The following is a 95591-nucleotide window of genomic DNA, read 5'->3' as shown; positions in this document are numbered from 1 at the left end:
CAACTAAATTTTTGACAGAGCCTAATATCATAATATTATATTAAATAAGAAATACAAAAAATACATTATAATATTATAATTAATACTAATTAAAAAAAAAATTTTTATTTTAAAAATATGGGAGAAAATTTATGACAGAAAGGGATATTCCAAAAGATTATAACCATAAAAACGAAGCACAATGGCAAAAAAAATGGGATGATGAAGAAATATATAAATTCATAGGTGACGGTACACGTCCAAGATACATAATAGACACCCCACCACCATATCCAACCGGAAACATACACTTAGGTCACGTATTAAACTGGGCATACATTGACTTCAATGCAAGATATCGAAGAGAAAAAGGAAACGATGTACTATTCCCTCAAGGATGGGATTGTCATGGATTACCAACAGAAGTAAAAGTAGAAGAAACACATCACATTAAAAAGAATGATGTGGCCCTACAAGATTTTCGTCAAATGTGTGTTGATTTAACAACTGAAAACATTGCAAAGATGAAAAAACAAATGAAAAGCTTAGGATTCTCACAAGACTGGAGTAGAGAATTCGTCACCATGACTCCTGAATATAAAAGAAGAACACAATACAGTTTCCTTAAAATGTACAATCAAGGATTAATCTACCGAGGAATACATCCAGTTAACTGGTGTCCTCGATGCGAAACAGCTATAGCATTTGCAGAAGTAGAATATGGGGATAATGTAACTAAATTAAACTATGTAAACTTCCCACCAGCAGAAGTAAAAGATAAACCTGAAGGAAACTCATATGTCCCAGCAAATGGTGAACATGCAAATCCTACAGATGAAGGTATACTCATTGCAACTACACGTCCAGAACTAATGATGGCATGTGTAGCTGTAGTAATACATCCAGATGATGAAAGATACAACCAATTATTAGATAAATATGTTGAAGTACCATTATCTGGTCAAAAAGTGAAAATCATAGCAGATACAGAAGTAGACCCAGAATATGGTACTGGTGCAGTAATGGTATGTACCTTTGGGGATAAAACGGATGTAGCATGGGTAAACAAGTATGATTTAGATATTATAGTAGCAATCTCTGAACAAGGAATCATAACTAGTGCAGGTGGAAAATATGAAGGATTAACACTTCCTGAATGTGCAGAAGCAACCATCCAAGATTTAAAATCAGAAGGATACTTAATAAAACAAGAAGATGTGGAACAAAATGTTGGAAGATGCTGGAGATGTAAAACACCAATAGAAATATTAGTGAAAAAACAATGGTTCATTGCAGTTAGAAAATTAATAGATGAAACCAAAAAAGCATCAAATGAAATTAACTGGGTACCAAAACACATGGAATCACGTCTATTAAATTGGGCGGATAATATGGAATGGGATTGGTGTATATCCCGTCAAAGACTTTTCGCAACACCTATACCAGTATGGTATTGTAAAAAATGTGGAAAAGTCCACCTACCTGACGCGGAAGATTTACCAGTAGACCCAACAGTAGATAAACCAAAACATCCATGTGAATGTGGATCAACAAAATTCATTGGAGAAACAGATGTACTTGATACATGGATGGATAGTTCAATAAGTCCATTATCCATTGCAGGATGGCCAGACCCATCATATAAAGAATGTTTCCCAAGTAATATACGTCCACAAGGACATGATATTATCCGTACATGGGCATTTTACACAATACTTAGAAGTCTTGCACTTACAGGTGAAAAACCATTTTCTGAAATAGTTATAAATGGTATGGTATTTGGTGAAGATGGATTTAAAATGAGTAAATCCCGTGGAAATGTAATAGCACCAGATGAAGTAGTTAGTAAATATGGTGCAGATGCTATACGTACATGGGCAGCAAACAGTATACCAGGTTCAGATGTAGCATTTGATTGGAACGATATTAAATATGGTTATAAATTCATAAGAAAATTCTGGAACGCTTTCAGATTCATAAGCATGCACATATTCGATGAAGAAATAGACTCTGATAGTGTTAATAATTTAAACCCTACAGATAAATGGATACTCTCCAAATTAAACAATGTAAATAAAGTTTGTGATGAAGCATACATTAAGTATGATTATGCAACAGTAATAAACACTATAGAAGACTTCGTATGGCATGATTTCTGTGATGAATACATAGAAGCAGTAAAATACAGATTATACAATGATGAAATCACCGAAGAATCCCGGAAAGCTGCAAAATATACTTTACACAATGTAATTGAAGATACTTTAAAGATTCTTGCACCAATAGCACCATACTTTACAGAAGAAGTATACCAATACTTCAATGAGGATGAAAGTATTCATAATCAACTTTGGCCAAGTTTAGAAGAAGGAACCAGTGAAACTAATCTAACAACTGGTGATACTGCTATTAACTTAATAAGTGAAATTAGAAGATTCAAATCTTCAAACAAAATAGCATTAAACCAACCACTAAACACCCTAAATGTTTACACAGATAACAATGACTTAACTAAGATTTTTAATGAATTCTTTGATGATATTAAAGGAACCTTAAAAATTGGTGAATTAAATATTAAATCTGGAAAACCTGAAGTTCATGAAAAAGTAATTGAAATAGAACCAGATATGAGTAAAATTGGACCTAAATTTAAAGGTGATGCTGGAAAAGTAATTGGATATATTAAATCTAATGATCCTGATAGTATTGCAAGTAAATTAGAAAGTGACGGAGAAATAATTATTGCTGATAAATCAGTAGTAATTGATGATTTACGAATCCTAAAAGAAGTTCAAGGTGAATCTGGTCAAAAGGTAGATGTCTTCCATTCTAAAGATTTAGATGTTATTTTAGAAGTAATAAAATAAAAAAATAATATTTTTTTTATTACCCTTTTTTTTATAAAGTTAAAAGTGTGGTTTTTGCCATGATTCTTAAAGTTAAAAATGTTTCAAAAATCCAAGGGAAAGTTAAAGCTCCATCAAGTAAAAGTTACAGTCATAGAGCTGTAATATTAGCATCACTTGCAAAAGGTGAAAGTAACTTATACAATGTTCTTTTATCTGAAGATGTTAAATCAACATTAAGTGCATGTGAAAGTTTAGGTGCGAAAATCATAAACAAAAAAGACCACCTCCAAGTTATAGGTGTGAATGGTAAATTACATAATACTTCTAAAGATTTTATTGATTTAGGTAATTCTGGAACAAGTCTACGTCTTTTAACCTCAATTGCAGGTTTATCTGATAATACTGTACAGTTTTCTGGTGATGATTCATTACTCACAAGACCTATGAATCCATTATTAAATGCTTTAAAAGATTTAGGTGTAAAAACAGAATCCCTTAATGGTAAGGCACCTATAAAAGTTTATCCCGGTTATGTTGGTGGTAAAATTAGTATTCCGGGAAATATTAGTTCACAATTCATCTCAAGCATACTAATATCTGCACCACTATCTAAAGATGGTGTGTGTTTATCTGTTTTACCAGAATTTGTAAGTAAACCATACGTTAATATGACAATTGATATTATGGAAAAATTCGGTGTTAAAATCGAAGAATTTGAAATAAACAAACATGAAGATTGTAATAAAACCATAAAATCCTGCAGTATAGACCAATTCCAAATACCATCAGCAATTTATCAAGGAATAAATTATCAAGTAGAAGGGGATTATTCTAGTGCTTCTTATTTACTTGCAGCATGTGCTATTTGTGGTGGGGAAATCACTGTAAGTAATCTTTTTAAGGATTCTAAACAGGGAGATAAATATATATTAAATATTTTAGCTAAAATGGGATGTGAAATAGAATCTGGTGAAGATTTTGTTAAAATACAATCTAATGGAAAATTAAAAGGAGTTGAAGTTAATCTTTCTAATGCTCCAGATTTGATTTTAACTGTTGCAGCACTAGGTTGTCTTGCAAGTGGTGATACACTTATTACTGGTGTTAAACATGGTCGTTTAAAAGAAACTGATCGTATTGCAACTAGTTGTATGGAACTTAAAAAATTAGGTGTTGACCTTGTTGAATTTGAAGATGGTATGCTTATTCATGGTGGAGTAAATGATGGTATAGTAAAATCCCATAGGGATCATCGTTTAGCTATGGCTTTTACTTTAATAGGTTTAAAACATAATATCACTATTAAAGATGGTGAAGTTTTCAATGTTTCATATCCTAACTTTTTAACTAGTATGGGTGAAATTGGAGTAGAATTAGAACTAAAATAAGGAGTGTTTTTATGGATAAAACTGAACAAGTTATTGAAATTTTTAAAAGATTAAAAGAGATTTATACTATAAGAATTTTTGAGGGTAAAGATCCTTATAAGGTTTTAATCAGAACTATTCTTTCTCAAAGAACACGTGATGAAAATACAGATCAAGCTACTGCTAATTTATTTAATAAATACCCTGATATTAATAGTGTTGCTAATGCACCAGTTGAAGATATAGAGGAATTAGTTCATCCTGCTGGTTTTTATCATGTTAAAGCAGCTAGAATTCAAGAGGTTTCACAGATTATCATTGATGAGTATGATGGTGTGGTACCGGATAATATGAAGGAATTATTGGATTTACCTGGTGTTGGTCGTAAGACTGCTAATTGTGTTTTAGTTTTTGCTTTTTGTAAACCTGCTATTCCTGTTGATACTCATGTTCATCGTATTAGTAATCGTTGGGGTTTAGTTGATACTAGTAAACCTGAACAGACTGAATTGGAATTGATGAAGATTGTTCCTAAGGATATGTGGATTGAGTTGAATGATATTATGGTTCAGTTTGGTCAAACTATTTGTAAACCTACTTCTCCTCAATGTGGTGATTGTCCTTTAATTGGTTTATGTGCTTTTGATAATGGTTAAAACACTACTCTTTTTTTATTTATTTATTATTTTTTAGGTTTTTTTAATATTTTTTGTGTGGGGTTAAGTTTATAAGCATAAAAAAATAATATAACAATAGTTATATAACAATAGTTATATTTTTATTATAAAAAGAACTATCAAAATTATATAACACAATAAAATAAAAGATTTTAATTAATAAAAATTCTTTTAATTATAAAAAAACAAAAATACATTTAAATAATTAAAAAAAAATTAATTCACTTTTCAAAAAAAAATTAAACTAATGGAGCATATTAATAATGACAAATGATTTAAACATACCAGAATTAACAAGAGGAATAGCAAACGATATAACAGAAACAATTGGAAACACCCCACTAGTAAGATTAAACAAACTAACAGAAGGATTAGAAGCAGAAGTACTAGTTAAAATAGAATCATTCAACCCAGTAAGCAGTGTGAAAGATCGCGTTGGAGTGGCAATGATAAAATACGGTGAAAAAGAAGGATTAATCAAACCCGATTCAGTAATCATAGAACCAACAAGTGGAAACACAGGAATCGCATTAGGATTTGTATCTGCAGCAAAAAATTACAGATTAATACTCACCATGCCAGAAACAATGTCAATAGAACGTAAAAAACTACTCGCATTATTCGGTGCAGAAATAGTACTAACACCAGGATCTGAAGGAATGGGTGGAGCAGTTGCAAAAGCAGAAGAACTAGCAAAAGAAATCCCAAATGCAGTAATACCACAACAATTCAATAATAAATTCAACCCCAAAGTACACTCAGAAACAACAGCACAAGAACTAATAAGAGACACCAACAATGGAGTGGATATATTAGTATCCGCAGCAGGAACCGGTGGAACATTAATCGGAATATCAGAAGTATTAAAAAAAGAAAAACCAGGATTTAAAGCAGTAGCAGTAGAACCACAAACAAGCCAAACCCTCGGTAAAGGTGAAAAAGGAGCACATAAAATCCAAGGAATCGGACCAGGATTCATACCAGGAATCTTCAAACCAGAATTAGTAGATGAAATTTTCCCAGTAAAAGATGAAGATGCAGGATCCACCCTCCTTAAACTAGCTAAACAAGAAGGAATACTTGCAGGAATATCCTCAGGTGCAGCAACATATGCAGCAATACAATTAGCTAAAAGACCAGAAAACAAAGGAAAAACAATAGTAGCAATCCTACCAGATACAGGTGAAAGATACCTATCCGTAGACTGGTTATTTAAAGACATCTACCAAGAATACCCAGAAATCTTCAAACAATAAAAAAAATACACCCATTTCCACCCCACTATTTTTTCCTCTTTTTTATATTTTATTTTAAAATAATTTATTTTTTTTTAACAATAGTTATTTATATTTAAAAATTTAAAAATTAACTATAAATAAATAAAAATTTAATTAAAATACAAAAATATTGTGGAGAAACTAAATAATGTTTGAAGGGCTAAAAGAAGATATGAGAGCAGTTAAAGAAAGAGACCCTGCTGCAAGAAATAATATAGAAATATTCTTCTCATATCCAGGACTTCACGCATTATGGTGGTATAAACTATCTCACTGGTTATGGAAAAAAAATCACCACCAACTTGGAAGATTCTTCTCCAATATAGGAAGATTCTTTACTGGAATAGAAATACACCCTGGAGCAACAATAGGGAAAAGATTCTTCATAGACCATGGAATGGGAGTCGTAATAGGAGAAACCACAATAATAGGAAATGATGTTCTATTATACCAAGGAGTAGTGCTTGGAGGAACCAGCCTATCTAAAGGAAAAAGACACCCAACAATTGGTGATGAAGTAGTAGTAGGCTCCGGAGCTAAAGTAATGGGTGATATTACAATTGGTAATGGTGCAAAAATAGGTGCAGGTTCAGTAGTTCTAAAAGACGTACCAGCAGGTGCAACTTGTGTCGGAATTCCAGGTAGAATTGTTAAACAAAAAAGAGAACCAGCATTACTATTAGAACATGCAAAACTACCCGATCCAGTAGCAGATATAATAGACTTATTACTTAAAAGACAAAACGAATTAGAAGAACAAATCGCAGAATTAGATCTTAAACAAAACTTACCAGTAAATAAATTAGACACAGAACCAAATCTTGAAGATGTTTTCCAAACTGAATGTGATGAAATAGATGCAGATAAAGTTATATTTAAAGATAAAAAATCAAAACCTAAAAAATCATATAAAGAAATATTCACTAAAAACAATTCTAACATCTCAGATGATTCACAAGATTATGATACTGTTGCAGATTTAATAAATAAGTTATTAGTCCATCAAAATGAATTAGAACAAGAAATAAAAGATTTAGAAGATAAAATTGAATCATTAAGATATAGATTATAAAAAAAATAATATAAAAGGAGAAGAGAGAAAATGAAACCCCCATGTGAAATGGTAGTATGGTATGTAATACCAGCTATAAGATCAGAGCTTGCAAAAGACTTATTAACTTTAGGTATGAAACAAAAAAAGATATCAGAACTTATGGATATAACTCAACCTGCAGTATCACAATACATTACAGATAAAAGAGGTAGTGGGATAGAGTTTAGTGATGAAGTAAATAATTTAATACAAAGTTTTGCTCAAGATTTATATGATGAAAATGCAACTAAATATGATATTATACCTAGAACTTGTAATATTTGTAAAAAAATTAAAGCAGAAGATATTCTCTGTCAAATCCATAAAACTAAAAGTGATGTTAACTGGGAATGTCATGCATGTTTAGGATCTGATTTAGAGGATTAAAAAAAAAGGAGTAAAAATTTTTCCCCCAATTTTACTTTAATTATATAATTTTTTTAAAATAAGGGAGAAATTTTTTTGGACATGTTCCAAAAACTATTTATAAGATGATAATCAGAATATAGATTGTATCTTATTTTATATGATATTTTAATTTTTCAATGGCAAGATGACCGAGCGGCTTAGGTGCGTGGCTGCAGACCATGATACGGGGGTTCGAATCCCTCTCTTGCCTCTCAATAATATAAACAAATTTTATATATATTTACTAATTTTTAAAAAATTTTTATTCCAATATAAATAATCAATTTAATGATAAAAGGAGATTTAGAAAAAGTGAAAGTATACAGTACAATGACAAGAGAAAAACAAGACTTAAAAACAATAAACAACAAAAGAGTCAAACTTTTTGTCTGTGGACCAACAGTATACGATGATGCACACATAGGTCATGGAAGAACCTACATTTCCTTTGACACAATTAAAAGATACTTAGAATATTCAGGCTACAGTGTCTTCTACATTGAAAACATCACTGATATTGATGATAAAATCATTAATCGTTCTAAAGAAATAGGAATTGACTCAAGTACTCTAGCTAAAAAATATGAAAAAAGATTCATTGAAGACATGCATTCACTAAATGTTCATAAAGTCAATTTATTTGCAAGAGCAACAGATCATATGGATGAAATCATAGACCAAATCACTCGTTTAATAAAGAAAGGTTATGCATATGAAACTGAAGACGGAGTATACTATAACATAGATAAATTTGAAGACTTCGGTAAATTATCCAATCGTAAAATTGATGAATTAGAATCCCACAGAGACATAGCAGATACTGAAAAACACAATCCAAACGATTTTGTCTTATGGAAAAAACGAGAAGCACCAGAATTTGAAGGAGAACCTAAATGGGATTCACCATGGGGTAAAGGAAGACCAGGATGGCATATTGAAGACACAGCTATCACAGAACATTACTTCGGACCACAATATGATGTTCACGGTGGAGGCCTAGATTTAATATTCCCACACCACGAAGCAGAAATTGCCCAAATCGAAGCAGTCAGTGGGAAAAAACCATTAGTCCGTTACTGGATGCACACCGGATTCTTAAACGTCTCCGGGGAAAAAATGAGTAAAAGTCTTGGAAACTTCATAACCATCCGAGAATTACTAAAAGACTGGGATGCAAATGTTTTCCGTTTCTTCGTATTATCCACTCATTACAGAAGCCCAATAGATTTCAGTAAAGACTCCCTACATCAAGCAGAAAAAAGTTTAAATAAAATACAAACATTTAATGAATCATTAAACACATTATTAACAAATGAATTCGAAAATCCTGATGAATTAACTGATAAAATTGTTAATGCTAATCAAAAAGAAGAATTACCATCAAAAATTATGGATAATTTCTTTGACGCAATGGATGATGATTTCAACACTCCTAAAGCTATAAGTTCTATTTTTGAATTTATAAAAGAAATAAAAGATTTAAACACATATTCCATGGGTAATCTTTTAACAATTAAGAAATGGTTTAATGATATAAGTTACATTTTTGGTATAGACTTAAATAATACAGATTCAAGTGAAACTGATTCTAGTAGTGATGATTTACTTGAAATTATTTTAAATATTCGTGAGAAATTACGAGAAAATAAACAATATGACTTATCTGATGAAATTCGTGATGAATTAAATAATCATGGTATTGAAGTTAATGATAGTTAAAAATTATTTTTTTATCTCCTTTTTTTAAGGTTTAATTTTAATTTTCTTTTCTTATTCTTCTTTTTTTATTCAAATAAAAATATTTATATATTATAATAAATTAATTTATTAATAGTAATTTATAATTATTTATCATTATAAATATAAAAAAATATACAAAAATGTATTAAAATCGATATTTGACTTCAATTGATTATTTTTGAAGTATTATTCTATAATTATTTTAAACAAAAATATAATAATAAGGAGTTTAACTTATGAGAGATCTTGAAAAGATGTTTAAACCAGATAGTGTAGGTGTCATTGGAGCATCAAATACCCCCGATAAAGTTGGGCACATAGTAGTCAGTAACCTAATCGAAGATGGTTACAAAGGAGAAATTTACCCAATCAATCCTAAAGGTGGAGAAATATTAGGACTAAAAGCATATACTGATGTAACACAATGTCCAACCGTACCAGATCTTGTTGTAGTAGTAGTGCCTTCTAAGGCAGTAAATCCTTCAGTAAAACAATGTGGAGAATTAGGAGTAAAAAACGTAGTAGTTATAACTGCAGGATTTAAAGAAATCGGTGGAGACGGAGTAAAATTAGAAGAAGAACTAGTCCGCCTAGCAAACGAATACGATATAAGTTTAATAGGACCTAATAGTTTAGGAATTACAGATTCCCACACACCACTAAATGGTTCATTCTCACAAATGATGCCACCAAAAGGAAACATAGCATTCATCAGCCAAAGTGGAGCTATGATGGTAGCAATAATAGATTGGAGTATAACTGCAGGAATAGGATTCAGTAAAGTTATAAGTATAGGAAATAAAGCAGGAGTAACAGAAATAGAATGTATCCAATACTTAGCAGATGATCCAGAAACAGCAGTTGTAATATGTTACTTAGAAAGTATTTCACAAGACCCTAACTTCATTGAAACAATGAGAAAAGTTTCCAGTAAAAAACCAGTAATCATCCTAAAATCTGGTAGTTCACAAGCAGGAGCTGCAGCAGCATCCTCACACACAGGAGCATTAGCAGGAAGTGACGTGGCATTTGACACAGCATTTAAACAATCCGGAATATTCCGTGTACAAACCATGGCAGAATTATTTGATATAGGATTAGCATTCAGTAAATGCCCATTACCTACAGGAAGAAACCTAGCTATAATAACAAATGCAGGTGGAGGAGGAGTAGTATCCGTAGATGCTATGGAAAGAAATGGATTAAACCTCGTAAGCTTTGATGAAGAAACCACTGCAAAACTTAAAGCAGCTGTCCCTGAAGAAGGAAGCGTTAAAAACCCAATTGATGTTTTAGGAGACGCACCAGTAAGCAGATACAAAGAAACACTAGAAATAGTTTTAAGCAGTGATGATGTAGATAGTTTAGTTATTATGGTATGTCCAACAGCATCTGCAGACCCAGATGGAATAGCAAAAGCAATCCTTGAAGGTAATGAAGAATTCAATAAACCTATCATCGTAGTTAACATGGGTGGACCAAGTTTCGATAACGCTAATGATTTACTTAGAAAAAACAGCATACCAACATATGTATTCCCAGAAACTGCAGTAAAAGTAGTGGATTTCCTTGAAAGATTCAATGCAGTACAAGAACGTACCTATGATAATCCAATACAAGCAATCACTGATGTTAATAAAGATAAAGTAAATGAAATTTTCACTAAAGTTAAAGCAGATGGAAGAGATACATTACTCGGTAGCGAAGCTTATGCTGTAGCAAAAGAATACGGTATAGAAGCAGCACCAATAATATTATCCAAATCTCCAGAAGAAGCAGCAAACGTTGCAGAAGAAATGGGATTCCCAGTTGTTTTAAAAATAGCATCAGATAAGATTTTACACAAATCTGATATTGGTGGAGTTCAAGTAGGAATATCCACACGAGACGAAGCAGAAAACAGTTTTAATGAAATCATGGCAAATGCTAAAAAAGCACATCCAGACATAACACCTGATGGAATTGAAGTTCAAAAAATGATGGATTCAGGTATAGAAGTATTAGTTGGTATGATACGTGATGAACAATTCGGTCCAATGATTGCATTCGGTATGGGTGGAGTTTATGTTAACCTTATTGAAGATGCATCATTTAAACTAGCTAATGGTTTAACTTCTGATGAAATCGATGAACAAATAAACAATACAAAAGTAGTGGAATTACTTAAAGGTTTCCGTGGAGAAGCTCCTGGAGACATTGAAAGTGTACGTAATGCTATTAAACGTGTAGCACGTTTAACCATAGATTTCCCAGAAATATCAGAATTAGATATTAACCCTATCTTTGTATATGAAAATGGATCTAGTGCTTTAGATATTAAAATTAAATTATAAAATTTTAATATTCTAACTTTTTTTCCTATTTTTTTTAATCTTAACAAATTTTTAAAGTTTACTTTTTTTTAATTTAATTATCATTTAACATTTTCTTAATCATTTTTTTACTAAAATCATATATAAAATCTTATATATAATCAGGTTTCATACTTATTATAGTATTGTAGAAAAAAGATAAAATTAATATTATCAAAATTTTTTTTTTACAGTTTTCTTTTATTTATTAAAGGGTAAATAAAAGTGTTTTATTCTCATATTTAATTAAAAAAAAAGTGGGAATAAAATTTTAGTTAAAGGGGGAAAATTAATGAAAAATAAGACATTAGCAATGTCTTCATTACTAATCTTAATTATAATATTATGTATCTTACCTGTAACATTTGCTACAGATATAAATACTAATTATACAAGTTCAAATTCTACAAATCTCACGGTTTTAGGAAATAACTTCAGTAGTAGTGAAAATCATAGTTTAAACAATGAACAACAAAATATTCTTAATGATTCTAATCTTAATTCTAAGAAAAACAGTAATACTAAAACCATGTTAACAGGAAATAATATTACAGTTAATTATGGTGCAGGTGAAAATTATACAGTAAGATTAACAAATATTAATGGAAATCCTATTGCAGGACAACATTTATCATTAAATCTCACACGTTTAAGTGATGGTGCAAGTAAGGTTTACTGGGGCACAACTGATACAAATGGTATGGCTAGTTTACAGATTAACTTAGCACCTGGAGTTTATACAGTATACTCAAGTTCTAATATAAATAATGGTTTAAATTACACTTCAAGTGAATCTTTTAACACTATAATTGTAGCTATAAATTCAACATCAAGTCAAAAAAGTACAGTGCTGGTTGTTAAACCTTTTACAAAAGTTTATGGTGCTGGTGAAGATTTCAAAACATTACTTATAGATTCTGAAGGTAATTCTGTTATAGGTAAACATTTAGCATTGACTATCACACGTTTAAGTGATGGTGCAAGTAAGGTTTACTGGGGCACAACAGATATTAAAGGTAAGGTGAATTTACAAATAAACCTTTTTCCTGGCCTTTATAGTATTAATGTGAATTTTATTAATGATAATGAGTATATAGGTAGTTCTGCAATAACTACAATTCTTATAAAACCTTATAATTCTAATCCACTTAAAAATAATAATGTTTCTTATAATGTAAGTGAATTAACAAGTAAATTATCATTAAATATGAATAATTGGCATTATGATTCTATAAATAATGTTTATTATCAATTAGGAATTACTTATTGTGCCGATCCAGATACAAAAAATTATGAATCCCTTGCAATTTATGTTCCAGGTCAATACTTTAATGGGGTTAAAAATTCTTATGGAGTTTATACTTGTAAATGGAATACTACAAATAAAATTAATAATTACAATGTTAAAACAGCACCTATAGTTATGCCTATTCGCACTCCTGAATTTATTGCACAGGAAATTGTAACTAATTATAATGTTAATGAAGTAATTGATTATATTAATTCTGGTTTTGTTTATGTTCATGCAGGATGTCGTGGAGGAGATAATACTTGTGATTATGTTGGTGGGGCTCCTTGGGGAGTTACTGATTTAAAAGCTGCTGTATCCTATTTGAAATTTAATAAGGATATCTTACCAGGTAATACTGAATCTATATTCACATTTGGATTTAGTGGTGGTGGAGCTCAAAGTGCATTAATCGGTGTTAGTGGAGATAGTTCACTATACATTCCATATTTAGAATCAATTGGTGCTGCTATGGTTGATAAAAATGGTGATAATATTTCAGATAGTATTTGTGGATCTATGAGTTGGTGTCCAATATCTAGTTGGGATTATTTTGATGAAGCATATGAATGGAATAATGGCCAATACTCTACAACTGGTGTAAGAGCAAATAATGCATGGACTTCAAGTTTATCTAAAGATTTAGCAAAAGAATTTGCATTCTATATAAATAAATTAGGATTAAAAGATCCTCAAGGTAATTTATTAACTCTTAAAGAGTCTAATAATGGAATTTATACTTCTGGTACATATTATGATTATTTATTGTCTGTTATTGAGGATTCATTAAATAATTATTTAAATGATACTCAATTTGAATTTACACCATTTAAAACTTCTCAAAATTATATTAATTCATTAAATCGTAATGAAGAATGGGTTTTTTATGATGAGTTTACTAATACTGTTAAAATTTCAAGCATTAAAGCTTTTGTAACTTATTGTAAATCTGTTCTTAATATGGTTGGAGTATTTGATAATTTTGCATGTATTTCACCAGTAAATACTTTATTTGGATGTTTTGGATTTAATTCATTGCATTTTAATAAGGTAATGTCAGAAGTATTAACTAATAATTCAATTAAATATTCTAATTATCCAGATTATAATGGTCAATATGCAATTGATTATGCGCATGATTTAAAAGTATTGGATCCATTTAATAATACTGTACAGTCTCGTGTGGATATGTATAATCCTTTATATTATTTGTGTGATTTTTATGAGGGTAGTGGAAGTACTAAGGTTGCTAAATATTGGAGGATATCTTCTGGTATTAATCAGTTAATTGCTTCTTTAAGTGATGAAACTAATTTATATTTGGCTTTAAAACAATGTGATAGTGTTAAGAGTGTTGTTTTTCAGGATGTTTGGAATCAAGATCATGTTTGTGCTGAAAGAAATGGGGATTCAGTTTCTAACTTTATAAGTTGGGTTAATAATTGTTTAAATACTTAAAATTTTTCTATTTTTTTCTATTTTTTTAGGTGGGGGAGGGGTTAGTTTTATATATGATTAATAACAATTGTTATATATTGTTTGATTTTTAAATATTTTCATAAAACTTTTAAAATTTTAAAGTTTTTTTTTAAAACAAAATACTTAACAATTGTTATATTTTTTAAAAGTATAAAACATTTAACTCAAAAAATATAATATATAAAATAGTAACTGATTAAAAAAAAATAATCAAACATATTAAACATAATTAAAGAGGTAAAAATAATGACTAATGATAACAAAAATAACAAAAAAGAATTAGGAGTAGCAACATTAAGTGTTCATGCAGGCCAAGAACAACCAGACCCCGCAACAGGAGCACGAGCCACTCCAATCTATCAAACAGCATCCTATGTATTTAAAGATGCAGAAGAAGCAGCAGGAAGATTCGGATTAACAATTCCTGGACAAATATACTCAAGATTAACCAATCCAACAAATGACGCATTCGAAGCAAGAATAGCAGCAGTAGAAGGAGGAAAATCTGGAATATCTGCAGCAAGTGGATTAGCAGCAATATCCTACGCCCTATTAAACATCACACAACCTGGAGATGACATAGTATCTGCAGACAACTTATACGGAGGAACATTCACCTTATTTGAAACAACCTTCAAAGACCTTGCAAGAAATGTAATATTCGTACCTTCACAAGATATTAATGCATTTAAAGATGCAATCACAGATAAAACAAAAGCAATCTATGTAGAATCCATTGGAAATCCTAAACTTGATGTGCCAGACTTTGAAAAATTAGCAGAAATAGCTCACTCCCATAACATTCCACTTATAGTAGATAATACTTCAGCTGTAGGGTTAGTGCAACCATTAAAACATGGAGCCGATGTAATAGCAGCATCAGCAACTAAATTTGTTGGAGGACATGGAATCGCTGTAGGAGGATATGTAGTAGATAGTGGAAAATTCAACTGGGCAAATGGAAACTTCCCAACACTCTCAGAACCTGATCCATCTTACCATGGATTAGTATTTACTGATTCATTTGGAGAAGACTCTCCATCTGGAAATGTTGCATACACTACACGTATAAGAGCAAGATTACTTAGAGATTTAGGAGCAACACTTGCACCAGTACATAGTTTCATATTCCTTCAAGGATTAGAAACATTAACATTACGTGTTAAAAAACATTCAGAAAATGCTTTAGCTGTAGCAAAACATTTAGAAAATCATCCAAAAGTTAGTTGGGTTAACTATCCTGGACTTGAATCTCATTCATCTCATGAAACTGCACATAAATATTTAGGAGATAATTATGGAGGAATCTTAGGTTTTGGAATTAAAGGTGGATTAGAAGCAGGAAAACAATTTATAGGTAATGTAGAGTTATTATCTCATTTAGCAAATATTGGAGATGCTAAAAGTTTAGTTATTCACCCAGCAAGTACTACTCACCAACAATTAAGTGAAGAGGAACAAGCACAAACTGGGGTAACTCCTGATTTCATTCGTGTTTCTGTTGGAATTGAAGATGTAGAAGATATTATAGCTGATATAGATCAAGCTTTAGATAAAGTAAAAGTATAAATTTTATACTTTATCCTTTTTCACTATTTTATAAATTTTATATTTTAAAAAAAGAATGAGGAGGTTAAAAAAAAGTTTTTATTGACTTTTTTTCTCCTTAAAAAAATTTTATATTTTACTAATTTTTTCTGTTTTATCCTTCATTATAAATTAAACCTACTATTTTATAAATAAATATAAACATGAATGAGGTTACGAATAATGCATTTATGTATCTTCCAATAAATGGGATTAAGTGTAAGTAAGAATTAATTATACCTAAAATAAAGATTATTATTAAAAAGATTATAAGAATTGCAATATATTTTCCCCATCCTATGGAACCTATTTTTTTAATTATAGCTTTAAATGCTAGTCCTTCTTTTAAACTTCCAGTTTCAGCCATACGGCCAGTACCAATAAAAATGAATAATGTCATTATGAATAATAAGATTATTGCACATACTGAAGTGATTACTATTCCATTTATAAAACTATTTAATACTGATTGGGAAATGGTACTAGTTAAATTGTTAACCATTATTGTACTAACTCTTAAACCATTAGAAGTAATGGTTTGAGTACTGCCTGGACTATTTATTAAAGTATTTACTATTTGAGGAAGTGTTGTAAATAATCCACTAAGCCATGCTATTATTAATGTGATTATTGTAGGTATGAGATAATAAATAATACCTAATATTACTACTTTTATTCCATCCATAAAATTTTTAGTTAAATTAAATTTAGGATAATCAGTTTTTCCTTTTATAGTATATTCAGTTACACTTAGGTTGAATCCGAAAAGTATAATGATTATTACAGTTATAGCAATTAATCCTATGATAGCTATTAAACCATTTCGATTAAGATTCATAAAAACATTTATTAAATTACAAATTATTAAGAAAACACCAACAATCATCCAATTTTTCTTATCTAAAATTGGATAAGTTACTGCATCTTTTATTACTTTACTAATACTCATAAAAAAATTCACGCTCCATTTCTTTATTATTATGGGACTAAATTAGCTCAATTTATTTAATTTATAACTATTAATTATTATAAATATTTTATTATTTTATTTTTAAATGATTTATGAGAAAATTGGCAGGATTTAATGTTTTTTGTGACTTCATTTTTTTTTAGATTGGGTAATGCTTTTTTTTAACTGTAATCTTTATATATTAAAACAAATAATATTATAACTATAGTTATATAACAATAGTTATAAAAAATTATTCACAAAAAAACTCACGGAGGAAAAAAATATGATATACATGGACAACTCAGCAACAACTCCAGTCAACCCTGAAGTACTAAAAGAAATGGAACCATTCTACAAAGAAGAATTCGGGAACGCATCAACCTTATACACACTTGGAAGAGAATCCAAAAAAGCACTAAACCTAGCAAGAGAAAGAGTAGCAAACTTAATAAATGCAGAACCAGAAGAAATAAAATTTACAAGTGGAGGAACAGAATCAGACAATTGGGCAATAAAAGGAATAGCATTCCAAAAAAGAAACAAAGGAAAACACATAATAACAAGTGTAATAGAACACCCAGCAGTAAAAAATACTTGTAAATGGTTAGAAAAATTAGGATATGAAATAACATATCTTCCAATCCAAGAAAATGGAATAATAAACATAGAAGACCTAAAAAAAGCTATCAGAGATGACACAATACTCATCAGCATAATGCATGCAAATAATGAAATCGGAACAATACAACCAATAACAGAAATCGGAAAAATAGCAAAAGAAAACAATATAACATTCCATGTAGATGCAGTACAAAGTGTAGGGAAAATACCAGTAGATGTGAAAAAATCAAATATAGACCTACTAAGTATCAGTTCACACAAAATCTACGGACCAAAAGGAATAGGAGCATTATACATTAAAAAAGGAGTAAGACCAGAAGTATTAATCCATGGAGGAGGACAAGAAAACAACCAAAGATCAGGAACAGAAAACATTCCAGGAATAGCAGGATTTGGAAAAGCATGCCAAATAGCAAATGATAATATGAAAGAAAACACAAGAAAATTAACTAAAATCCGAGACAAAATCATAAAAGGAGTACTATCTCAAGTAGACGAAGCCTACCTAAACGGAGACCCAGAAAAAAGATTACCAAACAATATAAACTTCAGATTCTCAGCAATAGAAGGAGAATCATTAGTCCTAATGTTAGATGCTAAAGGAATAGAAGCCTCAACAGGTTCAGCATGTTCATCTCAAAGCTTAGAACCATCATATGTATTAACAAGTTTAGGATTAGAACCAGTAAATGTACATGGATCATTAAGATTAAGTCTAGGCGTGGAAAATACATTAGAAGATGCAGATAAAGTCATAAATGATATAATAAATGTAGTAAACACATTAAGAAGTATGTCACCATTATGGAATAGTAAAAACGGAGAAAGTGACCTATCTATTGCTGGTGATGAAGAATACGGATTATCAAAATAAAATTTTATTGGATGTGATTAAAAATGTATAGTGAAAAAGTAATGGATCATTTTGCAAACCCTAGAAATACCGGAGTAATTGAAAACCCAAGTGGGGAAGGAACAGTTGGAAATCCAACATGTGGAGATTTAATGACAATATACATAACTGTAAATGATGAAAATGTAATAACAGATATTAAATTTAAAACATTTGGTTGTGGAGCAGCAATAGCAACAAGTAGTATGATAACAGAAATGGCAATAGGTAAAACAATAGATGAAGCACTAAAAATTAGTCGAAACGATGTAGCAGAAGAACTAGATGGTCTACCTCCTGTTAAAATGCATTGTTCAAACTTAGCTGCTGATGCATTAACAAAGGCTATAGAAAATTATCAAGAAAAACAAGCAAATGCATAAAAAAAAGTTTTTTTCATTTAAAAAAAAGTTAAATTCTTAAGAATAATCATTTAAAAAATCAATAAAAATTATTTTTTTTTCATTGATTCTTTAAATCTTTTTTCATAATTTTATCGCTAAAAGATTATTTATTTTTATTTTTAATTTAATTTAAAAAGGATCGTATTTTTTTAATTTTTAATTTTAGTTTATTATAAATTTTTTTTATATTGGAACTCCAAATGCTTCAAGCATGGATTGTAAACCTAAAAGGAATATTGCAAGCCCACCAATAAATTCAATATGTCTTGCATATTTAATAGCTACAGTAGTTCCTACAGTACCAACAACTAACCATATAATTACAATAAGTAAACTTAATCCTCCTAATATAATAGGATTAACTCCAGCTACTGCTCCTTGTGATGCTAAAACTAAGTTCTCAATGTTACCAAAAATTAATAATCCTAAAAATGGAGTGTATTCTTTTAAAGACATTTTATTATCATCTCTCTTTACTATAAATTCTTATTTTTTTCCAATATTTTTAAGATTTTTCTCTTACAGCTTCAATCATTGATTGTAAACCTAAAAGGAATATTGCAAGTCCACCAATAAATTCAATTACATTTGCGTATTCCATTGCTAATTGTGTTCCTAAAGTTCCTATAAGTAACCATATAATTACACATATTATACTGATTCCACCTAATTTGTATGGATTCATTCCTTTTGTTACACCCTGGGAAGCTAAGATTAAATTTTCTATGTTACCAAAGATTAACAATCCTAAAAAGGGTAAATATTCTTCTAACGTTTTTATCACCTATAAAAATTATTTGTAAATAATTACTATATATTTTATTCATTATAAAGGTATATGTTTAAACTAGATTTACTATTAAAATATTTCAAGACTTTATATTAATAAATTCTTATATAAAAGCTTAATAAAAGCTTTAACATGAGTTTAATCTTTCAATTACTCTTAATTACACATAAGATTTATTTGTTAATGATTTTAAAAATCGAATCATGAAATTTTTATTAAAATCTAAAAATAAATAAACACATATATCCACTAATAAAATAAAATATCATACTAATTAACATTAATTAAAATAAACAAACTTATCTTCATTTTAAACAGTTTAAAATTATTAAACCATATAATGCTCTAGACTTGATTTAAAATTTAGACTTAAAAATAATTAAATGAAAACTAGGTTTATTAAAAAACAAATCCTTAGTAAAATTATACAGAATATGATAAAATTTTAGAAAAAACAAAAATTATATGTAAATAAAATATAATCAAAAATAAATAAATATAAAAAAAGGGGGAATTAAAATTTATTCCTTTTTAGTTAAAGCCTTAACTTCATCAGCAAAAGTGCTTAAAACATCTTCACTTAAACCTTCAACAAACTTAAGACTACCAGCACATTCATGACCTCCACCATCAAGACCAGATTGAGGAACCTTAACAGCAATCTTAGGAATAACATCATTTAAATTAAATCCAAACATTTCATTAACAGCATCCGTAGCTCTAATAACACCAAAATCAGGACCATAAGCTAAAGTAACAATAGGTTTATCCTCACCAATACTTTGAACAACACTATCATGAACAAAACCACAAGTCTTACCTGGTGCAGGGAAAGTGAACTTATGAGCATATTTCTCAACATCTAAAACATTAAAGTAAATACCATTATCCAATTTACTTCTCTTAAGATTAGGAATAGCAGCTTTCAATTGATTATCAACCCGTCTACGATATTCTTTATATAATGCATTAATCATCTTATCATGCTTATCAATATTATCCACACCAAGAATAGTGTCCATAATTCCACGGCCATTCATGAAACGTAAGAAGTAAGATTCAAAATCAATACATTCAGCAACTTTATCTAATTGTTCCCTATCATAATCCTTTTCACCAGCAAGTTTAATATAATCTTCAGCTTCTTTAGATTCGGCATGATCTCCAACTGCTGCAATACCTGGTAGGTGACTAATAAGATCTTTACATTCAGGATTAATAATATGTGCTACTTCAGTTGCTAAAGCTCCAGCAGTAATTTGAGAATCTCCACCAACAAGATAAGGGTTTACATGAGTATCAACATACTCATCAACTGCAACTTTACCGTCCACAACTTCTCCAGGGAAGTGATGATCAATTACAACAATTTCTATATCATAAATTTTAGCTTGCATTAATGCTACAATATCCTCTTCTGTAGAACCATTATCTAATAAAACAATTAATGGTAATTTTTGTCCATGTCTATCTAAATCTTCAAGTGCAAAACTTAAATCTTTAACAACATCTTCTAATTCATAAAATGGTGCTTTACTTGGAGATCTTTTAAAATAATGATATTCAGCTTCATTATCAGGGTTAATTTCTTTTAAAATAGGAACTACAGCTTTTTCCATAGCTACACCTGAACATATTCCATCTGCATCATTATGGTGTCTAATAAGAATAGTTCTTCCATCAAGAATTGCACGACGAATAGCTTTTGCAGCTTCATACATTTTAGGTCGTAACTTATCTAAAGTTGGACTTTCTATTAAAAAGTCTACATCATCAGGTTGTGCTCTTTCATCTAATGCTTTATCAATTAATACTTTTAAATTTTCAGCATCAGCAGTATCTAATTTTTCAATAGATTGTGATTCGATTTGTATTTTTCCACTATGAGTATTTACTTCTCCAATGATTTCTACAAGATCTTCAATTTCTATTTCAGGGTATGCTCTTACGCCTGCTTCATCAAATGCTGCAGCCCATGTGATTCCAGTTTCATCAGTAATTGTAAAAATTGTTGGACCACTAGTTTGTTGTATTTGAATTACTTGAGCTTGTAATTTAACTATACTTTTTAAGTTATCTTCAGTTAAACTTCCAATTTGTGTTCGTTTAATATCCTTTTTAAGTGTTTTTAACTCATAATGATCTAATCTTGCAGGTGCCATGTCTACTTCATGTTTACGTTCTTTTATTTGTATAACTCGAACGAAAATACTATCTCCTACTTTTTGTTTAGGATTACCTGTTCTCATTAAACCCCAAACTTGATTATTTAAACTTACAAATACTCCATATTTTTCCACACGTGTTACTTTTCCTTTATACACGTTTTCTAATTCTAAATCACTCATTTCACATAATTGATCTAGTACCCAAACAATCTGTTTGTATTTACCTTTATCTTCCTTTTGATTTTCATTTTTCATTTTATCTTCCTTGTTTTTCATATGGCAGTCCCTACAATACTCGTACTTATCATCGATTTCTTTTCCACAGGTTTTACAAACATTTATTTCTCCAGTTCCATGGCATTTTTCACATTCTTCATAAACGTTTATGATTCCTTTACCATGACATTGTTCACATGGTATTTCTTCGGTGGCTTCTAAATCAAAATGTTTTTTTGCTTTTTCATTTATACCTTTAAAATGGTTTTTCATATTAATTGTATCGGCATATCCTGTTCCATCACAATCAGGACAGGTTTTTGTATCTACTGTTATGTGTCCATTACCTTTACAATTAGGGCATGATTTTTTCATAAATTTTTTCCTCTCATAAATATTAAAAAAAATTCAATGATTATATTTAATAATAATTAGTTTTAGAATAAGTTTTAAAAAATAATTATACTAAAATAATTTTTTCTTTATAAATAAATAATACTTATAATAATTTAAAGTATATTTTTTTAATGATTTATAATTTATGGAAAAATATATCTTTTAAAATTTTAAAAATCTAATTTATAAAAATCTTTTTTTAAAAATAGAATATAAGAATATAATTAAAATAGCTAATTAAAATAAAAGAACAATTTTTTTTTAGTACTATATTTCAATTAGCTAAAAAACTTTTTTTTTTATTAATTTAAAATATTTTATTTAATTTATTTTTATGAATTCCAAAGACCGTGAACTGTACAATATTCAATTGCTTCACAGTCAGCTACATCAGCACATACATCAAATTCTGCTTTAGGTTCGTCACCTGGTTTGAAAGTTGCAAAGTAAGATTTACCATTAACTTTTAATTCAACAAAAGCAATATAATGTTCATCTTCCATTGGATGAGTTACTTCTCCAACTTCTACAACAATTTTATCCCCTTCTTTTTTAATAATAGGGATGTGTTTTACTCCACCTTCTTCTAATTGTCTAGGTTCAAGTAATTCCATTGCTTGGCCACAGCAGGATAATTCTCCGCCACCAACTGCAGTTACAACAACAATGTTTCCACATACATTACATCTATAAATTTGGAATACTTCACTTACTGCCATATTAATTCATCTCCTATTTTTAAAATTATTTTTCAGTCCATTAAAAAAATTATTTTCAATAAACTTTTTTTTTTAGACTGTTAAAGTTTAGTTTGTAACTACATAAATAAATAATTATTTATTTTAAAATAAAATTAAGTTATGAACAAATCAATTTTTCAAAACAAATTATATAAGTAATATAATAAACAAAATCTAAAAATAATTATATTCTAAAATAAGTATGAAAAAATAGTTTAGGGATGTTATAAAATTGAGTTTAATAATAGCTTATATAGGTAAAAAAGGATGTGTAATGGCTAGTGATAAAAGAAGAATAGCGTATTTCGGAGATGCATCTGCAAGAGAAAAATTAGAAGAAGAACTATACACTGGAGAATTAACCTCAGATGAAGAATTAAAAAATAGAGCATCACAATTAGGTATTTCCATAAAAATTACAGAAGATGCAGCTAAAATTAAAAGTGTAGAAGGAACCGTAATGGGTGAAGTTATCACAAAAGGAACAAATGAAACCCGAAGAAAAAGAATTTATGGAACAACCAATGGATACCAAATATTAGAACTTTTAGGATCCAAAGTAACATCTAGAGAATCAGGAAACAGTAGTATAATCCTATTTGGTAATAAAATCACAAAAAATTTAGCAAATAATTTGTTAAAAGCCTACTGGAAACCATCCTACAGTTTAAAATATATGGGAGATATATTTAAGAAAATATTAAGAGAAATATCCCAAAAAACACCCTCAGTAAGTCAAGAATCAGATGTAATATTAGTACAAAAGAATTTAAATTCAAAAGATTCACAAACTTATCTAAATGAAGTTATACAAAGAGATTTAAAATTATTAGGTAAATTCAGAAATCAATTAAAAGAAGATTTAATGGAAAAAACACGAACCATAGAATTAGCAAGAACAATTGTGAATGAAGGAGAAATTGGGGATGTTGTGAGTATTGAAGGCAATATGGTTCAAGTTAAACTAAATAAAAATATTCAAGCTTTTGATGGGAATTGGAAACTTTTAGTAGGTCCTGGTGAAAATGTTATAATGTTTTTTGATATTGATAAAGATGTGAAAATAGGGGATAAAGTAGTAATTTCAAATGAAGAATTATGCACACTTCGAAATAAAACAAGTTTAAAATGTGATATAATCTTATGTAATATTTAAAAAAATTATAAATGGGGAATGTATTCGATGAAAATAACATTTTTAGGGTCTGGTGGTGGTAGATTTGCCACTATTAGTCAAAAAAGAATGACTGGAGGGTTTCGGATTGATGATTTTGCAGGGAAAAATTATTATATTGACCCCGGTCCTGGAGCATTAGTTCGCTCATATCAATTCGGTTTAAATCCAACAACAATAGATGGAGTTTTTGTCTCACATACGCATACTGATCATTATAATGATGCTGAAATATTAATCGAGGCAATGACTAGAGGTATGACTAAAAATTATGGAGTGATTATGGGTAGTCAAAGTGTTTGTGAAGGATATAAAAAATGGGGTCCTGCAATCAGTGATTATCATAAAAGTAAATCTTTAAATATAGTGTTAAAACCTGGAGAAGTTAAAAGAACTAAAGACTTCACAATTAAAGGAACAAAAACAATTCATGGAGATCCAACAGGTGTAGGTTTTCAAATGAAAGCAGGTAATATCACTGTATCTTATACTTCAGATACTAAATATTTCCCTGAATTATATAAATATCATAAAGATGCTGATATACTTATAGCAAGTGTTTTACGTCCTGGAACTAAATCTATTAAGGGGCATATGTGTACAAATAATTTCTCAAACCTTGTAAATGAAGTTAAACCTAAATTAGCTATTATGACACATTTTGGATTTAAAATGTTAAACAGTAATCCAGTAAATGAGGCAAAAAAAGTTATGCGAAAAACTGGTGTGAAAACTATTGCAGCTTTTGATGGGTTAAAAATTGATATTGATGAAAATAATATTGAAAAATCTAAATATAGTGCTTTAAAAAATCATTTAATGAAAAATAGTAATTTTAATGAGGTTTTTCCATCTGATGTTGAGGAGAAAAAACCTAAAAAAATTTTTAAATAAAGAATAATTATTTTTAGAAACTTGTTTTCTTAATATTACATGGATTAATAAATCCACTTCTTATCATATGATCTGCAAGTACAATTGCTGTTGCAGATTCGCTTACAATAGTTACTCTTGGACATATACATGGATCATGGCGTCCTTCAATAAGTACTGGATTGTTCTCTTTTTCTTTAAGATTTACAGTATTTTGTAGTTTACTTATGCTAGGTGTAGGTTTAATAGCAATACGTGAAATTATTGGCATACCATCACTCATACCACCAAGTATTCCTCCACAATTATTAGTAGTTGTGATAACATCTCTTTTTAAGTTGATATCCTTTTTATCAATCATTGGGTTAAGTATGAATTCATCATTATTTTCACTTCCAAAATTACTTGCAACTTCAAAACCAGCACCAATTTCAACACCTTTAACTGCATTAATTTCCATTAAAGCTTTAGCTAAATCTCCATCTAATTTTCCATAGACTGGTTCACCTAATCCAGTTGGAACACCAGTAGCTATAGTTTCAACAATTCCACCTACACTATCACCAGAATCTTTACATTCTAAAATCAATTTTTCCATTCTTTTTGCAGCATTATTATCAGCACAACGAACAGGATTTAATTTAACTTTCTTATGGATTTCATTTAAAGGTATATCTTCAGCTACAACATTCCCAATCTGAGTAACATGTGAAATGATTTCAATCCCATGAGTTTTTAATAATTTCTTAGCTATAGCTCCTCCAATAACCTGTCCAATAGTGGTTCTACCACTACCACGGCCTCCACCATTATAATCATAGTTACCATATTTACTATACCAACAATAATCCCCATGACCGGGACGAGGAACATTTTTAAGATTACTATAATCTTTAGAATGTTGATTACTATTTAAAACAATACATGCAATTGGTGTTCCATCTGTTCGTCCCTCAAATATTCCAGATAAAATTTCAACATGATCTTTCTCATTTCTCTGACTAGTTAATTTGCTAGTTCCAGGTCGTCTTTTATTCAACTCTATCTGAATATCTTTTTCATTTAATTCTAAATTAGCTGGACATCCATCAACTACTGCCCCTAATGCTCGACCATGGGAAGAACCAAAAGTAGTTATTTGAAACATTTTTCCTGTAGTATTCACCATATAAACATCATTTCCATAATTTTTTTTAGTATAAATAAAATAAAATTAATATTATAATATACAAACTAATATAAATTTTATATTAAGTCATATTTAAACAATATTATAATATATAATAATTAATTTTTAAAAAACAATCAAAAAAAATTAAGAATTAGGATTATTTTTATATGAAAACTAATGAAAATATTTTAAATATAATCTATAAAATACTGCTTGAAAAATATGATTATCAAGGATGGTGGCCATTTCTAAATTATGATGGTGTTAATCCAACAAAAACAGGCAGTATATCAGGTTATCATCCCAGGCCTTTATAATTTCCCAAAGACAGAATCACAAAAAGTTGAAATAATTATGGGAAGTGTATTAACCCAAAATACTTCTTGGCCAAGTGTTGTTAAATCATTAAAAAACTTAAATCAAAAAATAGATTTAACAGCACCTGAAATTCTAAATTATGCTTATAATAATGAAGAGAATTTTAAAGAATCTATAAAACCTAGTGGTTACTATAATCAGAAATATAATTATATTATTAATGTTTTAGAGTTTTATCAAGACTTAAACAGTCAAATTCCAACAAGAAAAGAAATATTAAATGTTAAGGGAGTGGGGAATGAAACTGCTGATTCTATTCTTTTATTTGCATATAAGCAGAAAGAATTCATAGTAGATACATATCTTAAAAGAATATTCATTAATTTAGGTTTAATAGGGCCTAAAGATAATTATATGAAAATTAAAAAATTTTTTCAAAATAATTTTAAAGGTTCAGTAAATGATTATCAAGAATATCATTCACTAATTGATGAACATGCTAAAAATTATTATAATAAAAAACCATATGGTTTAAATGACAATTTATTAAAAAAATTTAAAAAATAGGGGAAAAAATTATGGATTTTCCAACAACTAGAATGAGAAGATTACGAAAAAATGAAGCTATACGTGATATGGTTCGCGAAACAAAACTTTTAAAAGAAGATTTAATCTATCCAATCTTTGTTAAAGATGGATTAGAAAATGGTAAAAAAGAACCAATTCCAACAATGCCTGATGAATACCGGTACAGTATAGATGATGCAGTGGAATATGCTAAAACATTAGAAAACAAAGGTTTAAAATCAATAATAGTTTTCGGAGTACCATTAACTGATGAAAAAGATGAAATAGGTACACCAGCATTTAAATCTACAGGAATTGTTCAAAAAACTATTCGTAAATTAAAAGCTGAAACAAATCTCGTAGTAATAGGAGATGTATGTTTATGTCAATACACCTCACATGGTCACTGTGGATTAATAACTGAAGATGAAAACTGTGATAATAATTTAAAAATCTTAAATGATGAATCATTAGAATATTTATGTAAAGTAGCAGTAAGTCAAGCAGAAGCAGGAGCAGATATTGTAGCACCATCAGACATGATGGATGGTAGAGTAAGTGCAATTAGAGAAGCTTTAGATGAAAATGGTTATGATGATGTAATAATTATGGCTTACTCAGCTAAATATGCTTCAACATTTTATGCACCTTTCAGAGACGCAGCTTGCAGTGCTCCAGGTGAAGGAAATCGTAAGAGTTATCAAATGGATCCAGCAAACAGTAATGAAGCTTTACGAGAAGTAGAATTAGATATATTAGAAGGTGCAGATATTGTAATGGTCAAACCTGCAATTCCATGTTTAGATATTATTAACCGTGTAAGTGAAAATTTCAACATGCCAATAGCTACTTATAGTGTGAGTGGAGAATATTCTATGCTTAAAACAGCAATTAAAGCAGGAGTTTTACCTGAAGAATCCATAATGGAAGCTATGATAGCAATAAAAAGAGCAGGGGCAGAATTAATAATAACTAACTTTGCACCTGAATTATTAGACAAATTATAAAAATAAATTAATAAAGGAGTTAAATTTTAATGTTAAAACCAGAACTCATAGGTAAAATATCATCAATATCAAGTGTTTTAGAAGTAAGTGGATATCCAAAACCTGGAAACGTTCACCGTACACGAGACTTTTTTGACATGTCCTTTGAAGATTTCCTTATCAGTGGAGTAGTAACACAAAACATCATTACCTCCTCAGCAACACAAGCAAAAGAAATACTTAAAGATAATGATTATAGTAAAGCACATATAGGTAAATATATTTTAGAAGCAGTTAAAGAAACTGATAATTGGATAAAAAATAATACTAACCTCGGTATCATGATGTTAGAAGTTCCAATAGCTCAAGCTGCAAGTATTAGTAATGATTTTACAGAAATACAAGAAAATATTGGAAAATTATTAGATGCTACAACAGTGGAAGATGCAGTAAACCTTTATGATGCAATAAATCTTGCAAGTGCTGGAGGAATGGGTGAACAAGAAGAGTATGATGTTCAAAGTGACAATGCAAAAGATGAACTTCGCAAAAATAATCAAACCATGTATGATGTACTGGAAATTTCTGCAGGTTGGGATCAATTAGCATTTGAATTAACAAACAAAATGCCAAAAATCTTCGATATAGGATTCAAAACTTTTGATGAATTAAGAAAAGATAAAAGAACCAACACAGCAACAGTTCAAACATTCTTAACATTACTTTCAAAAGTACCAGATACTTTAATTAGCCGTAAATATGGTGAAGAAGAAGCATCAAAAGTTAGTGAAAGTGCTAAAACTTTACTAAACGAATATGGTGAAGAATATTTTGATAAAGATTTAAACTACTTTGATGACTATCTTTATGAAAACAATTACAATCCAGGAACCACAGCAGATTTAACAGCTGCAAGTATAATGTTAAGCTACTTAAAAGATGAAATGGAATAAAAAAATATTTAAAATTATTTTTTTATAACACTTCTATTTTAAAAAAAATATATAAACTTATTAAAACAAAAACATTATTATTCTATTTTATATTAAAAATTTTTTTTACGGTTGAACATAAAATGAGCGACGATATTACAAAAATTATTAATGAATTACATATTTACGAAAAAAAACTCTTAAAAGAGTTAGAAAAAGACGAAAACATAACACCAGATAAAATAGCTGAAAACACAGGTATGGATATTAAATCAGTTATGAGTGCAGCAGGATCTCTTGCATCAAAAAATATAATAATCATGGAAAAAGATGTAGAAGAACATTTCCAACTAACCTCTGATGGCGCACTATTTGCAGATGAAGGTCTACCAGAACGTAGAGTAATTAATGTACTAAAAGAAAAGAAACAAATACCAATGAAAGACCTTATGGGCGAAGCAGGATTGCAAAAATTTGAAGTCAACATTGCAATGGGTTGGTTAGTTCGTAAACACTGGGCTAAAATTGATAAAGGTGTAATAAGTATAACTGAAGAAGGGGAAAATGCATTTAATAATTTAGGATCTGATGAAGAATTACTTAGCCTCTTAAAAATTAAACATATAATAAACCCATTCGAATTACCTAATAATCTACTAAAAGGATTAAATGAATTAAAAAACCGTAAAAATTTATTAAAAGATACTAAAAAAGTAGATCACTCATTCAAATTAACACCATTAGGTTCAAAAATTTTAGAAACAGGAATAACCATAAAAGAACAAGCAACACAATTAACCCATGAACAATTAGAAAGTGGAGAATATGAAAAATTATCATACCGTCCCTATGATATTAATGCAGAATCACCAAACATATTCCCAGGTAAAATGCATCCACTTAGAAAAATCATAGAAGAAATACGTGATATATTCTTAAACATGGGATTTACAGAATCAGATGGAGATATATTAAACAGTGCATTCTGGAATTTCGATTCACTCTTCCAACCACAAGACCATGCAGCACGTGAAATGCAAGATACATTTTATGTTAAAAACCCAGCACGTGTAGATTTACCAGATAAAGAATTAGTTGAACGTGTAGCAAGCACTCACGAAGACGGAGGAGAAACTTCATCTGAAGGTTGGGGTTATAAATGGGATGTAGAAGTTGCAAAACAATCAGTACTAAGAACTCACACAACAGGAATCAGTACAAAATATTTAGAAAGTCATGAACCTCCATTTAAAATGTTCAGTGTAGGTCGAGTATTCCGTAGAGAAACAATTAATTATAAACACTTACCAGAATTCCATCAAGTAGAAGGAGTAGTAGCTGGTGAAAACATTAATTTCCAAAACCTTTTAGGAATCTTAAGAGAATTTTATAAAAAATTAGGATTCACACAAGTACGTTTCAGACCAGCATATTTCCCTTACACTTACCTAAGTATAGAAACTGAAGTATTCTTTGAAGAAAAAGATTCATGGATAGAATTAGGTGGAGCTGGAATGTTCCGTCCTGAAGTATTAAAACCATTAGGAATAGATACTCCGGCATTAGCATTCGGTTTAGGAATTGAAAGATTAGCAATGTTACGTTATGATATAAATGATATAAGAATGCTATATAAAAGTGATATCAAATGGTTAAGAGAACTACCATTAGATAAAGGAATCAAATTAGATTAAAAAAAAAGAATTTAAAAAAAAATAGGTTGGAATAAAAATGTCTGAGTTAGAATTAATATCATGGAATGTAAATGGTATCAGAGCTATACATCGTAAAGGTTTCATAGATTGGTTAAGTGAAAATAAACCAGATATAATTTCAATACAAGAAACCAAAGCTCAAATAGACCAATTACCAAAAAAATTAATAAATATACCAGATTACACTAGCTATTTCAACAGTGCAGAACGTAAAGGATACAGTGGAGTAGCAACCTATTCACAAATTAAACCTAAAAATGTTATAAATGGAATGGGAATAGAAAAATTCGACACTGAAGGCCGCTTACTAAGAATAGATTACGATGAATTCACCCTATTAAATATTTACTACCCAAATGGTGGATCTGGAGAAGAACGTTTACAATATAAATTAGATTTCTATGATGCTTTCCTAGACTATGCAAATAAACTACGGGATGAAGGAACTAATCTTGTAATTTGTGGTGATTTAAACACTGCACATAATCCTATAGATCTTGCAAGACCTAAAGCTAATGAAGAAGTTTCAGGATTTTTACCTATAGAAAGAGAATGGGTTTCTAAATTCTTAAGTAATGGTTATGTTGATACATTTCGTGAATTCAACCAAGAACCTGATCAATATACTTGGTGGAGTTACCGTACTAAAGCACGTGACCGAAATGTAGGTTGGAGATTAGATTACTTCTTTGTAAATGAAGAATTTTTAGATAAAGTAGTTGATTCCTATATTTTATCTGATGTAATGGGATCTGATCATTGCCCAATAGGTTTAAAATTAGATTTATAAAAAAAATAGGGATGAAATTTTTTCAAGAAAGGGAAATTTATATTTTTCCCTTTATATTAATTACTGTTTTTAATTATTTACTATTTTTTTTTATAAGATTGTGTTTAATTCTGAGATATTGTTTAAAACTTTTAATTCAATATTTTCTTCAATTATTCTTTCTTCAGATTCTAAATCAATATTTGAATTTACAAGGACGGTTTTCATTCCAGCATTTGCAGCTCCAATAATATCCACATCTAATTTATTACCAACCATTATACTTTTCTCTGCTTTACAATTCATTTTTGATAGAGCTTCTTCGAATATGTGACGATTTGGTTTTTTAAATCCTACTTCTTCTGAAGTTATTACTTCATCAAAAAATCCATGGATATTTAATCGGATTAATTTTTCCCATTGTTTTATTGTGATTCCGTTACTTATTGCTCCTAATTTATAACCTTTAGTTTTTAAGTATAATAATGTTTGAGTAGTTCTGGGAAATGGTCGGAGTAATGCGAATTTCACATTATGGTAAGTAGTCATTCCTAATGCTATAAGGAATGGATCTTCTTCTCCTAAAACTGTTTTAGTTAATACATTAAAGTGTTTATCATAATTACTTCCTTTTTGTTCAATTATTTCTTTAAGTAAATCATAAGCTTCATCTTTTTCTAATGGTAATCCGTTTTCCACCATCATTTCAATTGCAGCTCTTCGGGCTGTTTCAGCGAAGCTTGAAGTATCTAATAATGTATCATCTATATCAAAAAATACTGCTTTTTCTTCCAATTTATTATCTCCACATTTATTCATTCTTATTCACAAATTATAAATATTAATTTTTATTATATTTTTTTAAGTTTATATAAATTTTTATTAAACATAATTTTAATTTTAAAAGAAGTCATCTAAACTTTGTTGTTTTTCATTAGTTGCTAAATTAGCTAAATCTTCCTTAGTATATCCTAAAGATTCCATTATTCTTGATACTGCAGGTAAAACTTGATTATTAATATAATAATCTGCATCATAAACTACATCTTCACTGAATTCATAAGGGACTGCTCTTTGACTTATAGATCCTTTACCTTTTTTTATTACATAGCGTATAATGGTCCCTTTTCCAATTTCCATACCTTTTTCTTCCATTTTTTTTGCAGCTATTACATGAGGACCTATTTGTTTATATTCTGATAATTTTTTAGTAATTTGGGTATGAATAACTAAATCTTCTAAATTAACATTTCCTGATTTTATTTTTTTTAAATTTTTACCAATTATTTTTACTGCTTTGTTAATGTTACCCTCTTTAAGAATGGCTTCTAATATGTTTTCTTGGGTTTGTTTTGCTATTGGGGCCCAATCTCTTCTAACCAGCTCTAATCCTTTAGCTATTATTTTTCCATTTTCAATTACAGCATATCTTTTTTTGGTTAAAAAGAATCCTCTGCGATAAAATCCTTCATATTCTAATTCCATAGTTGAAGGTAATGTACTATTAAAAGTGCCTAAAAATTCTTTAACTTTTTTTTGAATTTCAATTTCTTTTTTTGTTTGTGTTTTAGATTCCATATTTAAGTGGCACCTGAAAAAATATTTTTTTTTTCAATTTTATTATATTTAATTATGTTTCTTATATTATAATAAATTTTTTAACTATTTTTTTAATTTTATTAAGTTTATTCCTTTTTTCTTTAGTATTTAATGAGTCTTAATAATTAATGCTAATGTTTATATAATATGTAAATACATATACTATATTATAATTCTAATTATCTGTTTTTTGATTATATTTCTTGCATTTTCAAAAAAATTATTCAATAAATTAGAATAATCAACATTAATTACTTGCTTAATTTTTATTAGTAAAATATTTTTTTTGTCTCGAAAAAATATTTGTTTATACAATAAAATAGAACCTTTAATAAAATTTTTTTGAGAAAAATTTTTGTAAAAATTTTAAAATTTGCATATTTTAACATAATATTTATATATAATATTAAACATAATATTTTGATATTATACTTATAAAGAAGACTCTAATTTTTTTCAATTATATAAAAATATAGAAAAATAATTTTTATTGTTTATTAAACTTATTTAATAGAAAAAACTTTTTAAAGAGTTTTATTTTAATTAACTTTTCCAAAAGAGAATTTTAGGAAAAAACTTTTATTATTAAAAAAATGTATAATTAATTTATAAAATGGTGATTATAAAATGGCAATTAGTCAAGGAAAATCTACCAGAGGACCATCTGGTAAAAGAAACATTTCAATGCGTGGAAAAAGAAAATTCGAATTAGGAAGAGATCCTGCTGAAACCAGACTTGGTGAAAAGAATCTTAGAAAAATAAGAACCCACGGTGGTAATTTTAAAAACCGATTAGCTGAAGGAAACACTATAAACATTATAAATCCAGAAAATAATAATGCTGAAAATGCTGAAATCTATAATGTTATTGAAAATAAAGCTAATCCCAACTATGTTAGACGTAACATCATAACCAAAGGAGCTATTGTTGAAACTAGTGCTGGTAAAGCAAAAGTAACTAGTCGTCCTGGTCAAGATGGTGTTATTAACGGTGTGCTTATTTAAGCATACTAATTAATCTTTTTTTTTTATTTAATTCATTATTTTTAATATATTATAAATTAACTATTTTTGTTTACATAAACTATTTTAAATACTTATAATAAATTACATAATGTTATTTTTTAATTCTATAAATCTAATTTTAAAATAAAAAGATAAATAATCGTTTCTTTTTATTTAATTAAAAACAAATTATTAAAAACAATGGAGTATACTTTATGAAAATAGGAATGAACCATGGAGCCGGTGGAGAGGTAATGGAAAACCTTATAAAAGACACTATCCTTGGAAATGTAACTAAAAAAGCGGTTAATGATGGAATTGGATTAGATTCATTAGATGATGGAGCAACTATTCCAATTGGAAATCAACAAATTGTAATAACAACTGATGGACATACTGTAAATCCATTATTCTTCCCTGGAGGGGATATTGGTAGAATCGCAGCTGCGGGAACCATAAATGATGTAAGTATGATGGGGGCAAAACCTTTAGCAATTACAAATTCAATGATAATTCAAGAAGGATTTCCAGAAGAATCATTAGATACAATCATGAAATCTATGGATGCTTGTTGTCAAGAGGTAGATGTTGCAATAGTTGCTGGAGATACTAAAGTAATGGAATCCGATAAATTAGATGGTATTGTTATATCAACTACTGGATTAGGTATAGTTGATAATGATAAAGTTATAAGAGATTCAACTTTAGAAATAGGAGATAAAATCATAATAACTGGAACTGTAGGAGATCATGGTTTAAGTTTAATGAGTTTAAGAGAAGGTATTAACTTCGAATCAACATTACAAAGTGATGTTGCACCAATGTGGGGAATTGTTGAAAAAGCAACCGCTGCTGGAGAAATTCATGCAATGAAAGACCCTACACGTGGAGGATTTGCTAATGCTATAAATGAAATGGCAGATAAATCCGGAGTAGGAGTACTTCTCCAAGATGATAGTATACCTATCCATGATGAAGTTCGTGGAGTTAGTGACATGTTAGGTATAGATCCTTATGAAGTTGCTAATGAAGGAAAAGTAGTAATGGGTGTTAAAGCAAGCGATGCCGAAGATATTTTAAAAGCTATTAAAAAAGATAAATATGGTAAAAACGCTGCAATAATAGGTGAAGTCACTGATGACAATCATGTATTAGTTGAAACACCTGTTGGTGGTGTAAGAATCATGGAAACACCAATTGCTGATCCGGTTCCAAGAGTTTGTTAAAAAAATAGTTTTTATATATTATTAATATAATAAATATTAATAGATTATTAATATAGGTGGCAAAAAATTTATGGTTAAAATTGAATACTTTAAACAAAGAGCTGGTGCTTACATAGTAGACTTTTTTGTCGTATCAGCATTCATGTGGATAATATCCTATGTTCTTTTTTTATTCGCAAATCATTATAATGTATTTGCAATATACCATTACTTCATCTTTGTATTACCAATAATTCAAATAATTTATTTCACTGTGCTTGAAAAAGTTAATCACGCAACATTAGGTAAAAGTTTATTTGATATAGAAGTTCAATCTACTAATCAAGACTTATCATATGCCCAAACATTTGTTAGAAGTATTTCTAAAATTTATTGGGTAATTATTATATTAGATATTTTAGTAGGTATCATAGTTAAAAAAGATGATAGATTTCTTGATTATATCTCAAGAACTGTTATTGTAAAAAAAGAATTTGAAGATAATTCTCAAGATGATGTTGAAGATAAAGAAGAATTAATAAACTAAATTTTTGTTAATGAAAAACACATTTTTTTCATTAAATCAACTTTTTTTAAAATAATTTTATTAAACTTATCTAAAACCTTTTTTTATAAAAATATTAATCAAAAATTAATTAACACTATTTTTAAAACAGTTAAATAAAACAAGTTATTAAACATAATTAAATTACAATATTATACTATTTTTAACATTTTATAATCATATTAATACTCCTATATAAGTATTAAATATTTATTTTTAATAATGATATAATATTTACTCTTAAATTTAGAAATCTTAATTAATTAATTAATGAAACTTTATTAGTAAGTTAATTTTTTTTTAAATAGATAATTGAATATATATTTATTAATAGTTTCAAATTCACTTAATTTTTCAAAGGTAATTTTAATTTTTATAAACTTTAAACTTACCTATTCAGTTTATAGTTCCAAAAACTATTTTAATTTAAAATTAAATATATTTATACTTTTCTTAAGCTTTTAAAATTAAAAAGCATTGATTTTATTAATTTTTTATCGTAGTTAGTTTTATATATTTTCACCATATAAAAATATGTATAATAATTGTGGAAAAATATTTCACCCAAAAAAATACACCTTTTATTTTTCACATAAAAAAAATTATTATTAATATTAAAAATTAATTATTTTCGTGAATATTTTTTTTAAGAAATAAAAGGATTAAAAAAAAATTAAATTTTTAGAAATATTTTTAAAAAGCTTATTTTTTTTAGGTGATTAAATATTATAAAATAATTTTTTCATAATTACTAGAAAATTATAATTTAATAAATTGAGGTGGAAAAATTTTGATAAAAAACAAAGCATTTATTCTTGTACTGTCATTAATACTTTTTATTAGTATTAGTGGAGTTTGTGCAAGTAATGCTAGTGATGTATCAAACAATCCAAATTTATGTAGTAATATTAACCAAATCTCAGATTTAACTAATAGTACTTCTCAAGTTTCAAATAATATTGAAACTTCTCAGGATGTTGCTTCCAACTCATCCACTAATGGGAATATTGCAAATAGTGCAAATACTACAACTAGTGATAATAATTTGGATAGTTCTAATAGTAAGGTGGTTTTACAATCTTCACAAAGTATGTTGAGTCAAACAAATAATAATGTCATTCTTGGGGATACTTATCTATCAACTACCACTACAATGAATTGTTCAGGAAATACAGCATATAAAGGAGATAACTTTATAGTATCACTCCTTGATGGAAATAACAATGGAATATCTGGTCAAACAATAGCTTTAGATTTTAAATTTGGTTCTAATAATAAAACCTACTTCCTAACTACAAATAGTAATGGGGAAGTGAGTATACCAATTAACTTAGCACCTAATACTTATACAGTTACTTATTCTTATTCTGGATCAACTAATTATTCTGCAAGCAGTAATTCTGTGGATTTAACTGTTATTAATGGAATTTATACTATTATTAATCTTTTAAATAATACAGTTCCTAAAGGAAACAGTTTAACAGTTTCATTAACTGATATTAATGGAAACCCTTTAAGTAATCGACAAGTTAATGTAATATTTGGAAAAGGAACACAATATACTAATCCTTATACAATAACTACAAATTCAGAAGGTAAAGCAAATATTCAAGTAAATCTTGCACTTGGATCATATGATGTTTATTATACCTATAATGGAGATAATACATATCGTAATGTTTCAGGATCATCTCCTATTTCTGTAGTTACTCCAACAGTTTCTAAAACAAATACTATAATCAATGGTAAAAATTTAACTGTTTACACTAATTATGAAAACATATTATACAATATTACACTTCTAGATGCATCAGGTAATCCTGTAAGTGATAAAAATATTTTTGTCTCTATTAATGGTTTATCTTTTGAAATTGTAACTAATGAAAAAGGTGTTGCAAGTTTATATTTACCTAATGGTTATTCTGCAGGAACCTACTCAATAACCTATAATTTTAAAGGAGATTCAACTTACAATTCATGTCAAGGTACTAATTCTTTTATAGTTAACAATTACAATACAAATAAAACCGATACAGTTTTAACTGCGGATAATATAAGTATGATTCAAAATGATGGTACTAATGTAAGTGTTATCTTAACAGATATTAATGGTAAAGTACTTATAGGTCAACATATTTGTATAACATTTTCCGTAGGGACTAATAGTAAAGATTATTATGCAACTACAGATAATGCAGGTAAAGCAACTTTACCAATAGGTTTAACTAAAGGGGAATATACTGTTAAATATTCATTTACAGGTAATAGTAATTATAATCCAAGTAGTGTTGTTATTGATTTAACAATATCTGCTCCTAAAACTCCTACTTTAATCCAATCTTCAAATCTTACTATGTATCAAGGTTCAGGTCAATCTTACACATTAACATTAATTGATATTTATGGAAATACAATAGCAAATAAAGAAATGTTAATAGTATTCACTAAAGCATCTGGACAGAAATTTAACTATACTTATACTACAGATGAAAATGGTATAATAAACATACCTATAGGATTAGCAGTAGGAACTTATACTATTCAAGGATTCTATTCTGGAGATTCAGTTTACAGTGCTTGTAATGGGGATATTCAAAATATAATTGTTAATCCTCAACCTGTTAGCTCTGATATAAGTATTAATCAAATAATTTCTGGAGCTATTTCTATACGGGATTATGTTTTAGCTAATTCTCTCTTACCTGATAGTATAACTCTTAATGATAAAACTTATACTATAGGTGATTTTGCATATTACGTTGCTCAAGCAATTGTTAATATTAATTCTGGAAATACTAATAGCGTAACTCTTAAGGATGTTACTGCTGCACCTAATCCTAATGGAGATTATATTAATGGTAAATATGATATGGATAAACTTGTAAATGTTGCTATTAAAGTTGTTACTTTTGTTAATAATCATGGTTATGATCCTAATTATGTAGGTACTTCTTTAGGTCAAATGTCATTTGATGATTATACTTATGCTATGGTAAAAGCTTTAATATTCTATTCAGAGAATGGTCGTTTCCCTAATTTTGTTTCTGTTGTTTCTTCTTCTGTAAATGGTGGTACTTCTAGTGATTTACCAACTAACCAGTTTGTATCTGGTTTAAATGAGCGAAATAATGGTGCAGATGCAAGTGCTTATTATGCTAATAGTACTAGTTGGAAATGTAACTCTCAAAGCAGCACTATTATATCTTTAGCTAATAGTTTAACTTCAAGTTTAACTACTCAAGCTGATAAAGCTACTGCCATATTTAATTATGTTAGAGATGACATTAGTTACAGTTACTATAGTAATAGTGTTAGAGGTGCTTCTGGTACTTTATCTGCGGGTAAAGGAAACTGTGTAGATCAAGCTAGTCTTGTTATTGCTCTCTGTAGGGCTGCAGGTTTAGCTGCTAGATACTGTCATGGTCAAGGATGTACATTTAGCAGTGGTTTAGTTACTGGACATGTTTGGGCACAAATTCTTATTGGAGACACATGGTATTCAGCTGATGCTACTAGTGTTAGAAATAGTTTAGGACATGTAGTAAATTGGAATGTGTATTCATTTTCAGATTTACATAAATACGTTGTAGTGCCATTTTAGATTCAATATATTTTAATTAAAAATTTATTATTTGAGTTTATTTATTTTTTTTTTTTTTAAACTCATTATCTTATTTTTATTATTTTTTTCATAAAACTTTAAATAAATTAAAAGTGTATAATTATTTAGGTAATTATAAAATTTGATTAATTTTTTTTAAAAGTAATATTTTTTTTAAAGGTTTTTGTTTATGGTTAAAAAGTATAAGAAAGTAGCTGTTGGTGGAACTTTTGATAAGTTTCATTATGGACATAGGGAATTAATTGGAAAAGCTTTTGAGATTGGTGAAGAAGTAGAGATTGGTGTTACTTCAAATGCTTTTGGGGGTTTAAAAGGAGATATAGATTCTTGTGACGTTCGTATGGGTAATTTAAATAATTTTCTTAAGGGATCTCATGCTAATTTCCATATTAGTCGTTTAGATGATCCTTTTGGGCCGTCTATTGATGATCCAGATTATGATGCTATAGTTGTTAGTCTCGAAACAGAACCTAATGCTCATAAAATTAATGAGATTAGAGAAAATAAAGGTATGAAACCTTTAGATATTATTGTTATTAATTTTGTTTTAGCAGTTGATGACGTGCCTATTTCCAGTACCCGGATTCGTGCTGGTGAAATTGATAAAAAGGGACGTCTTTTGAAATAATTATTTGATTATTTCAATTTTTTTTAAAAAAATACGATATGTTTATATATTCATTTCGTTAAATAATTAAATATAAACTCTTATATTATAGAATGTTTATAAATAACCAATAGTTAAAAAAAATATTATTCAAAATATAATACATTAAAAGAGCGAAGAGAATAAAAATGATTATGGACACATTTTTTAACTATTCCAAAAGATAAAAAATAAATTTTCGGGGTTTTCAAATGGTAGTTATTGAAAGAAATGGTAATGAAAAAAGAAAATTAATGCATAAAAATGATAAATGTGTAGGTTGTGGAATATGTGCACAATTATGCCCAACACAATCATTAGAATTAGGTCCAATAGCAGACATCTCAAGAGGCAAAACCAACCAAGATAAAATAAAAATAGAAAAAGACAGTTGTGTGCTCTGTGGATTATGTGCATCAGTATGTGCATTCGATGCATTAAACTTAGAAATAGACGGAAAAAACATACAAGACTTACCTAATTATCCAAAATGGACACACTTCTCAGAAATTGATGAAGAAAACTGTATCTACTGTGGAAAATGTAGTTATAGTTGCCCACAAGACGCAGTCTTTTTCCAAAGAAACTTACCAAAACCAACAGATTTAATTCATGGAAACATATCAATAAATGAAGAAGACTGTTTATACTGTAAAATTTGTGAAGAATTATGTCCTGTAAGTGCAATAACAATAAAAGCAATTCCAGAATCTTCAACTAGAACAGATTTAGCAGTACCAAACAATATAGAAGTGGATTTAAATAAATGTGTACAATGTGGAGTATGTAAACGAGCATGTCCACAAAATGCAATAAAACAAGTCTGTGACACATGTATGTATGCTGATGAATTACCAGAACCAGAAATAACTGGAAAAACATTCATTGATAATAATTGTGTTTACTGCGGATACTGTAAAGAATTATGCCCAGAAGACACAATAAAAGTAGTTAAACCATTCGATGGAGAAATGCTAATTCCAGAAGCAGAAGAATGTAAAGATTGTCAAGATTGTATAGAAGTATGTCCATGTAACGCTTTAGAAATAAAAGATGGATTTTTATCACTTAATGAAGAAAGATGTATTCTCTGTGGCGCATGTGTAAATGCTTGTCCTTTAGATGCCCTACAATTACGTAGATCAAGTATGAAACTTGAAAACATAACAAACGCATCCTGGCAAAAAATCATAGGAAAACTCTTAGAATAAAAATAAATATTAAATAATTTTTTTTTAGAAATATAAAAAAATGAAAAATTAATATAAAAAATTAATTTTCATTTTATTCTAAAAAAAATATTATTCTCTCTTTTAATAAAATAAATTGCTTTTTTTAACCATTTTTCACTATTTTTTAATTATAACCTAATATTAAACCTTTATCTGTCCATTATTAAACATTAATTTTATATATTAAAATAATTATATTAATTTATAATTAAAATTATAGGATATTTAATATAATCATTTTATTACAATTATACTAACTAACCATATTTAGTATAATAAATAAAAACACATACACAAATTTTAAAATAATTAAACTTTTAATTTTATAAAAAAATTTTAGGGGAAAACTTTCAAAAATTATTAAATAATGTTTTATGGTGGTAAAAGAAGAATGGATGAAATGAATCAAATATTTAAAGGAATTTTACTCGCCGCTATAGGTTTAATTGTTATATATGAATCAATAATTTACAGTTTATTAGATATTATATTGCTATTAGGTTTATTAATGTTATTTATCGGTATAATAATGTTAATATCAATTTTCATAACAAATGGTTCTAATCAAAATGAGTTAATAACAAAAACTAAAAACTCTTTAACTAATAAAAAAAACAATTTAACCTCTGAAACAAAATCCATAGCATCCTTAGATGACTCATACAATAATGAATCAATATTCACAACTATAAACAAACAATTTGCTGAAAGATTCACCAATCCAGAATATAATTCAAAAGCAGTTTTACGTTCAAACCCTCAAGTTTGGGATGAACCCTCATATGATTATGAAGAACCAGAAGAAGATTTAAATTCTAGAAATATTTCACTATCACCATCTAAACAAAATAATTCTAGAAAAAATAATCTTAATAAAATTGGTGTGATGCCAAGAGGATATAAAAAACATCCACCTGCAAGACAATTTAACTTCACTCCTAATTATGAAAAACCAATGAAAGTCACACGTAAACCAAAAAGAAGAGAAGTTCCATTAGATTATGAAAATGTTGAAGCTCCAGTTTACCAAGAACCTATTCCTGAATCAATAACTCCAGTCTATGCCGAAGAATATGGAACTGTTTATGATGAAGAAGAAACTATAAGTAAACCATCAATTGTTTCTAATGTGAATAATCATAAAATAAATGATGATACTTATAATCTTATACCAAAAAATACAAAATCTACAGAATTATCAGATTTCATTACAGAAAAAACTCATAATGTACAAAACGTGCAGAAAACAAATCCTTCTAAAGTTAAAAAAGGATCTAGGCTACGAAAAAGTTATGTAATATGTAATCAAGGTATAATGACTTCAGAAAATGCTTTTGAATTAATAGGTAAACATGCAAAATCTGAAATATTTTTAGAAGTACCTTCACTTAAAGAGTTAAGCAGTGGTTTTTTAGCTAATATTTGTAAGTTAAATACAAAATTAATTATTCAAGAATTTAATCTTAAAGACACTTCATACATATTATTAATATCAGCATTAATTGAAGATGGGGTGAAAGTAAAACTTTTACCAATAGTAAACACCTTTAACTTAATAAGTGATGATTCTTATGCATTAATAATTTCTAATGGAGAAGATCAAATAGATTTTGATTATGGTGCAGTTTATACTGACATACAATCTATTAATTTAGTTAAAGATAACTTTAATAAATCATGGGATTTAGCCCATAATTTAGACAATAAGTAAAAAAAATTTATATTAGGTGATAAAAAATGGAAATAACATGGTTAGGTCATTCAACCTTTTTAGTAGAATCTAATGAAGGTGTTAAAATCTTAATTGATCCATTCATAAGTAATAATCCAGCATGCCCACTTCCAGTTGAAGAAATAGAAGCAGACATTATTTGTGTTACTCATGGACACAGTGATCATTTTGGTGATGCAATGGAATTATCCCACAATTTAAACTGTCCAATAATATGTATACATGAAATTGGATTATTCTTAGCAAAACAAGGAATAAATAAAGTAAGTATGAATAAAGGAGGTTCACTTGTTCTTGAAGGAATAAAATTCACAATGTTAGATGCTAAACATTCCGGAGCATTAGATGTTGTAGAAGAACCTGTTGCTGGTGGTGAACCTGCAAGTTTCTTAATAACAATGGAAAATGGTGAAAAATTATTCCATGCTGGAGATACAGCACTATTTGGGGATATGAAAACTATAATTGGTGAAATTTATAAACCTGATGTTGCAATTTTACCTATAGGAGATAAATTTACAATGGGACCTTTCGAAGCAGCATTAGCTGCTATGTGGATTAATCCAAAATATGTTTTACCAATGCATTATAATACTTTCCCTGCTATAGAACAAGATCCTGCAGTATTTAGTAATTTTGTAACACAATTAAATCCAAAAATAGAAACAGTAGTTATAAATCCTTTAGAAACTTTTGTTCCTGAATTAAAGGATGAATAATACTATTTTTTAATCTTTTTTTTATTTTTTCATTAAACGATATTGTATTTCTCTTGGATCAATAATATCACATTTACCACTTGGTAAAACTCTTACAACATCATCTATGCCTAAAATATTTTCTTTATCAATTTTACTTAAGATTTTTTTAGCTATTGCTTCTTTTTTAATGTGTCCTGGTTTTAATGCTACAAAATTATCACAATATTTGTTTACTGCTTCAATAGGTCCGGCCATTATACGTTTACCTTCATAATCTACAATACCCACTGCTAATTCCAGATTCGCATTTCTAATATAATTTCTATGTCCTCGTATTATAAAAGAACCTTTAGGCACATATTCTCCAGATTCTGGTGTTTTACTTACTTGGTTTGGTGATACGTAATATACATCTTGGTTACTATAACCTTCAGACCATGCACTAGAATAAGAAGCTGCAAAAATTCCTGCTTCTTTTATAGTTTGATTTGTTAATTCTTCACCTTTTAATCGTATACTAATTGAAGGTGCACCGTGAATATCACAATGGAGGTAAATATCATTATTATCTAAATATTTTTTAACAATAGTTTCATTAGTATTAGCATCACGTCCTCCAACTACAAGGAAACCATCGCTTGATAAAAACCATCTTAATTTTTCAAACCATTTTAATTCTTTTTTTACACGTTTTTGAGTAACATTCACTTTTTCCATAGCAACAGTTTTACGTTCACGTATATCTTTTAATTGTTTACGAGTATTCTCTATTGCAATATTTGCCCCATTAATTTTATGTTTTGCTTTTTTACTTTTTTCATAATAAATTTCAGCGTTATCGTTTAAACTCTTTTTACAATCTATGTTGATATGTGTATCTTCTAAAACTAGAGTCATAGTTCCTAATTTATCCATAGATTCAAAAATGTTTGAATCTTTTAATCCACTCTTTTTAGCTTTTTTTAAAGTATTGTTGATTTGTTTCCAGGAATACTCTTTATCTCGAGCATTAAGAATTACTTTTTGTAAAGATTCAATTTCAGTGTAATGTGAATAAATTAATTCTCCTTTGTGTTGACATGTTTCTATAGTTTCATGGAAACCTTCTAATGTTTCTTCTTGTAATTTTAATCTTTTTTCAAATTTTCCTACTTTTTTATTCCATGCACGTTCTTGAACACTTGTAATTTCCTTATTTACTTTACTACTGTAAAACTCATCTGCAGCTTCATTAAAGGTTTTAAATTCAGTTTTTTCCATATTTTGATATTTTCCTAAATTTAATGGTACTAAGTATTCTTTTTTCTTATCTTCTTTTTCCTCTTTATCTATTTGAGGTTTAAAAGCATCCTCTTTTAAGGGTTTAAATGTCTCAGTTAATGCATCATATAATTTTTCAACATCATCATTATTTAAATTAGAACATTCTGTGTTTTTATCAATATTTGTATGGGATATTATTTCTTCAGCATATAAACTACCTAAACCGTTACGTGCAAGTGTACGGACAATATCACTGTCACTATATCTGATTAAGTCGTTGAATTCTAGTAGATTAATTGTTATAGGATTCATTCCATGTTGTGCAGGGAATTCATAAATTTTTTTACTTGAAATATCTCGATTACCTACATGTTTTCGTTTTAATGGTAGGATAATATTTTTTTCTTCATCTAATAGTATTATATTTCCTTTATCAAATAATTCCACGATTAATGTGTAATTTTGTTCTTTTTGCATTTTTATTTCAACAACACGATCAAATTCGTGTTGTTTTATACTTATAACATTTGCACCTTTAACTCGTTTTCTTAGTAGCATTGGAAAACTAGGAGGGGTTAATGGATTTTCTAATGGGTATTGGCTAATATGTAAACGAACACCGGCTTGCATAACAAGGTCTATACGACCATATCCGGCTTTATGGAACCTCATTACAACAGTATCATTGGTGGGTTGAAAAGATTTATCAACTCTTGCGCCTGTTAATAATTTGTTTAATTCATAACTTATTGTATACACATCAACATTTGACATAGTTTTCATATTAAGACATCATTCCTTTAAAATAAATTAATTATTATTATTTATTATTTTTTAAATATTTTAAGATTTACCTTATCATATTAATACTATATTTTAAAAAAAATTACCTATACTAAAAAACATAGTACCGTTCAATAATTATTATACTTATCCTAAAACATTTATTAAATATAAGAGTTAAAATTAATAAATAGTGTTTTATAGTAAATTTTAGTTATTTAAAATAAATCCCTATACATCATTATATTGAAAAACCTTATTTATTAAAAATTTTTCAAATTCTTTATAAACTTAAATACTAGGTAAAAGTAAATATAATAATAATAAAAAATTATAGATTATATATAATTTCTAATTCTTAAAAAAATTTATATTAAATATTTACAATAATCGGAATGATAAAATGGATAACACAGTTAAAGTAACATCAATACATCTCATATTTGCAATAATTGCAGCATTATTATCCTCTGCACTTACAATTGGATGGTTTGGATTCACTAATCCCGTCATAGCAGCTTTAGTAGGTATAGTTTTACTATATATTACAGGACAGTTATGTAATAAAATTTTTGCTGATGATGAAGAATTAAAAGGTTTCACTAAATGGTTATGGGATGGTATAGTACCATTCATTTTCTGTTGGTTCCTTGTTTGGACTTTATTATTTAATTATTTAGGTTTACCTCATTAAATTAATTTTTTAAAAATCTAAACCCAATAAATTTCATCATTTACTCTTTTTTTACTTTATTTTTAAAATATTCTAATTTTTATATAATATCTTTTTTTAATAGTATTTCCCCTATTTTTTGGGAGAATTTTATATACTGTAGAGAACATATATAATAAATAGAAGATTAAAAGAAAAAGATTATTAAAATTTCAAGTTTTAATTATTTTATTGTTTTTTTAGCTGAAAATTTTGATTATTATTTTATCTATTAAAATTTTTTTAGATTTTTTCTTTTTTTTAGCTTAGGCTTTAAAATGATTTGTTTGTTGGTTTTTTAACTAACAAATTATATTTAGATAATCTTCTCTTTTTAAGTATTTAATTAAAAATTTATAATATGAGGTGTTTTTAATATGGAACGTAGTCCTATTGAATCTAAAGATTTATGTGCTGTTGGTTACGATGAAAACAGTAAGGTTCTTGAAGTAGAATTAAAGGATGGGGATGTTTATCACTTTGCTCGTGTTCCGGTTAAGGTTCATACTAAATTGATGAATGTTGACGATAAAGAAACATATTTTGATCGTTATGTTAAGAATAATTATCCTCACCGTAAAATTTAATTTTTAATTTATAATATTTTTTTTCACTAATTTTTTTTAAGATTTTTTACATAAATTTTTAATACAAAAGATTTATATGTATGTTAGTACTTACTTACATTATAGTTATTTTGAAAAAGTAAGAAAAAATTTAATAAGTGGTGAAATAACAAAATGAAGAAATGGCTAAAAATTGTAATCATAATCCTCGTAATACTACTCTGTATAGGTGTAATTTATGGAGCAATATCTGTAAATAACAAAGATGCTGAATGTGATTCATTTTCAATCCAAATGCCCCATGACTACAGTGTAATATCCACATCAGATAGGGCAATATCTATAGAAAATAACCAATTTACCAGTAGTATTTTTAAAATAAACAAATTAAATAATAATAATACAACATACATAAAAACAGCAGCAAATGGTGAATTTGTTAACGGTTCCAAAGTTATAAGTACAAATACTCTTGACATGGCAAGTGATAACTTTACTAATTTCACAATACAAAGAACAGAAATTACAAATAAAGACGAATACCAATTATATGCAGAATTTGTAAAAGATGATACAAAATATAGTATTACAAGAACATATACTAATGAAAATTCATTTAACCAAAGCGCAGATAATGATCTTGGAACAATATTAAACCTTGCAGTATCAATAGATAAAAAATAAAACTAAAATTAATATTTTTTTTTTTTAATTCTTTTTTTTTTTTAACACATAAAAAAACATTAAACTACTTTTTAAAAAAATTTTTTTAATCTAAAAACAAAATATATAATTAATTAGATTATTAAAATAAGGATTTTAGATATTTATGGCAAATATAAAAATACACGTATTTCACTGTGGAAAAGTATGTGTAGCGCCAGATATACCATTTGGTGGAGAAAAAACTAATATAATAAAAGCCTCCGGATTATTAACACCTAAAGATAAACGTTTATGGTTACCTGTATCAGCATACCTTATAGAATATGAAAACTATAAAATACTTGTTGACACAGGATGGAGTCGTGAAATAAGTCCTCAAGGGGTTTATGATAAAAAAGCTCAAATAAAACACATGTCCAGAATATTATACAAAATAAACCAAGCAATAATACCTAAAGGACAAACAATTGATGAACAATTAAAAAACATTGGAATACAATCACAAGACATAGATTATGTATTATTAACACACCTTGACTGTGATCATGTAAGTGGTATTAAAACCCTTAAAAATGCAAAACACATCTTAGTATCAAAAGATGAAGTTAAATGCGCCCAAAAAAATAGATTAAGATATACAAAAACTATGTGGGAAGGAATCAATTTAGAACAATTCAATTTTAAAGATACAAATGATGGACCATTCCATAAATCTTATGACCTACTAGGAGATGGAGTTATAAAACTTATAAATATACCAGGTCATTCAGATGGGCTATTTGCTGTTAAAATTACATATAATAATAAGTATGTATTGCTTTTTTCAGATGGGGGATATGCAAGTAAATCATGGAAAGAAATGATATTACCAGGAATATCCATGGATAAAGAAAAACAATATAAATCACTCCAATGGATAAGAGATATGAGTTTAAATGAAAATTGCATAGAATCATTAGCAAATCATGACTCTGATATAAAACCACACATAATAACATTTTAATAAAAAAAATTTTTTTTATATTTTTTTTTAAATAAGATATTTAAACCAGAAAAAATATAATTAAATTAATAATACTAATTTTTTTATAAAAATCTTTTTTTTTACAATTTAATAAAAAGGGAATTTAATATTTATGTTTGAGATTAAAGCTAAAGATAATAGAGGACGTGTTGGAGTATTAAAAACTCAACATGGAAAAGTTATGACACCTGCATTAATGCCTGTGATTCATCCAAGAAAACAAACCATTGATGTAAAAAAATATGGTGCAGATATCGTAATTACAAATGCTTATTTAATTTATAAAGATCCAAAACTTAAACAAAAAGCATTAGATGAAGGATTACATAAATTAATTGACTTCCAAGGACCTGTAATGACAGATTCAGGTAGTTTCCAATTAAGTGTTTATGGTGATGTTGATATTGGCAATACTGAAGTAGTAGACTTCCAAGAACAAATAGGTTCAGATATAGGTACAAGCCTTGATATACCTACAGCACCTTATGTAGATAAAGAAGAAGCACAAAAAGATATGGAAATAACAATCAAACGTGCTCAAGAAGCTATAGAATACCGAAATAATAAAAAATATAATTTAAAATTAAATAGTGTAGTTCAAGGATCAACATTTACAGATTTACGTAGTGAATGTGCAGATAGACTAACAAGTTTAAATGCAGATTTATACCCAATAGGAGCAGTAGTGCCATTAATGGAAGGTTATGATTATAAAAACCTTGTAGATGTAGTAATGGCAAGTGTAAAAAACCTACCTGATAGTAAACCTAGACATTTAATGGGTGCAGGCCATCCAATGGTATTCGCATTATGTGCAGCAATGGGTTGTGACCTATTCGATTCAGCAGCTTACATATTATATGCTGAAGATGATAGATTATTAACCACCACAGGTACAATAAAATTAGAAAACTTACATGAAATGCCATGCAGCTGTGAAGTATGTAGTAAATACACACCAGATGAATTAAGAAAATTACCTAAAAAAGAAAGAGTGGAATTAATAGCAGCACATAACTTACATGTTAGTTTTGCTGAGTTAAGACGTATACGTCAAGCAATCTATGAAGGTACATTAATGGAACTTGTTGAACTACGTTGCAGAGCACACCCTGCACTACTTGATGCCGTACGAGAACTTGGAAATTATAGTGAAGATTTAGAAAAATATGATCCAAGTGTTAAAAAATCAGCATTCTTCTATACTGGACCAGAATCATTAAAACGTGCAACAGTAACTAGACACTTAGAAAAATTACGAAATCAACCTAAAAAGAAAGATTTAATAATTTTAGGCGGAGGACGAAAACCTTACAGTAAATATTATCAAGGAAGACTTGGAAGATTCCACACATTAACTGGAAGCCAAAAACAAGTAAATCCAGAAGAAGCAGATTTCATGGTACTTGACATACCATTTGGTTTAACCCCACTTGATTTAGATGAAACATATCCTTTAGCACAAAATGTCGCACCTAAAATTTTAGATGATGATAGTATTGAATTCTTAATAAATACATTAGCAGAGTTCAGTGAATATTACAATCAAGTATTAATCCATGCAAGACCAGTAAGAGAATACGGTTTAGACCTACCAGAATATGAACACTCCCATGATATACGCTTTAAAAAAGATGATACAAGAAAAATTAAAGCAATAGCAAATTACCAATTTCAATCAAACATAGGAGAACAATTGTTTGATGGTGATTTAAACATTGAAAAAAGTAAAAAAACTGGTAAAATTAGACATATTTATGATGGTGAAGAATTAATAGCTAATATGAGAGCATCTGATGCTAATTTTGTCTTATCTGATGAAGGAGCAAAAAGATTACATAAAAATATAAACTATCCAAATAACCGAATAGTTGTAGATTCAAGTGTTGAAGAATTCGCACGTGATGGGAAAAGTGTTTTCTCTAAATTTGTAGTAGATATAGATCCTAATATACGTGCGCAAGATGAAGTTTTAATCACTAATTCAAATGATGATTTACTAGCTTATGGTAAAGTATTATTAAACCCTAAAGAAATAAATGATTTTAATACAGGTCAAGCAGTAAAAGTACGTAAAGGATTTAAATTATAAATAGTAAAAAACAATATTATATAATATAATAATTAATTGGATGATAATATATGATGCCTGGAATGAACCCAAAACAAATGAAGAAAATGGAAAGACAAATGAAGAAAATGGGAATGAAAATGGATACTCTTGAAGGAGCAAGAGAAGTAATTATACGATTTGATGAAAAAGAATTAATAATTACTGATCCGGATATAACTTTAATGAATGCAATGGGACAAGAAACCTATCAAATTATAGGAGAAGCAAAAGAAGTACCAATTGATGTTCAATTAGAAATCCCAGATGAAGATATAGAAATGGTTGCAAATACTGCAGGGGTAACTGAATCAGATGCAAAACAAGCATTAGAAGATGCAAATGGTGATATAGCAGATGCAATCCTTAAATTACAAGGATAATTAAATATAAGATTTAGAGGTGTTAAAGGTGACATTAATAGCACACATATCAGATTTACATGTAAGTAAAGCAAATTTCAATGAAAAATCTTTCTTACAAATCATGGAAGAAATTAACAATTTAAATCCAGATATGATTATATTAACTGGAGATTTAACTGATGAAGGATATTATCAAGATTTTAAACAAGTATCCAAATATTTAGACATGTTTAATGCACCTTTATTTGCCGTACCTGGAAATCATGATTCACGAAACATTGGATATGAAACATTTGAAGAATTAATTGGTGAAAGAAGCTGGAAACTTACCAAAGAAGATGAAATGGTAATAATTGGTTTAGACAGCAGTGCACCAGATGTGAATTATGGACATATAGGACGAGAACAACAATTCTGGTTAGAATCACAACTAGAACAAGCTAAAGAAGAAGGATTATTAACTATTGTAGCCCTACACCACCATGTAATACCAATACCACAAACAGGTAGAGAAAGAAATGTTTTAACTGACGCAGGAGACATACTTAAAACATTAATAGACCATGATGTAGATATTGTAATGTGTGGACATAAGCATGTACCTAACCTTTGGAAAATGCATGACACATTATTTGTAAATGCAGGATCTGTGTCAAGTGTTAAATTACGTGGAAAAGATGTGAATAGTTATAATACTTATAATATAACTGATGATTATATTGAAATATTCTTAAATCGTATAGATGGTACTAAAATACCATTTGGCAAATTTAATAGAAAATTGTGAATAATTTATACTTTTTAATATTTTTAAATTTACTCTTTATTTTAATAAAAAACTTCAATAATCTATTTTTCCATTTTTAAATTTTTAAACTAGTTTTCGCCATGAACAAAATATAAATACATGTTAAAGTAATATATTAAAATAATAGTTTAATTTAAAGAATTAAATTTTTATTTTAATTAATCAATATTTTTTTCACAAAAAAAATCAAATATTTAAAAAATTATTTTCTTAAAGAAAATATTTTATAACTAATTAATGAATACTTAAAGATTTTAAAATTTATTAATAATAAATTTTACACTATAAAAAATACAATATAAATTTACAATACGGTGGTCATTTTGAAAATTATTATAGATGCAGCTAATGTGGCTCATTACAAAAAAGGAAATAATGGTAAAGCTAAATTTAAAAATATAATAGCAGCTATCAAAGCATTAGAAAAAGGAAATCATGAATTCCTTATCATAGCGGATGCATCACTCCGTCATAGTATTGATAAAAAAGAAGAATATGAAAAACTTGTCGATGATGGAATTATTGATGAAGTACCAGTAGGAAACATAGCAGACCACTTTATACTTGAAACCGCTGAACAAGAACATGCAAAAGTTTTATCCAATGATAAATACCGAGATTTTGCAGATGAATTTCATGATATTAAAAACATGAGAATACCATTTACAATCAAAGGAGATAAATTAGTACTTGGAAAATCCAAAAAACCTAAAAAAGTTAAAAATCTCCTCCAAAACATTGCAGATGAAATATTAAATGAAATTGAAAGAAAAAGATGGGAAGTTTTCACAGATAAAACAACACAACCATTCAGTCCTTTAAATGTTGCAAAAGCCGCAATACTCCGTTTAGATACCTCTAATGAGAAAACAGTAGGAACACGTATAGAAAATGCATTCCATAGAATGCCAATGTTTAAAAACATAATGGAAATGGTGGATGATGTTGAAACCTCTGCACCATATGTAATCTTTGTATTAGTACATCCTAAAGATTATAAATCAGCAGTACACGACGCAGGAAATATTAGTGTAACAGTGGCTGATCGTTTACACTTAGTTAATAGACCATTAATAGCAGTTCGTAATGATTTATTCGTAAAACCCGGTGAATTTGCATTAAACATAATAGTATCTGATGAAGTAGAAGATATATGTCCATTTAATGTAGAAGTAAGAATTAATTCATATGATGAAATGTTTGTTAAAAACAATTCAAGAAACATTGCAAGTACTATAGCTGCAAGACTCGGATCATGGAAATTTCCATATGTAAGTGTTAAATCAGACATGTTAATGGAAAAACCCGGAGAATTTGACATATATTTAGAAAAAGGAGGAAAACCTGATGGCTGAACACAGCTTAACTAGGTTTTTTTTCAAGTTAATTACAGGTTATGAAGCAATAAGTATAGGAACAAAATACTTTCCAACCACACCATTAGAAACAGAATATGTTGACATGCTCAACTACACTCAAACAGTTTTAATGGAACTTGAAAAAGCAAACATTACAACAGAAAGCATTTTTACTAATCTTGTAAGAGATGTTGGTAAAGAAAATATCCCTGAGATTCATAGTTTCTATGAATTAACTCCTGCAGAAAATGCTGTAGAAGAATATGCATTAGTAAGTAATATTATCATGGGTAGTGATCGTTATCTTTATATTGAATTAAGTAAACCTTCCTATATTATTAAAGAATTTACTGATATTATTCTTAAAGAAAAAGGGGAAATTGTTGAAGAATCTGCTAATGAAATAGTTAGTAAATTACCTAGTAAAAATGATGCTATACGTGTTGCTATTAAATTAATTGGCATAGGTTTAGATAATAAAATAGGGGTACGATCAGCAGTAGGTATGACTGGTGCAGCTGCTATTGAACGTAGTATTAAATTTAATCAAGAAGTGGGAGATGTTTCAGGTATAGCTTTCACTAAACTTGGTGGAGAATATGCTTTAGTTATTGATACTCCATTTAAGTTAGGTCATTCTAAAAGTGTAGATTATAGTTATTATTTATTCATTGATATAATTAATTCTACTAAATTTATTAGTGAAAATGGTCGTAGTAAATTAGTTGAATTGATGACAGGTATTAAAGCTTTTATGGAAGAAGAATGTGAAGGTACTATTGAAGGTTACCGTAAAGGTGGAGATGATTTAATTGCCCAATTTCCAAGTAAAGATTTAGCTATCCGTGCGGGTTTAGATTCAGCATGGTATATTCTTAGTAATGGTGCTAAAGTTAAGATTGGTATTGGTAAAACTAGACGTGAAGCTGGTGAACGTGCTAATATTGCAGAGCAAATTAAGGTTCAAGGTGTTGAACCATTATCTTTAGTAGTATTTGATTTGGCAAATGGTTTATATGCTTATAATATTCCTTCAGATTTTGTTAGAACTATTATAAATTTATTTTTTAACCATAAATCTAAATTGATAAGTTTATTTGTTGTTGTATTCATATTATGTTATTTCTTGTTCCTTTTCAATTTAGGATTTTTAGGATTTTTTGTTGTTTTAATTGCAATGATTTATGCAGTAGCTACTTAAATTAAATCCTTTTTATATTTTTTAAAATTAGTATTCTTTTTCGCTTTTTTCTTTAGCTTCCATAAGTATTTTTGTTACTTGTTTGGAACGTGCTGCTTTATCTAGTTTCCAAGTTAATGATGCATTGTCATCTAGCCAATTGGCTATATCTGATGGTAATGATATGTTCATTCTTGTTTTTTCAGATAATTTCCATTTTCGATCTACATCGTCTTTTTCTATCATATACCTTTAGGTTAGTTTATAATGTATATAATCTTTACGATTTATTTTAATATTTACTTTTGTTTATGTTTACTTTTGTTTATTATTTATACTTTATATATGAATATATATGTTTATGTGTAATTGTTTACACACTCTTTATTTTTATTTTTTAACTAAAAATAAGACATAAACCTATCAGTTTATTTGCAAAAAACCCATTGTTATACCATAAGAAATTTTATAATAAAAAATAATAATTCAATATCTTATTTAGATTAAATTTTCTATTAAAAATATTTTTAAATTAATTAACTGCATTGAAATTTATTTTCCTTATTATTTTTTAATTGTTTGATGTTTTTAGAATAGTTATACTATTTTTTAAATTTTTTTAAAAAATTTTAATACACATATAATTACACACTTACTCACTTAATAAAGTATATATAAGACTATCCATAAAATTTATTAATAGCATTATAACATAAACCAGTTTTAAACATACAAAACATTAAATTATAAAAATGTTACTAATGAAAAGAAAAAATTTACAAATTTATTTGGAGGAATAATGAGATCTAGAAATGAAGCAATAATCGTAATATTATTAGTTTGTTCACTTATTGCATTCGGATTAGGTACAGGTATAGGTATTACAACTGGAATGAACGGCCATAGTCAAGCAGTCCAAGATCAAAACCAACAATTATCAGTAAATGGATCTAATGTTACAAGTGTAAGTAATACAAACTCCTCAGATGAAGTAAACAGTCAAAATGTTCAATCAAATTTACTGTTTATCCTTAAATAAAATATTTTCACATAATAAAAATATAATTATTGGGTAAACTAATTTTATTAAATTTGATTTACCATCAAAAAATTTTTCATATACTATTTTTAATAAAAAAATTACACACCATTTCTTAAAATAAAATATCTAATTTTACAAAATTTCTTATAAAAATTAAAAAAATTATAATCTTAAAATTTATCCTAAATAAATGCTAAAGATAAATTAAAAATTAAGAACCCATAAAAAGAAATAATTTAATGTAATTATAAAAGTTCCAAAAAAAAGTAATTAAAGAACTTACACTTACATTAAAATCATTAAAAAAATAAATTTAATAATAATTAACATTAAATAAAATATTAAATTAAAATTTGTTCATAGGAGAATCTAATTAAAAATGACAATAAATCAATTTAACAAAAATATCACAAAAATCAATGGAGGAATCTGTCAAATAGATGGAGTTAAAGCAAATGGATTCAAAAAAGATAAATACGGTTTAAGTATTATCTATGCTCCAAATAGTACAGCAACGGCAGTATATACTTCTAATAAAATAGTTGCAGCTCCATTAAATTATACTAGAGAAATCATTAAAGATGGAAAAATATCTTTAATCATAGCAAACAGTGGAAACGCTAATTGTTTTACAGGGGAACAAGGAATAATAGATTGTGAAAAAACAGTAAAAATAGCATCTGAAATTTTAAATATTCCTGAAAATGAAATCGCAACAGCATCAACAGGTGTTATTGGAAGAAAAATGCCAATGGATATTTTCACACCAATGATAAAAAAAGTTAGTGCTGAATTAGAACATAGTAATGAAGCTTCTAATAATGCAGCTAAAGCAATAATGACAACAGACACATTTCCTAAAGAATTTGCAGTGGAAGTCACATTAGAAAATGGTAACAAAGTACATATAGGTGGAATGTGTAAAGGAAGTGGAATGATAGCTCCCAATATGGCAACAATGTTATGTTTTTTAGTAACAGATGCGATAATTGACAAACAACATTCTCAAAAAGTTTTAAATGAAGCTATTAAAAAAAGTTTTAATATGGTAATTGTTGATGGAGACGAATCTACTAATGATACTGCAATATTACTTGCAAATGGAAAATCAAAATCAAGTATTATAAAATATGATGGAACCATAGATAAAAATTTCCAAGAAGCATTCAATACAGTATGTATAGAACTAGCTAAAATGATGGCTCGTGATGGTGAAGGAGCAACTAAATTCTTACAAGTAAATGTTGACAGTGCAAAAAATGAAGAAGAAGCTATCAAAGTAGCTAAAACTGTAGTTTCCTCATCTTTAGTTAAATCTGCAATGTTTGGTGGGGATCCAAATTGGGGAAGAATAATTGCTGCAGTGGGATATTCAAACACAACTATGGATCCAGATAAAATCACAATAAGTATTGCATCTGATAAAGATAAAGTTGATCTTGTACGTAATGGTGAAATATTAGCATTTGAGGGAACCTCCTATTTAGATGATGCTGAAAAAATTGTTCAAGCTGAAAATATTTATATTTTCATTGAATTATATCAAGGTCAAGGTTCAGCTACAAGTTATGGTTGTGATTTAACATATGATTATGTTAAAATCAATGCTGAATACACAACATAAAACAAATTTTTTCAATTCATTTTTTTAACTTTCTTTTTTTAAATAATAAATTGTCCTATTACTGGAATATTTTGATACCATTTATCACTACTAGTATCGTATCCTTCACCGTATCCTTCATCATATCCTTCATCATAAGAATCAGCTATCATATCCTCTTGTTCACGTTGATTCAAATATGCTTTATGCGTAGCATTTAAATAATTGTAAAATGTAGATCCACTATATAATGAAGGGGGTGTGCTACTTACTAAACTTTCACCTTCACTTGTTAAACCTGTACTATTTGGTATGTATACACGGACTAAAGATCCATTAGATTCGAAAATAATAACAGTATAATTTCCCATATAATTATTACCACATTCACAAATCAAACAAGGATGTCCACCAATACTAATTTGACTAGAATTTTCTGCTTGATTAATATCATAACCTGCCATATTCATAAAATATTTTGAATCATTATGTACAGTTATACGGAAAATATCACCATTAACAATTTTTTCATAAATAGCAGCATCAGAATAATTACTTAATTGACCATTTAAAAAATCATTTGGAATAGTCATACTAACATTACCTAAAACCATATTACCATCAGATTCACTAGCACTAATAGCTCCAGAAAAAATCAATACACTACAAAATAGTAAAACTAGAAGAATACTTATTTTTCCTAAATTTTTCATTTAATACATTACTCCCCTTTTTATAAAAAAATAATTTAAATTAAATATCACAAAGTATTAAGTAAAACTATTTACTAATATTTATTTAATAATAATTAAAAATATATTTAACATAAAATAATATTTAACATTTATTATTTAATTTCAACAAAATTTGTATAATAATAAAATTTAAAGAGTATTTGATACTATTCCTATAATTCATTAATGAATTCTTTTAAAAGATACTAATTATTAAAATTAATGAGTTAAGTTTATATGTATTAAAAGCTAAAATTATTATATTAAGTTTTTTATATAATATAGAAGCTTATTTTTTTAAATTAACTTTTTTATAAAAATAAAACTCTCAGTATAGACAATTCTATAAAAGTTTTATTTCTTATATTAATAATAAAAATTTTAAAAATTATATTTGCAAAAAATAAAATTAAAGGACGGATTATAATGGCAAAGGTTAAAGGAACAAATAGAAGAACCAGACAAAAAAAAGGATACAGAAAACCTGGAAGTAAAAGAGGAAGAGCTGCAAAACAATCTTGGAAAAAGAGATAAAAAAGATTGAAATAAATTTTTTTTATCACATATGCCATCTTTTTTTTAAAACCAATAATTAATACTTCACCACCCCCTTTTTAAAATACTATTTTTTAGCAATAATTTTATAAGATTTTTTTTTCAATATAAATTAAAAAAAACGAAATAAGTATATTTAAAAAAATAGTAAACAATTATTATAAACACATTTTTTCAACACCACAAAAAAGAAATTTTAATTCAATAATTAATTTAAAAACTTAAAAATTTTCTTTCAATTATAAAATAAATAAAAACTTTAAAAAAATAAAATTAATTAGAGGTATAAAAAAATTGACTGATGCAAAAAACAGTTTACATAGAAAACAACCTAAATCAAAACCCCCTAAAAGAAAATTAATATATGCCGTAATAATATTAATAATCCTAATTGGAGGAATTGTAATTTTTTCAGGTAACTTTTTCTCAAACCCTAATTTAGAAAGCACAAGTAATGCTGTAGATACTTCATTAAGTGGAATATTTGAACCATTAGCAAATTTATTACATATTGATACAGATGCAAATCACCCAAATACTATATCAACTAAATTAGGAACTGCTGAGGAAGGTTTTGTAACACTTGAAGGACCATATGGAAACACATCTTCTAAAGTAAAAATAGCATACATTATAGGACAACACCCACGGGAATCTGATTCACATCAAGCACTTGAAAATGCTGTTAAAAATATTTCCGGTGATTGTGAATATCAATATTATATTTACAAAATAAATGTTACAGCAAATAGTAGTGATTTCTCAGAAAGTAGAATGAATGGGCAATTATTAGCTCAACAATTTGTTGTACCTGATGTAGTAAGTAAAGATTATAGTTTAGTGTGTGATATTCATACATCAAATGCATTTTACTTCCCAGATCCATATATCTTCACACCAGGAAGTGCAAATGGAACAAGTCATCAAATAGCTAACAAAATTGTTAAAAATAATAGTTGGTTATACTATTATGAACCTCCTGAATATTCAAGTCCAAAATATTGTACTCAACCAATATTAGAGAATGGAACACCAGCACTTGTATATGAAGCACACGGACAACCTGGTTTAAGTGTACAACAACAATTAACAGATTTAGTAATTACAATAGATAATCTAAAAACATAAAAAAGGTTTTTCTTATTTTTCTATTTAAAAAAATAAGAACTTTTTTTTACATTCTTTTTTTATAATTTCAATTTTTAAATTAATATCAAAATTAGTAAATTTTTTAATTTTAAAAAAATAATTAAATTGTGGAATTTTTTTTAAAATCTATTTTTGAAAACTTATTAAATAATGAGATTTTCCTTCAGGAATATCTTCACCAACTTCATTATCCACATTTAAGACTTTAAATCCTTCATCACTAAACATTTTTTCAACATCTTCATCACTTACTCTCATTTGGTAAGGAGGTCCATGTCTAACTTCTTGTTTTTTATATTCCATTACATATATTTTTCCTTCAGGTTTTAGAATACGTTTCATTTCTTTAATACTTTCACTACTTTTACGTGCAGCATTAAAGTGATGGAAAACATTTAATAAAAATATTACATCTACACTTTCATCTTCGACTGGTGTTCCTTCAGTAAAATCTGCAAATATTGGTTTTAAATTTTTTATGTTTTGCTCATCTACATCTTTTTGTAAATCTATGATACTTGGTTCATAATTATCTATAGCAATTACTGTTGCATCATCATTTAATAATTTTAATGCTTCCATGCTTATATGTCCATCTCCACATCCAAGATCCATGAAAACTTCATTTCCTTTAAACTTAAAGGATTCTAATATTTCTTTTGCATTTATAAAGCTTTCACTTGAGAATCCTTGTATTCTATGACCATTCTTTGGCATCATATTTGGTTTCGGCATTTTTTATCAATCTTCCATTTTTAATTTAAAATTTAATTAATATTTACTATTTATTCGTTTGTTATTAATATTCATTTCGATAATTTTTTTAATAATATTATAAATAATACATCAAACAAAACCTATTAGTGTTAAAAAATTTGTAATAAAAATTTAATTTTAATATTCAAAAAATTTATAGTGATAAAACATGGAACAAGTAAATATATTAGTTGAAGCATTACCTTACATAAAAAAATTCCATAAACAAAAAATAATGATAAAATATGGAGGTCATGCAATGATAGATGAAATTGCAATGGCTTCTACAGCTAGAGATACAGTACTCCTTAAATATGTTGGAATGGAACCAATAGTAGTTCATGGCGGAGGGCCGGAAATCACTAGAAGCATGAATAAATTAGGAAAAGAACCAAAATTCATCAAAGGACTTAGAGTAACAGATGAAGAAACAATGGAAATTGTGAAAATGGTTTTAGTTGGAAACATAAACACTAATATTGTAAGTAAAATTTGTTTACATGATGGTAAAGGTGTGGGAATTAGTGGAAAAGATAACAAACTCATACAAGCATGTAAAAAACTCCATAAATATCATAATGAAGAAACTGGTGAAATAGAAGAAATAGATTTAGGACTTGTTGGAGAAATAAAAAAAGTCAACCCTGACATATTAAAACTTTTTACTGAAAACAATTACATACCTGTAATATCCCCTATTGGAATAGCAGAAGACGGAACCAGTCTAAATCTTAATGCAGATACTGTAGCTGGAGCACTAGCTAGTGAAGTAGATGCTGAAAAACTAATAATCTTAACTGATGTACCAGGAGTATTAAGAAATCCAAAAGATCCATCAAGTTTAATTCAAAAAATAAAAGTAGAAGAAGTACCAAAACTCATAGAAGAAGGTATAATTACTGGTGGAATGATTCCAAAAATTGAAACTTGTGTAAAAGCAATAAATGATGGTGTTAAATCTGCACATATTATAGATGGTAGATTAAAACACTCTTTACTACTTGAAATTTTCACAACTGATGGTATTGGAACCATGATATATTAATTTATATAAACATTTTATTTTTTTTCTATTTTTTCAGGAGCAAACATTTTAATTAACTCCTTACGTAATAATTTCCAACCATTAACACGAGGAAGTTCATTAGTACTGTAAATTTCACGAGGAACTTTATAACCTGCAATATTATTCTTAGCAAATTTAATTAAACCTTCTTTATCTTCATCATTTTTCCAAATTACTGCTGCAACTGGTAATTCTCCTCGATGACAATCAGGAATACTAAAAACTGCAATATCCTCAACTTCAGGATATTTAATTAATGTTTCTTCAACTTCAGTTGGATAAATTTTCCAACCACTCATATCAATCATATCTTTTTTACGATCAGTAATGAATAAACGATTATCTTTATCTAAATAACCAATATCTCCAGTTAAAAACCAACCTTCTGGGAGAAAACTTTCACGTGTTTCACGTTCCATATTCCAATAACCTTTAGCAACTGCAGGACCACGCAAAGCTATTTCACCATGTTCATATTTATCTAAAGTACTGTAAGGATCATCTTCATCTACAATTTTACATTCACTAAAACATACTGGATGTCCTACACTTTCAAAACGATCTGCTTCAATATAATCTTCTGGACGAATTACTGTACCTGTACCTATTACAATAGTTTCAGATAATCCATAAGCATTTATTATAGGTATACTGTATTGATCTGTGAATTTTTTCCAAATCTTTTTATGTATTGGTCCTCCACCACTAATTATTTCTCTTACACTATCAAGTTTAGATATATAATCACTGTCAAGATTAGTTAAAGTATGTATAACTGGAGGCATACCTGCTAATACAGTTACATATTCATTTTCTATTAATTCTAAATATTTATTTAACTCATATCTTTCCATCATAATATATAAAGCACCTGCACGTAAGGCACTTATTCCCCAACTTATACCTACATGAGCCATTGGATAAATTCCAAGAAATACATCATTTTGTCTTAATTCTAATACATCACATTCATTGTGTATACTTGTAAACCAGTTTCCATGTGTTAACATACTTCCTTTGGGTTTTCCAGTTGTACCTGAAGTATATTGTAGTTGACATAAATCGTCCCAATCAGTAGTTTCTGAGGGTAAAACTTCGGCTTCACGATAATTTTCTATATTTTCTGGTGTGTAAGTTTTTATTCCAATCTTTTCTCCTATTTCTTCACCTTTTAAGTCAGTTATCATTAATCTTGCTTCTGAGTTTTGGCTCATGTATTTTATTTCATTTTCTTTATAAACTCTATTTGTTGGTACGGCTATTGCACCTATTCTCCATAAAGCAAACATACTGAATAAGTATTCAGGTGAACTTTTTAAATAGATTAATACACGATCTCCTTTACCTATTCCTAATTTTTTTAATTCTCTTCCAAGTTCTGATACTATTCCAAGTATTTCTCTAGAATTATATTTAGTTCCTTTTTCGGGACAGTAAAATACATCTTTTTTTAGTCTTTTTGCATTAGCATCTAAAAATGTTGTTATATTAAGCATAATTATCTATTCTCTCTTTTTTTATAATATTTCTTGTAATTTTTTGTTTATTTCTTCTGCAAGTTCCATGGTTTTATTAGATCCACCAAGATCAGGAGTTTTCACTTTTCCTTCTTTTAATACTGTAACTGTGGCTTGTTTTATTTTATCTGCATAATAATCTTGATTTAAGTATTCCAGCATCATACTTATGGTTAATATCATACTTACGGGATTGCTTATATTTTGTCCTGCTATATCAGGTGCACTTCCATGAACTGGTTCAAATAGTCCATTTTCTGATCCAATATTTCCTGAAGGTGCTATTCCTAAGCCTCCTACTAATCCTGCTCCTTCATCTGATAATATGTCTCCAAATAAATTGGTTGTTACTATTACATCAAATCTTTGAGGATCTGTGATTAAATACATTGCTGTTGCATCAACATAAAAATCATTAGCTTTAATTTCTGGATAATTTTTAGCTACTTTGTAGAATGTTTCTTTGAATAGTCCGTCTGTTTTTTTAAGGATATTAGCTTTGTTAACACAGGTAACACTTTTTCTGTCTTCTTTTATTGCTTGTTGGAATGCTAAATCACAAATTCGTTGGCTTGCTTTTTTGGTTATTACTCTTTTTGCAATGGCTCCTTCTTTTGTGGTTTCTTCTATTTGGGAGTATAATCCTTCTGTATTTTCTCTTACTATTAAGAAGTCTACATCATCATAGATTCCTTTTACTCCAGGATATGATTTTACAGGTCTTAAGTTTGCATATACATTGAGTGCTTTTCTTAATTCTATTATTGCACTTTTTTCTCCAGGTATGGATGTAACTGCTCCAAATAATGTTGCATCTGTATTTTTTGCTGATTTTATTGTTTCAGGGGGAAGATTATCGTTTGTTTTTTCGTATAGTTCTTTTCCTGCTTCTTGTGGGCTGTAATCTATATTTAAATCTAATTTGTTTAAGATGTACAGTCCTGCTTCCATTACTTCTTTTCCTATTCCGTCTCCAGGTATTGTTGTTATCTTTTTCATTTTATTATCCAAATTGTTTTTATCTATTATTTTTATATTTTTGTACTTTAAAGTATTTTGTTGTATAGAAAAAATACATTGTTCGTCAAATATCGAAAGGTTTAAATAATCCTTTACATATATTTAAGAAATAGTTATAAATTATATTATAATAATAAAAAAAATAAATAAGGTGATTTTCAATGGAAAAAACAATAGAAGAATTAATACAAGATTTAAAATCAACCGATGAATTTGTAAAAGAAGAAGCAATGGGATTATTAGAGTTCAATGCAAAAGAATCCGTAGACCCACTTATAAATGCATTAAAAAGTTCAGATAAAGAAATAAGAAAAGGTGCAGCTCAAGCATTAGGACTTATTAAAGATACTAAAGCAATAGAACCACTAATAAATACATTATCTGATGGAAATAAATTAGTTAGAAGAGAAGCATCAACTGCATTATCCCATATGGGTGAAGCAGCAGTAGATCCATTAATGGAAACTTTAAAAAGTCCAGATTGGAAAGTTCGAGGAGCAGCAGTTTGGGCATTAGGAGCTATAGGTGATTCTAGAGCAGTAGGATCTATAGAAAAATTATTAAATGATGAAAAAAATTTTGTAGTTGTAGGTGCTAGATACGCAATTGATGCAATTAAAAATCCTAAAAAAGAAGAATAAAAAAATTTTTTTACATAACTAACATTTAATTATTCCTATTTTTCACTTTTTTTTACACAATTTTTTAAAATAATTTCATATAAACAAAATTCAACCGGAAGGGATATTCCACCAACTTTATATATAAATAAATATAAAGAAACCATAAGGATGAAAAATATTCATCTCCAAAAAAATATAGACTCAAAAAACATAAAAATCACTTATAAAACAATAAAATAAATAAACAAAAAGAACATAATATAATATTAATCTATTTTTAAAAAAAAATATGATAAAAAAATATAAACTTTATATAAAATTCAGTGATTTTTCATGTTAACAATAGGAATTCTCAACTTACAAGGCGCAGTATCAGAACATAAAGATATAACCGAAAAAGCAATAGAAAAAATGGGTATAATAGCCCAAACCAAAAATGTACGATATGCCGACGACCTAAAAAAATGTGATGGACTCATCATATCTGGAGGAGAGTCAACAGTAATAGGGAAAATCTTATTCGAACGAGACCTTGATAAAATAATAAAAGACAAAAAAATACCAATATTCGGAACATGTGCCGGAATGGTATTACTTGCAAAAAAAACAAATTACGAACAACCCATACTAGGAATAATGGACATAGAAGTTGTAAGAAACAGTTTTGGAAGACAAAAAGATTCTTTTGAAACAGAACTCAATATTTTAGGATATAAATACCCTGGAGTATTTATAAGAGCACCAACACTAAAAAACTATGATAAAACCAAAAAAGACATCAAAGTCTTATGTGAAGTAAATAACACAATCGTAGCAATACAACAAGGCCCTAATCTAGCAATGAGTTTTCATCCAGAATTAACTAATGATACAAGATTACATGAATACTTCATAAAGGAGGTTAAAAAATGTGTGGAATAGCAGGAATAGTATACAAAGATAAAAAAATGCACAACATTGGAAACGACATGACAAACATGCTAAATGCACTCCAACACAGAGGACCAGACTCTGCAGGATTTGCATTATACGGAGGATTAGGATTACCAGATGGAGAATACATTTTAAACATACAAATTGATGATGATAATCAAATATCTGATGTAAAAAACATAATACAAAACAACTCATCAATCGCACAAGAAGAAAAAATCCCATCAGTTGACGATACCATAATATATAGATGTCATGTCAATTTGGATAATTTCAAACAACTAAAACCCTTAATCACTAAAGTTGATCAAATAGATGATGTAATAGTTTTAAATGGTTCACATTCATTTGAAATGATAAAAGATGTAGGATCAGTTCTAGAAATTGCAAACAGATATGATACAAGAAGTGTAAAAGGAACACATGCAATAGGACACACAAGATTCTCAACAGAAAGTGCAATAGACAGATTCCATGCACACCCATTCCAAACTTATATCTCAGAAGACGTAACAGTAGTACATAATGGACAAATAACAAATTATTGGAATATAAGAGACCCTCTAGAACGAAAAGGCCACATATTTGAAACATTCAACGATACTGAATGCTTAGTACACTACATTGCAGATAAACTAATCTCAAACTACACCTTAGAAGAAGCATTAGAAGGAGCAGTTGAAGATATGGATGGTCCATTCAGTTTCATAATAGGAACACCTAATGGAATAGGAATAGCAAAAGATAAACTAGGATTAAGACCTGGAGTAATTGCTGAAAATGATGAAAAATTCGCAATAGCATCAGAAGAAGTAAGCCTCAGACAAGTAATCGACACACACAATGTAGAACAAATCTCTCCTGGAGAAGTAAGAGTATACGAAATTTAAAAGGCGGAAATAAATATGAGTGAAAAAACAATTACAATTGACGTATCCAAACTTACACCACGACAAACCAACACAAAAATCAGATATGCAATAGACCATGAAAATGTAGAAAAAATTGTTTTAGAAAACCCAAATGCAATGCATTACCTTGTAAATGGGGTAATTGGAGAATCTCAAGTAATTATAGATGGATCTGCAGGATACTTTGCTGGAAGTATGGTTGATAAATTACAAATACTAATCAAAGGAAACGCAGGATGGTTTGTAGGAGACAACATGACTGAAGGAGAAATCATAGTTGAAGGCTCTGCAGGAGACGGAGCAGGTCAAGGAATTTATGGTGGAACTGTAGTAGTTAAAAAAGGTGTTGGAGCCCGTACTGGAGAAATCATGAAAAATGGAACCATCATAATAGGTGGAAACTCAGGATTCATGACAGGAATTTTCATGATGGGAGGAAAAATAATAATCCTCGGAGATGTAGGTGAAGACTTAGCAGAATCCATTGTAAATGGAGAAATATATGTTCTAGGAAAAATAGAAAGTCTAGGAAAAAATGCATTTCAAATGAAAGCAAAAGACGAAGATATAAAAGAATTAAAAACAATTCTCAATAAATATGATTTTAACCTATCTAATGAAGATTATAAAAATTTTAAAAAAATCATACCACAAAGTAAAAGACCATTTTTCCATAAAAAAGACTAAGGAGGGAAAAATAAAATGCCATTTAATGTAATAAGAGACCCACTAATATGTAAAAGAGATTTTGAAAGACCAGGATGTTGCTGGTATTTATGTGACGATCGAGACGAAGATATCTGTGGTAAATGTTTCAGTTGTGTGAACAACTGTCCACATGGAGTATATGAAATAGTTCGAGGAGAACCACAACCATTACACCAAGCACAATGTGTAGGGTGCAGAATATGTAGTGAAATGTGTCCTCACGGAGCAATAAAAGTCTTAGCAATGCCAGAAGACCAAAGATTAGGATGGAAATATCCAGATATTTTAGAAATAGAAAGAAAAACAACTGCAGCTTCATATAAAATTAGAAGTACAGGTGCAACTAGAACACTTCCAACATTTGATGATTTGGTCATAACACCAGCACAAGTAAGTAGACCTCCATTAGATAATTATCGAGAACCTTGTGGAACAGATGTAATAATAGGTGATCGGTATGCTGAAAACCCATTACACATTGACACCCCAATCATGATCGGTGCAATGAGTTTCGGAGCATTGAGTAAAGAAGCTAAAATGGCATTAGCACTTGGATCAACACTTGCAGGAACAGTTGCTAACACTGGGGAAGGGGGAATGCTCCCTGAAGAAAGAGCATTATCTCACAATTTAGTAGCACAATATGCATCTGGAAGATTCGGTGTATCCGCTGAATATTTAAATAATGCAGATGCAATAGAAATCAAAATAGGTCAAGGAGCAAAAAGTGGTATGGGTGGACACTTACTAGGAGAAAAAGTTACAGCAGATGTAAGTAAAATCCGTAAAATCCCTGAAGGAGCAGATGCATTATCCCCAGCAAGACACATGGATATAGTAGGACCTGAAGATTTAAGCATGAAAATCAGTCAATTAAGAGAAATCACAGATTGGCAAGTGCCTATTATGGTTAAATTTGCTGCAGGACGTGTAGCAAGTGATGTTAAAATTGCAGCTAAAGGTGGAGCAGATGCAATTGTCGTTGATGGAATGCAAGGAGGAACAGGTGCAGGTCCTGATGTAATTATGGAACAAGCAGGAGTACCAACACTATCCGCTATTGTTGAAGCAGATGCTGCTTTAAAAGATATAAATTTACGTGAAGAAGTAAGTTTAATAGTATCAGGAGGAATAAGAACGGGTGTAGATGTTCTTAAAGCATTAGCCCTGGGGGCAGATGCAACATATGTAGCAACAGGAGCACTTGTTGCATTAGGTTGTAGAGTATGTCAAGAATGTTATGATGGAACATGTAGAAAAGGAATTGCAACACAAAATCTTGAATTAAGACACCGTTTAAATTATCGAGAAGGTGCAAAACATGTTGCTAATTATATTAAAGCAATGACTGATGAAGCAACAATGCTCGCCCAACAAGCAGGAAATTCTCATTTATCTAAATTAGAAAAAGAGAATCTTAAATCTTTAACTTTTGAAGCATCCGTATTAACAGGTGTTCCAATGGCAGGAGAAATGGGATTATCATCTAAAATATAAAAAAATATTAATTTATTCTTTTTATATTTCTTTTTGTTTTGAAATACATAAATTACAAACAGCATTAGGATTTTTGGATTGTTTATCTTTAACTGGACAATAATATTCTCCATCTTTTTTTTCTAGTTTTAAATTTCCAGGAAAAGGTGTACCTACAGGATGTATTGGTTCATTTTTAATGAATGTAGCATAAAAACTAATTAAAGTTAAAATTAAAGAATATTTACTATTATTACTACTGTCTTTATATTGAATAAACTGATTTTTAAGTAAATTTAAAGAATTTTGAAACTTAACTATATCAATATTCCCTTTATAATTTACATTATCATTTAAAATTTCTTTGATTCTTTTAAAAAAATATTTAATATAAACTTCTAAATATTCTTTTTGAATATTCTTTTGCATATATTTACAATCTTCACGTATAATACATGTAGCATTCATTTCATCAAAAACACTAACTGTTTTAGCATACTTTTTTAAAATATCCCTTAATTCAGTAATTTTAATTTCAGGTTCCCTGCTTATTTTGGTAAGTTCATTAAAGATATTAATAATAATCACTTCTAACTAAATAAAAAAAACTTTTTTTATAATAATAATATAATATATAATATAATTAAGTTTTAGGATAAAGAATTATAATGGTAGTATATATAACAAAAAAAGAAAATAAGGTATTAACTTGTGTACACACATTTGATCCGAAATATAAAGAAGGTATACCTTTAAAAGTTTTACAAACAGATTTAGATGTTCATGAACATAATCTTCATGATGTTCTTAAATCACTTGCAAAAAAAGAATTAATAACTTATGAACATAAAAAAATTAAATTAATAAATGAAAGTACTGAAATTAAAACTCTTGAAACAAAAGAAGATGTTCGGAATGTTAAATTAGATATTAAAGAAGCTAATGTTGTAAAAATTATTCGCGAAGTAGTTGATGAAGATAATTTAGTACCTAAATATATTTTGGAAGGCCATTTACTTTATGGTCCTGAAAAAATTACTAATTTTAGAATGTACCATATAATATTATCTTTAGAAATTAAAGGCGTTATTAAAAAGGTTAAAAAGAAAGATGGTAGATACTATAAACTTATTAATTAATTTAAAACAGTTAAATCAATGTATTCCATGTTTTTTTAATTGAAAAATATTCATTTAATAAAATTTATATAAGATTAATTACTACTTATTTATTAACGATTAATACTTAGTTAATCTAAAACACTAAAATAATTTGGGTTAAATATAAAAATTTGTAAAAAAACAGAAGGTTTTATAAAAATGATGAGAATAAGCATGTCCCTACCAAAAAAATTACTAGCTGATTTTGATGAAGTATTAAAAGATAGAGGTTACCAATCACGTTCTAAAGGGATACGAGATGCACTTAAAGATTACATTGTTCGTTACCAATGGATGAACGAAATGGAAGGGCAAAGAATTGGAGTTATCACCGTAATATATGACCATTTCTTCACAGGAGTAATGGAAAACTTAGCAGAAATACAACACGATTTCCGTGATGAAATAAATGCAAGTATGCACATTCACATGACAAACAAATATTGTATGGAAGTAATAGTTGTAAACGGAGATGTAAATAATATTCGTGAACTTACAGAAAGAATGATGAGACTTAAAGGAGTAGATCACGTAAAACTCACAAGTACAGCTAATGGAGAAAACTTAGACCCTTCATAAACTAAAATTAATCATTATTCTTAAATATTTTTTTTATACATTTGATCTATTTTTTAAATAAAAACTTTCAAAATCAATTATAACTATTTCTAAAAAAAACTATAAAAAATATAATTTAAAAAAAGATTCATTATGAAATTACAGACAACTCATTATCATTTCAACCTATTAAAAGATACAGAAAGATTATCCGCATTTTATGAAGCTATTAAAAATAAAGGTGAAAATCCAAATATAAATAAAAAATTAGCATTAGATTTAGGATGTGGAAGTGGGATACTCTCAATATTTGCTAGTGAATACTATGAAAAAATACAAGCCATAGATTTAGATCCAAAAACAATTAAATGTGCAGAAGAAAACACAAAAAACTTCAATAATATTCAAATCATTAATGCAGACACAACACAACATGAATTTGAATCCACACCTGATTTAATAATATGTGAAATGTTAGATACAGCATTAATTGAGGAAGAAGAAGTTTTAACATTCAATCAAATCCATAATAAAATAAAAAGTTACACAGAAATAATCCCTTATGGAATCATAAACAAAATAGAACCAGTATGTATGGAAGATAATATAATAATGTATGAAGATTTAGAATCACAACCAAAATATAATATAATTGGTGAAAGTGTAATCTATGATATAATACGATTTAAAGATTATATAAACCCTGCATTTAATAAAACAATACCATTTTACATTACAAAAAATTCCACATTTAATGGAGTTAAAATAACTACATACACATTATTAAATCAAAAATTAATTTGTGGACCAACACCAATGTTAAATCCAGAATTAATCATCCCTTTACCAAAAGAATTAGATGCACATCAAGGAGAAACAATTAATATAAACTTATCATATACTATGGGTAAAGGATTAGAATCAATAAAAATAAATTTAATATAAAATTAAGAATATGAAGGTTTTTTCATGTTATTAGAGAAAGAATTAAAAAAATTTTTAGAAAATTATGAGAATTTAGTAATAATGGGAATAGGGAATGAATTAAAAACTGATGATGGACTTGGACCTTATATTATAAATTATTTAACACCTAAATTAAAAAATAAAAATAATGTTACATTAATTAATGCTGGAAGTGCACCTGAGAACTTCACGGGTAAAATTAAAACTTTAAACCCAACTCATATAATTCTCATTGATGCAGTAATAATGGATGAAAAACCTGGATTTTTAAGATTAGTAAAAAAAGAAGAAATTAAAAACATGGGAATATCCAGTCATAACATGCCATTATCTTATTTAATAAACTATTTAGAATTGGAAAAAACTTATAAAATACTATTTATTGGAGTTCAACCAGCAGATTTATCTTTACAATTAGGTTTAACATCAAATGTAAAAGAAAGTGCGGAAAATTTAGGAGAATTAATACTCAAACTTTTATAAAATAAGAAATACAAAGAAAAGAGTATAATAATATTCAATAAAAAAAATTTAATTTCTATTTAAGCTGATGTTTATGACAAAAATACTATTTATCGGATCAAGACTATTTGATGATGTTGCCTATTACTGTAAAGAAAACAATATAAAAACACTAGTAACTGAATCTAACAAAGATGCACCTAACTTAGAAGATGCAGATGAAATATTCATAGTTCCAAGAGGTATGGATGAACCTATGAATATTGCAATAAAAGAAAATGTAGATGCAATAATCCCTTTAATTGGAATAGATCCTCCTTTATTAAGTGTAGCAGAAATGAAGGAAAAAATAGAAAAAGAACATCAAATACCTGTATTAATATCTAATCCCAAAACAGTTGATTTATGTTCAAATAAAATAAAAACCAAAGAATTCTTTAAAAAACATAAGATACCAACACCCAAATCAAAAATCCTACACCAACCTAATGATATAAATGGATTTAACTATCCTGTAGTTTTAAAACAAGGAGAAGGACAAGGTGGAAAAGATATTAAAGTATGTAAAAACTTTAAAGATGTTGAAGAATACTTTAAAACCTTTGATGAAGCTTTATGTGAAGAATTCATAACTGGTTCTGAAATTAGTATAGAAGTATCAAGTTGGAATAATTTATATTATCCTATAGCACCTATATATAAAGGAGAAACATCTCTTGAAGGAATCCACCCAATTTTAAGATTAAGATCAGGACCAACAGAATTAAAAGGATTAAATAATCAACGAGTAATGGATTTAGCATATAAAATAGCAAAAAATTTAAATGCAGAAGGAACTATTGATATAGATCTTATTTACTCACCAATTGATGATGAAATTTATGCACTAGAAATCAACACTAGAGTGAGTGGAACACGTTATCTTAGTTGTGCAACAACTGGAATAAACCCTTTAATAAATCTTATACGAATGGTTACTGATGATTTTACAAAAAACAAAATAGATAATTTAAGAAAAACTTATCATAGTCTTGAAATCCCAGTACATGATTATAATGGTCCACAATCTAAGGAACCACTAAAAGATTTCATTAATAGTCCTTATGTTGTTCATGGTCCAAAAGGTTATCAAAGATTAACCATAAGAGGAAATACTTTAAATGATTGTTATGAACTAGCAAAACAATTAACTGGAGTTAATTATAAAAAACAATTTTAAATTTAATTTTTTCAATTTTTGCTCTTTTTTTAAATATCATTTAAAAATAATCAAACTAATTAAGTTTTAATTATTGTTTTAACTTAATTTAAAACCTTTTTTTAACTTTTTAAAGCACTTAAAATAAAGTTTAAATAATATTAAATTCTAAAATATATAATTAGTAAATAAAAATTTTTTAAAAAAAATCGTGGTAATAATGTATTTAGTAATGAACACAACAAATATGGTAATTTTATTTTTAATAACCTTTGTAGTCACTGTTCTGTCTACATTTTTTATACGTCATGTATTAATAGATGCAGATATTTCAGACTCCCCAATAGTAAGCGAACACAGACATAAAACAGGAACACCCACAATGGGTGGAATATCTTTCTTATTCGCAATATTATTTGTTGTTTCTTTATTCTATAAAAATTTACCAATTCTCATAACTAGTTTCATAATGGTTACTGGTGGAGTAATGGGATTACTTGATGATTTACTCGGATTAAAAGTAAAAGAATATCAAAAAGTAGTTAAAAACATTTCTCCAGATATTGTTCAAATAGGTATCTTAAATTTAGGTGTTTCAGAAGAAGCAAGAATAACTACTGATAAAGCTAAAAAACAATTAGAACCTTTACTTGCAGCTGGAAAATTAGAACAAGTTGCAGAAATACCTATCAAATATGAACCTCATGAATCTGTTAAAATAATAGCACAATTCTTACCCGGTATATTCTTAGTATTAACAAGTACAGTATGGACTCTTGGAGGATTTAACTTAGGATTATTAGCTATACCCATAGTTATAATAGCTGTATTAGGATGTATAAATGCAGTAAACCTTATTGATGGAATGGATGGTTTAGCAGCAGGAATAATTGCCATAGCTTCTTTTGCTTGTGGAATATTCTGTTTTATAAATGGAAACATGGAAGGAATTGCACCATTTGCAATATTATTTGCAATATGTTTAGGTTTTCTTGTATTTAATAAGTACCCAGCAAAAATTTTCATGGGTGATACTGGATCATTTATTTTAGGTTCAGGATTTGCAGCAGCCGTATTAATTACAAACGTCCCCTATTTTGGATTATTATCCTTAGCCGTACCAATTGGTTCAACAATTATAAGTTTGATGCATCGTGCACATATAATAACATTACCTGTAGAACCATTACATCATGCATTAAATTATCGAGGAATAAGTGAAATAAAAATCGTAAGTAGTTACTGGTTAATAACAGCAATAGTTTGTATAATTGGATTATTAGTAGATTATTTTGTATTTATAATATAAAGAAATCTATTTTTCTTTTTTTCATATAAAAATCCAAATTTAAATACTTTTTTTTAAAGGAAGTAAATTCGCAATGACAAAAAATATTAAAATCGAAGATTTAACACAAAAAATTAATGGAACACTCTATGGAAACAATGATTACAAATCACTAGAAGGATTCACTGGGTCATTTACAACATTAAATAGTGCAAAAAAAGGAGATATTGTAATAAGACACAAAATTAATGGAAAAGGGGTGGAAATTGCTAATAAAAAAAATGTAGCATGTATAATAACTCTACATCCATTAGATGATTGTTTAGAACTCGCAGATAAACTAAAATATCCCATAATTGTTGTAAATAAAATAGAAGAAGCTAATGCATTTGCAATAAAATGGACAGTTGAAAATTTTGCACCAAATACAAAAAGAGTAGTTGTGACTGGGACAAATGGTAAATCAACCACTACTCATATGGTGTATCATATACTAAAAAATACTGGAGCTAAAGTATTCACTAATACAGATGCAAGAAGTGAATTTAATACTTTAATTGATCCAATGGTACCAAAACTTTTAGTACAATCCTATAATGAACAAAAAGGCTTAGATTATTTAGTTGTTGAAGTTTCTGAAGTACAAGGATGGGAAGATTATTTCATGAAAAACCATGCATACTTAATGAGTAAAGCTATAAACCAAGATGTATCTGTAGTAACTAATGTTGCAATGGATCATATAGGATTAGTTCATGATGTGGAAGAAGTTAAAGAGGAAACTGAAGGTTTAATAAAATCATTAACTCATGGAACAGCAGTACTTAACTATGATGATGAAAGAGTAAGAATTATGGATGAAACAGTTAAAGAAGATTGTAATATTTTTTATTTAACTATGAACCCGGATAAATTAGAAAACATTAAAACTACTAATAAAATAAATAAATTATCTTATAGTGATGAAAAAGAAGCAATAATCTATGAAGATAAAATATTTTTAAAATTAGATGAATTGCCCTTCCAATCCCACCACTTCATACAAAACACTTTATCTGCTATTGCATCAACAATATCATTAAACATACCTCTTGAACAAATTAAAGAAGGAGTAAAATCATATAAACCATTAAAAAGAAGATTTGTAACATTAAATGAAAAACCATTAATAATTGATGATTTTGCACATAATCCTAAAGGAATTAAAGCAACAATACAATCAGCATTTAAAACTGCAAATAAAAAAAATTTAAAAACATTATGGGTTATTGATGCAATTAGAGGGTCTAGAGGATTAACACTAAATAAATTAATAGCAGAAGCATTATCAGATGTAATAAATAATCTTCAAGAAGAAGACAAAATACCAATTAATTTAATATTATCTTGTAGTGAAGATGAAGTAGATCACAATAACACAGTTACACCTCAAGAGAGAAAAATATTTGAAGATGAATTAAACAAGAAAAATACAGAATATGTAATTTATGATAAATTAATAGATGCATTAACTGATACAGTAGAATTTTCCACAACTGATGATTTGATTTTACTAATTGGGGCACAAGGAATGGATCCTGCAGAAGAATTACTTAAAAAAATATTATAAATTAATAATTAAATTTAATTTCTTTTTTTTATTTAAATATCCTTATATAAACAAATAGTTTCATAAAGGAGGTTTAAAAAATTTTTATGGATGTAAAAGCATACATTAACAAAGATAGATTAACACAACTTATTTATTTTGAAAATGAATTCAATGAAATAAATATAAATTATATTAAAAAACACAATCTTATTGAATCTAAAAATTTAGAAAAGTTGATAAAAAAATTTATAAATGGAGAAAATGTTAATTTTCAAAATTGCTTTGATTTAACCACTCTTCCTATTACAAGTTTTCAAAGAAAAGTCTATATTGAAACATTAAAAATACCAAAAGGAAAAACTAGAACTTATAAAGAAATAGGTAATTCTATTAATTCTCAAGCATATCAAGCAATTGGTGGAGCATTATCAAAAAATCCATTACCCTTTATCATACCCTGCCATAGGGTAATAGGTTCAAATAATCAATTAACTGGATATCGTGGCGGTTTAAAATTAAAAAAACAATTACTATTAAATGAAGGAATAAAATTTAGAAATGACAAAATTATATAATTAAATAGAAAATTTAATAAGAGTTTTTCATGTCAATAAATAAAAGCCAATACTTAGATGAACTAACAAAAAACCAGAAAATCCGAAGTATTAAGATAAATAAAAACCTTGACGGTAGTACACCCCCATCAGTATTTATTGGGCATTGGAATTATCCTAAAGTATATGCAGGTCCAATGATAACACCAGATAAAGGAGATACTAGCTTATTAGATAGTCCTGAAAAATGGATACAAAATGGGAAAACAGGAAAAGATATTTTTAATTTCAGAATGAATCTAATACGTGGAAAACAATTAATTGGTATAAAAGACCTTGAAAACCCTTATATTGAAAAATTACAAAGTATCAGTTTATCTAAATATTCTACAGATAGTGAAGCAACCTTTAAAAAACACCCTACAGGTGGAGGATATCAAGGTGAAAGTGAACCTCATGGTCCTAGTGCATTAATAAAGAAATTCGATATTGATGAAGTCAGATGGGATAAAAAATTAGAAAAATCTTATTATGATACTGATTTAAAAGCAACAGATGCTGTAATGGCAATGTATAATCATAATGTACCCTTCAGTAAACTACAAAAAGCTTTTAGTGTTGGAGCATTTGGAGAAAAACAGAACCGTAAATTAGTACCTACAAGATGGAGTATAACAGCTTGTGATACTGCAATTTCAAATGGATTATTAAAAGAAGTGAAATACAATCCAACAATAGACTCTTATGAAGTTTACAATTACTCAAGTTTAGGTAATAATTTCATTATTATTTTAATCCCTGAAGAATGGGAGTTTGAAATGATAGAAACTTATTTAAAAGTTTTAAATAATGAAAAAATCACATTCATAGATCATGAATATAATAAAGGTAAAACCTCCTACAGTCCTCTTCAAGGAGCATATTATGCTGGAAAATTAGCTGTATTAGAGCACTTACGAAAAGTTCATAGACAATCTGGAGTGATAATTATTCGTGAAATTTATGAAAATTTTGAACCACTTGGAGTATTTAATGTTCGAGAAAATATTAGAATAGCTATGAGTCAAAATCCAATGAGTTTTGAAACTTTAAAAGAATCTTTAAATTTTGCTAATAATAAATTGAAATCCTCAACTGATTATTATGTTGAAAATAGTCATTTGTTGAAGGAACTTTTTATTTCTAAACAAACAACTTTAGATGCATTTTTTTAAAGAAATAACACTATAAATAACATTGTTTGAATCTATTTTCTTTTAGCTGATTATAAAAATTATTTCCAATAATAAGGATTATTAAATTTTAAATTAAAGAAAATTCTTAAATTTTTTATTATTCATGAAATATTTTTCAATTAAATTTAAATTTTTCTCTTTTTTCTACTATTTTTTACCTATTTTTAATTATTTATCATGCTTATTTTCTTTTTTATTAATAAAAACATTGTTTATATTATATTTAAAGATTTATTATTAATTTCATAGAATACATAATATTAAATAAGATATTAATCTTATAAAATAATGTTATTATATTTATAGTAATATTAGAGAAATATTTGCGATAAATTGATAATTATATTATTATAAAATTAATTCAAAAACATAATTAATTCATATTAAAGAGGATATATTCATATGTTTATTAAAGTAAGACGAGATACATTAATGATTTTGCTTTTAGCATTTTTATTAATCTTATGTGGAAGAATTATAACTTACGTTGCATATGCCTCATCTCCTGAAGTGGACCAAGGTGTTCCAATAGCAGGGATTATTGTAAAAGGAAATGATGTTGTTCCAATCGAAACAATTAGAGAAAATGTGCAAGCAGCAGGTTTCAGAGAAAATTCTTATATTGATGGAGATATGCTTGTAACAAGTAAACGTACGTTGCCATTGTCGGAGGCCATAACGAATGCTGAACAATTTGCATGTAAATCCACAGTTCCAGGTACAACATTACAACCTATTGCAGCGGCGGATGTTTCAGTAGATGAAAAAACAGGAATTGTAACTGTTACAGTTATTGAAGATTTCTCAACAATACCTGTTAGTAATACCACTAGTGCTGATAATGCATCATACAATGGAGTGAACACTGCGCAATTTAAAGAAACGGCGTAAATTTATAAAGAGGATGATAATAGATGAATAAGAAAACTAAATATTTATTTCTTGGATTAATATTATTCTTGACCGTTTTTACTGTAATCAGTGAAGTTTCAGCAACTTGTAACATTATAGTAATTACTGACCCGACAGGACAAGATCCTAATGGTGTTGCAGCAGGAAGTATGTCATTTGCTAAAAACATGTTTCAATCATCTTTCCTTATGAGTAAAGATAAACAATTTGCTGTACTATCTGGGGGTGAAGGTAACTCTTCAGATCGTGTACAAGCGATTGGTCAGTGTGTAGCAGCATTACAGAATGGTGCTTCACCTTCTACAGCAGCATCTGTAGCAAGTTCCTTTAATGGGATTCGTCTTGTAGTCGGTGGTCCTAATGTTGGAGCCGCTATTGGTGGATCATTTGATGCTTATGTTGTAGAAGAACAAGATAATGGTGAGATTACAGTCACACCTTACTCCTCAACAAGTGGAGGATTAGCAGTATTACAAGAAGGTCATAGAGGAGCTATTATTCACTTAAGAAACTCTGAAGGAAACCCTAAGATGGGTACTGCAGATTCAGTAAGATATCAAACTGCTGTGAATATGGGTAAAATGATAAGAGACGGTTACCCAGCTACACGTATTGTTGGAGAAGGGATGAGAGAAGTTGCAACAGATTCTGGAGAACAATACGGTGGAGGTGCTGTTAATCTTGTATCTCGTGTATCTACAGGAGATATGTTCACACCAACTGAAATGAATTCTACTGGGTATCCAATGAGTGAAAACTATACTAAATCATGTCCAACATGTGGATGGAGTGTAGGATTCCCTGAAGCTGATAATTATCAAGTATGTCCAGTTGATGGAAGTCAACTAAAAACAACCAATGCTTGTGATGCATTAATCAATGCAATAACTGTAACATCAAATACAACAAGTGTATCAGTTTATGGTAGTGATAGGGCAGGATTAGCAGATACAACGGAAGCTATTGTTCAAGCATCAGTAACTAAATATGGTTATAATCCTGATCAAATTGCAGGATCTATAAATAAAGGTATTCATAATGGTTTAATCATGGGAGTAAATTATGTTGAACCTAAAGACATAAGTGTTAAAGAAAACTCTCGTGCAGTTGGAGTATATTATGAACCATTAGCTGATGGAAGAACATCCCCACCTTGGAATTTACCAGTAAATTCATTTGTATTAACTATTATTGGAACAATACAAACAGCAATTGGTATAATACTTATACTGTTAGTAATATTCAGAAGTAGGCTTATAAAAAACTTTCAAGATCGAAAATAGAATAATTTAGGTTATTTAATGAGAAAAGAATTATATTTTAAAAAATAAATCTCATTATATAACCTTTTTTTATAAAAAAACAAAATCAATTTGAATAATATTATAATTTTTTAATTTAAATCTAAAAAACAAATAAAGAAAATTTTAAACACAAAATATTAAAAAAATAAAATTTTAACAGTTATTACTAGGATTTAAACACTAAAAAAGCTGTATAATTATAATTCAAAAAAAATTATATACAAATTTACTAAAATTTAAAAATTATTAAACAATAAAACTAAAGGGTAAAAAAACATGGCATTAATACTAATTCGTGGCGAAAACAATCAAAAATTATTAAATGCAATTGCAGATATTGAAAGACATGCTAAATTAAATTTAACAACAAAACCTAAAAAAGTGGATCCTCAGTTTGCAGATGAAATTGTGGGAAAAATTTTGAATCAAAAAATACGTAACAAATCACATGTTGCAACTGCTTTTTTTGTAAAAGAAGACATAACTTTATCAATTATTCAAGTGAAAAAGATTCATCCACCTGCTCATGTAGTAGTAGTAATTGATGATTATGAAGGATATGGAAATTTAGTTAAGACTTTAAATCAATCAGCACCTTTAAAAGGTTATTATTCTAATAAGAATAAAGGTACTGTAATGAAAGATTATAAATATAAATCTGCTAGAGAATACAAAAATTCAAAAATAGGTTATTTATAAAAAAAAGAATTTTAGAAATATAATAAAATTTTTTTATTTTTTTATTTTTACTATACTTCCAAGTGTTAAACCACCTGATGAAGATGTTTTAAATTGTTCTAAATCAAGATTATCTACTTTTTCTATAATTTTAATATTTAATGTTTTTTCAAATTTATATGCTAAATTAAGTTCTGGTGTCATTTTTCCAGATTCTATTTTTTTAATTACTGAGACTTTTTCTTGGATTTTTTCACCTAATTCTTCCCGAGACCAGCCTTTAGATTCCCTTGCTTGTTTACAAATGTTACCAAAATTTTCAACAATTTCTTCACTAGGTTCGTCTCTTTTTCTTTGGTATTTTTGAGTACTTTGTTTTTTTGCTGTTTTTCTTTTTATTCGTTTTTGAGGGGGTGCTTTTTGTATTCTTCCAAGTTTTGAACATTCTTTACATGTATCTAAAACTGCACCATCAACTTTTGTTCTTATAGGTTTACCAGATATTGGTTTTCCACAAATCTCGCATCTCATGTTAATCAACTATGTTTTTTAAATGTTTTAAGTTTTTCGAATCATTTATAATTTTTCAAAACCTTTATATACAAATTTATTGTATATAATATAATGATTTGAGTTTTAAATTATATTTACTCTTTATTAATTTTGTAGTTTTTAAATTAATTTATTTTTTTAAGCTATTTTTTTTAATTAAAGTTTAATTTAATAAAAAAATTATAAACTATAAATTATTAGTATTATTTGAAACAAGTTTCATTAGATTTAAATACTAGTAACTAAAAATAGATTAAATACATAATAGTAACTAAATGTAATTATAATGGAATCGAAAAAATAATTATTAATAAGCAAAAATAAATAATAATTATAATTTAACAGATAAAATTTTAAATAAAAAAAGGAGTGATTCACCATGCCAGAATCTTCTCAAGAAATAGATAATAGTGTAACTGAAGAAAATAAACAAGAAAATCTTGAAAAAGAATTTGCACTATTAAAAGAAGAACACACAAAAACTAAACGTAATTTAATGTGGAAAATAAGAAAACTAGAAAAAGATAAAATACTCACAGAAAATGAAAAAATACGTTTAGAACGAGAAACAAAATCATTACGTGGGGAAGTAGAAAGATTCAGAACTCCACCATTAATATTAGCTACAATAACTGAAGTTTTAGATGATACTAGAATGACAGTAAAAAGTAGTACAGGACCACACTTCCTTATAAATTACTCAAAATTTTTAGATCCTAAACTATTAGTTCCAGGATCAAGAGTAGCATTAAACCAACAAACATTTGGGGTAGTAGAAGTATTACCATCTGAAAAAGACCCATGTGTATCCGGAATGGAAGTAGAAGAAAAACCTGATGTAACCTATGATCAAATTGGAGGATTAGACTCACAAATAGTTGAAGTGAAAGAAACAGTAGAATTACCACTTAAACATCCAGAACTATTTGAAAAAATTGGAATAGACCCACCTAAAGGAATTCTTTTATACGGTCCACCGGGAACAGGAAAAACATTACTAGCAAAAGCAGTAGCAAATGAAACAAATGCTACTTTCATTAAAATAGTAGCATCAGAATTTGTTAAAAAATATATAGGAGAAGGAGCAAGACTAGTAAGAGAAGTATTTGAACTAGCAAAAGAAAAAGCACCAGCAATCATATTTATAGATGAAATTGATGCTGTTGCAGCAAAACGTTTAAAATCTAGTACTAGTGGAGACCGTGAAGTACAAAGAACACTCATGCAATTATTAGCAGAACTCGATGGATTTGAAAGTAGAGGAGACATAGGAATTATAGGTGCTACTAACAGACCAGATATCCTAGATCCAGCACTTTTAAGACCTGGAAGATTTGATAGATTCATAGAAGTACCATCTCCAAATGAAGAAGGAAGAAAAGAAATCCTCAAAATTCACACATCCAAAATGTCATTATCTGAAGAAGCAGACATCGATTTACTCGCAACACTCACAGATGGAGTGTCTGGTGCAGACTTAAAAGCAATATGTACCGAAGCGGGAATGTTTGCTATTCGTGAAGGAAGAGATAAAGTCATAGTATCAGATTTCATGGATGCTGTGGAAAAAATTGTTGGATCAGAAAAAGATGAAGAATTTATAAAAGAAGCAGGTGTGATGTTTGGATAAAAAAATCCAAATTCATCCTTTCTTTAATTAATAAAAAATATAATTGGCCAGTGATGAACCCTATGAGCTCTGATATGGTGATGAATGATGGGCGATCTGAGGCCAATTTTTTTATAATATTATCTTAATATAAAATTTTACAATACTATTTTTAAACTTTTACTAATTTTATTTAAAATCCTTTAAACAAAATAATTTCATATAGAAAGTGTTTTAAATAAAGATATCTAATAAATATAAATTACTATGTTAAAAAGAGATAAACGATGGTCTGGTGAAGAAACTTTACTAGTGACTAGACCAAATTTTTTTCTAAGTAATAAAGGCATTATGATTGCAGTAATATTACTTGGAGTAATTTTTTATGTCTACACAGCCACCATTCAATTTGTAGCCAATTTAACCGTTAACACCATCAACTTTGTACAATGGCCTCTAACAGAATACACAGCAATAGCATTCTTAGTTATAGGTATATTAATTGTTTTATACATATTATTTGAATTATTATCTTGGTCTTCATACAAATATACTATAACTTCTGGTAGGATAATAACTGAAAGTGGAGTTATAAGAAAAGATAAATCTAGTATGCCTTATAACACTATTCAAGATGTTGTCATAAGTCAAGGAATCGTAGGTAGAATGATAGGTATAGGATCAGTACTATTATATAGTGCATATGATGGTAAGGATTTACAATTAACTCAAATATCAAATCCTCATGAAGTTGAAGAGATAATTTTTGAACAGTTACAATATAGTAAATTTCAATCACAACCTGTTACACCTATTCATAATAATATGGGGCCTGAAAATTCATATGGGTCTCAAAATCAAGAACCGTATAATCAGTATAATCAACAGAATAATCCTTATCAGAATCAGTATCAGGAACCTGTTGAGAATAATCCTTATCAAAATCAGTATCAAGATCCAGAATCATTTTCTAAAGATTATGGTTTCAGTACTAACTTATATACTATGGATGATGAAGAAAGAGGTTATGCTTATCATGATAGAGAAAATCCGGATTTAAATAATATAAGAAATCAACAAGAATATTCACATAATCCTGTTGATGATCGTGACTTTGATAATAATATTAAAAGAGCTATGCGCAATATGGATGGGGATGTAAAGTTTAGAAATAATGAAAATCCAAATTTAAAATCCCATAATCTTTTTGAAGAATTAGGTAAAAATAAAAATGGTCCACATAATCTTTTTGATGATGAACGTGAGGAATATTATAATGAACCTGAACCACAAGTTCAACCTAATTATCAACAATCTCCTTCTCAGTTCAATGAATATGAGGATTATGATTATGCTCCTTATTTAAATAATGATGATGAACCTGTTGAAGAAATTCATAATGAGAATCATAGAAATCTTGAAGATAGTGATATTATGAAACGTCATGATTTAAAATTTAAAAAGAATAAATAATTTCAATAATTTAATTTTTTCATCTACTTCATGTAGATGTACTATCACTATTTTTCACATTACTAATTATATGCTCATAATTTAAAAAAATATTATGCTCTCTAAGTTAACTTAACAATGTTAACGTAATTATTATTAATCAATAAATCATTTTAAAAGAATTAAAAAATAGACTAAAACAAAAATAAGATAAAAAATTTTAATTTAATATTTTTTAAGTAAAATTTTAAACAATTCTTTACTATCCTCACTAATTTCAGAATCTAAATAATCTAAACCAAATTGGGTAATTCCTCCAGGAGTAGCAACTTTTTCTATAACTTCATTTGTTTCAAAACTATCATCTAAAATTAAACCTGTACCTAATAAAGACTTAGTTATTAAATAAACAACATCATCTTTACTAAAATTACTATTTTTATCAGCAATATCCGCTATTTTTTCAACAAGTAAAGATAATAAAGCTGGAGAACAACTAGTTAAAATAGTTGCTATTTTTAAATCTTCATAATCATGAACTACTTTAACAAAACTAAACTCATCAAATAATCCCTCAATAAAAACTCTTTCAGGATTAGAAACATTAGAATTATGAGTAAATAAAGTTATACCTTTTCTTCTATTATTTGATGTTATTTCAGAAGCTTGTCCAACATAAGAAGCTAATGTAGGGATTACAATACTTAAACTACCTTCATAATAATCTTCAACTTCTTTGAAGTTTATACCTGCACAACTAGTAATTATATGAACATTATTTTTTAAATAAGGTTTAATTTCACAAATCACATCTTTAAAATCAGGACTTTTTACACAAATAATTATAACATCACAATTTTCAGCAATCACTTTATTATCATCAGTAATAGTAACATCTGGATAAATTTCTTTTAAACTTTCAATTTTACTCATGTTATGATTACTTACAAAAAGAACCTCATCTTCTAATAATAAATCTAATTTCAAAATATTATTAACAATCATGGATCCCATGTTTCCATAACCTATTAATCCAATATTAAACACTTAAATCACAACCTTTTAATTTTTTTATTCTTCAACTATTTGTGGATAAATCTTAACATTACCTTCTTTAATAAAATCAACCATAATTTCATTAAAAAGCTTAGGTTCTAAAAGATTCCACATATGTAATGCTTTATCAATTTTCAAACATTTAGCACTTGGAAACTTAGAATGGAATAATACACTACTATAATTCACAACTCTTTCATCTTTAGTACCAAAAGCTATTAATAAATCTTTACCTTTATCCACATCTTTTACTTCAGGTATTTTATAATTTAATGCTTCAAAACTAATATCTTTTAAATCTTTTTGGCTTATATTTTCATAACTAAATTTCATTTTTTTAGAAAATCTTCCAGAAAAACCATAATTTGCAAGCCAAGCTTTAGTTAAAAAACCCTTAGGTTTATTATCTAAAATCTTTTTTGTATTATCAAAAATATTAACCATACTGGTTTCACGTTTTTCAAAACCAACATCCTCAGGACTTGAAATGCCTGTAACTATTATTTTATCTAAAATTTCTGGATAATTACATAAAAGTTCAAATGCAATTAAACCACCAGTTCCAATACCAACAAGATTCACTTTATCCTTTTTAAAACTAGGTTTAATCTTCATTAAAATAAACTCTTTAATAAGTTCACATACTCCTTTAATAGTAAAAGTATCCATAGGAGGACTATTTCCATGATTAGGTAAATCTAAATAAATACAATCATAATTTTCTAATTGCCCTTTTTGTTCTTCCCAAATCCAATTTGATAATATTTTAGGGTGTAAAAAAATTACTGTCTCTTCATTACCTAATCCTTCCTCTTCATAAAATAATTCATTAACATTTATCATAATTTTTCAAATCACCAATAGTTTTATTTATATAAAAAATTTTAATAATAATTAATTTAAATATATTATATTAATATTAATTAAACTTTTAATAAAAATATATTATTTCATGAATTTTATTTTCAGAGGTTAAAAAATATGAAAGCTGATTCAGTAAAAATAGGAGAAGGTGTTTACTGGGTAGGGGCATTAGATTGGGATGCTAGAAGTTTCCACGGATACTCCATACCAGGAACCACATATAACTGTTATCTTGTATTTGGTGAAGAAAAAACAGCATTAATTGATAATGTTTATGCTGGTATGTCTCCACAATTATATGCTAGAATACAAGATGCATTTAAACAAGAAGGAAAAGAAGACGTAAAAATTGATGTATTTATACAAAATCATTCAGAAGCAGATCATGCAACTTGTCTTGCTGAAACTTTAAAAAAATTCCCTGATGCAGAGGTATATGCATCACCAAATTGTAATAAATTTTTAAAATTACAATACTTTGAATTAAAAGATCAAGAAATCAACATAGTAAAAACTGGTGATGAATTAGATTTAGGTGGTAAAAAATTCACATTCATCCAAGCACCAATGCTTCACTGGCCAGATAATATGTTCACTTTTTTAAATGAAGATGGAATATTATTTTCTAATGATGCTTTTGGACAACATGTATGCTTATCTCAAAGATTTGCGGAAGAAAATGATTCAGATTTTATTAAAGATGCTGCAAGAAAATATTATGCCAATCTTGTAACTTTTGGTTCACCTTCTGCAAGACGTAAACTACAAGAAGTAGCAGATTTAGGTTTACTTGAAAAGATAAAAATGATAGCACCATGTCATGGTGAAATTTGGAAGAATCCTGAAACCATATTAAATTATTACACTGATTGGTCTCATGGAGTTTGTAAAGATAAAATCACAGTTATTTATGATACAATGCATCACTCCACTGAAAAAATGGCTTATAGTGTAGCTGAAGGAATCATGAGTGAAGGTGTAGAAGTGAAAATGTACTTCATGCAAGAGGATGGAGCAGATGATGTAGTGTCTGATGTTTTAGATAGTAAAGCTATTGCAGTAGGTGCACCTACAATGATGAACAATCCATTTCCACGTATAGGAAACACTATGTACTGGTTTAATTGTTTAAACTTTAAACAAACCACTAGTATTAAAAAAGCATTAGTTTTCAGTTCCAAAGGATGGGGTGGAGGAGCTGTTAAGAAACTTGAAGAATCTCTTGAAGGTGCAGGATTTGAAATATTTGATGATGTGGAAACAACATTCACACCTACAGAAGAAATTCTTGAAGAATGTTATGAAGCTGGTAAAAAACTAGCTAAAACTATAAAAGAATAAAATTTACTTTTTTTATATTCTTAATTTTCTAATTTTTTTTTTTAATATATTATATATAATAATTACATTTGAAAAAAAAATGGAAATTTTACTATTTTTTTAAATATTATTTTTGGTGAAAATTATGGAATTTGAAGATATTATACATGAGTTAGAATCTAATCAAAATTTAGATAATATTAAAGGTATGGAACGATTTGGGATAAAAACTTTAAAAGCTTATGGTGTTAGAATTCCTTTTTTACGTAAAATAGCTAAAACAGTTGGTAAAAATCATGAATTAACTTTACAATTATGGGATTATGGATATCATGAAACAAGATTACTTGCTACCATGGTTGAAGATCCCGGTAAAGTAACTGAAAATCAGTTAAACGAGTGGGTTTATAGTTTTTATAGTTGGGATATAGTGGATCAAGCTTGTTTAAATCTTTTTGATAAAGTTCCATTAGCAATTAATAATATTCCTATCTGGGCTCAAGCTGAAGAAGAGTTTGTTAAACGTACTGCTTTTAGTCTTATAGCAGTTTTAGCAGTTCATGATAAAATCTCATCTGATGATTATTTTTTTAAATTTTTTCCAATTATTAAAAATGCCTCTTTAGATAATCGTAATTTTGTACGAAAAAGTGTAAGTTGGGCTTTACGAAGTATTGGTAAACGTAATATTGTTTGTAATCAAAATTCTTTGGATTTGGCTTATGATATTCTTGAAATGGGTAGTAAAAGTTCTAAATGGGTTGCTCGTAGTGTTATTAAGGAGTTAAGTAGTGATAAAGTTCAAAGTAAATTTTCTTAAATTTTAATCAAAATATTAAATTAACTTTTTGTAACTTTTAACCGTAAAGCTTTTATATAACCTCTAACCCATGTTATAAATGATGAATAAACAATAATATTTATTCTTAATTTTAATAAAAAAATTAAATTTTAAAATGAAAAACCATAAAACAAAGTTTAAAGCTCTTAAAAGCTAAAAAACGAATTTTATGTAAATTTTTTAGAAAAAATAAAATATGAAGGTGGATAATAATGGCAAATGGAAATCAACAAAATCAACCAATATTCATTCTACGAGATGGAACAGAAAGATTCCAAGGAAGTAGAGCAACAAAAATGAACATACTAGCAGGAAAAACTTTAGCAGAAACAATTCGTACAACCCTTGGACCTAAAGGGATGGATAAAATGCTAGTAGATGGTATGGGAGATATTGTTGTAAGTAATGATGGAGCAACCATACTTGGAGAAATGGATATTACACACCCAGCAGCAAAAATGTTAGTAGAAGTAGCTAAAAAACAAGATGATGTAGTAGGAGATGGAACCACTACAGTAGTAGTGCTTGCTGGAGAATTACTTAAAAAAGCAGAAGAACTTTTCGAAAATGGAGTTCATGCAAGTACTGTCCTAAGAGGATTCACCTTAGCATTAGATAAAGTTATAGAAATATTATTTGGAATATCAATAGATGCCAATGATAAAGAAACTTTAGAAAAAATTGCAAAAACCGCAATGACTGGAAAAGGAACAGATGTCGCAGCTGATGAACTTTCAGATGTAATAGTAGAAGCAGTTTTACGTGTAGAAAATAATGGAAACGTTGATAAAAAAGACATAAATATACAAAGAGTTAATGGTGGAGAAATTTCCGAATCAGAAATAATAGATGGAATACTCATAGATAAAGGTCGAGCTTCACCTTCAATGCCTGAAGAAATAAATGATGCAAAAATCGCATTATTAAAATATCCAATAGAACACAAAGACACTAACACTGATTCCAAAGCAAACTTTTCTAGTCCAGAACAATTACAAATGTTCCTTGATAGTGAAGAACAAGAATTAAAAAATATGGTAAATAATATTGTAGAATCAGGAGCAAATGTTTTATTCTGTCAAAAAGGAATTGATGATGTTGCAATGCATTACTTAGCTAAAAATGGAATATATGCAATAAAACGTGTTAAAAAATCAGACATATCCCGTATTGCAAAAGCAACTGGAGCTGAATTAGTAACCGATATTAAAGATTTAACCTCAGATAAACTTGGTACAGCAGGACATATCTTTGAAAAGAAAATATTCGATCAAAAATTTACTTTTGTAGAAGAATGTGATAATCCTAAATCCTGTAGTATAATAGTAAGAGGAAGTACAAGACACATATCCTCAGAAATTGAAAGAGCTTTAGAAGATGCATTAGGAGTAGTTTCAGCAACAATTGAAGATGAAAAAGTTGTTATTGGTGGAGGATCACCAGAAATTGAAATGGCTAAACAATTAAAAGCATATGCTGATACTATTGGAGGAAGAGAACAATTAGCTATTAAAGCATTTGCTGAAGCATTAGAAATTATTCCAAGAACTTTAGCAGAAAATGCAGGGTTAGATGCAATTGATGTTCTTGTAGATCTTAGAAGTGCACATGAAACAAATCCTTACATGGGAATCGATGTATTCACCGGTGAAGTAGTTAACATGAAAGACCGTGGAGTAATCGAACCACAAAGAGTTAAAAAACAAGCAATCTTATCTGCAGCAGAAGCATGTGAAATGATATTACGTATTGATGATTTAGTTGCAGCAGAAGGATCATTAAACAAACCAAACAAAGCAGAAGGAATGGATGACCCAGGTAACCTTCCACCAATGCCTCCTCAAGGAGGAATGGGTGGTATGGGCGGCATGCCTCCAATGATGTAAGAAATTTATATTAAATTTTTTAACATCTTTCTTTTTTTTTATTTCTTTCATTAAAACTTTTTTAAAAAATTTTATTTATTTTATATAATTAATTATTTCAAATTACTTTCCTAAAATTTTTAGTTTAATAATTAACTAACTTTTAGTTTTAAGTTTTCGAAAGTAAAAAAATTCTTAAATTTCATTACTACTTTAAATTCTTAAATTTCAACCGATATATTCTATAAAAATTTACTTTAATTAAAACTTAAGATTTTAAAAGAACTTAATCAAAAATTAAAACTTAACTATTAAACTTTTTTTAAGGTAATAACTTAAATATTACTTAATTTATCCAGTAATAAGTTAAAATCTTTAAATTTTTATTAAATTATTGATTTATTTTCCTTTTATCTTAATTTAAAGCTTTAATATTACATATCTATTTTCATGTCATAATATTTTGTGTAATTATTATCAATAAATTTTAAAACAATAAAATTTTTTTTAGATACATTACCATTTTTTAAACTTAATTTAATGATTTTTCCCCTTTATTTAATGTAATTAAACTATAAAACTCCTTTTTAGGTTTATTTATTAGTTAGAAACTTTTATATTATAATAACACTATAAATCTTAACCAATCTATTTTGGATGAACTATTAAAAAAAAATTCTAAGATGGATTGTTTTTATTTTAAAAAAATGTTATTACCGATTTTTTTACTTAGAAAATATAAAAATATTTTTCCCGTAAAAAAATATAAAGTGGTAATATTGTGAGGTGAAACAATTTCAATTGGGAGTAAAACTTTACTAGTCGTACTCTTAGTTTCATGCTTCGTTTCTATAAGTGGAGTATGTGCTACTGAATTAAACAATCAAACTAGTATTGAAAGTTCAGACAATGGAATTTCAAATAGCAATCAAATTACTATAGATAATAATAGTAGTCTAAGTACTGGTTCAAGCAATTCAAATATTTTAACCAGTAATGCTAATGGAAATGATGACAGCAATTATACAACAAATAATGATAATAATTTAAAATCATCTAATGCAGTCATTTCATTATCTAATTCAGATTCTAGTAATATAAACACTATATTAACTGGATATAATTTTACTGAAATTTATGGACAAGGATTAAATTACACAGTTTTATTAACACAAGCAGATGGAACTCCAGTTATTGGACAACACATTGCGTTAAATTTAACTAATCCTTCTAATGGTTTAAGTAAAATTTATTGGGCAACAACTGATTTACAAGGTAAAGCTTATCTTCAAATCAATTTATTTCCTAATGATTACACAGCAAAAGCAAGTTTTGGTGGATTCACTACAAGAAATAATGTAACTTATAATCCTAGTACTGCTTCAACAAACAGTATTACAGTATATTCCGCTACAACCAATTTAACATCAACAATTATTAATGTAAATCCTTATACGGCTGTTTTGGGTCAAAATGGATATTTTAATTTCACATTAGTTGATGTTAGTGGTAATCCTATCTCAGGACAAACTGTTTACTTAACTTTATCTAAAGGATCTGCAAGTAAAGTATATACAATTGTAACTGATTCTACTGGTAAAGGATCAATGTTAATAGGTTTAGGTGCTGGAACTTACACTGCTGAATTAAATTATAAAGGTAATAGTAAGTATTTAGCTTCTGCAGCTTCTACAAGTATAACTATAACTAATAATAATGTTAATATTAAAGATACGGTTATTAGTGGAACTACTGGTTCAATACAATATGGAAGTAATTATGAAGTTGTGTTATTAGATTCTAATGGAAATCCTGTATCTGGTCAAACAATATATTTCACTATTTCAAAAGGAACAACAAATGTAACTTATTCCAATGTAACCAATAGTAAAGGAATAGCTTACTTAAAACTTAATCTAGCTTCAGGAGCATATAATATGACTTACTCTTTTGAGGGTAGTAATACTTATGCACCTATATCTGGAACAAGTTCATTTTCTATATATGAAACTGTAACTTCCGTTTCAGGTAATGCTTTATGGCTATTTGGTAAGAATATGTACTCTGTTGATTTAGATAATTTAAAAAACAATGGAGTTAACGCTATATTTCTTAGTTATGGTGCATTTTCATTATATACTAAAAGTGCTATTGAATCTTGGATTTCAACAGCAAGTTCTAAAGGGATAGATGTTTATATTTGGATGCAAATATTACATGAAAATGGATCATTTTATAATCCAGTTATATCTTCAACTGGTGCTATAAATACTACATTACTTGATTCTAAAGTTAATGATGCAATCACTTACGCATCCACATCTGGAATTAAAGGAGTATTATTAGATTATATTCGTTATGCGGGTAATGCTTACCAATATAATGGTTCTACTGCAGCTATTAATACATTTGTATCAGAATTAACAAAAGCTATTAAAACTGTAAACAGTAACCTAATTGTTGCAGGAACTATCATGCCAGAAACTACTTCTGGAGCATATTATTATGGTCAAGATGTATCTCAACTAGGACAATACTTAGATGTATTAATGCCAATGTTATACAAAGGAAACTATGGTAAAACTAGTACTTGGATAACAAGTACTACTAAATGGTATGTTCAAAATGGTGCAGGGGCATTAGTTTGGGCAGCATTACAAGGATATAAATCTGATAATGATGTTACATTACTCAGTGCAACTGAACTTGCAAATGATGTTCAAGCAGCATATGATGGTGGAGCATGTGGAGTTTCTGTATTCCGTTATGGTTTAACAAATATAATAAATTTTACAAACTATGAATCCATTGTGAATAATAATGAAACTACTATAAGTATAGATTTAATTGGAAGTGCTGCAACATCACTTAAAGATTTAATTGAAAAAGATTATGAAGGGCAGATTCCTGAATATGTTGGAATTAATGGTGTTAAATATACTACACCACAATTCCTATACTTCTTATCTACAGCAATTGCAGAAATTAATAATGGTTCTACAGCTAATATTCCCATAATATCTATTAGTGGTCCATCTGGATCAAAAGGAACAAGTGTATTATCTAATATGAATAAAACTGATTATCTAAGTTTAGCAAATTCAATTAGTAATTATATGTCATCAACTAATTCTGCTAATCCGGGTATAAGCTCAAACATTGGAGTTATTCAATATAATACAATTGTTTATACATTTACAAAAGTTATGGCTTATTATTATAATCATAAAACACTCCCCGCTAGTGTAGTTGTTACTGATATTTCTGATAATTATTACATTAACGTAATAGCTAGACCAAGTGCAAGTAATTATACTGGATTTAAATATGCTTATTATAATACAACTTTCATTAACTATTGTCCAGATTGTGATTTATATGGAACATTATTAATTAATCCTAAAAATGTATCTGAAGTTGAATTAACATGTGCAATTTGTGATTCTGATTATTGTGCAGTAACTGGTAAAGAAAAAATCGTAGGATCTACAAAAGTTTTAACTAAAGTTGGAGTTAGTGTTCTTGTAAATGCTACTTCTGATAATAGTACAGATAATGGTTCAGATATTGTTGGTTCTTTAAGTATTAATGATATTAAATCTATTGCAAATACAGTTAGTCAATCTGTTTTAAGTACTGGTTATTTACCAAGTTCTGTAACTTATAATGGTGTTGAATATACTATTGCTCAAGTATCATATTTAATGGGACAAGCTATTTTAAATATTAATAGTGGTAATAATAATGCTGTTGATTTTGTGGATGTTAATTCTCCAAATAATTCAACAGGTAGTGCTACAGGAACATTAACTTTAGCTGACACTATTTTATTGGTTAATCGGATTATTGCTTATGTGAATACTAATAACGCTTTACCAAATTTTGATAAAAGTTCTAGTATTGGTCAAATTAGTTTTGAATCATATACTTATGCTTTCTCAAAAATGTTAGTATTTGTTAATACTAATGCACGTTTACCTAACTCTGTATCTTTTGATTCTTCAACTGTTAAAGGTGTTTTAAGTTCTAATTCAACTAATTCAACTAATAAAGTTTATGTTTCAATAGCGGATGTTATTAGTGCTGCTGAAAGAGTTCAAGCATTTATTGTAAAAAATGGTAGATTGCCATTATATACAACATTAAATGGTGTTCAATATGGGGAATCTAGATTTGCATATTTAATGGCGACTGCATTGCTAAAAATTAGTGCAGGGCAAACTGATAATATTGCAGTTGCTGATGTATCTAGTGCACCAAACTCTGCAGGTGATAATTTAACTGGTCAATTATCAAGTACTCAATATTTAGCTTTAGCTTCAAGAATAATTGAATTTGTAAATGCAAATGGTTACACACCTAACTTTGATTCATCAAATGGTTTAGGTAAAATATCCTATGATAATTATGTTTACATATTTGCTAATATCTTAACAAGCTATGCAAGTACTAATACTTTACCTACAAGTATTAGTGTAAATACTAGTATTATTACTACAAGCTCATCTTCTAGTTCTAGCGATTCTGGATCTGGTTTAAATGAGAAAGGTGATGGTACTGATACTTCAAAATATCTTGTTGCAACTAATAATTGTGAAGTAAATAATGCACAAATTAAAGCTTTAGCTGCTAGTTTAACTAGTGGTTTAACATCTTCTCTTGCTAAGGCTACTGCAATATTTAATTATGTACGTGATGAAATCACTTACAGTTTTTATGCTAATACTAAATATGGTGCTGTTGGTACTCTTAATGCAGGTAAAGGTAATTGTGTAGATCATGCACACCTTGTAATTGCTTTATGTCGTGCTGCTGGAATTCCTGCTAGATACGTTCATGGTAAAAATTGTGTATTTAGTAGTGGACTTGTAACAGGTCATGTATGGGCACAAATATATGTTGATGGTGTTTGGAAAGTAGCAGATGCTACCAGTAAACGTAATAGTTTAGGGAATATTGTGAATTGGAATACTGGTAGTTTTACTTTAGCTGGTATTTATAGTTCATTAAGTTTTTAAACACAAAATTTATTTTAAGCAATTTTTAAGGAATGAATAATTATTCTTCCTTAAAACCTTTTTTTATATTATTTTTTTTATTGTTTTGATTTTC

79 protein-coding genes, 1 tRNA gene and 2 pseudogenes are annotated in these 95591 nt (G+C 28.0%); 64 read left to right on the top strand and 18 right to left on the bottom strand.

What is annotated here, in order from left to right:
- Positions 1–131 precede the first annotated feature (131 nt).
- The 11 genes and pseudogenes from BP769_RS03370 (at position 132) to BP769_RS03320 (ending at position 16077) form a co-directional block, all read left to right on the top strand.
- Positions 132–2846, top strand: coding sequence for a valine--tRNA ligase (locus BP769_RS03370; protein ID WP_413823969.1), 2715 nt, complete (start codon positions 132–134; stop codon positions 2844–2846).
- Positions 2847–2905: 59 nt separating this feature from the next.
- A complete protein-coding gene (aroA, locus tag BP769_RS03365; RefSeq protein ID WP_413827455.1) occupies positions 2906–4216 on the top strand; it encodes a 3-phosphoshikimate 1-carboxyvinyltransferase in 1311 nt (436 codons plus the stop codon).
- 11 nt (positions 4217–4227) lie between these two features.
- Positions 4228–4851 (top strand): endonuclease III domain-containing protein, encoded by a 624-nt coding sequence (locus BP769_RS03360; RefSeq protein ID WP_409197802.1) that lies wholly within the window; start codon positions 4228–4230, stop codon positions 4849–4851.
- 284 nt (positions 4852–5135) lie between these two features.
- A complete protein-coding gene (gene cysK / locus BP769_RS03355; RefSeq protein WP_413823963.1) occupies positions 5136–6128 on the top strand; it encodes a cysteine synthase A in 993 nt (330 codons plus the stop codon).
- Positions 6129–6297: 169 nt separating this feature from the next.
- Positions 6298–6987 (top strand): annotated as a pseudogene (cysE, locus tag BP769_RS03350) (serine O-acetyltransferase); the annotation flags it as partial.
- A gap of 264 nt (positions 6988–7251) precedes the next feature.
- The gene (locus BP769_RS03345) at positions 7252–7629 is read left to right on the top strand and encodes a transcriptional regulator (protein WP_413823961.1); all 378 of its coding nucleotides are present in this window, start codon (positions 7252–7254) and stop codon (positions 7627–7629) included.
- 160 nt (positions 7630–7789) lie between these two features.
- Positions 7790–7861: transfer RNA gene (locus tag BP769_RS03340), tRNA-Cys, on the top strand.
- Positions 7862–7962: 101 nt separating this feature from the next.
- Positions 7963–9369: a cysteine--tRNA ligase gene (gene cysS, locus BP769_RS03335; RefSeq protein ID WP_413827457.1), complete on the top strand. Its 1407-nt coding sequence runs from the start codon at positions 7963–7965 to the stop codon at positions 9367–9369.
- Between the two features lie 257 nt (positions 9370–9626).
- Positions 9627–11723 (top strand): acetate--CoA ligase family protein, encoded by a 2097-nt coding sequence (locus tag BP769_RS03330; RefSeq protein ID WP_413823957.1) that lies wholly within the window; start codon positions 9627–9629, stop codon positions 11721–11723.
- A 310-nt stretch (positions 11724–12033) separates the two neighbouring features.
- Positions 12034–14487 (top strand): hypothetical protein, encoded by a 2454-nt coding sequence (locus BP769_RS03325; RefSeq protein ID WP_413823954.1) that lies wholly within the window; start codon positions 12034–12036, stop codon positions 14485–14487.
- 267 nt (positions 14488–14754) lie between these two features.
- Entirely contained in the window at positions 14755–16077 is a 1323-nt protein-coding gene (locus BP769_RS03320; protein WP_413823952.1) for an O-acetylhomoserine aminocarboxypropyltransferase/cysteine synthase family protein, read from the top strand.
- Between the two features lie 133 nt (positions 16078–16210).
- Here BP769_RS03320 and BP769_RS03315 read toward each other — a convergent pair whose 3' ends face one another.
- Complete coding sequence (locus BP769_RS03315; protein ID WP_413823950.1) at positions 16211–17044, bottom strand: DUF4013 domain-containing protein; 834 nt, start codon at positions 17042–17044, stop codon at positions 16211–16213.
- Positions 17045–17333: 289 nt separating this feature from the next.
- Between BP769_RS03315 and nifS the strand changes: the two genes are divergently transcribed.
- Positions 17334–18542 carry a cysteine desulfurase NifS gene (nifS, locus tag BP769_RS03310; protein ID WP_413823975.1) on the top strand — a complete coding sequence of 403 codons (1209 nt, stop codon included), beginning with the start codon at positions 17334–17336 and terminating at the stop codon, positions 18540–18542.
- Between the two features lie 23 nt (positions 18543–18565).
- A complete protein-coding gene (gene nifU / locus BP769_RS03305) occupies positions 18566–18943 on the top strand; it encodes a Fe-S cluster assembly scaffold protein NifU (protein WP_409197794.1) in 378 nt (125 codons plus the stop codon).
- Positions 18944–19147: 204 nt separating this feature from the next.
- Here nifU and BP769_RS03300 read toward each other — a convergent pair whose 3' ends face one another.
- From BP769_RS03300 to BP769_RS03285, 4 genes are all read right to left on the bottom strand, one after another.
- On the bottom strand, positions 19148–19420 hold the full coding sequence (locus BP769_RS03300; RefSeq protein ID WP_413823947.1) for a hypothetical protein: 273 nt from the start codon (positions 19418–19420) through the stop codon (positions 19148–19150).
- Between the two features lie 49 nt (positions 19421–19469).
- Positions 19470–19745 (bottom strand): hypothetical protein, encoded by a 276-nt coding sequence (locus BP769_RS03295; protein ID WP_413823972.1) that lies wholly within the window; start codon positions 19743–19745, stop codon positions 19470–19472.
- 530 nt (positions 19746–20275) lie between these two features.
- Entirely contained in the window at positions 20276–22513 is a 2238-nt protein-coding gene (locus BP769_RS03290) for an OB-fold nucleic acid binding domain-containing protein (protein ID WP_413823945.1), read from the bottom strand.
- 353 nt (positions 22514–22866) lie between these two features.
- Positions 22867–23253, bottom strand: a complete 387-nt coding sequence (locus tag BP769_RS03285; RefSeq protein WP_413823943.1) for a desulfoferrodoxin — start codon at positions 23251–23253, stop codon at positions 22867–22869.
- A 253-nt stretch (positions 23254–23506) separates the two neighbouring features.
- On the opposite strand from BP769_RS03285, the gene BP769_RS03280 reads away from it, so the two are divergent.
- Positions 23507–24430 carry a DUF2121 family protein gene (locus BP769_RS03280; RefSeq protein WP_413823941.1) on the top strand — a complete coding sequence of 308 codons (924 nt, stop codon included), beginning with the start codon at positions 23507–23509 and terminating at the stop codon, positions 24428–24430.
- A gap of 27 nt (positions 24431–24457) precedes the next feature.
- The gene (locus BP769_RS03275; protein ID WP_413823939.1) at positions 24458–25342 is read left to right on the top strand and encodes an MBL fold metallo-hydrolase; all 885 of its coding nucleotides are present in this window, start codon (positions 24458–24460) and stop codon (positions 25340–25342) included.
- 13 nt (positions 25343–25355) lie between these two features.
- On the opposite strand, the gene aroC is transcribed toward BP769_RS03275, so the two are convergent.
- A complete protein-coding gene (gene aroC, locus BP769_RS03270; RefSeq protein ID WP_413823936.1) occupies positions 25356–26489 on the bottom strand; it encodes a chorismate synthase in 1134 nt (377 codons plus the stop codon).
- Positions 26490–26659: 170 nt separating this feature from the next.
- On the opposite strand from aroC, the pseudogene BP769_RS03265 reads away from it, so the two are divergent.
- The 5 genes and pseudogenes from BP769_RS03265 to BP769_RS03245 all read left to right on the top strand — a co-directional run bounded on the left by BP769_RS03265 (position 26660) and on the right by BP769_RS03245 (position 31800).
- Positions 26660–27377: pseudogene (locus BP769_RS03265) on the top strand (endonuclease III domain-containing protein).
- Positions 27378–27388: 11 nt separating this feature from the next.
- Positions 27389–28384 (top strand): porphobilinogen synthase, encoded by a 996-nt coding sequence (gene hemB, locus BP769_RS03260; protein WP_413823934.1) that lies wholly within the window; start codon positions 27389–27391, stop codon positions 28382–28384.
- 29 nt (positions 28385–28413) lie between these two features.
- Positions 28414–29316 carry a triphosphoribosyl-dephospho-CoA synthase gene (locus BP769_RS03255; protein WP_413823931.1) on the top strand — a complete coding sequence of 301 codons (903 nt, stop codon included), beginning with the start codon at positions 28414–28416 and terminating at the stop codon, positions 29314–29316.
- Positions 29317–29438: 122 nt separating this feature from the next.
- On the top strand, positions 29439–30989 hold the full coding sequence (locus tag BP769_RS03250) for a phenylalanine--tRNA ligase subunit alpha (RefSeq protein ID WP_413823928.1): 1551 nt from the start codon (positions 29439–29441) through the stop codon (positions 30987–30989).
- A 37-nt stretch (positions 30990–31026) separates the two neighbouring features.
- On the top strand, positions 31027–31800 hold the full coding sequence (locus tag BP769_RS03245; protein ID WP_413823925.1) for an exodeoxyribonuclease III: 774 nt from the start codon (positions 31027–31029) through the stop codon (positions 31798–31800).
- A 90-nt stretch (positions 31801–31890) separates the two neighbouring features.
- Here BP769_RS03245 and BP769_RS03240 read toward each other — a convergent pair whose 3' ends face one another.
- Positions 31891–32574 carry a TIGR02253 family HAD-type hydrolase gene (locus BP769_RS03240; protein WP_413823923.1) on the bottom strand — a complete coding sequence of 228 codons (684 nt, stop codon included), beginning with the start codon at positions 32572–32574 and terminating at the stop codon, positions 31891–31893.
- A gap of 105 nt (positions 32575–32679) precedes the next feature.
- On the bottom strand, positions 32680–33357 hold the full coding sequence (locus tag BP769_RS03235) for a DNA polymerase domain-containing protein (RefSeq protein WP_413823920.1): 678 nt from the start codon (positions 33355–33357) through the stop codon (positions 32680–32682).
- Positions 33358–34005: 648 nt separating this feature from the next.
- Between BP769_RS03235 and BP769_RS03230 the strand changes: the two genes are divergently transcribed.
- The 8 genes from BP769_RS03230 to BP769_RS03195 all read left to right on the top strand — a co-directional run bounded on the left by BP769_RS03230 (position 34006) and on the right by BP769_RS03195 (position 44104).
- The gene (locus BP769_RS03230; RefSeq protein WP_413823918.1) at positions 34006–34383 is read left to right on the top strand and encodes a 30S ribosomal protein S8e; all 378 of its coding nucleotides are present in this window, start codon (positions 34006–34008) and stop codon (positions 34381–34383) included.
- A 215-nt stretch (positions 34384–34598) separates the two neighbouring features.
- Positions 34599–35609 (top strand): hydrogenase expression/formation protein HypE, encoded by a 1011-nt coding sequence (gene hypE, locus BP769_RS03225; RefSeq protein ID WP_413823915.1) that lies wholly within the window; start codon positions 34599–34601, stop codon positions 35607–35609.
- 70 nt (positions 35610–35679) lie between these two features.
- Positions 35680–36135 (top strand): RDD family protein, encoded by a 456-nt coding sequence (locus BP769_RS03220; RefSeq protein WP_413823912.1) that lies wholly within the window; start codon positions 35680–35682, stop codon positions 36133–36135.
- Positions 36136–36943: 808 nt separating this feature from the next.
- Positions 36944–39754 carry a transglutaminase domain-containing protein gene (locus BP769_RS03215; protein ID WP_413827460.1) on the top strand — a complete coding sequence of 937 codons (2811 nt, stop codon included), beginning with the start codon at positions 36944–36946 and terminating at the stop codon, positions 39752–39754.
- Between the two features lie 190 nt (positions 39755–39944).
- A complete protein-coding gene (locus BP769_RS03210) occupies positions 39945–40403 on the top strand; it encodes a phosphopantetheine adenylyltransferase (protein ID WP_413823908.1) in 459 nt (152 codons plus the stop codon).
- 230 nt (positions 40404–40633) lie between these two features.
- Complete coding sequence (gene fwdF, locus BP769_RS03205; RefSeq protein WP_413823906.1) at positions 40634–41632, top strand: tungsten-dependent formylmethanofuran dehydrogenase subunit FwdF; 999 nt, start codon at positions 40634–40636, stop codon at positions 41630–41632.
- Between the two features lie 412 nt (positions 41633–42044).
- Positions 42045–43364, top strand: coding sequence for a hypothetical protein (locus tag BP769_RS03200; protein ID WP_413826122.1), 1320 nt, complete (start codon positions 42045–42047; stop codon positions 43362–43364).
- 26 nt (positions 43365–43390) lie between these two features.
- Positions 43391–44104: a metal-dependent hydrolase gene (locus BP769_RS03195; RefSeq protein WP_413826120.1), complete on the top strand. Its 714-nt coding sequence runs from the start codon at positions 43391–43393 to the stop codon at positions 44102–44104.
- 21 nt (positions 44105–44125) lie between these two features.
- Here BP769_RS03195 and rqcH read toward each other — a convergent pair whose 3' ends face one another.
- Positions 44126–46132 carry a ribosome rescue protein RqcH gene (gene rqcH / locus BP769_RS03190; RefSeq protein WP_413826117.1) on the bottom strand — a complete coding sequence of 669 codons (2007 nt, stop codon included), beginning with the start codon at positions 46130–46132 and terminating at the stop codon, positions 44126–44128.
- A 403-nt stretch (positions 46133–46535) separates the two neighbouring features.
- Between rqcH and BP769_RS03185 the strand changes: the two genes are divergently transcribed.
- The 9 genes from BP769_RS03185 (at position 46536) to BP769_RS03145 (ending at position 54942) form a co-directional block, all read left to right on the top strand.
- Entirely contained in the window at positions 46536–46826 is a 291-nt protein-coding gene (locus BP769_RS03185) for a hypothetical protein (protein WP_413826114.1), read from the top strand.
- Positions 46827–47221: 395 nt separating this feature from the next.
- The gene (locus BP769_RS03180) at positions 47222–47431 is read left to right on the top strand and encodes a KTSC domain-containing protein (protein WP_413826111.1); all 210 of its coding nucleotides are present in this window, start codon (positions 47222–47224) and stop codon (positions 47429–47431) included.
- A gap of 153 nt (positions 47432–47584) precedes the next feature.
- Positions 47585–48094, top strand: coding sequence for a hypothetical protein (locus BP769_RS03175; RefSeq protein ID WP_413826108.1), 510 nt, complete (start codon positions 47585–47587; stop codon positions 48092–48094).
- A 145-nt stretch (positions 48095–48239) separates the two neighbouring features.
- Positions 48240–49079 carry an N-acyl homoserine lactonase family protein gene (locus BP769_RS03170; protein WP_413826106.1) on the top strand — a complete coding sequence of 280 codons (840 nt, stop codon included), beginning with the start codon at positions 48240–48242 and terminating at the stop codon, positions 49077–49079.
- A gap of 133 nt (positions 49080–49212) precedes the next feature.
- Positions 49213–51192, top strand: a complete 1980-nt coding sequence (gene tgtA / locus BP769_RS03165) for a tRNA guanosine(15) transglycosylase TgtA (protein WP_413826103.1) — start codon at positions 49213–49215, stop codon at positions 51190–51192.
- Positions 51193–51242: 50 nt separating this feature from the next.
- A complete protein-coding gene (locus BP769_RS03160; RefSeq protein ID WP_413826100.1) occupies positions 51243–51593 on the top strand; it encodes a nascent polypeptide-associated complex protein in 351 nt (116 codons plus the stop codon).
- A gap of 28 nt (positions 51594–51621) precedes the next feature.
- Positions 51622–52362 carry a metallophosphoesterase family protein gene (locus BP769_RS03155; protein ID WP_413827462.1) on the top strand — a complete coding sequence of 247 codons (741 nt, stop codon included), beginning with the start codon at positions 51622–51624 and terminating at the stop codon, positions 52360–52362.
- A gap of 344 nt (positions 52363–52706) precedes the next feature.
- Positions 52707–53738: an NYN domain-containing protein gene (locus BP769_RS03150; RefSeq protein ID WP_409197764.1), complete on the top strand. Its 1032-nt coding sequence runs from the start codon at positions 52707–52709 to the stop codon at positions 53736–53738.
- On the top strand, positions 53731–54942 hold the full coding sequence (locus BP769_RS03145; RefSeq protein WP_409197763.1) for a hypothetical protein: 1212 nt from the start codon (positions 53731–53733) through the stop codon (positions 54940–54942). Before BP769_RS03150 ends, BP769_RS03145 begins: the two co-directional genes overlap by 8 nt.
- A 27-nt stretch (positions 54943–54969) precedes the next feature.
- On the opposite strand, the gene BP769_RS03140 is transcribed toward BP769_RS03145, so the two are convergent.
- Positions 54970–55167, bottom strand: a complete 198-nt coding sequence (locus tag BP769_RS03140; protein WP_409197762.1) for a hypothetical protein — start codon at positions 55165–55167, stop codon at positions 54970–54972.
- 553 nt (positions 55168–55720) lie between these two features.
- Between BP769_RS03140 and BP769_RS03135 the strand changes: the two genes are divergently transcribed.
- Entirely contained in the window at positions 55721–55960 is a 240-nt protein-coding gene (locus tag BP769_RS03135) for a hypothetical protein (protein WP_409197761.1), read from the top strand.
- Positions 55961–56342: 382 nt separating this feature from the next.
- The gene (argJ, locus tag BP769_RS03130; RefSeq protein ID WP_409197760.1) at positions 56343–57587 is read left to right on the top strand and encodes a bifunctional ornithine acetyltransferase/N-acetylglutamate synthase; all 1245 of its coding nucleotides are present in this window, start codon (positions 56343–56345) and stop codon (positions 57585–57587) included.
- A 38-nt stretch (positions 57588–57625) separates the two neighbouring features.
- Here argJ and BP769_RS03125 read toward each other — a convergent pair whose 3' ends face one another.
- Positions 57626–58279, bottom strand: coding sequence for a hypothetical protein (locus tag BP769_RS03125; protein WP_409197759.1), 654 nt, complete (start codon positions 58277–58279; stop codon positions 57626–57628).
- 870 nt (positions 58280–59149) lie between these two features.
- Between BP769_RS03125 and BP769_RS03120 the strand changes: the two genes are divergently transcribed.
- The gene (locus BP769_RS03120) at positions 59150–59983 is read left to right on the top strand and encodes a hypothetical protein (protein WP_409197758.1); all 834 of its coding nucleotides are present in this window, start codon (positions 59150–59152) and stop codon (positions 59981–59983) included.
- 147 nt (positions 59984–60130) lie between these two features.
- Here the strand turns inward: BP769_RS03120 and BP769_RS03115 are convergent, their stop codons facing one another.
- A complete protein-coding gene (locus tag BP769_RS03115; protein WP_409197757.1) occupies positions 60131–60739 on the bottom strand; it encodes a class I SAM-dependent methyltransferase in 609 nt (202 codons plus the stop codon).
- A 190-nt stretch (positions 60740–60929) separates the two neighbouring features.
- Here BP769_RS03115 and argB point away from each other — a divergent pair, with 190 nt between their 5' ends.
- Positions 60930–61805, top strand: coding sequence for an acetylglutamate kinase (gene argB, locus BP769_RS03110; protein WP_409197756.1), 876 nt, complete (start codon positions 60930–60932; stop codon positions 61803–61805).
- A gap of 14 nt (positions 61806–61819) precedes the next feature.
- Here argB and BP769_RS03105 read toward each other — a convergent pair whose 3' ends face one another.
- Together BP769_RS03105 and aksF are read right to left on the bottom strand one after the other, a co-directional pair.
- Positions 61820–63322: a class I adenylate-forming enzyme family protein gene (locus tag BP769_RS03105; protein WP_409197755.1), complete on the bottom strand. Its 1503-nt coding sequence runs from the start codon at positions 63320–63322 to the stop codon at positions 61820–61822.
- A gap of 21 nt (positions 63323–63343) precedes the next feature.
- Positions 63344–64342, bottom strand: a complete 999-nt coding sequence (gene aksF / locus BP769_RS03100; protein ID WP_409197754.1) for a homoisocitrate dehydrogenase — start codon at positions 64340–64342, stop codon at positions 63344–63346.
- 182 nt (positions 64343–64524) lie between these two features.
- Between aksF and BP769_RS03095 the strand changes: the two genes are divergently transcribed.
- The 5 genes from BP769_RS03095 (at position 64525) to BP769_RS03075 (ending at position 69035) form a co-directional block, all read left to right on the top strand.
- A complete protein-coding gene (locus BP769_RS03095; protein WP_409197753.1) occupies positions 64525–65004 on the top strand; it encodes a HEAT repeat domain-containing protein in 480 nt (159 codons plus the stop codon).
- A gap of 315 nt (positions 65005–65319) precedes the next feature.
- Positions 65320–65907, top strand: a complete 588-nt coding sequence (pdxT, locus tag BP769_RS03090) for a pyridoxal 5'-phosphate synthase glutaminase subunit PdxT (protein ID WP_409197752.1) — start codon at positions 65320–65322, stop codon at positions 65905–65907.
- On the top strand, positions 65895–66809 hold the full coding sequence (locus tag BP769_RS03085; RefSeq protein WP_409197751.1) for a class II glutamine amidotransferase: 915 nt from the start codon (positions 65895–65897) through the stop codon (positions 66807–66809). The genes pdxT and BP769_RS03085 overlap by 13 nt, the downstream gene beginning before the upstream one ends.
- Positions 66810–66824: 15 nt before the next feature.
- Positions 66825–67517: a tributyrin esterase gene (locus BP769_RS03080; RefSeq protein WP_413826093.1), complete on the top strand. Its 693-nt coding sequence runs from the start codon at positions 66825–66827 to the stop codon at positions 67515–67517.
- Positions 67518–67532: 15 nt separating this feature from the next.
- On the top strand, positions 67533–69035 hold the full coding sequence (locus tag BP769_RS03075) for a glutamate synthase-related protein (RefSeq protein WP_413826090.1): 1503 nt from the start codon (positions 67533–67535) through the stop codon (positions 69033–69035).
- Between the two features lie 21 nt (positions 69036–69056).
- On the opposite strand, the gene BP769_RS03070 is transcribed toward BP769_RS03075, so the two are convergent.
- Entirely contained in the window at positions 69057–69602 is a 546-nt protein-coding gene (locus BP769_RS03070; RefSeq protein ID WP_413826088.1) for a DUF2115 family protein, read from the bottom strand.
- An 80-nt stretch (positions 69603–69682) separates the two neighbouring features.
- Here BP769_RS03070 and BP769_RS03065 point away from each other — a divergent pair, with 80 nt between their 5' ends.
- From BP769_RS03065 to BP769_RS03010, 12 genes are all read left to right on the top strand, one after another.
- Positions 69683–70153: a hypothetical protein gene (locus BP769_RS03065; protein WP_413826086.1), complete on the top strand. Its 471-nt coding sequence runs from the start codon at positions 69683–69685 to the stop codon at positions 70151–70153.
- Positions 70154–70333: 180 nt separating this feature from the next.
- On the top strand, positions 70334–70753 hold the full coding sequence (nikR, locus tag BP769_RS03060) for a nickel-responsive transcriptional regulator NikR (RefSeq protein WP_413826084.1): 420 nt from the start codon (positions 70334–70336) through the stop codon (positions 70751–70753).
- A gap of 132 nt (positions 70754–70885) precedes the next feature.
- Positions 70886–71677: a 50S ribosomal protein L11 methyltransferase gene (locus BP769_RS03055; RefSeq protein WP_413826081.1), complete on the top strand. Its 792-nt coding sequence runs from the start codon at positions 70886–70888 to the stop codon at positions 71675–71677.
- A gap of 24 nt (positions 71678–71701) precedes the next feature.
- Positions 71702–72181 carry a hydrogenase maturation peptidase HycI gene (gene hycI / locus BP769_RS03050; RefSeq protein ID WP_413826078.1) on the top strand — a complete coding sequence of 160 codons (480 nt, stop codon included), beginning with the start codon at positions 71702–71704 and terminating at the stop codon, positions 72179–72181.
- Positions 72182–72254: 73 nt separating this feature from the next.
- A complete protein-coding gene (locus BP769_RS03045) occupies positions 72255–73379 on the top strand; it encodes an ATP-grasp domain-containing protein (protein ID WP_413826075.1) in 1125 nt (374 codons plus the stop codon).
- Positions 73380–73578: 199 nt separating this feature from the next.
- Positions 73579–74667, top strand: coding sequence for a glycosyltransferase family 4 protein (locus tag BP769_RS03040; RefSeq protein ID WP_413826073.1), 1089 nt, complete (start codon positions 73579–73581; stop codon positions 74665–74667).
- Between the two features lie 73 nt (positions 74668–74740).
- The gene (locus BP769_RS03035) at positions 74741–76255 is read left to right on the top strand and encodes a Mur ligase family protein (protein ID WP_413862041.1); all 1515 of its coding nucleotides are present in this window, start codon (positions 74741–74743) and stop codon (positions 76253–76255) included.
- Between the two features lie 86 nt (positions 76256–76341).
- Positions 76342–76812 (top strand): methylated-DNA--[protein]-cysteine S-methyltransferase, encoded by a 471-nt coding sequence (locus BP769_RS03030; protein WP_413827486.1) that lies wholly within the window; start codon positions 76342–76344, stop codon positions 76810–76812.
- A gap of 29 nt (positions 76813–76841) precedes the next feature.
- On the top strand, positions 76842–78005 hold the full coding sequence (locus BP769_RS03025) for a hypothetical protein (RefSeq protein ID WP_413862039.1): 1164 nt from the start codon (positions 76842–76844) through the stop codon (positions 78003–78005).
- A 423-nt stretch (positions 78006–78428) separates the two neighbouring features.
- Positions 78429–78917, top strand: a complete 489-nt coding sequence (locus tag BP769_RS03020; RefSeq protein ID WP_413826061.1) for a hypothetical protein — start codon at positions 78429–78431, stop codon at positions 78915–78917.
- Between the two features lie 23 nt (positions 78918–78940).
- Positions 78941–80221 carry a hypothetical protein gene (locus BP769_RS03015; RefSeq protein WP_413827491.1) on the top strand — a complete coding sequence of 427 codons (1281 nt, stop codon included), beginning with the start codon at positions 78941–78943 and terminating at the stop codon, positions 80219–80221.
- A 297-nt stretch (positions 80222–80518) separates the two neighbouring features.
- Positions 80519–80941 (top strand): DUF356 domain-containing protein, encoded by a 423-nt coding sequence (locus BP769_RS03010; RefSeq protein ID WP_413826057.1) that lies wholly within the window; start codon positions 80519–80521, stop codon positions 80939–80941.
- A 33-nt stretch (positions 80942–80974) separates the two neighbouring features.
- Here the strand turns inward: BP769_RS03010 and BP769_RS03005 are convergent, their stop codons facing one another.
- The gene (locus BP769_RS03005; protein WP_413826054.1) at positions 80975–81451 is read right to left on the bottom strand and encodes a multiprotein bridging factor aMBF1; all 477 of its coding nucleotides are present in this window, start codon (positions 81449–81451) and stop codon (positions 80975–80977) included.
- 400 nt (positions 81452–81851) lie between these two features.
- Between BP769_RS03005 and BP769_RS03000 the strand changes: the two genes are divergently transcribed.
- A complete protein-coding gene (locus BP769_RS03000) occupies positions 81852–83102 on the top strand; it encodes a proteasome-activating nucleotidase (protein ID WP_413862037.1) in 1251 nt (416 codons plus the stop codon).
- Positions 83103–83348: 246 nt separating this feature from the next.
- Complete coding sequence (locus tag BP769_RS02995) at positions 83349–84554, top strand: PH domain-containing protein (protein WP_413826052.1); 1206 nt, start codon at positions 83349–83351, stop codon at positions 84552–84554.
- A 204-nt stretch (positions 84555–84758) separates the two neighbouring features.
- On the opposite strand, the gene BP769_RS02990 is transcribed toward BP769_RS02995, so the two are convergent.
- Positions 84759–85580, bottom strand: a complete 822-nt coding sequence (locus BP769_RS02990) for a pyrroline-5-carboxylate reductase family protein (RefSeq protein ID WP_409197731.1) — start codon at positions 85578–85580, stop codon at positions 84759–84761.
- 24 nt (positions 85581–85604) lie between these two features.
- Positions 85605–86432, bottom strand: coding sequence for an alpha/beta fold hydrolase (locus BP769_RS02985; protein WP_413862035.1), 828 nt, complete (start codon positions 86430–86432; stop codon positions 85605–85607).
- 138 nt (positions 86433–86570) lie between these two features.
- Here BP769_RS02985 and BP769_RS02980 point away from each other — a divergent pair, with 138 nt between their 5' ends.
- The 4 genes from BP769_RS02980 (at position 86571) to BP769_RS02965 (ending at position 95497) form a co-directional block, all read left to right on the top strand.
- Entirely contained in the window at positions 86571–87794 is a 1224-nt protein-coding gene (locus tag BP769_RS02980; RefSeq protein WP_409197729.1) for an FprA family A-type flavoprotein, read from the top strand.
- Positions 87795–87918: 124 nt separating this feature from the next.
- Positions 87919–88593, top strand: a complete 675-nt coding sequence (locus BP769_RS02975; protein WP_409197728.1) for a DNA alkylation repair protein — start codon at positions 87919–87921, stop codon at positions 88591–88593.
- A 233-nt stretch (positions 88594–88826) separates the two neighbouring features.
- Positions 88827–90500 (top strand): thermosome subunit alpha, encoded by a 1674-nt coding sequence (thsA, locus tag BP769_RS02970; RefSeq protein WP_409197727.1) that lies wholly within the window; start codon positions 88827–88829, stop codon positions 90498–90500.
- A gap of 1442 nt (positions 90501–91942) precedes the next feature.
- Complete coding sequence (locus BP769_RS02965; RefSeq protein ID WP_413862033.1) at positions 91943–95497, top strand: transglutaminase domain-containing protein; 3555 nt, start codon at positions 91943–91945, stop codon at positions 95495–95497.
- The last annotated feature ends 94 nt before the right edge of the window (positions 95498–95591 follow it).

The organism is Methanobrevibacter sp. UBA417, from assembly GCF_002508845.1.
Lineage (GTDB): Archaea > Methanobacteriota > Methanobacteria > Methanobacteriales > Methanobacteriaceae > Methanobrevibacter_A > Methanobrevibacter_A acididurans.
Note: the sequence above shows the minus strand (reverse complement) of the source record. Positions and strands in the feature narration are given on the sequence as shown.

Coding starts and splice junctions, on each gene's coding strand:
- BP769_RS03370 (WP_413823969.1), top strand. CDS start 132: ATGACAGAAAGGGATATTCCAAAAGATTATAACCATAAAAACGAAGCA.
- aroA (WP_413827455.1), top strand. CDS start 2,906: ATGATTCTTAAAGTTAAAAATGTTTCAAAAATCCAAGGGAAAGTTAAA.
- BP769_RS03360 (WP_409197802.1), top strand. CDS start 4,228: ATGGATAAAACTGAACAAGTTATTGAAATTTTTAAAAGATTAAAAGAG.
- cysK (WP_413823963.1), top strand. CDS start 5,136: ATGACAAATGATTTAAACATACCAGAATTAACAAGAGGAATAGCAAAC.
- BP769_RS03345 (WP_413823961.1), top strand. CDS start 7,252: ATGAAACCCCCATGTGAAATGGTAGTATGGTATGTAATACCAGCTATA.
- BP769_RS03330 (WP_413823957.1), top strand. CDS start 9,627: ATGAGAGATCTTGAAAAGATGTTTAAACCAGATAGTGTAGGTGTCATT.
- BP769_RS03325 (WP_413823954.1), top strand. CDS start 12,034: ATGAAAAATAAGACATTAGCAATGTCTTCATTACTAATCTTAATTATA.
- BP769_RS03320 (WP_413823952.1), top strand. CDS start 14,755: ATGACTAATGATAACAAAAATAACAAAAAAGAATTAGGAGTAGCAACA.
- BP769_RS03315 (WP_413823950.1), bottom strand. CDS start 17,044: ATGAGTATTAGTAAAGTAATAAAAGATGCAGTAACTTATCCAATTTTA.
- nifU (WP_409197794.1), top strand. CDS start 18,566: ATGTATAGTGAAAAAGTAATGGATCATTTTGCAAACCCTAGAAATACC.
- BP769_RS03300 (WP_413823947.1), bottom strand. CDS start 19,420: ATGTCTTTAAAAGAATACACTCCATTTTTAGGATTATTAATTTTTGGT.
- BP769_RS03290 (WP_413823945.1), bottom strand. CDS start 22,513: ATGAAAAAATCATGCCCTAATTGTAAAGGTAATGGACACATAACAGTA.
- BP769_RS03285 (WP_413823943.1), bottom strand. CDS start 23,253: ATGGCAGTAAGTGAAGTATTCCAAATTTATAGATGTAATGTATGTGGA.
- BP769_RS03275 (WP_413823939.1), top strand. CDS start 24,458: ATGAAAATAACATTTTTAGGGTCTGGTGGTGGTAGATTTGCCACTATT.
- aroC (WP_413823936.1), bottom strand. CDS start 26,489: ATGGTGAATACTACAGGAAAAATGTTTCAAATAACTACTTTTGGTTCT.
- hemB (WP_413823934.1), top strand. CDS start 27,389: ATGGATTTTCCAACAACTAGAATGAGAAGATTACGAAAAAATGAAGCT.
- BP769_RS03255 (WP_413823931.1), top strand. CDS start 28,414: ATGTTAAAACCAGAACTCATAGGTAAAATATCATCAATATCAAGTGTT.
- BP769_RS03250 (WP_413823928.1), top strand. CDS start 29,439: ATGAGCGACGATATTACAAAAATTATTAATGAATTACATATTTACGAA.
- BP769_RS03245 (WP_413823925.1), top strand. CDS start 31,027: ATGTCTGAGTTAGAATTAATATCATGGAATGTAAATGGTATCAGAGCT.
- BP769_RS03235 (WP_413823920.1), bottom strand. CDS start 33,357: ATGGAATCTAAAACACAAACAAAAAAAGAAATTGAAATTCAAAAAAAA.
- BP769_RS03230 (WP_413823918.1), top strand. CDS start 34,006: ATGGCAATTAGTCAAGGAAAATCTACCAGAGGACCATCTGGTAAAAGA.
- hypE (WP_413823915.1), top strand. CDS start 34,599: ATGAAAATAGGAATGAACCATGGAGCCGGTGGAGAGGTAATGGAAAAC.
- BP769_RS03220 (WP_413823912.1), top strand. CDS start 35,680: ATGGTTAAAATTGAATACTTTAAACAAAGAGCTGGTGCTTACATAGTA.
- BP769_RS03210 (WP_413823908.1), top strand. CDS start 39,945: ATGGTTAAAAAGTATAAGAAAGTAGCTGTTGGTGGAACTTTTGATAAG.
- fwdF (WP_413823906.1), top strand. CDS start 40,634: ATGGTAGTTATTGAAAGAAATGGTAATGAAAAAAGAAAATTAATGCAT.
- BP769_RS03200 (WP_413826122.1), top strand. CDS start 42,045: ATGGATGAAATGAATCAAATATTTAAAGGAATTTTACTCGCCGCTATA.
- BP769_RS03195 (WP_413826120.1), top strand. CDS start 43,391: ATGGAAATAACATGGTTAGGTCATTCAACCTTTTTAGTAGAATCTAAT.
- rqcH (WP_413826117.1), bottom strand. CDS start 46,132: ATGAAAACTATGTCAAATGTTGATGTGTATACAATAAGTTATGAATTA.
- BP769_RS03185 (WP_413826114.1), top strand. CDS start 46,536: ATGGATAACACAGTTAAAGTAACATCAATACATCTCATATTTGCAATA.
- BP769_RS03180 (WP_413826111.1), top strand. CDS start 47,222: ATGGAACGTAGTCCTATTGAATCTAAAGATTTATGTGCTGTTGGTTAC.
- BP769_RS03175 (WP_413826108.1), top strand. CDS start 47,585: ATGAAGAAATGGCTAAAAATTGTAATCATAATCCTCGTAATACTACTC.
- BP769_RS03170 (WP_413826106.1), top strand. CDS start 48,240: ATGGCAAATATAAAAATACACGTATTTCACTGTGGAAAAGTATGTGTA.
- tgtA (WP_413826103.1), top strand. CDS start 49,213: ATGTTTGAGATTAAAGCTAAAGATAATAGAGGACGTGTTGGAGTATTA.
- BP769_RS03160 (WP_413826100.1), top strand. CDS start 51,243: ATGATGCCTGGAATGAACCCAAAACAAATGAAGAAAATGGAAAGACAA.
- BP769_RS03145 (WP_409197763.1), top strand. CDS start 53,731: ATGGCTGAACACAGCTTAACTAGGTTTTTTTTCAAGTTAATTACAGGT.
- BP769_RS03140 (WP_409197762.1), bottom strand. CDS start 55,167: ATGATAGAAAAAGACGATGTAGATCGAAAATGGAAATTATCTGAAAAA.
- BP769_RS03135 (WP_409197761.1), top strand. CDS start 55,721: ATGAGATCTAGAAATGAAGCAATAATCGTAATATTATTAGTTTGTTCA.
- argJ (WP_409197760.1), top strand. CDS start 56,343: ATGACAATAAATCAATTTAACAAAAATATCACAAAAATCAATGGAGGA.
- BP769_RS03125 (WP_409197759.1), bottom strand. CDS start 58,279: ATGAAAAATTTAGGAAAAATAAGTATTCTTCTAGTTTTACTATTTTGT.
- BP769_RS03115 (WP_409197757.1), bottom strand. CDS start 60,739: ATGCCGAAACCAAATATGATGCCAAAGAATGGTCATAGAATACAAGGA.
- argB (WP_409197756.1), top strand. CDS start 60,930: ATGGAACAAGTAAATATATTAGTTGAAGCATTACCTTACATAAAAAAA.
- BP769_RS03105 (WP_409197755.1), bottom strand. CDS start 63,322: ATGCTTAATATAACAACATTTTTAGATGCTAATGCAAAAAGACTAAAA.
- aksF (WP_409197754.1), bottom strand. CDS start 64,342: ATGAAAAAGATAACAACAATACCTGGAGACGGAATAGGAAAAGAAGTA.
- BP769_RS03095 (WP_409197753.1), top strand. CDS start 64,525: ATGGAAAAAACAATAGAAGAATTAATACAAGATTTAAAATCAACCGAT.
- pdxT (WP_409197752.1), top strand. CDS start 65,320: ATGTTAACAATAGGAATTCTCAACTTACAAGGCGCAGTATCAGAACAT.
- BP769_RS03085 (WP_409197751.1), top strand. CDS start 65,895: ATGTGTGGAATAGCAGGAATAGTATACAAAGATAAAAAAATGCACAAC.
- BP769_RS03080 (WP_413826093.1), top strand. CDS start 66,825: ATGAGTGAAAAAACAATTACAATTGACGTATCCAAACTTACACCACGA.
- BP769_RS03075 (WP_413826090.1), top strand. CDS start 67,533: ATGCCATTTAATGTAATAAGAGACCCACTAATATGTAAAAGAGATTTT.
- BP769_RS03065 (WP_413826086.1), top strand. CDS start 69,683: ATGGTAGTATATATAACAAAAAAAGAAAATAAGGTATTAACTTGTGTA.
- nikR (WP_413826084.1), top strand. CDS start 70,334: ATGATGAGAATAAGCATGTCCCTACCAAAAAAATTACTAGCTGATTTT.
- BP769_RS03055 (WP_413826081.1), top strand. CDS start 70,886: ATGAAATTACAGACAACTCATTATCATTTCAACCTATTAAAAGATACA.
- hycI (WP_413826078.1), top strand. CDS start 71,702: ATGTTATTAGAGAAAGAATTAAAAAAATTTTTAGAAAATTATGAGAAT.
- BP769_RS03045 (WP_413826075.1), top strand. CDS start 72,255: ATGACAAAAATACTATTTATCGGATCAAGACTATTTGATGATGTTGCC.
- BP769_RS03040 (WP_413826073.1), top strand. CDS start 73,579: ATGTATTTAGTAATGAACACAACAAATATGGTAATTTTATTTTTAATA.
- BP769_RS03035 (WP_413862041.1), top strand. CDS start 74,741: ATGACAAAAAATATTAAAATCGAAGATTTAACACAAAAAATTAATGGA.
- BP769_RS03030 (WP_413827486.1), top strand. CDS start 76,342: ATGGATGTAAAAGCATACATTAACAAAGATAGATTAACACAACTTATT.
- BP769_RS03025 (WP_413862039.1), top strand. CDS start 76,842: ATGTCAATAAATAAAAGCCAATACTTAGATGAACTAACAAAAAACCAG.
- BP769_RS03020 (WP_413826061.1), top strand. CDS start 78,429: ATGTTTATTAAAGTAAGACGAGATACATTAATGATTTTGCTTTTAGCA.
- BP769_RS03015 (WP_413827491.1), top strand. CDS start 78,941: ATGAATAAGAAAACTAAATATTTATTTCTTGGATTAATATTATTCTTG.
- BP769_RS03010 (WP_413826057.1), top strand. CDS start 80,519: ATGGCATTAATACTAATTCGTGGCGAAAACAATCAAAAATTATTAAAT.
- BP769_RS03005 (WP_413826054.1), bottom strand. CDS start 81,451: ATGAGATGCGAGATTTGTGGAAAACCAATATCTGGTAAACCTATAAGA.
- BP769_RS03000 (WP_413862037.1), top strand. CDS start 81,852: ATGCCAGAATCTTCTCAAGAAATAGATAATAGTGTAACTGAAGAAAAT.
- BP769_RS02995 (WP_413826052.1), top strand. CDS start 83,349: ATGTTAAAAAGAGATAAACGATGGTCTGGTGAAGAAACTTTACTAGTG.
- BP769_RS02985 (WP_413862035.1), bottom strand. CDS start 86,432: ATGATAAATGTTAATGAATTATTTTATGAAGAGGAAGGATTAGGTAAT.
- BP769_RS02980 (WP_409197729.1), top strand. CDS start 86,571: ATGAAAGCTGATTCAGTAAAAATAGGAGAAGGTGTTTACTGGGTAGGG.
- BP769_RS02975 (WP_409197728.1), top strand. CDS start 87,919: ATGGAATTTGAAGATATTATACATGAGTTAGAATCTAATCAAAATTTA.
- thsA (WP_409197727.1), top strand. CDS start 88,827: ATGGCAAATGGAAATCAACAAAATCAACCAATATTCATTCTACGAGAT.